General features: G+C 68.9%; 90 protein-coding genes, 2 rRNA genes and 1 pseudogene (2 of these 93 cut by a window edge). 31 read left to right on the top strand and 62 right to left on the bottom strand.

All coding sequences use genetic code 11. The features are described 5' to 3' along the window. Window positions 1-211, top strand: the 3' end of a protein-coding gene (locus tag NKJ47_RS03495; protein WP_254460152.1) for a ThuA domain-containing protein. The gene continues 509 nt to the left of window position 1, outside the view; only the last 211 of its 720 coding nucleotides appear in the window; the start codon falls outside the window, past its left edge; its stop codon occupies window positions 209-211. 130 nt (window positions 212-341) lie between these two features. Here the strand turns inward: NKJ47_RS03495 and NKJ47_RS03490 are convergent, their stop codons facing one another. Beyond that, window positions 342-1,238 carry a LysR family transcriptional regulator gene (locus NKJ47_RS03490; RefSeq protein ID WP_307548242.1) on the bottom strand — a complete coding sequence of 299 codons (897 nt, stop codon included), beginning with the start codon at window positions 1,236-1,238 and terminating at the stop codon, window positions 342-344. Between the two features lie 180 nt (window positions 1,239-1,418). On the opposite strand from NKJ47_RS03490, the gene NKJ47_RS03485 reads away from it, so the two are divergent. Next, complete coding sequence (locus NKJ47_RS03485) at window positions 1,419-2,123, top strand: SDR family NAD(P)-dependent oxidoreductase (protein ID WP_254460150.1); 705 nt, start codon at window positions 1,419-1,421, stop codon at window positions 2,121-2,123. A gap of 42 nt (window positions 2,124-2,165) precedes the next feature. Here the strand turns inward: NKJ47_RS03485 and NKJ47_RS03480 are convergent, their stop codons facing one another. From NKJ47_RS03480 to NKJ47_RS03455, 6 genes are all read right to left on the bottom strand, one after another. Continuing rightward, window positions 2,166-3,368, bottom strand: a complete 1,203-nt coding sequence (locus NKJ47_RS03480; RefSeq protein WP_254460149.1) for a sensor domain-containing phosphodiesterase — start codon at window positions 3,366-3,368, stop codon at window positions 2,166-2,168. 415 nt (window positions 3,369-3,783) lie between these two features. Then, on the bottom strand, window positions 3,784-4,446 hold the full coding sequence (locus tag NKJ47_RS03475; protein WP_254460148.1) for a CPBP family intramembrane glutamic endopeptidase: 663 nt from the start codon (window positions 4,444-4,446) through the stop codon (window positions 3,784-3,786). Between the two features lie 106 nt (window positions 4,447-4,552). Next, window positions 4,553-6,319 (bottom strand): ATP-dependent nuclease, encoded by a 1,767-nt coding sequence (locus NKJ47_RS03470; protein WP_254460147.1) that lies wholly within the window; start codon window positions 6,317-6,319, stop codon window positions 4,553-4,555. Between the two features lie 6 nt (window positions 6,320-6,325). Next, window positions 6,326-7,162: an NrdJb gene (locus NKJ47_RS03465; RefSeq protein ID WP_254460146.1), complete on the bottom strand. Its 837-nt coding sequence runs from the start codon at window positions 7,160-7,162 to the stop codon at window positions 6,326-6,328. A gap of 87 nt (window positions 7,163-7,249) precedes the next feature. Further along, window positions 7,250-7,939 carry a hypothetical protein gene (locus NKJ47_RS03460; protein WP_254460145.1) on the bottom strand — a complete coding sequence of 230 codons (690 nt, stop codon included), beginning with the start codon at window positions 7,937-7,939 and terminating at the stop codon, window positions 7,250-7,252. A 191-nt stretch (window positions 7,940-8,130) separates the two neighbouring features. Next, window positions 8,131-11,403 carry an LAGLIDADG family homing endonuclease gene (locus tag NKJ47_RS03455; RefSeq protein WP_254460144.1) on the bottom strand — a complete coding sequence of 1,091 codons (3,273 nt, stop codon included), beginning with the start codon at window positions 11,401-11,403 and terminating at the stop codon, window positions 8,131-8,133. Window positions 11,404-11,896: 493 nt separating this feature from the next. Between NKJ47_RS03455 and NKJ47_RS03450 the strand changes: the two genes are divergently transcribed. Next, the gene (locus NKJ47_RS03450; RefSeq protein ID WP_254460143.1) at window positions 11,897-13,330 is read left to right on the top strand and encodes a Do family serine endopeptidase; all 1,434 of its coding nucleotides are present in this window, start codon (window positions 11,897-11,899) and stop codon (window positions 13,328-13,330) included. Window positions 13,331-13,340: 10 nt separating this feature from the next. On the opposite strand, the gene NKJ47_RS03445 is transcribed toward NKJ47_RS03450, so the two are convergent. Next, entirely contained in the window at window positions 13,341-13,568 is a 228-nt protein-coding gene (locus NKJ47_RS03445) for a hypothetical protein (protein WP_254460142.1), read from the bottom strand. Window positions 13,569-13,742: 174 nt separating this feature from the next. On the opposite strand from NKJ47_RS03445, the gene NKJ47_RS03440 reads away from it, so the two are divergent. The 6 genes from NKJ47_RS03440 (at window position 13,743) to NKJ47_RS03415 (ending at window position 18,725) form a co-directional block, all read left to right on the top strand. After that, window positions 13,743-14,114, top strand: coding sequence for a hypothetical protein (locus tag NKJ47_RS03440; RefSeq protein ID WP_019801903.1), 372 nt, complete (start codon window positions 13,743-13,745; stop codon window positions 14,112-14,114). Between the two features lie 7 nt (window positions 14,115-14,121). Beyond that, window positions 14,122-14,598 carry a phage holin family protein gene (locus NKJ47_RS03435; protein ID WP_254460141.1) on the top strand — a complete coding sequence of 159 codons (477 nt, stop codon included), beginning with the start codon at window positions 14,122-14,124 and terminating at the stop codon, window positions 14,596-14,598. Then, complete coding sequence (locus NKJ47_RS03430) at window positions 14,595-15,068, top strand: hypothetical protein (protein WP_254460140.1); 474 nt, start codon at window positions 14,595-14,597, stop codon at window positions 15,066-15,068. Before NKJ47_RS03435 ends, NKJ47_RS03430 begins: the two co-directional genes overlap by 4 nt. Window positions 15,069-15,375: 307 nt before the next feature. Further along, on the top strand, window positions 15,376-16,488 hold the full coding sequence (locus tag NKJ47_RS03425; RefSeq protein WP_254460139.1) for an AI-2E family transporter: 1,113 nt from the start codon (window positions 15,376-15,378) through the stop codon (window positions 16,486-16,488). A gap of 100 nt (window positions 16,489-16,588) precedes the next feature. Continuing rightward, window positions 16,589-17,305, top strand: a complete 717-nt coding sequence (locus NKJ47_RS03420) for an HAD family hydrolase (protein ID WP_254460138.1) — start codon at window positions 16,589-16,591, stop codon at window positions 17,303-17,305. A gap of 49 nt (window positions 17,306-17,354) precedes the next feature. Continuing rightward, the gene (locus NKJ47_RS03415; protein ID WP_254460137.1) at window positions 17,355-18,725 is read left to right on the top strand and encodes a leucyl aminopeptidase family protein; all 1,371 of its coding nucleotides are present in this window, start codon (window positions 17,355-17,357) and stop codon (window positions 18,723-18,725) included. Window positions 18,726-18,789: 64 nt separating this feature from the next. Here the strand turns inward: NKJ47_RS03415 and NKJ47_RS03410 are convergent, their stop codons facing one another. From NKJ47_RS03410 to NKJ47_RS03340, 15 genes are all read right to left on the bottom strand, one after another. Continuing rightward, a complete protein-coding gene (locus NKJ47_RS03410) occupies window positions 18,790-19,455 on the bottom strand; it encodes an NYN domain-containing protein (RefSeq protein ID WP_254460136.1) in 666 nt (221 codons plus the stop codon). A gap of 347 nt (window positions 19,456-19,802) precedes the next feature. Further along, on the bottom strand, window positions 19,803-21,164 hold the full coding sequence (gene hglS / locus NKJ47_RS03405; protein WP_254460135.1) for a 2-oxoadipate dioxygenase/decarboxylase HglS: 1,362 nt from the start codon (window positions 21,162-21,164) through the stop codon (window positions 19,803-19,805). A gap of 248 nt (window positions 21,165-21,412) precedes the next feature. After that, entirely contained in the window at window positions 21,413-22,000 is a 588-nt protein-coding gene (locus NKJ47_RS03400) for a hypothetical protein (RefSeq protein WP_254460134.1), read from the bottom strand. Between the two features lie 92 nt (window positions 22,001-22,092). Beyond that, the gene (locus NKJ47_RS03395; protein ID WP_254460133.1) at window positions 22,093-22,851 is read right to left on the bottom strand and encodes an HAD family hydrolase; all 759 of its coding nucleotides are present in this window, start codon (window positions 22,849-22,851) and stop codon (window positions 22,093-22,095) included. Window positions 22,852-23,053: 202 nt separating this feature from the next. Next, a complete protein-coding gene (locus NKJ47_RS03390) occupies window positions 23,054-23,431 on the bottom strand; it encodes an EF-hand domain-containing protein (protein WP_254460132.1) in 378 nt (125 codons plus the stop codon). Between the two features lie 226 nt (window positions 23,432-23,657). Next, complete coding sequence (locus tag NKJ47_RS03385; RefSeq protein WP_254460131.1) at window positions 23,658-24,047, bottom strand: hypothetical protein; 390 nt, start codon at window positions 24,045-24,047, stop codon at window positions 23,658-23,660. A 104-nt stretch (window positions 24,048-24,151) separates the two neighbouring features. Beyond that, a complete protein-coding gene (locus tag NKJ47_RS03380) occupies window positions 24,152-24,349 on the bottom strand; it encodes a CPXCG motif-containing cysteine-rich protein (RefSeq protein ID WP_254460130.1) in 198 nt (65 codons plus the stop codon). A 29-nt stretch (window positions 24,350-24,378) separates the two neighbouring features. Continuing rightward, the gene (locus NKJ47_RS03375) at window positions 24,379-25,068 is read right to left on the bottom strand and encodes a M15 family metallopeptidase (RefSeq protein WP_254461328.1); all 690 of its coding nucleotides are present in this window, start codon (window positions 25,066-25,068) and stop codon (window positions 24,379-24,381) included. 199 nt (window positions 25,069-25,267) lie between these two features. Beyond that, window positions 25,268-26,632, bottom strand: a complete 1,365-nt coding sequence (locus tag NKJ47_RS03370; protein ID WP_254460129.1) for an XVIPCD domain-containing protein — start codon at window positions 26,630-26,632, stop codon at window positions 25,268-25,270. Window positions 26,633-26,700: 68 nt separating this feature from the next. Next, the gene (locus NKJ47_RS03365) at window positions 26,701-27,246 is read right to left on the bottom strand and encodes a lysozyme inhibitor LprI family protein (RefSeq protein ID WP_254460128.1); all 546 of its coding nucleotides are present in this window, start codon (window positions 27,244-27,246) and stop codon (window positions 26,701-26,703) included. 218 nt (window positions 27,247-27,464) lie between these two features. Beyond that, on the bottom strand, window positions 27,465-29,369 hold the full coding sequence (locus NKJ47_RS03360) for a peptidoglycan-binding protein (RefSeq protein ID WP_254460127.1): 1,905 nt from the start codon (window positions 29,367-29,369) through the stop codon (window positions 27,465-27,467). A gap of 156 nt (window positions 29,370-29,525) precedes the next feature. Next, window positions 29,526-30,311, bottom strand: coding sequence for a hypothetical protein (locus NKJ47_RS03355; protein WP_254460126.1), 786 nt, complete (start codon window positions 30,309-30,311; stop codon window positions 29,526-29,528). A gap of 385 nt (window positions 30,312-30,696) precedes the next feature. After that, on the bottom strand, window positions 30,697-31,620 hold the full coding sequence (locus NKJ47_RS03350; protein ID WP_254460125.1) for a hypothetical protein: 924 nt from the start codon (window positions 31,618-31,620) through the stop codon (window positions 30,697-30,699). Window positions 31,621-31,735: 115 nt separating this feature from the next. Continuing rightward, a complete protein-coding gene (locus NKJ47_RS03345; protein WP_254460124.1) occupies window positions 31,736-32,536 on the bottom strand; it encodes an N-acetylmuramoyl-L-alanine amidase in 801 nt (266 codons plus the stop codon). 85 nt (window positions 32,537-32,621) lie between these two features. After that, window positions 32,622-35,414, bottom strand: coding sequence for a TonB-dependent receptor plug domain-containing protein (locus tag NKJ47_RS03340; RefSeq protein ID WP_254460123.1), 2,793 nt, complete (start codon window positions 35,412-35,414; stop codon window positions 32,622-32,624). 337 nt (window positions 35,415-35,751) lie between these two features. On the opposite strand from NKJ47_RS03340, the gene NKJ47_RS03335 reads away from it, so the two are divergent. Both NKJ47_RS03335 and NKJ47_RS03330 read left to right on the top strand, forming a co-directional pair. Then, window positions 35,752-37,146, top strand: a complete 1,395-nt coding sequence (locus tag NKJ47_RS03335; protein WP_254460122.1) for an SH3 domain-containing protein — start codon at window positions 35,752-35,754, stop codon at window positions 37,144-37,146. Beyond that, the gene (locus NKJ47_RS03330) at window positions 37,143-38,246 is read left to right on the top strand and encodes a dipeptide epimerase (RefSeq protein WP_254460121.1); all 1,104 of its coding nucleotides are present in this window, start codon (window positions 37,143-37,145) and stop codon (window positions 38,244-38,246) included. The genes NKJ47_RS03335 and NKJ47_RS03330 overlap by 4 nt, the downstream gene beginning before the upstream one ends. Before the next feature lie 691 nt (window positions 38,247-38,937). On the opposite strand, the gene NKJ47_RS03325 is transcribed toward NKJ47_RS03330, so the two are convergent. The 6 genes and pseudogenes from NKJ47_RS03325 to NKJ47_RS03300 all read right to left on the bottom strand — a co-directional run bounded on the left by NKJ47_RS03325 (window position 38,938) and on the right by NKJ47_RS03300 (window position 49,942). Next, window positions 38,938-39,903, bottom strand: coding sequence for a glycoside hydrolase family 43 protein (locus NKJ47_RS03325; protein WP_343237533.1), 966 nt, complete (start codon window positions 39,901-39,903; stop codon window positions 38,938-38,940). Window positions 39,904-39,939: 36 nt separating this feature from the next. Then, window positions 39,940-41,418, bottom strand: a pseudogene (locus NKJ47_RS03320) (MFS transporter); the annotation flags it as partial. A gap of 10 nt (window positions 41,419-41,428) precedes the next feature. Then, window positions 41,429-44,128 (bottom strand): glycoside hydrolase family 3 protein, encoded by a 2,700-nt coding sequence (locus NKJ47_RS03315; protein ID WP_254460120.1) that lies wholly within the window; start codon window positions 44,126-44,128, stop codon window positions 41,429-41,431. Next, window positions 44,125-45,819, bottom strand: coding sequence for a glycoside hydrolase family 43 protein (locus NKJ47_RS03310; protein WP_254460119.1), 1,695 nt, complete (start codon window positions 45,817-45,819; stop codon window positions 44,125-44,127). The genes NKJ47_RS03315 and NKJ47_RS03310 overlap by 4 nt, the downstream gene beginning before the upstream one ends. Further along, complete coding sequence (locus NKJ47_RS03305) at window positions 45,819-47,801, bottom strand: sialate O-acetylesterase (RefSeq protein ID WP_429002515.1); 1,983 nt, start codon at window positions 47,799-47,801, stop codon at window positions 45,819-45,821. The genes NKJ47_RS03310 and NKJ47_RS03305 overlap by 1 nt, the downstream gene beginning before the upstream one ends. After that, window positions 47,798-49,942, bottom strand: a complete 2,145-nt coding sequence (locus tag NKJ47_RS03300) for an alpha-glucuronidase family glycosyl hydrolase (RefSeq protein ID WP_302329805.1) — start codon at window positions 49,940-49,942, stop codon at window positions 47,798-47,800. The genes NKJ47_RS03305 and NKJ47_RS03300 overlap by 4 nt, the downstream gene beginning before the upstream one ends. Before the next feature lie 111 nt (window positions 49,943-50,053). On the opposite strand from NKJ47_RS03300, the gene NKJ47_RS03295 reads away from it, so the two are divergent. After that, window positions 50,054-51,112 carry a LacI family DNA-binding transcriptional regulator gene (locus NKJ47_RS03295; protein ID WP_254460118.1) on the top strand — a complete coding sequence of 353 codons (1,059 nt, stop codon included), beginning with the start codon at window positions 50,054-50,056 and terminating at the stop codon, window positions 51,110-51,112. A 14-nt stretch (window positions 51,113-51,126) separates the two neighbouring features. Here NKJ47_RS03295 and NKJ47_RS03290 read toward each other — a convergent pair whose 3' ends face one another. From NKJ47_RS03290 to NKJ47_RS03260, 7 genes are all read right to left on the bottom strand, one after another. Next, window positions 51,127-53,679: a glycoside hydrolase family 3 protein gene (locus tag NKJ47_RS03290; protein WP_302329804.1), complete on the bottom strand. Its 2,553-nt coding sequence runs from the start codon at window positions 53,677-53,679 to the stop codon at window positions 51,127-51,129. Between the two features lie 23 nt (window positions 53,680-53,702). Then, complete coding sequence (xylA, locus tag NKJ47_RS03285; RefSeq protein ID WP_254460117.1) at window positions 53,703-55,037, bottom strand: xylose isomerase; 1,335 nt, start codon at window positions 55,035-55,037, stop codon at window positions 53,703-53,705. 43 nt (window positions 55,038-55,080) lie between these two features. Continuing rightward, window positions 55,081-56,583, bottom strand: a complete 1,503-nt coding sequence (gene xylB, locus NKJ47_RS03280) for a xylulokinase (protein ID WP_254460116.1) — start codon at window positions 56,581-56,583, stop codon at window positions 55,081-55,083. 53 nt (window positions 56,584-56,636) lie between these two features. Then, a complete protein-coding gene (locus NKJ47_RS03275; RefSeq protein WP_254460115.1) occupies window positions 56,637-58,166 on the bottom strand; it encodes a tryptophan halogenase family protein in 1,530 nt (509 codons plus the stop codon). 13 nt (window positions 58,167-58,179) lie between these two features. Then, the gene (locus tag NKJ47_RS03270; RefSeq protein WP_429002484.1) at window positions 58,180-59,181 is read right to left on the bottom strand and encodes a cupin-like domain-containing protein; all 1,002 of its coding nucleotides are present in this window, start codon (window positions 59,179-59,181) and stop codon (window positions 58,180-58,182) included. Between the two features lie 20 nt (window positions 59,182-59,201). Next, a complete protein-coding gene (locus tag NKJ47_RS03265; protein WP_254460113.1) occupies window positions 59,202-59,960 on the bottom strand; it encodes a SapC family protein in 759 nt (252 codons plus the stop codon). Between the two features lie 93 nt (window positions 59,961-60,053). Continuing rightward, complete coding sequence (locus NKJ47_RS03260; protein WP_254460112.1) at window positions 60,054-63,185, bottom strand: TonB-dependent receptor; 3,132 nt, start codon at window positions 63,183-63,185, stop codon at window positions 60,054-60,056. Window positions 63,186-63,498: 313 nt separating this feature from the next. On the opposite strand from NKJ47_RS03260, the gene NKJ47_RS03255 reads away from it, so the two are divergent. From NKJ47_RS03255 to NKJ47_RS03240, 4 genes are all read left to right on the top strand, one after another. Continuing rightward, window positions 63,499-64,578 carry a LacI family DNA-binding transcriptional regulator gene (locus NKJ47_RS03255; protein ID WP_429002483.1) on the top strand — a complete coding sequence of 360 codons (1,080 nt, stop codon included), beginning with the start codon at window positions 63,499-63,501 and terminating at the stop codon, window positions 64,576-64,578. A gap of 1,021 nt (window positions 64,579-65,599) precedes the next feature. Beyond that, the gene (locus NKJ47_RS03250) at window positions 65,600-66,418 is read left to right on the top strand and encodes a L,D-transpeptidase family protein (protein ID WP_254460111.1); all 819 of its coding nucleotides are present in this window, start codon (window positions 65,600-65,602) and stop codon (window positions 66,416-66,418) included. Then, window positions 66,415-67,710 carry an APC family permease gene (locus NKJ47_RS03245; protein WP_254460110.1) on the top strand — a complete coding sequence of 432 codons (1,296 nt, stop codon included), beginning with the start codon at window positions 66,415-66,417 and terminating at the stop codon, window positions 67,708-67,710. Before NKJ47_RS03250 ends, NKJ47_RS03245 begins: the two co-directional genes overlap by 4 nt. 87 nt (window positions 67,711-67,797) lie before the next feature. Further along, the gene (locus tag NKJ47_RS03240) at window positions 67,798-68,295 is read left to right on the top strand and encodes a hypothetical protein (RefSeq protein ID WP_254460109.1); all 498 of its coding nucleotides are present in this window, start codon (window positions 67,798-67,800) and stop codon (window positions 68,293-68,295) included. Window positions 68,296-68,430: 135 nt separating this feature from the next. On the opposite strand, the gene NKJ47_RS03235 is transcribed toward NKJ47_RS03240, so the two are convergent. Further along, window positions 68,431-68,934, bottom strand: a complete 504-nt coding sequence (locus NKJ47_RS03235; protein ID WP_254460108.1) for a hypothetical protein — start codon at window positions 68,932-68,934, stop codon at window positions 68,431-68,433. 169 nt (window positions 68,935-69,103) lie between these two features. Here NKJ47_RS03235 and NKJ47_RS03230 point away from each other — a divergent pair, with 169 nt between their 5' ends. Beyond that, window positions 69,104-69,412 carry a hypothetical protein gene (locus NKJ47_RS03230; RefSeq protein ID WP_254460107.1) on the top strand — a complete coding sequence of 103 codons (309 nt, stop codon included), beginning with the start codon at window positions 69,104-69,106 and terminating at the stop codon, window positions 69,410-69,412. A gap of 824 nt (window positions 69,413-70,236) precedes the next feature. Next, a complete protein-coding gene (locus NKJ47_RS03225) occupies window positions 70,237-71,160 on the top strand; it encodes an IS110 family transposase (protein ID WP_254460106.1) in 924 nt (307 codons plus the stop codon). Between the two features lie 246 nt (window positions 71,161-71,406). Here the strand turns inward: NKJ47_RS03225 and NKJ47_RS03220 are convergent, their stop codons facing one another. The 7 genes from NKJ47_RS03220 to tsaD form a co-directional block, all read right to left on the bottom strand. Next, window positions 71,407-72,552 carry a PQQ-dependent sugar dehydrogenase gene (locus NKJ47_RS03220; protein ID WP_254460105.1) on the bottom strand — a complete coding sequence of 382 codons (1,146 nt, stop codon included), beginning with the start codon at window positions 72,550-72,552 and terminating at the stop codon, window positions 71,407-71,409. A 189-nt stretch (window positions 72,553-72,741) separates the two neighbouring features. Beyond that, the gene (locus tag NKJ47_RS03215; protein WP_254460104.1) at window positions 72,742-74,919 is read right to left on the bottom strand and encodes a glycoside hydrolase family 3 N-terminal domain-containing protein; all 2,178 of its coding nucleotides are present in this window, start codon (window positions 74,917-74,919) and stop codon (window positions 72,742-72,744) included. Between the two features lie 243 nt (window positions 74,920-75,162). Continuing rightward, the gene (locus tag NKJ47_RS03210) at window positions 75,163-76,104 is read right to left on the bottom strand and encodes an alpha-E domain-containing protein (protein WP_209247453.1); all 942 of its coding nucleotides are present in this window, start codon (window positions 76,102-76,104) and stop codon (window positions 75,163-75,165) included. Then, entirely contained in the window at window positions 76,104-77,552 is a 1,449-nt protein-coding gene (locus tag NKJ47_RS03205) for a circularly permuted type 2 ATP-grasp protein (RefSeq protein ID WP_254460103.1), read from the bottom strand. Before NKJ47_RS03205 ends, NKJ47_RS03210 begins: the two co-directional genes overlap by 1 nt. 79 nt (window positions 77,553-77,631) lie before the next feature. After that, window positions 77,632-78,951: a mechanosensitive ion channel family protein gene (locus NKJ47_RS03200; RefSeq protein ID WP_429002482.1), complete on the bottom strand. Its 1,320-nt coding sequence runs from the start codon at window positions 78,949-78,951 to the stop codon at window positions 77,632-77,634. After that, window positions 78,948-79,301, bottom strand: a complete 354-nt coding sequence (folB, locus tag NKJ47_RS03195) for a dihydroneopterin aldolase (protein ID WP_254460102.1) — start codon at window positions 79,299-79,301, stop codon at window positions 78,948-78,950. The genes NKJ47_RS03200 and folB overlap by 4 nt, the downstream gene beginning before the upstream one ends. Before the next feature lie 72 nt (window positions 79,302-79,373). Further along, the gene (gene tsaD, locus NKJ47_RS03190; protein ID WP_254460101.1) at window positions 79,374-80,453 is read right to left on the bottom strand and encodes a tRNA (adenosine(37)-N6)-threonylcarbamoyltransferase complex transferase subunit TsaD; all 1,080 of its coding nucleotides are present in this window, start codon (window positions 80,451-80,453) and stop codon (window positions 79,374-79,376) included. Window positions 80,454-80,574: 121 nt separating this feature from the next. Here tsaD and rpsU point away from each other — a divergent pair, with 121 nt between their 5' ends. The 4 genes from rpsU to dnaG all read left to right on the top strand — a co-directional run bounded on the left by rpsU (window position 80,575) and on the right by dnaG (window position 84,351). Then, window positions 80,575-80,790, top strand: coding sequence for a 30S ribosomal protein S21 (gene rpsU, locus NKJ47_RS03185; RefSeq protein WP_003465342.1), 216 nt, complete (start codon window positions 80,575-80,577; stop codon window positions 80,788-80,790). A 247-nt stretch (window positions 80,791-81,037) separates the two neighbouring features. Next, complete coding sequence (locus NKJ47_RS03180) at window positions 81,038-81,484, top strand: GatB/YqeY domain-containing protein (protein ID WP_254460100.1); 447 nt, start codon at window positions 81,038-81,040, stop codon at window positions 81,482-81,484. Window positions 81,485-81,622: 138 nt separating this feature from the next. Continuing rightward, a complete protein-coding gene (locus NKJ47_RS03175) occupies window positions 81,623-82,537 on the top strand; it encodes a YihY/virulence factor BrkB family protein (RefSeq protein ID WP_254460099.1) in 915 nt (304 codons plus the stop codon). Window positions 82,538-82,608: 71 nt separating this feature from the next. Further along, window positions 82,609-84,351, top strand: a complete 1,743-nt coding sequence (gene dnaG / locus NKJ47_RS03170; protein WP_254460098.1) for a DNA primase — start codon at window positions 82,609-82,611, stop codon at window positions 84,349-84,351. Window positions 84,352-84,370: 19 nt separating this feature from the next. Here dnaG and NKJ47_RS03165 read toward each other — a convergent pair whose 3' ends face one another. Beyond that, the gene (locus NKJ47_RS03165; RefSeq protein ID WP_254460097.1) at window positions 84,371-85,345 is read right to left on the bottom strand and encodes a DUF6602 domain-containing protein; all 975 of its coding nucleotides are present in this window, start codon (window positions 85,343-85,345) and stop codon (window positions 84,371-84,373) included. An 80-nt stretch (window positions 85,346-85,425) separates the two neighbouring features. Between NKJ47_RS03165 and NKJ47_RS03160 the strand changes: the two genes are divergently transcribed. Together NKJ47_RS03160 and NKJ47_RS03155 are read left to right on the top strand one after the other, a co-directional pair. Beyond that, window positions 85,426-86,412, top strand: a complete 987-nt coding sequence (locus tag NKJ47_RS03160) for a bile acid:sodium symporter family protein (protein ID WP_254460096.1) — start codon at window positions 85,426-85,428, stop codon at window positions 86,410-86,412. A gap of 202 nt (window positions 86,413-86,614) precedes the next feature. Next, window positions 86,615-88,201, top strand: coding sequence for a thioredoxin family protein (locus NKJ47_RS03155; protein ID WP_254460095.1), 1,587 nt, complete (start codon window positions 86,615-86,617; stop codon window positions 88,199-88,201). A 196-nt stretch (window positions 88,202-88,397) separates the two neighbouring features. On the opposite strand, the gene NKJ47_RS03150 is transcribed toward NKJ47_RS03155, so the two are convergent. The 5 genes from NKJ47_RS03150 to NKJ47_RS03130 form a co-directional block, all read right to left on the bottom strand. Continuing rightward, on the bottom strand, window positions 88,398-90,134 hold the full coding sequence (locus NKJ47_RS03150) for a methyl-accepting chemotaxis protein (protein WP_254460094.1): 1,737 nt from the start codon (window positions 90,132-90,134) through the stop codon (window positions 88,398-88,400). Window positions 90,135-90,220: 86 nt separating this feature from the next. Further along, window positions 90,221-91,114 carry a heme o synthase gene (gene cyoE, locus NKJ47_RS03145; protein WP_242161167.1) on the bottom strand — a complete coding sequence of 298 codons (894 nt, stop codon included), beginning with the start codon at window positions 91,112-91,114 and terminating at the stop codon, window positions 90,221-90,223. Further along, a complete protein-coding gene (locus tag NKJ47_RS03140) occupies window positions 91,111-92,274 on the bottom strand; it encodes a COX15/CtaA family protein (RefSeq protein ID WP_254460093.1) in 1,164 nt (387 codons plus the stop codon). Before NKJ47_RS03140 ends, cyoE begins: the two co-directional genes overlap by 4 nt. Before the next feature lie 10 nt (window positions 92,275-92,284). After that, window positions 92,285-92,860, bottom strand: a complete 576-nt coding sequence (locus tag NKJ47_RS03135; RefSeq protein WP_254460092.1) for a hypothetical protein — start codon at window positions 92,858-92,860, stop codon at window positions 92,285-92,287. A 27-nt stretch (window positions 92,861-92,887) separates the two neighbouring features. After that, window positions 92,888-93,646, bottom strand: a complete 759-nt coding sequence (locus NKJ47_RS03130; protein ID WP_254460091.1) for an SURF1 family protein — start codon at window positions 93,644-93,646, stop codon at window positions 92,888-92,890. Window positions 93,647-93,676: 30 nt separating this feature from the next. Here NKJ47_RS03130 and NKJ47_RS03125 point away from each other — a divergent pair, with 30 nt between their 5' ends. Further along, complete coding sequence (locus NKJ47_RS03125) at window positions 93,677-93,895, top strand: twin transmembrane helix small protein (RefSeq protein WP_160968816.1); 219 nt, start codon at window positions 93,677-93,679, stop codon at window positions 93,893-93,895. A 102-nt stretch (window positions 93,896-93,997) separates the two neighbouring features. On the opposite strand, the gene NKJ47_RS03120 is transcribed toward NKJ47_RS03125, so the two are convergent. The 6 genes from NKJ47_RS03120 to NKJ47_RS03100 are packed head-to-tail and all read right to left on the bottom strand — an operon-like array spanning window position 93,998 to window position 98,748. Next, a complete protein-coding gene (locus NKJ47_RS03120; RefSeq protein WP_254460090.1) occupies window positions 93,998-94,879 on the bottom strand; it encodes a cytochrome c oxidase subunit 3 in 882 nt (293 codons plus the stop codon). 19 nt (window positions 94,880-94,898) lie between these two features. Next, on the bottom strand, window positions 94,899-95,489 hold the full coding sequence (locus NKJ47_RS03115) for a cytochrome c oxidase assembly protein (RefSeq protein WP_254460089.1): 591 nt from the start codon (window positions 95,487-95,489) through the stop codon (window positions 94,899-94,901). Then, a complete protein-coding gene (locus NKJ47_RS20695) occupies window positions 95,486-95,617 on the bottom strand; it encodes a hypothetical protein (protein WP_302329803.1) in 132 nt (43 codons plus the stop codon). Before NKJ47_RS20695 ends, NKJ47_RS03115 begins: the two co-directional genes overlap by 4 nt. Beyond that, window positions 95,617-97,227, bottom strand: coding sequence for a cytochrome c oxidase subunit I (gene ctaD / locus NKJ47_RS03110; RefSeq protein ID WP_254460088.1), 1,611 nt, complete (start codon window positions 97,225-97,227; stop codon window positions 95,617-95,619). Before ctaD ends, NKJ47_RS20695 begins: the two co-directional genes overlap by 1 nt. A gap of 31 nt (window positions 97,228-97,258) precedes the next feature. Next, window positions 97,259-98,248 carry a cytochrome c oxidase subunit II gene (gene coxB, locus NKJ47_RS03105; protein ID WP_254460087.1) on the bottom strand — a complete coding sequence of 330 codons (990 nt, stop codon included), beginning with the start codon at window positions 98,246-98,248 and terminating at the stop codon, window positions 97,259-97,261. Window positions 98,249-98,268: 20 nt separating this feature from the next. Beyond that, window positions 98,269-98,748, bottom strand: a complete 480-nt coding sequence (locus NKJ47_RS03100; protein ID WP_254460086.1) for a DUF2244 domain-containing protein — start codon at window positions 98,746-98,748, stop codon at window positions 98,269-98,271. A 262-nt stretch (window positions 98,749-99,010) separates the two neighbouring features. Between NKJ47_RS03100 and putA the strand changes: the two genes are divergently transcribed. Further along, on the top strand, window positions 99,011-102,205 hold the full coding sequence (gene putA, locus NKJ47_RS03095) for a bifunctional proline dehydrogenase/L-glutamate gamma-semialdehyde dehydrogenase PutA (protein WP_254461321.1): 3,195 nt from the start codon (window positions 99,011-99,013) through the stop codon (window positions 102,203-102,205). 139 nt (window positions 102,206-102,344) lie between these two features. On the opposite strand, the gene NKJ47_RS03090 is transcribed toward putA, so the two are convergent. Next, window positions 102,345-103,685, bottom strand: a complete 1,341-nt coding sequence (locus tag NKJ47_RS03090; RefSeq protein ID WP_254460085.1) for an outer membrane protein transport protein — start codon at window positions 103,683-103,685, stop codon at window positions 102,345-102,347. 244 nt (window positions 103,686-103,929) lie between these two features. Between NKJ47_RS03090 and NKJ47_RS03085 the strand changes: the two genes are divergently transcribed. Genes NKJ47_RS03085 through NKJ47_RS03075 form a run of 3 tightly spaced genes read left to right on the top strand, consistent with a single transcriptional unit; the run spans window position 103,930 to window position 105,971 of the window. Then, window positions 103,930-104,622 carry a rhomboid family intramembrane serine protease gene (locus NKJ47_RS03085; RefSeq protein WP_010340917.1) on the top strand — a complete coding sequence of 231 codons (693 nt, stop codon included), beginning with the start codon at window positions 103,930-103,932 and terminating at the stop codon, window positions 104,620-104,622. Window positions 104,623-104,659: 37 nt separating this feature from the next. Then, a complete protein-coding gene (locus tag NKJ47_RS03080; protein ID WP_209032314.1) occupies window positions 104,660-104,980 on the top strand; it encodes a DUF1820 family protein in 321 nt (106 codons plus the stop codon). Between the two features lie 4 nt (window positions 104,981-104,984). Further along, on the top strand, window positions 104,985-105,971 hold the full coding sequence (locus NKJ47_RS03075) for a D-2-hydroxyacid dehydrogenase family protein (RefSeq protein WP_254460084.1): 987 nt from the start codon (window positions 104,985-104,987) through the stop codon (window positions 105,969-105,971). Window positions 105,972-106,001: 30 nt separating this feature from the next. On the opposite strand, the gene NKJ47_RS03070 is transcribed toward NKJ47_RS03075, so the two are convergent. Together NKJ47_RS03070 and NKJ47_RS03065 are read right to left on the bottom strand one after the other, a co-directional pair. Further along, complete coding sequence (locus NKJ47_RS03070) at window positions 106,002-107,486, bottom strand: S41 family peptidase (protein WP_254460083.1); 1,485 nt, start codon at window positions 107,484-107,486, stop codon at window positions 106,002-106,004. A gap of 104 nt (window positions 107,487-107,590) precedes the next feature. Next, a complete protein-coding gene (locus NKJ47_RS03065; RefSeq protein ID WP_429002514.1) occupies window positions 107,591-108,901 on the bottom strand; it encodes a murein hydrolase activator EnvC family protein in 1,311 nt (436 codons plus the stop codon). A 103-nt stretch (window positions 108,902-109,004) separates the two neighbouring features. On the opposite strand from NKJ47_RS03065, the gene NKJ47_RS03060 reads away from it, so the two are divergent. Then, complete coding sequence (locus tag NKJ47_RS03060) at window positions 109,005-109,667, top strand: hypothetical protein (RefSeq protein ID WP_254460082.1); 663 nt, start codon at window positions 109,005-109,007, stop codon at window positions 109,665-109,667. Between the two features lie 81 nt (window positions 109,668-109,748). Continuing rightward, window positions 109,749-111,491, top strand: coding sequence for a M28 family metallopeptidase (locus NKJ47_RS03055; RefSeq protein WP_254460081.1), 1,743 nt, complete (start codon window positions 109,749-109,751; stop codon window positions 111,489-111,491). Window positions 111,492-112,090: 599 nt separating this feature from the next. Here NKJ47_RS03055 and NKJ47_RS03050 read toward each other — a convergent pair. From NKJ47_RS03050 to NKJ47_RS03040, 3 genes are all read right to left on the bottom strand, one after another. After that, window positions 112,091-113,158: an NAD(P)-dependent alcohol dehydrogenase gene (locus NKJ47_RS03050; RefSeq protein WP_254460080.1), complete on the bottom strand. Its 1,068-nt coding sequence runs from the start codon at window positions 113,156-113,158 to the stop codon at window positions 112,091-112,093. A gap of 874 nt (window positions 113,159-114,032) precedes the next feature. After that, window positions 114,033-114,147: ribosomal RNA gene (rrf, locus tag NKJ47_RS03045) — 5S ribosomal RNA — on the bottom strand. Window positions 114,148-114,302: 155 nt separating this feature from the next. Then, window positions 114,303-115,343 (bottom strand): 23S ribosomal RNA (locus NKJ47_RS03040) (it continues 1,839 nt past the right edge of the window).

Genomic DNA, 115,343 nt, shown 5'->3' with positions numbered 1-115,343 from the left:
GGTGCAGGTCGTCGCCACCGTGGACGAACGCCTGTACGCCGGCGGCAGCATGGGCGCCGACCATCCCATCGCCTGGCGCCATGCCTTCGACGGCGGCCGCGCCTGGTACACCGGCCTGGGCCACGACGCGGCGGTGTACGCCGATGCGAACTTCCTGGCGCAGCTGCGCCAGGGCGTGCGCTACGCCGCGGGACGCGACGACGCGGACTGAAGCGTCCCGGCGGGCTGCGCGACAGGCGCGGCCGGCCTGACTGGCGCGAGCGCCACGCACGCCGTCGCACGGACCGTGGCACGTCCCCGCATTCGCCCGGGTTGGCTACGCCCGCCACCGCCCCTACCGATCAGCGCAGCGGCATCCGGCTGCGGAACTCGGCCAGCACCAGGGCACGAAGCCAGCGGTGCGCCACGTCGTGCTCCAGCCGCGGATGCCACAACATCGACACGGTGATGGCCTCGGTGAGTACCGGCAGCGCGAACACGTGTGCGGGCTCGCGCAGCGTGTCGGGCTGCCCCGCCATGAACGAGGCCGGCACCAGTGCGATCAGGTCCGAGCCGCGCGCGACCGCCAACGCGGCGGAAAAGCTGGGCACCACGGTCGCGACATGGCGAACCAGGCCCATCTGCTGCAGCGCGTCGTCCACCGGTCCCTGCGCCCGCCCGCGCCGCGAGGCCACCACGTGGCCGAACGCCACGTAACGCTGCGCACTCACCTGCGCCTCGCGCGCCAGCGGATGGCCGCCGCGCACCGCGCCGACGAAGCGATCGCGGAACAGGCCCTGCACGCGCAGTTCCGGCCCCATTTCGCTCAGCACCCCGATCTCCAGATCGGCCAAGCCCTCGCGCAGCGGCCCGGCGGTCTTCTGCGCCTTGGCGACGAACCGCAGGCGCACCTGCGGCGCCGACGCGGCCACCGCGGCGACCAGCATCGCCGCGAACGCCTCCACGAAGGCATCGTTGGCGCGCACGGTGAAGGTGCGCTGCAACGTCCCCGGATCCAGCGCGGCCGGCGCCGGGCGCAGCACCGCGCGTGCGGCCTCCACCGCGTCGCGGGCGCGCTCGCGCAGTTGCAGCGCATGCGGTGTCGCCACCATCGCACCGCCGGCGCGGACCAGCAGCGCATCGCCGGTCGCCTCGCGCAGCCGGGTCAGCGTCCGGCTCATCGCCGACGCGCTCAGCCCGAGCCGCCGCGCGGCGCCGGCGACGCTGGCTTCCGCCAGCAGCGCGTCGAGGGCGATCAACAGATTCAGATCCGGTTCCGGCATACGCGCTTTCCCACGGTGGCGAATGGACACAGGCGTCCCACGCAAGGCGTCAATGCATCCGACGCGCGTTCCGCTGGGCGACCCGCGCGCCTAGAGTGCGCAGACCGCCAGCGGACCCCGCGTGCCGAGGCCGCGCCGGCCACGAGGAGACCCGCCATGATCCACGCCCCTGCACAAAATACCGTCCTGCTGATCGGCGCCTCGCGCGGCCTGGGCCTGGCGATGGCCGAAGGCTACCTGAGACGCGGCTGGCGCGTCATCGCCACCGAGCGCGCCGGCGCGCCCAGTGCACTGCACCGCCTTGCCGCGGCGCATCCGCAGGCGCTGCGCATCGAATGCGTCGACATCACCGTCCCGGCGCAGCTGGCCGCGCTGCGCGCGCGCCTGCAGGGCGAGGTCGTGGATCTTCTGTTCGTCAACGCCGGCGTCAAGAACGACGACCGCGAGACCGTCGCCGATGTCGCCACCGACGAATTCGTCCGGGTCATGGTCACCAACACGCTGAGCCCCATGCGCACCATCGAGACCTTGCGCGACCTGGTGCGCGACACCGGCAGCATCGGCGTGATGTCGTCCGGGCAAGGCAGCATCGCCAACAACACGAACGGCCAGCACGAGATCTACCGCAGCAGCAAGGCGGCGCTGAACATGCTGATGCGCAGCTTCGCCGCCCGCCAGCGCGACAGCGCGCGCACCCTGCTACTGATGGCGCCCGGCTGGGTGCGCACTGACCTGGGCGGACCGGACGCGCGCCTGTCCATCGACGACAGCATCCCGCGCCTGCTCGACACCATCGACGCCGCCCACGGCCGCGGCGGCCTGCACTACCTGGACTACCTGGGCCGCGTGGTGCCCTGGTAAACGCCGCCGCAAGCCAGTGACGCGCCGGCGCGCTACGCTCGCTTACGCCCCTTCGGCCTGCACCAAGGCCAGCGCGTCCTGCTCCGGCAGCGGCCGCGACAGGAAATAGCCCTGCACGAAATCGACGCCGAGCGCGCGCAGGGTGTCCAGTTCCTCGGCCGTCTCCACGCCCTCGGCCACGACATGCGAGCCGATCTCGTGCGCGAAGTTGGTCAGCCCCTTGGCCAGCGCGCGGCACGTGCGGTCGCTGTCGATGCAGTGGGTGATGCTCATGTCGAGCTTGATCACATCCGGCTGCAGCCGCAGGATGTGGCGCATGCTGGCGTAGCCGGCGCCGGCGTCGTCCACCGCCAGGCGCGCGCCGCGCGCGCGCAGCGGCGCCAGCGCATCGGCCAGTTCCTGGTAGTCGCGCACGATGGCGTGCTCGGTGATCTCCAGGGTCAGGCGCGCCACGTCGATGTCCTCCCCCAGCAGCACCGCCAGCGCCTCGGACGTCAGCAGCTCCGGCGACAGATTGAGATTGAGCCGGTAGGTCGGCGGAAACCGCCGCAGATAGGCCAGCGTCTTGGCCACCACGTGCAGCTCCAGGCGGATGCCGACGCCGGCCAGCTCGGCCTGCTGGAACCACTGGTCGGGGCCGCGCTGCGGGGCGATGTCGAAACGCGACAGGCACTCGAATCCGTGCAGGCGCATGCCGTCCAGCGCGAACAACGGCTGGAACACGATGCGCGGCGCGCCCGCGGCCATTGCGCCGTCGATCTCGTCGATCATCGCCTGCCGCTCCAGCTTGTGCGCCTCCACCTCTTGCAGGCGCAGCGCAAGAATCTCGGCGAATGCGCGCAGCATGCCGATGTCGCGCGGGCCCAGGTCGTGCCTGGGCAGGAAGCTGAAACAGCACAGCGTGCCGTACACCCGGCCACTGACCTGGATCGGCACGCTCATGTGCGCGCCGATCGGGATCGAGAAGGTCGCCGGGATGCATTGCGCGGCCGGCTCCAGCGAGGTATCCGGAATGAGCTGTGGCAGATCGCCTCGGACCACGCCCATGCAGTAGCCGTCGGCCAACGGCAGGATCTGGCCTTCGTGGATCGGGCAACCGGGCGGCGCGTCCACGTGGTCGAGCACGCGATCGGTCTCGCGGAAGCGCGACAGGAACGCCACGTCCATGCCCAGGTGCCGGCGCACCACGCGCAGGCAGCGGCGCAGTTCGCGATCGCTGATCTCGCCGGACAGCAGCTCGAACAACGGATGAGATCCCACTCCTTCCCCGGTCCACGGCATCCAGCGTCTCCCCCGAAAGCGTTGCGGCGACCGCAGCCTCCCCCTACCGCGGCGCGGGCCCGCGCACATGTCGCTGGATCCCAGGACATCTGTCCTGTTGCCCAGCGAGCGACACGTTCATGCCACCCGACTGTACGGCGTGTCACACAACAGCGAAAGCACCCGTCGTTCAGATAGCTGAGGTGTCTACGGCGGCTGCCCCGCGTCGGACATCGCCACCGCGCATTGACTGGCGCAGGGGCTGCCCCCCAACGGCGGGCAAGCCAGGCGCGGAACGCCGGCCGCCGCTCGCCAGCGGGGGCAGCCGCTCCGGTTGAGCGGCCTCGGAGGCGCGCCATCGAGGCAAGGCGTGCCGGCCGGCGCGGGTGCGGCGAGCACGTCAGACGTAGACCGCCAGCCCCAACAGATCCAGCGCGCCATGCGCCACGATCGCCGGCCACAGCCGCCTGGTCCTGGCTACCCACCAGCCCAGGATCAGCCCCACCAGCAGGATGCAGATGGCACCGGTGGCCCCCAGGTACAGGTGATACGCCCCGCGGATCGCCACGCTGACATTGACCGCGAACGCCTGGCTGTGCCGCCGCTCGAGCGCGCGGATGACGTAACCGCAGACGAACACTTCCTCGAAGACCGGATTGAGCAGCGAGACCGCCAGCACCGCCGCGATCGACAGCCGCCCGGCGACCATCCCGTCGATCGCAGGCGCGTCGGCCGCCGCCCCCGCACTCAGCAGACGCCACGTGTAGGTCGCCAGCATGCAGGCCGCCAGCAATCCCAGCCCCGCGCGGAGATCGCGCACCTGCCACTGCAGCCCCAGGGCCTGCGGCGTCCAGCCGCGGAACCACAGCACCGGCAGCAACACCGCCAGCAGCAGCAGTTCGTAGCACACCATCCACCACAGACTCGCGTCGGAAAACGACGGCTCGACCGACGGCGCCAACACTGCCATCGTGCCGGAGTAGATCGGCAACCCGAACGCCACCGCCACCACCAGCAACAGCTCGCCCCATCCGCATGATGGCTCCCCACGTCCCGCATTCACGCTCCCTGTCTCGCTCCATCCAATTAAGAATTGCTTCGTAGCAGGCTATATATGCACGCAATGGAACGCGCGAAAATATATCGAAATTAAAATTGAAAATCATCCCTCATCGACAGAAATCTTCCAGCGAAACCATCAGATCAAAAATATCCTCTGGCACCTCCCCTATTTGCATAGACGAAATTATTGCTTTTGGAGACAGGGCAACAGAATACTTTCTCTGAATTATTTCATTTAACTTGGCAAGAACCTTTTTCCCCGGAGCCATTGCCAATCTAGAGTCAAATTCTTTCCATCGCTCTTCAAACAAGGCATGCGCCTGAGCATGAAGAGTAGAAGAATCATAAGATTTATTACTTTCTCGAAGCTGATCAATAACTCTTGAACTAAACTGCCCAAATATTTCAGGCTTCATATTTTCAATTACAATATTTAAAATTCCTGCAACGTCCTCATCGAATTTTCTCGCTGTAGCTCCGCGCCGCTCTCTATCTTTTAGCTTGGCATGGATACAACGTGAAATCGCATCAGGCACAAGCAAATAATTTTCTATCTCTTTCCTTTTGTGGACGTAACAGAGAGAGCAGAACTTTAAAACCCCGTCTTTAATTTTTTCAACTTCCGAAAAAATTCTATAATCACGGTCAAATATCACCGCCTTCTTAACCTCAAAACCTAGAGACTGCTCCATCCCTTCTGAGAAATCCTTCACGCGCGCAGGATTGAACCCATATGCAGGAACAATAGCAAAACCAGACTGGTTAGCCAAAGAATTTTTCCCTAGCCTTCTTGCAAAAGCACCCAACAAGTCAAAATCACCCCCTTCCACAAATAGCACACGCCGAGTTTTAGAGAGCTGAGTGAGTATCGGATTCAAACCTGACCCAAGCGCTGTAAAAACCCCAGCAAGATCTAAAGGGCGAGATATCTTCCTTGATCGCTTCACCTTTCTATCTATTATTATAATTTCACCAGACTCAGCCTCACTAAGCATCTCAGTTGAGTGAGTGGCAATAAGCGAATCACCTTTCCTATCTCGCAACACCTGGATCAGCTGCCGCTGTATATCAGAATGAAGATATACATCTGGCTCATCAATCACAAGAAAAGAGCCGTCACCTGCCTTGGTGATGAAGGTAATCATCTGACACCAAGCCTGAAACCCAAAACCCGACCAGAAAATCTCCCTAGAAAATCTTTTCTCCTCATAAAACATGTGAAGCCGCGCACCACTTTCGCCATGCGTGAGCTCGGGTTTCCTTATAGTTGTATCGGGCCACGTTTGCTTAATAAGCTCAGAAAATTCAAAAAACTTTTCCGGGTAGTGAAACCAGATATTCCTAAAATTTCGCGACGCTCTGTGCGTTTGTAAAGCCCTACGAGCCGCTTCTTCCCGGAATAATTGCTCATCGTGCTCAACTGGACCAAGAACAGGAACAAAACTCAATGAGAAATCGAAGCATCTTTTGAATTCGCTAGGCGTTTGAGGTATTTTACCCCCATTGTCAACCACAAAAATACAAGTATCGGACTCCGGGAATATGAGTCTCATAGTCCCTCCCGGCGATATTACAAACTCAACTATTGCGGGCTCCGCATCATCGTAGTCTGTAAATATATTCTCGGTGGATATGGATAGACCCTCCAAATCAACACGATACCCATATCCTCTATATACTGGCGAATCAAGATACTCAGCTTTCCTAGAATGTGCACGGCGCAGCCCCTCTCCCAGTATACGCAACGCGCCTATCACTGTAGATTTCCCTGCGTTATTTGGCCCAACCAGGATGTTGAACCCGCCCAAGGAAATCGTGTAGTCACGAAAAGTTTTGTAGTTTGAAAATTTAATTGAAGTAAGATGTGAGGGCATAGATTTTCAACCGCACTTCGAATACCCACAATTCAAACAAGTAGCACACCCATCCATGATCACCAGCGCCTTGGTATTGCACTTGTGGCACATCGTGGCCGACGGCGGGAAGCTCGCGCCGTCGCCGGTGACGGCGATGTCCTCTTCGTGGTCGGCGGTGGAGTCCCCGGAGGCCGTACCCTCATCCGCCCTTCGGGCACCTTCTCCCGCAGGAGAAGGAACTGCCTTGCTTACTTCACTGTTTTTTTTTGAGCGCTCTTCGTACTGCTTGCGCTTCTCGGCGATCAGCGCGCGCTGGTGGTCGCTCATTTCCGGGTCGTGCAGCAGGCCGATCGACTTCATGTGCTCTTCGACGATGCTGCCCAGTTCGGCCACCAGCGACGGCATGTACACGCCGCCGGCCTTGAAGTAGCCGCCCTTGGGATCGAACACGGCCTTCATCTCGTCGACCAGGAAGGTGACGTCGCCGCCCTTGCGGAACACCGCGGACATGATGCGGGTCAGCGCCACGATCCACTGGAAGTGCTCCATGGACTTGGAGTTGACGAAGATTTCGAACGGGCGGCGCAGTTCGTGCTCGGTGCCGGCGTTGAGCACGATGTCGTTGAGGGTCACGTACATGGCGTGTTCCACCAACGGCGACTTGATCTTGTAGGTGCTGCCGATCAGCACGTCCGGGCGCTCGATGCGCTCGTGCATGTGGATGATGTTGTCCGCCGGCGCTTCGGCCTCGGCGGTGGCACGGTCGATCGACGAGGCGGGCACCGCGGCGGCGTCGCGCGCCTTGTCCTCGGGGGTGACGACGGTGTAGCCCTTGATTTTCTGGTCGATCTTGATGGCCATGGGGCATGCGTTCCTGGAAGGCGGAGCGGGACACGGGCACGGGCCCGGCCTCTCTCCCGCGCGGGAGAGAGGGTGCGACGGGACGGCTTACTTCTTGGCGCGGGTAGCCGCGGCCTTCTTGCCGGCGGCCTTGCGCACGGCGGTCTTCTTCACCGCGGCGCTCTTCTTGGCGACCTTGGCGGTGCTCTTCTTGACCGCCTTGGCGGCCTTGCCCACGGCCTTCTTGGCCACGGCCTTGCGCGCGCCCACCACCTTCTTCACCGCGCTCTTCTTGGCGACCACCGACTTCTTGGTCACGGCTTTCTTGGCGGCGACCTTCTTGACCGCCTTCTTCGGCGCGGCCTTCTTGGCGGTCACTTTCTTTGCCGGCGCCTTCTTGGCCACCGCCTTCTTGGCGGCGGCCTTCTTCGCCGGCGCCTTCTTCTCCGCTGCCTTCTTGGCGGTCTTCTTGCCGCTCTTGGTCAGCGAGGCCGCTTCGGCCTGGGCGCTGGCCTTGGCTGCTTCCAGCTTCTTGCGCGCGCTGGCGACGGTCTTCTTGACCGCCCTGCCGGCCTTCTCGGCGCGCTTGGCGACGGCCTTCTCGGCCTGCTTCACCACCTTGCGGGTCTTGGCGACCTGGTCCTGCACGCGCTTCTGCACGTTCTCGGCGGTCTGCTTGACGCTGGCCACGGCCTCGCTGGCGGTGGCGGCGATGGTCTCGCCCACGTTGGTGGCGGTTTCTTTCACGTTCTCGGCGACCTGCGTCAGCGTCGCCGTGACGCCATTTCCATTGCTCATAAAACCCTCCTCAGGGTGTCAGTGTTTATGTAACGCAGGCGATGCTATACCGATTGCGGCGAAGCGGGGAGCCGGTAAAAGCGACAACCGGCGGACGGTGGGGAAGCGTTGGGGAAGGGCGGCGCGCCGCGCTCCGAGGCTCCCACCGCCGCCCTCCCCTCCGCCGGCGCGAAAGGGGAGACGGGACGGCGTCAGAACTTGCCGTAATACCCTTCTTTCAGCGCATCGAACAGGTTGGCGGCGGTGTGCATCTCGCCGTCGTATTCGATCTGTTCGTTGCCCTTGGCCTCGACCACGCTGCCGTCCTCCAGCTCGAAGCGGTAGGTGGTGTTCTCCAGGTCCGCTTCCTTGACCAGCACGCCCTGGAAGGCGGCCGGGTTGAAGCGGAACGTGGTGCAGCCCTTCAGCCCCTGCTGGTGGGCGTAGCGGTAGATGTCCTTGAACTGCGCGTAGGGATAGTCGGTGGGGACGTTGGCGGTCTTGGAGATGGAGCTGTCCACCCACTTCTGCGCGGCGGCCTGCACGTCCACGTGTTCCTTGGGGTGGATGTCGTCGGCGGCGATGAAGTAGTCCGGCAGGCGCGCGGCGGCGTCCTCGGCGAACGGCATCGCCTTGGGGTTGACCAGGTGGCGGTAGGCCAGCAGCTCGAAGGAGAACACGTCTACCTTCTCCTTGCTCTTCTTGCCCTCGCGGATCACGTTGCGGCTGTAGTGGTGGGCGAAGCTGGGCTCGATGCCGTTGGAGGCGTTGTTGGCCAGGCTCAGCGAGATGGTGCCGGTGGGGGCGATGGAGCTGTGGTGGGTGAAGCGCGCGCCCACTTCGGCCAGTTCCTCGACCAGCGCCGGCGCCACTTCGGCGATGCGCTGCATGTAGCGGCTGTACTTGGCGTGCAGCAGCCGGCCCTCGATGCGCTCACCGACGCGCCAGCCGTCGCGGGCCATTTCCGGGCGCTGCCGCAGCATCGCCGCGGTGACCTCGAAGGTCTCCTGCATGATCGGCGCCGGGCCCTTCTCCTTGGCCAGCGACAGCGCGGTCTCCCAGCCGGCCACGGCCATCTCGCGGGCGATGGCTTCGGTGAACTCGCAGGACGCGGCGCTGCCGTACTTCATCCGCAGCATGGTCATGGTCGAGCCCAGGCCGAGGAAGCCCATGCCGTGGCGGCGCTTGCGCAGGATCTCGTCGCGCTGCTGCTGCAGCGGCAGGCCGTTGACCTCGACCACGTTGTCGAGCATGCGGGTGAACACCCGCACCACTTCCTTGTATTCCTCCCAATCGAAGCGGGCGCGCTCGGTGAACGGGTCGCGCACGAAGGTGGTGAGGTTGATCGAGCCGAGCAGGCAGGCGCCGTACGGCGGCAGCGGTTGCTCGCCGCAATTGTGGGCGTGCAGACCGTTGCCGTCGAAGGTGTTGATGCCAGGGACCTGCACGTCGTAGACGTCTTCGATGCCATCGGCGGCCACCGACTGCACGGTCGCCACGAAACGCTCGCGGTTCAACTGGCGACGGTAGCCGGACAGCAGCGCCTTGAGGCGGTTGGCCTTGGCGGTGTCGGCAAAGCCCACCCGCTGGGCGAAGGCATCGAGGTTGTCGCCGCTGACCACCAGTTCGTGCTGCGCCTTGGTGGGGTAGGCACGCGTGCCGCCGTGCCCATCGGGGAGCAACGCCGTGCCGGCGGGACGCCGGTCGCGGTAGATCTGCGAGGCGATGCCCAGCCGCAACAGCATGCGCTGCGCTGCCTCCAGCCGCGCCAGGTCGGACTGTGCCAGGCGCACGCTGACGCCCTTCTCCTGGCTGCCCTGCACCGACCCATCGGTGTCGAACAGGCCACGCAGGAAGCCGCGATGAAAATCGCTGGAGGTCTTCTCGACGGCCGGCGTGATCGCCTTGTCGCCCGGACGCAGGCCCAGCTCCAGCGCCAGATCGCGCAATGCGGCCGACTTCAGGCGGTACTCGCCACGGTCGCGCACCTCGCTCCAGCCCGCGAAGTCGGCGCGGTGCGGCAGGCTGCGCGCGCAGCGCAGGGCTTCGTCCATCAGCGCCACCGGTGCCTGCGGCGCCGCATTGACCGCGGCGGCCTGCGACCAGACCGACAACACGGCGGCTTCCTGCTTGAGCGTGCCGTCGCCCACCAGCATGCCGAGGAGGACACCTTCCTCATAGCTGCGCGCGCCGCCCCACTCCGCACCGGCACGGTGGTTGTTGAGCAGCACCCGGTCGCCTGCGACCAGTTGGTCCGCCTGGCACCATTGGGTGTCCAGCGACCAACGGGTCTGGCGCACCACGCGCCGTACGCGGTGGTCCCCGGTCAGGCGCAGCGCGTAACCTTCCTCCGTCTGCAGTCGCACCACCTGCTTGTGCGCGGTCTTGAAGAAACCCTCCGCACCGGTGGCATGGTCGCCGCCATCGACCCGCGCCAGGAACTGCGTTCCCAGCAGATCGGCGACCTGACGCGGCCCCTCCGCGGTCTGCACCCAGGTATCGGCGGTCACGCAAGGATTGGTCGCGCGGATGGTCTCGCACCACCAGTTGTTGTTCATTTCGTTGACGCGGTCGATCAGGATGAAGCCCGGCTCGGCGTAGTCGTAGGTGGAGACCATGATCATGTCCCACAGGTGGCGGGCGCGGATGTGCCCGTACACCTTGCACGCGACCAGGCCATCGTCGCGCACGATGTAGTCGGTGTGCGTGGGCCAGTCGCGCCAGACCACGGCGCTGGCGTCGGCCAGGTCGATGTCGGCCTCTTCCTTGCGGTTCACCGGGAACACCAGCGGCCAGTCTGCGTCCTGCTCCACCGCCTGCATGAAGCCGTCGGTGATCAGCAGCGACAGGTTGAACTGGCGCAGGCGCCCGTCCTCGCGCTTGGCGCGGATGAAGTCCTTCACGTCCGGGTGGGACACGTCGAAGGTGCCCATCTGCGCGCCGCGGCGGCCGCCGGCCGAGGACACGGTGAAGCACATCTTGTCGAAGATATCCATGAACGACATCGGCCCGGAGGTGTAGGCGCCGGCGCCGGCCACGAACGCGCCGCGCGGGCGCAGCGTGCTGAACTCGTAGCCGATGCCGCAGCCGGCCTTGAGGGTCAGCCCGGCCTCGTGGACCTTCTCCAGGATGCCGTCCATCGAGTCGGTGATGGTGCCCGAGACGGTGCAGTTGATCGTGCTGGTGGCCGGCTTGTGTTCCTGCGCGCCGGCATTGGAAGTGATGCGCCCGGCCGGGATCGCGCCGCGGCGCAGCGCCCAGGCGAAACGCTCGAACCAGTAGGCGCGCTGCTCCTCGCCGGCCTCGGCGTCGGCCAGCGCGCGGGCCACGCGCAGGTAGGTGCCGTCGATGTCGGCATCCAGCGGTTCGCCCTGCTTGGTCTTGAGCCGATACTTCTTGTCCCAGATGTCCTGCGACGCCGGCTGCATCGGGATGGGGTCGTGCTTGGATCCGGTCTGGACGACTTCCAGGCGCACCGTGCTCATTCTGCTGTGTTCTCCTCGAACCTGTCCCGATGGGGCGGATGGGTGGTCATCCGCCGTGTGTCTTGTGTGTACCGCACTTGCGCTGCACGGCAGAGACGGCCGCGGCAGCGCGCGCGGCGCCTGCCCTCGACCGTTCGATATTCCCCGAATCCGCGACCTTCCCTGTCACCGTCCCGTCATGCACCGCCCAGCGCGCCAGTGGATGTGAAATCCTGGTGAAGAAAACCCCAGTTCTAGTGCCGCCCAGATGCGTTACCGCTACATGTAGTGGCTGCGGCACGCACGAACGCTAACCCCGGGCAGGCCGACTGTCAACGCCGCCGCGCGGCGCTCGGACGCGGTCGCCGCGCTGCGCACGCGGGGCGCCTGCGCGGCCTTGCGACGGTGGTGCCGGACCGCTTTCACTGGCGGTTAAACGGCGCGCGTTCATCTTGATTTACGCGCACGCGCGCCCACATGCCCCACGTCTCCCGCGTCCCCCGGAAAACCACCCATGCGACCGCTGCCCACGCTGCTGACCCTGACCGCCGCCGCTGCCTTCGGCGGTTTCGCCGCCACCGCGATCAATGCGCAACTGGACAACCGGGCCGAGGCCGCGCCGGCGGCGGCACCGCCCCTGTCCGGCGCCGCGCGCCTGCCGTCGTCGGTGGCCGGCGAGCCGCTGCCGTCGCTGGCGCCGATGCTGCAGAAGGTGATGCCGGCGGTGGTGAGCATCAACACCAAGCAGGTGGTGCGGGTGCGCAATCCGTTCTTCAACGACCCGATCCTGCGCCGGCTGTTCCCGGACATCCCGCAGGAACGGATCAACGAGTCGCTGGGCTCGGGCGTGATCATCGACGCCAAGAACGGCTACGTGCTGACCAACCACCACGTGGTGGAAAACGCCGACGACGTGCAGGTGACCCTGGCCGACGGGCGCAGCTTCAAGGCCGAGTTCATGGGCTCGGACGCGGACACCGACATCGCGCTGATCCGGATCAAGGCCGACAGCCTCACCGAGATCCGCCTGGGCGACAGCGACAAGCTGCGCGTGGGCGATTTCGTCGCCGCCATCGGCAACCCGTTCGGCTTCACCCAGACCGTCACCTCCGGCATCGTCTCGGCGATGGGCCGCAACGGCATCCGCGGCCTGGGCTACCAGAACTTCATCCAGACCGACGCCTCGATCAACCCGGGCAACTCCGGCGGCGCGCTGGTGGACCTGCGCGGCGAACTGGTCGGCATCAACACCGCCAGCTTCAACCCGCAGGGCAGCATGGCCGGCAACATCGGCCTGGGCCTGGCGATCCCGTCGAACCTGGCGCGCGCGGTGGTCGACCAGTTGATCAAGAACAACGGGGTGATGATCCGCGGCACCTTCGGCATCGAGACGCAGAACCTGACCACGCAGATGGCGCAGGGCCTGGGCCTGTCGGCGCCGCGCGGGGCGCTGGTGACGCGGGTGCTGGACGGGTCGGCGGCCGCGGCCGCCGGGCTGCAGCCGGGCGACGTGATCACCGGCGCCAACGGCGAGCGCCTGGACAGCGCCGAGGCGCTGCACAACTACGAGGGCCTGCAGCCGGTAGGCAGCACCGTGACCCTGGACGTGCGCCGCGACGGCAAGCCGCTGCAGCTCAAGACCACGCTCAAGGAACAGCCGCGCGCGATCAGCGGCGAGTCGCTGGACCCGCGGCTGAGCGGCGCCACCTTCACCGACCTGCCCGAATCGCTGCGCCAGTCCGGCATCTCCGGCGTGCTGATCAGCAACGTGGCGCGCGGCAGCCGCGCGGCCCGCAACGGCCTGGCCGGCGGCGACATCGTGGTGGCCGCCTCGGTCGGCGAGTTCGCCGACCTGGCCAGCTACCGCGCCAACTTCGCGCGCAAGCCGGCGCAGCTGGTGTTGCGCGTGGTGCGCGGCGGCGCGCAGGCCGACCTGGTCATGCAGTGAGCCCGGGCGCTCAGGCCAGGCGCGCGGCGTAGTCGTCGCGCACGTGCTGGTTGAGATAGGTGGTAAGGCCGCGCCCGGCCGCGGCCAGGCGCTGCATCTCCAGCACCTGCAGCAAGCCCGGATGGTGGCGGTCGTAGCGGTAGGTGGCGCCGTCGGCGAAGCGCAGCACGATCCAGTCCGGGCCGCTGTCGTAGGCCACCACTCCAGCATGGCCGCCGCGGTTGCCGTAGGCATGCATCGCGATTCCTCCGGGACTTGGCCGATCGCCGGCGAGCGCCGACACTATGGCGCATCGTCCGCGGCCACGAGCTAACACCCCGTACACCCCGCCGATGGTATTGGTGTCGCCCCGTTCTGCGCAGCGTCCGCCACGGCGGACGGCAGGCCCCCAAACCCCAAAGGAGACATGCCCATGAATGCCAGCCCGACCAATACCGAGAACCTCAAGGACAACCTCAGCGAAGCCGGCGCGCACCTGAAGTCCGCGGCCAGCTATGCCGGCGAGGCGATCAAGGGCGCTGCCGGCGCCGCCGGCGAGGAACTGAAGCTGGGCAAGGCCAACGTCAAGGCCGAGCTGTCCGACAGCGCCCTGTCCGGGCTGGCGGCGGCCGAGTTCGGCGGCGCCGCGGCCAAGGAGCAGGTGGACGTGCTGCTGGACAAGGGCCGCGACCTGATCGACAGCGCCGCCGAACTGATCCGCGAGCGTCCGCTGGCCTCGTTCGGCGTGGCCTTCGCCACCGGCTGGATCATCGCCAAGCTGGCGCGCAGCGGCGGCGACAAGTAAGCCGCGCGTGAGCGAGGAGCAGGCCCGCGCCGACGGCGCCGCGGCGGACGCCGCGGCCGCACCGTCGCTGGAGGAGTCCTTCCGCGCGCTCGGCACGGCCGGCCGCGAAGGACTCAACGCCACCCTGGACACCGGCCGCGCGCTGCGCAAGCTGGTGGCCGCGGACCTGGCGCTGGCCCGCGCCGCGCTGGCGCGGGCACTGGTGTGGCTGACCGTGTCGGTGGCGTTCGGCGCCTCGGCGTGGATGCTGCTGATGGGCGCGATGATCGCCCTGCTGCAGCGCATGGGCTGGTCGTGGCTGGCGTCGATCTCGGCGACCGCGGCGTTCAGCCTGGTGGTCACCGCACTCGGCGCCTGGCAGGCGCTGCGCTACTTCGACATGAGCAAGCTCGACGCCACCCGCCGCCAACTGGCCAAGCTGGGCATCGGCGGCGACGACGAGGACGGCGACGAGGCCGTCGCCAAGCGCGAGGGCACATCATGACCCTACGACAACTGCAGCACCGCATCGCCCGCGCCGAATCGCTGTTGGAAGGACGCCAGGAGCAGGCGCGCACGCATTGGGCGACCCTGCAGCAGGTCTGGCGCGAAGGCTGGACGCCGTGGCGGATCGTTGTGGTCGGCCTGGGCACCGGCTTCCTGGTCGGGCGCGCCGAGCCGGTGGCGGTGGTCGGCAAGCTCGGCGGCGCGCGCTGGTTGCAGATGCTCAGCGCGGTGTCCAGCCTGATCACCGCCACCACGGCCAAGAGCGCGTCCAACGACGCCGAGCGCGCCTCCGACAATGCCGAGCAGGCCGCGGACAGCGCACAGGACGCGGCCGTGGACGCCACGACTGCGCCCACGCCGCAGCCCACCGCGACGCCCACCGCCGGCCCCCAGCCCTGGCCGCCGATGGCCTCGCGCCCCGGGCACCCGGCCGCCGCGGAAGCGGCGACCGACCTGTCCGAGCGCTAGGGCGCCTCCAACCAGCACCCAAAGCACCCGGAGGAGCGGCTTCAGCCGCGACGGGCGTAGCCGGTAAAGCCCGTCGCGGCTGAAGCCGCTCCTACGATGGGCTCCGCGCACCCGGTTCCATTACGGCGCCGCCGGATTGCACGCAGTGCCATGCGACCGCCGGCGCCACGCCACGCGCACGCGGCGGCCACGCGGCCTTGATACCGCCCCGGCCACGATCGGCCTACACTTCGCTTCCTTTCCGACGCCGCTCGGCGCGTGCACTGCGGCGCGCGGCGCGCGGCGCGGCCACCGTATCGCAGGTTCGATGAGCACAGTTCCCGATCCCGCGGCCGTCGCCGACGACGCGCCGCATGGCCCCCTGCCGCCACCGCCGGCACCGCGCCCGCGCGGACCGGTCTCGCTGGTGGTGCTGGCGACGTTGGCGGTCTGCTACACGCTGTGGGCCGCGCAGGACGTGATCTTGCCGATCCTGCTCTCGGCCTTCTTCGCCCTGGTCGGCAACCCGATCCTGCGCATGCTGCAACGGCTGTACCTGCCGCGCTTCTTGGCCGCGCTGCTGGTGCTGCTGTCGGGCATGGCGGTGGCGACGACGCTGACCGTGCAACTGGCCGGACCCGCCGCCGAGTGGGCGCAGCAGGCGCCGGCGCAGCTGCGCCATCTCGCCACCCAGGTGCGCGACCTGACCAAGCCGATGCAGCAGGCCAACCAGGCCGCGGAGAACTTCGCCCGTGCCGCCGGCGGCGAGAGCGGGCGCCGCGTACAGGTGATCCGCACGCAGATGGACGACCCGTACAAGGCGCTGGTGCGGACCCCGCGGCTGGCCGCCTCGGCGCTGGCGGTGGTGCTGCTGACGTTCTTCTTCATGGTGTTCGGCGAGAACCTGCAGCGTCATGCGATCGCGTTGCTGCCCAGCCGCCAGCAACAGAAATTCACCACCGAGATCCTGCGCTCGATCGAACGCGAGGTCTCGCGCTACGTCCTGACCATCACCGTGATCAATACGCTGGTCGGCCTGGTCTTCGCCGGCATCCTGATCCTGCTGAAGATCGCGCCGCAGGAAGCGCTGCTGTGGGGCACGGTGGTGGCGCTGCTGAACTTCGCGCCGTACGTGGGGCCGTTGATCGGCGCGGTGCTGATGCTGCTGATGGGCTTCGTCGCCTTCCGCGACCCGCTGAGCGCGGCGCTGCCGGCGATCCTGTACCTGGGGCTGCACACCCTGGAAGGCCAGGTGGTGACGCCGATCGTGCTCGGCCGGCGCATGGCGATCTCGCCGCTGATGCTGATCCTGGCGCTGATGCTGTTCGGCTGGCTGTGGGGCATGATCGGCCTGCTGCTGGCGGTGCCGCTGCTGGTGTGCATCAAGATGGTGCTGGCGCGGGTGGAGGGCATGCAGCGCTGGGCGCGGTTGCTGGAGTGAGGCGGGGATTGGGGATTGGGGAGTCGGGATTGGAGGCGCGTCTACCGGGCCTGGCCCGCGGCGGCATCGGCGCTTGGCGTAAAATGCGCTGGTGACTTCCATGCCTTCCTTCCCCGTCCGCGCGATCACGCTGGATCTGGACGACACCTTGTGGCCGTTCGCGCCGATCGGCGCGCGCATCGAGCAGGTGCTGCACGACTGGCTGCTGCAACACAGCCCGGCCACCGCCGCGCGCTTCCCGGTCGCGGCGATGCGGCAGCTGCGCGAAGAAGTGTTCGCCGCGCATCCGCACCTGCATCACGACCTCAGCGAACTGCGCCGGCTGACCCTGCGCCGCGCGCTGCACGAGAGCGGCGCCGACCCGGCGTTGCTGGAGCCGGCGTATGCGGTATTCCATGCCGCGCGCAACCAGGTGCAGTGCTATCCGGACAGCATCGCCGCGCTGGAGCGCATCGCCGCGCGCGTGCCGGTGGTGGCGCTGAGCAACGGCAACGCCGACCTGGCCACGATCGGCCTGGACCGGCATTTCGTTTTCCAGCTCAGCGCCCGCGAACACGGCGCGGCCAAGCCGGACCCGGGCATCTTCCGTGCCGCCTGCGCGCGCCTGGGTCTGCCCTGCGCGCAGGTGCTGCACGTGGGCGACCACATCGAGATCGACGTGGTCGGCGCGATGCAGGCCGGCCTGCGCGGCTGCTGGATCAACCGCGACGCGCAGGCCTGGCATCCGCCGACCCCGCCCGACCTGCACTTCGACACCCTCACCGGCCTGGCCGACTGGCTGGACGCGACCCAGCCGGCCGCGGCGGCGCGCGCCTGATCCGCGCCCCCTCGCCCGCCGGCCTTCTCCCTCTTCCAAGGATCCGCTGATGTCCCTGCCGACCGGCTTCACCGACGCCTCCACCCACGCGTTGCCGCTGTACGTGCTCGACCGCGAGCACCTGGCCGACTGGCGCGCGGCGCACTCGCCGGCGTGGGCGGCGTGGATGGACGCCCAGCAGTTCGTGGCCGCACCGGGCAGCGTGCTGCTGCTGCCGGGCGCCGACGGCGTGGCCGCGGCGGTCCTGGGCGTCGGCGATCGCGGCGATGCGTATGCCTACGCGCATGCGCCGTTCGCGCTGCCGGCCGGCAGTACCTGGCGGCTGGAGACGGCGCTGGACGCCGACGCGCTGGCGGCGCTGCACCTGGGCTGGGGCCTGGGCAGCTACCGCTTCGCCCGCTACAAGCAACCGCCGCGGCTGCCGGCGCAGTTGCTGGCCACGCCGCAGGCCGAAGTGCGCGACCTGATCGCGGCCTGCGTGCGCGTGCGCGACTGGGTCAACACGCCGACCGAGCACATGGGGCCGGAGCAACTGGAAGAGGCCGCGCGGGCGATCGCGCAGGACCACGGCGCGCAGTTCGAGAGCATCGTCGGCGACGCGCTGCTGGCGCAGAACTTCCCGGCGATCCACGCGGTCGGCCGCGCCTCGCACCGTGCGCCGCGGCTGCTGGTGCTGCGCTGGGGCGAGGAGGCGCATCCGCATGTGGCCCTGGTCGGCAAGGGCGTGTGCTTCGACACCGGCGGCCTGGACCTGAAGCCGGCCGACGGCATGCGCCACATGAAGAAGGACATGGGCGGTGCCGCGCACGCGCTGGCGCTGGCCGGGCTGGTGATGGCGCAGCGCCTGCCGCTGCGGCTGACCGTGCTGCTGCCGGCGGTGGAGAATGCGGTCGGCCCGAACGCGTTCCGCCCCGGCGAGGTCATCGCCACCCGCCAGGGCACCAGCGTGGAGATCGACAACACCGACGCCGAAGGCCGCCTGGTGCTGTGCGATGCGCTGGCCTACGCCGGCGAGCAGCGCCCCGACGCGATCCTGGATTTCGCCACCCTGACCGGCGCCGCGCGCATCGCCCTGGGCCCGGACCTGCCGGCGTTGTTCAGCAACGACGACACCCTGGCGCAGGCCTGGATCGCCGCCGGCGAGCGCACCCGCGACCCGGTCTGGCGCATGCCGCTGTGGCGCCCTTACCTGCGCTACCTCACCAGTTCGGTCGCCGACCTGGCCAACGCCGGCTCGCGCATGGCTGGGGCGGTGACCGCGGCGCTGTACCTGGAGCGCTTCGTGCCGGCGCGGCAGGCGTGGGCGCACCTGGACGTGTACGCCTGGAACGACAGCGACCGTCCCGGCCGCCCGGCGGGTGGCGAAGCGCTGGCGCTGCGCTCGGCCTACGCCATGCTCAAGGCGCGCTACGCGGGGTAGCGGCAGCGCTGCATGCGCAGCCCGCCCTGCGCACGTCTAGCCACATCCGATGCCGATGCTCCAGTCACGTCGTCAGTGCATCCATCAAGGACTTCGCCGTCGACACGACCATGAGATCCGCGTTCTCGACCACATCTTCCTTCGTCCCATGGCCAAGGCTGAAAAGATAGAGCTGCGCGCCTTCTCGGCGAGCGAACTTCATTGCAGGAACGAAGTCGCTATCGGCTGTGACGAGTACGATGACTTCCACATGCTTTTTTAGCGTCAAAGCAGCGATATCCATGCCAATTCGCATATCCACGCCCTTCTGCTTGATGACGGGCTTCAGGTCCAAACTTTTAAGTTTCAGCGTGTCAGACGCGACGTCATAGTTGCCTGCGTTTTTCAGGGATTTGAACTTGGCCATCCACCCGTCATGGCTGCATTCGCCCTGACGCAAAGCAAAATGGGGAAGCTTCGCCACGTCCCTCACCAAGGCAACGTTGGCTTGGAAAACAGGCGTTTTGTCGTACTCAATGACTTCGCCGGTTACAGGTTGCTCTACGGCCCGACCAAGTGGCGCGGCATCGTAGTAGTAGACCCGATGCAGAAGGCAATCTTGAAGGCTTTCATGTTTGCGAATCGCCTCCACGAGTTGCTGGATGCGGTTGGCAGAAACGTCGCCACTCGATTTCAACTTCCTTTTAACGAATCCTGCATCCAGCAGGACGGCGAAGCGCCTCTGATGCATGCCCATCTCCTTGGCAAAAAGATGGCCGGATGCAGGTGGGGGGCAAGCCCCGCTTATATGTCACCTGCAAACGGCCGGTTTTCACCACAAATACTGATACCAATCGGCAATACCGTCAATAGCGGCCCCTGAACTGGGCGGGTGACCGTGCCAGTACAAACAGCGCTGATCGTGATGTCCACAAGCACGCTGGAACGTGAAAGGGATTCACGACATATGCACGGCCATAGGAAAAGTGGAGGCGCTTAGGGCCCGAGATGCGTGAATCGTGAGACGGCGGCGAACACGCACCACTGGAACATCTGCCTCGCACTTGTCGACCATAGGCGAACTCGCCCAACGTTACGTCACCCCGCCAGCGCCTGCAGCGAATCGCGTTCGATGCCGGCGTAGATGGCGAATTCGTCGTGCACCGTCGCGCCCAGCGCCTGCTCGAACGCGGCGCGGTTGGCATGGGCGGCGTAGGCGCGCTGTTCGCCGCCGCCGAGGTTGGACTGGAAGATGCCCGCGGCGCTGACCGGGAGGAAATCCTCGTAGACGATCGGGTCGGCACTGGCCAGGCCGTCGGCGATCAGCGCTTCGGCCGGCTTGCCGGCCAGGGCGGCGGCGCCGGCGGCGCGGCCGGCGTCGGTCAGCGCGTAGCGGAAATAGCCCAGGCCCTCGCGGCGCAGGGTGGCGTAGTCGTCGGGGAAATCGGCGAACACAGCTTGCAGGCGGGTGCCGTAGTCGGCGCCGGCGCTGCCCTCGGCGGCGCGCGCGCGCTCCAGCAGCGCGTCGTACAGCGCGCGGCCCTTCGGGGTCAGGGCCAGGCCGCGCTGTTCGATCTCGCCGAACCGCGCGGTGTGGGTGCCGGCCTCGGCGCCATCCGCGCCCGCCGGGAAGCGCACGGTTTCTTCCAGCGCCTTGAAGCTGGTCTGGCGCAACAGGATCGGGCAGGCGCGGCGCGGCGGGCCTTCGATCACCGCCTTGGCGTCGATCCCACGGCGCAGCATCTCCGCCTGCGCCGCGTCGATGTCCAGGGTGCGCGGAGTCAGGTGGTTGATGTGCGGGCCATGGAAGCTGACCACGTCGGCGATCAGCTTGTGCGCCGCGCTCAGCGCGCGGTAGGTCGGCAGGCTCACGGTGGCGTCGCTGTGCCAGCGGAAGGTCTCCAACGCCTCGGAGACGAAGCGCTGCGCATCGGCGTCGCCCAGACCGCCGTCGCGTTCGCATTGCGCGATCAGTGCGAGCGCGCCGTCGGTGAAGATGCGGCGCTTGGCGAGGATCTGCGCGGCCTGCTCGCGCAGCGCCGGGTCCTCGATCAGCTCCAGCCGCAGCAGCGAGGTGAACACGCGGAACGGATTGCGCGCCAGCGCCGCCGCATCCAGCGGGCGGAACGCGGTGGAGTGCACCGGCACGCCGGCCACCGACAGGTCGTAATAGCCCACCGGCGCCATGCCCATCACCGCGAACAGGCGGCGCAGGGTCGCCAGTTCCTCGGCGGTACCGACGCGGATCGCGCCATGCCGCTCCTGGTCCAGCCGCGCGCGTTCGTCGTTGCGCTGCAGTTGCGCGTCCAACGCCGGGTCCGCGGCCAGGGTCTGCGCGTTGACCTGCGCCACCAGTTCCATCAGCGTGCCGTACAGCGGCACCTCGGTGCGGTACATGTCGGACATGGCCTGCGCGAACAGGCTGCGGATAGCGTCGGGCGAAACGAAGGCGTTGGTCATCGGGCGGTCCGGAGCGGCGGTGGCGCCGGCGGCAGGACCGGCAGAACGCCTATTCTCGCGCCGCGGCGGCGGCGCGGCCAGTGCGTGGGAATGGCGGCAGCGCGTGCCGGTGCGGTGGGGAGTGCCAGGCCGCCGGTGTTTGTGTCGGCGCAGTTTGTCGAGCGGGCGAAAGGCAATTGGGAATGAGGATTGCGAGTGCGCTGCGCGCCCCGACCCTCACCCCAACCCCTCTCCCGGGGGGAGAGGGGCTAGGTGCCTACTGCGCCGTCCTGCGGTTGGGCCGCGGCCCGGTCGCGTGCGGCGCGGTCGCCCAGTTGCCGGCGCAGCAGGGCGTCCAGCACGATCGGCCGGTCCCAGTGGTCGTAGCTGGCGACGATGGAGTGGCGCAGCGCACGGTAGGCCAGCGAGCCGGGCGGCGCATCCAGTTCCTTCGCCACCGTCGCCCAGCCGGCCGACACGCCGGCGGCCGTGCGCGCACGCACCACGTCGCGGTAGGACCGCCCCGCCGCCTTGGCCAGGAATGCGGCGACATACACGTCGCGCGGCGGCCAGTGCCGCTCGCGCAACAGGACTTCGGCATAGCCGCGCGGCATCTGCGCGTAGCGCACGACCTCGTCGAGGAAGCTGTCGGGGTAGCGCGCGGCGTAGCGGTCGATGTCGAGCAACTGACGATCGATCCAGGCATCGTCGGTGCCAGGGTCCTCGACCGGTGCCGCGTCCACCGCCTCGGCGGCAGGTGCACGTGCGGGCGTCACGGCGCCCTGCGCGCCAGCCGGGCCGGCAGCGCACAGCGCGGCGGACAGAAACAGACCGGCAGAAAACGGATGCAGGCGCATGGGGCGATTCTGCCGGAGGCGACGGGCGCTGTCAGCGCGCGTGGGAGCAGACCTGCCGGTGGATGCGCACCGCTGCCGGGCGCGGCAGTCGCTCAGCCGTGCTGCAGGCGCGCCGCATGCCGGTTGAGATCCGCCACCGCCTGCGGCCAGTCCGCCGCCGCGGCCACTTCGCGCAGGCGCGGTTCGTCGGCCGACAGCCCATGCTCGGCCTCGTGCGCCCAGGTGGTGGTGTACGGGGTGTGGATGCCCCAGCCGCCGAGCGCGATCACCGGCTCCACGTCGGAGCGCAGCGAGTTGCCGATCATCACGAAGCGCTCGGCGCCGATGCCGAACTCGGACAGCACCCTGGCGTAGGTCTTCGGATCCTTTTCCGAGACCACCTCAATGCGCGGGAACAGATCGCCCAGGCCCGACAGTTCGATCTTGGCTTCCTGGTGGAACAGGTCGCCCTTGGTGATCAGCACGACCTCGAACTCGGCGGCGATCGCCGCCACCGCCTCGCGCACGCCGGCGATCACTTCCACCGGATGCTGCAGCGTGCTGCGCCCGATCTCGACGATGCGCCCGATGTCGCGCGCGGAAATGCGCGCCTCGGTCAGCTCGATCGCCGCCTCGATCATCGACAGGGTCATGCCCTTCACGCCGTAGCCGAACACCGCCAGGTTGCGGCGTTCGACCGCCAGCAGATGCTGCAGGGTGCGGGCGTCGTGCAGGTCCAGGTACTGGCCGAGGATGGCTTCGAACGCGGCCTCGGCATCGCGGTAGTAGTCCTCGCTCTTCCAGAGCGTGTCGTCGCCGTCGAAGCCGACCAGGGCGATGGGAGAGGGGCGCAGCGCAGTGGGTGTTGGCATCGGCCAAGCATAGCAGCGGGCCCCTGCGGGCTGACGACACGTGGCGTCGCCACCTCGGAACGCACGACGGCAGCCAAAGGCCGCCGTCGTGGTGAAGCGTCTGCCCGCACCCGCGCCGCGGCGGGTGCGCATGGGATTCGGTCCCGGCGAGGCGGCACGCGGCCTCGCCGCCGCGCGGCCGCCGATGCCGGAACCGCTCCCGTTACTGGTCGCCGTTGCTGTCGCTGCCGGTCGCCGCGCCGCCCTGCTGCTTGGCGACGTAGGCCTTGTACTCGTCCGGGGTCAGCTTGCCGTTATGGTCGGCATCGGCCTGGGCGAAGATCTGGCTGAGGCCGGCGTTGACCTGCGCCTCCTGCTTGCTGATGGCGCCGTCCTTGTCGGCGTCCACATCGGCCCAGGTCTGGCCGCCGCCCGAGGCCGCGCCAGCCTGTCCGCTCTGGCCGGTGGCGCTGGTGGACGACTGCGTCTGCGCCTGAGCGGCGGCGTCGGCCTGCGCGTCCTGGGCGAACGCCGGCAGGGCCAGCGCGGCGGCGAGCAGGGCGGCGGTACCGATCAGCGGGGTGCGGTTGCGAATGTTCATGGGTGGATTCTCCTTGGCTCTCTCGGTGTGGCATGTCCGGTCGATTCCGGAACACGGCGCTACCGTGCCGGTCTCAGACTGAATCCATTCCCTGTCGAAAAAAGCCGCAAAACGGATCGTTAACCACCGCGTCGGCGCAGCACGCTACCGCGCTGGTTAGGGATCGGTGAGGGCGCGGTAAGGCGTCCATTCGAGACGTTTGGATTGCAGAAAGAAAACGTCTGTTTCAGCGTGTTTCGTGACCGCCGTCGCCGGCGTTTCCGCTTGAACGCCCCCTGAATACGACCCAGGCCAGGGCCACGCCGCACAGCGCGCCGGCCACTTCCAGCACCACCCGGGAGCCCAGTTCGTCCGGATCGTGGATGCTGGCCAGCGCGATGCGTGCGTACAGCGGCGACTCCAGGCGCACGATGCTGGTGTAGAACAGGTTCCAGCAGTCGATGCCGGCCGACGCCGCCACCGCGATCAGGCACGCGCCGCCCAGTTGCTGGCCCTCCGTCCAGCCCAGCCGCCGGCCCAGCCACTGCCACAGCGCATACACCAGGAAACCGACCGCCAATGCGATCAGCCCGGCTTCCAGCGAGCCCAGCAGGCCGAAGTGCAGCGGCAGGTTCATCGGGTGTCCTCGGTCGGCAAGGCCGCAAGTCTAGAGGGTGTCGCGCATCGGCGTACGGCGCGGCGCGCGCAGCGGCATCCGACCGCGCCGCGCCGGCGCGCGGATCAACTGGCGTTTTCGGCGATCGCGCTCACCACCGGCGCGCCGTCCTCGTCCCAGCGCACCGTCATCAGCATCGGCTTGCAGCACACCTGGCAGTCCTCCACGTACTGCTGCACGTCCACCGACGGATCCAGCGCGACATCGATCCATTCGCCGCAGTAAGGACATGGCAGGTCGACGAATTGGTGGGTACCGGTCATGCGGGTTCCGTGGCGGTGATCGCAAACCGCTAGCGCACCGGCACGTCGAAGGCGACGTCGGGGCTGGGCTCGGGCTGGAAGGTGTAGTGCCACCACTCCATCGGGTAGTTGACGAAGCCGCGCGCGGCCATCGCCTTCAGCAGTTGCTGGCGGTGCGCGCGCTGGGTGGCGTCGATGACCGGGGTGTCGGTGTGCGCGCTGGGGTCGAAGAAGTCGAAGCCGGTGCCCATGTCCAGCGCACGGCAGGGGCCCTGGCGGCAGTCCAGCACGCCCAGGTCGACAGTGGCGCCGCGGCTGTGGCCGGAGCGTTCGGCGATGTAGTCGCCGAGCAGCACGCCTTTGTCCAGGTTCGGGTAATAGCGCGCCTTGGCCAGCTGATCCTGCGGATCGCGCGCCCAGGCGACGAAGGCGCGGACCGAACGCTGCGGACGGTAGCAGTCGAACACCTGCAGGCGGTAGCCCTTGGCCTGCAGGTCGCGCTGCACCTGCGCCAAGGCCTTAGCAGCCGGCGCCAGCAGATAGCACTTGGGCGCGTCGTAGCCCGGCACCGGACGTCCGGTGAAGTTGTCGTGGCCGGCGTAACGGATGTCCATCGCGATGTCCGGCGCCAGCGCATGCACGTCGACCAGTCCCGCCTGCGCCGGCGTGGTGGCCGGCGAGGTGGTCGGTTCCCCAGCGAACGTGGCGGGCGCGACGGCGAACACGAACGCCAGGCCCAGCGCCCGCAGCGTGCCGTGCCGGCGCCAGGGGCGCGACGGACAGCGGCAGCGGGAGCGGTGGGCATGCGGCATCTGCGCAGCATAGGCCATGGCCGCTGCCGCTGTCCTGCACCACCGCCCCGCCTGTGCTGCGCGATCTGCGGAGCGCGCCGCACGGTGGCCACCGGCGCGCGCCGATGGCCGCCCTGCGCGGCGCGCGTCAGCGCCCGGGCAGCTGCGCCTGGGTTTGAGTGCGCTGCGGGTCCTGCACCTGCCGTTCCTGGGCCTGACGCTGGGTCTCGGCCGCCAGTTGCTGCTGGCTCTGCTCCAGCGGCACGGTCGCCGCCTGCTGGCGATCGACATAGGCGCGATGCACGTCGTGCGCGTTCTCCGGATTGCGCTGCACCGCGATTATGCCGCGGCCATCGGTGCTGGCGACCAGGTCGTCGATGCGCGACATGCCGCTGACCTTGGCCTCGAACGCCAACTGCCCGGCCGCGCGCTGCATGGCCTCGCGGTCGCCGTAGCCACCGTGGCGCCCCTGCTTTTCCAGCTGCGCGACCGCCTGGTCGAACAGCGGGTTGTCGCGCCGCAGCTGCTCCACGCCCTGCTGCCGCTGCACGCTGCGCTCGATCGCGGCCAGCGTCTCCGGGCCGGCCTTGCCGTCCACGCCCTTCAGGTGCTGGTCGCGCTGGTACTTCTCCACCGCCGCTTCGGTCTTGGGGCCGTAGGTGCCGATCGCATCCTTGGCGTCCAGGTAGCCGAGCGTGGCCAGCTTCTCCTGCAGGCCCTGCACCGCCTCGCCCTGCGCATTGCGCGCCAGCACGCCGCCGTGCGCGGCCGGCGCGCGATGGCCGTCGTGCGGCTTCGGTGCCGTGTGCGCGTCGCGCGACTCGTCCGGCTTGGCGACGGTCTTGCCGAGGTCGGCCAGCTTGAGCAGGTCGGCCTTCTCGTTCTCGGCGCGGTGCTGCAGCGAATCCAGGGTCTTCTGCTGGTGCACGCGCGGGAACAGCTCCTTGACGTGCTCGGCCTTGTAGTCCTGCACCGCGCTGACGATCTCCTTGTCGGAAATCTTCGACAGGTCGGCCTGCTTGCCGAACTTCTCTTCCATCGCGCGCAGGAACACGCCGGAACCGCCCGGCTTCCTGTCGCTGCCGGGGCCGTACTGGACCGCGGTGCTCCACATCGCATCCTGCACCGCCGGGCCGCGGTCGGACAGGTCCAGGCCCTTGTCCTTGAGCCGGTCGACCAGTTTGTCGAAGTGGGTGCGCTTGATGTAGTCGTGCTGTTCCTGGCCGAAGCCGGGGTCGGTCCTGGCCAGCTCCTTCCACTTGGCGCTGAACGCGTCCGAGCCCGGCTTGAGGCCGGCGAAGTCGTCGCTGTACTTGCTGTCCCGGACGAACGCGGCGACGGTGCCGCCGTTGATGACCTTGCCCTCACGGGTGGTGGTCTGCGAGGTCATCTGGTACGAGCCGTAGGACACGCCGCCCGGGTCGTCGACGCCGGAGGACACGGTCGACGCGCCGCGGCCGCCGGTCTCGTAGTGTTTGGAGGTCTGGCCCAGTTCCCAATCCTTGTCGCTCATCGCAATCTCCTTGGCTGGACGCGCGGCGTGGAAGGCGCCGTGCGTCGGGGTTCACTGCACAGGTGCAATCAGTGCGCTTCGAGTTCGTCGGCGCGGCGTGCGGTCATTTCCAGCCGGCATTCGGCCGCATCCACACGCTCGGCCTGGCCGCCGTCCGGATCGGCGACGCACTTCTCGTCGCGCTCGGCGATCCACTGCCGCTGCCGCTCGCGCAGCGCGTGCTGCTCGCTCTCGCCGAGCTTGGCCATCGCCGCCTTGTAGGCGGTGTTGAGGCGCTGGTCCTGGTAGGCGTGTTCGTCGGAAATGCAGTCCAGCATCGCCGGGGTGGCGCCGCCGGCGGCGGTGATGCAGGTGTCGTAGGACGGTCGCAGCACGGGGGAATCTCCTGAAGCGGGGGAAGGGCTGGGCGTCGCTGGCGCGGCGGCCGGCGTGGCGGCCGGCGTGGCGGCGCCCGCATCGGCCTGGGTGCCGGCATCGTGCGAGGCGGCAGCGGCCGCAGCCGGAGTGGCCGGTGCCTGGGACTGGCTGGGCGTGGAAGACGGCGCGCTGCAGGCGGCAGTGGCCACGCACAACAGCAGCAGGGAAGAGCCTTGGAAAGCCTTGGCGATGGCCATGGTCGGGTTGCGTCCTTGTCGTTTGCGCGAGCGGAAAAGCGAGGTTCTAAGCGATCGTTGCGTTCGCTGTCCATCGCACGCCGCGATGGCGGGTGATCGTGTTTGGCCGGCGTTGGGCAATGTCGCGTCGGCGCATACGTGGCAATGGCCGCCGCCATCGCCACGCACGACCACCGCCGCGCGACATGCAAGACGGCGGCCGTTGCCGGAAACACCGATCAGCGCGGCGGCTGGGTCCTTTCGCGCAGCGGGTCCGGCTGCTGCGGTTGTTCCTGCGCCTGCCGCTGGGTTTCGGCGGCCAGTTGCTGCTGGCTGCGCTCCAGCGGCACCGACGCGGCCTGCTGCCGGTCCACGTAGGCACGATTGACGTCGTGCGGATTGTCGGGATTGCGCTGCACCGCGATCAGGCCGCGACGGTCGCCGCTGAGCACCAGATCGTCGATGCGCTGCATGCCGCTCACCTTGGCCTCGAACGCGATTTGGCCAGCAGCGCGCTGCATCTCCTCGGCGCTATTGAAGCCGCCATTGGGCCCCTGCTTCTGCAGGTGGTCCAGGGCCTGCTTGTACAGCGGGTTGTCGGCCGGCGCCGCCGCGTCGGCCTTGGCCGGCGCCGGCTGCCTGGCGATCGCCTCGAGCGTGGCCTTGTCGGCGATGCCGGTCGGCGCCAGGCCCTTCTCGCGCTGCAGGTTGGCGACCACCTGCTGGGTGCGCTCGCCGTAGTAGCCGGTGCCGCTGAGCAGCTTGCCCTGGTCGTCCTTGACGCCCAGTTCGATCAGCCGTTGCTGCATCGCCTTGACGTCGGCGCCCTGCTCGCCCGGCTTCAGCGCCGTGCGCGGCTCCTGCGTGCCCTGGCTCTGCGCCTGGGTCTGCTGGCGGTCCTGCAGCAGGTCGCGGGCCTTGGCCAGCGGATCGGAGGCGAACAGCTTGGCGTTCTGGTGCGTGGCCAGGTAGTCGTCCAGCGGCATGGTGTTGACGCCCTTGCTGCCGGTGGACTGGCTGACCAGCAGCTCGCCGCTCTTGGGATCGCGCACGACCATCATGATGTGGTCGATGCCCTTCCAGTGCTCGTGCGCGGTCTTGCCCGAATCCACGCCGATGACCATGCCTTCCTTCAGCGCGCCGGGCTTGAACACGTCCTTGCCCTGCAGCAGCACGCCCGAGCTGTCGAAGGCCTTCTTGACGATCTCGCCGGAGCCGACCATGCCCTGCGCCAACATGTCCTTCTGGGTGAACACGTCGCGACCGGCCTTGCCGTTGATCTCGTTCATCGTCGCGTTCTGCAGCTCGGTCACCCAGCCGGAGCAGTCGATGTAGCCCTGCGCCAGGTGCTTGCCGTCCACGCCAGGGTGGTAGTACTTGCTGCTCTTGACGTTGATCGCGTACTTCACGTCGTCGTGCTTGACGCCCAGCTCGTAGGCGGCGGTCAGCGCGATGCCGTCGTGGCCGCCCTGCCTGCCGCCTGCGTGCGTCGGCGCGCGCGCCGGCGCGGCCTGGCCCTCGGCGCGCGGCTTGATGCCCTTTTCCGGGATCGCGATGTGGTCGTACTTGGCGTCCCAGTACTTCACGAAGGCCTTGGCCATGTCGTGGTCGGACAGCGTCTTGAAGTCGGCCAGCAAGGTGCCGGTGTAGGCCTGGAACTGGCGCGCGCCCTGCGCGTCCTTTTCGCCGGGGACGTTGTTGAGAATGTTGGCGCGAGTGCCCTTCAGCGCGAAGTGGCCGGTGGCGATGGCGGCCTGGATGGAGCGGTAGCCGCCGGCGCCCTGCTGGTGCGCCATGTACATGTCCAGGCCGTCGGGCTGCGCCTTGCCGGACAGGTAGCCGCGGCCATCGCGCTCGTGCTGGCGGGTCAGGCTGTTGCGGTTGTCCTGGTACATGTGCGCGGCGGCATCGGTGTTGGCCACCGCGTCGAGTTCGCGGCCGCGGATGCCGTAGGCGCTGGCGGCGCCGGGGGTGAACTGGAACAGCCCCTTGGCGCTGTTGGGACCACGGCTGGCCTGCTCGTCGAAGCGGCCGCCGGTTTCGATGTAGGCGAAGCGCAGGAAATCGTCGACCGGAATCTGCCGCTGCCTGGCTTCCCGCTCGATGATGTCGAGATTCTCTGCCTTGGTGGTATCACGTGCCATCTCGTGTAACTCCTTGAGGTTGAGGTACGGCCATCGCGGCCGCCTGGGTCAACCGAGCTCGTCCATGAGCTTGTTAGTGCGCGGTCAACAGAACGATTGCGTACTGCGGAACATCCGGTGCTGCGTCCAGCGGCGCGCCGCCGCGCGCCACGGGGGTCATGCGTTGGGGACCGGCTGGTACTGCGCGCTGTCCGGGTCGTAGGCGTACTGCAGCACGTCGCCGGCATCGAGCAGGCGCGCGCGGCCGGGACCGGCGATCGCGGTGCCGTGCAGCGCCACCCGCAGCGCCGGCATGCGCTGGCCGGGCACCGCCTGGAATTCCAGCGTGCCGCTGCTGGACACATGCGGCACCACCCCGTCCGGGTCGCTGGCCGCCTCGTTGTCCTCGCCGGCCGCCACCGTGCCGCAATACACCCAGCTGCGGTAATCGCCGAGGTCGTGCCGGTTCGGGTCGAACACGAACAGCGCGAAGCCGGCTTCGGTGATGCCGTTGCCGAAGCGGGCGGTGGGCACGGCCAGCAGCAACCGGCCGTCGCCGAGCGCATGCTGCTGCGGCGCGCGGGTGGGATCGACGGCATCGGCCCGCGCGTAGGCGCCGAAGCTGCCGACGTAGCGCTGCGCGTGCAGCACCATCCATGGCCGCTCGCCGCCCGGCATGGTCAGCAGGAAGGTGGCGGCGCCGAGCGAGACGCCTTCGCCCGGGTGCGGGAAGGTTTCCGCATCGTCGATGCCGTACCGGCCCGGCGTGGCGTAGCTGAAACCGGTGTAGTAGTGCTTGCCGTCCAGTTCGAAATGCTGGCCGCCCCAGAAATTCACCACCGCGCCGTTGTCGATCTCGTAGGACACGGCGCCATCGCCGTCCCGGCCGTAGATCAGGTACAGCACGCTGCCGGCATCGGGTGGCGCTTCGGGAGCGGCGGCGCGCTTGTTGTCGTTGGACATGTCCAGAACATCCTGTAGTCGGAGAAGAAGCCGGAAGAACCCACCTGCGCGTTCCGATGCGCCCGACCGCCGCCCGCGCGACGCGCGCGGCGCACGTCGCGGACGCGGCACCCGGCACGGAGCGGACGCTCCCCGCAGGCGCGGTTTCGGACGGAACAAGGTGACGTGCACGCCGGCCCCGAGCAGGGGCGGTGATGGCGGTCGCGCATGGCGAACCGCACGCCGGCAATCCACGCCGGCATTTCGGGCGAGTGCAGCATCCCATGCCGCTCGCGAATGACTCGCCTGATCATCAGGCCCCGTGGGGCGCATCTTAAACCAGGTTCAACGCCCGACACCACCGCGGCCGTGCGCGCCGCCGCGCCGTGCCCCCCGCGCGGTCCGCTCAGCGGTCCAGCGGCGGGGTGTACTGCTGCTTGGCGGGGTCGTAGGTGTAGGTGACGGCGTCGGCCGGGCCCAGCGTGCGCACCTTGCCCGGCCCCTCCACCACCGTGCCCTGCAGGGCGATCCGCAGCGACGGCACGTTGCCGCTGGCGGGCGGCACGAAGCTCAGCGTGCCGGTGCTGGTGGCGCACTTCATCGTGCCCTGGTCGTCGCAGGCGGCGCTGTTGTCCTCGCCGGCGGCGACCGTGCCCAGGTAGACCCAGCCCTTGTAGTCGCCCAGGTCGTTCTTGTTCGGGTCGAAGGTGAACACCGCGAAGCCGGTACTGGTGATGCCGTCGGCGAAGCGGGTGGTCGGCAGCGCCAGCAGCAGGTGGCCGTCCTTGGTGGTGGTGCTCTGCGGCTTGCGCTGTTCGTCCAGCGTGTCGGCCTTGCCGTCGGCACCGAAGTCGCCGGCCCAGCGCTGCGCGTGGAACAGGGTCCAGCTGGGCTTGCCGCCGGCGCTTTCGAGCACGTAGGTGGCCTGGCTGATGCTGACGCCGGCCGCCGGGTCGGGCAGGTCCTGGTCGCCGGCCGTGTCCCTGGGCTTGTCGTACTTGCCGCCGGTGGCGTTGGCGAACCCGGTGTAGTACTGCTTGCCGCCGAGGTCGAAGCGGTCGCCGTACCAGAAGCTGGCCACCGCGCCGTTGTCGATGGCGTAGGACGCCGAGCCGTCGCCCTTGGCGCCGTAGATGTCGGCCAGCACCTGGCCCGGTGCCGGCACTTCGGCGGCGGCGGGCTGTGCCGCCGTGCTCGCGTCGGCGGGGGCTGCGGGCGCGGTCGCCATAGCCGGAGTTTGCGCCGCGGCCGGCGCATCGGCGGCCTTGTCCTTGCATCCGCCCAACAGCAGGAAGGTTGCCGCCCAGAGGGCCGTGGTTCCTCGCCTCATCGCACTGCGTCCTTTGGAGTCCATTGGCGCGCGATGCTACCAAGAACCGCGGTGGCGCCAGGTGACAGGCGTGCACGCCGCCGGCACGGCAGTGCCGACGCCGCACTGCACCGGCTCAGGGCGCGTCCGGCTCCATTGCCGGCGCCGGCTGCGGGCGCGCCAGCAGCGGCTGGGTCAGCGCGTACAGGATGCGCAGGTCTTCGGCATCGAAGGCGGTGGCCTCGTTGCCGCGGTAGTGGTGGTGGAAGGCGCGCAGGGTCGCGGCGCGGTCGTCGACCGGGTAGCCGATCAGCGCCAGCGCCTGCCACGGATCGAAGCCGGGCGGGGCCGGCGGCGTGTCGGCGACCGGCCAGCGGCCGAAGCCGGCCTCGGCCAGTTGCTTCCACGGGAACAGCGGGCCCGGGTCGACCTTGCGCGAGGGCGCGAAGTCCTCGTGCCCGACCACCTGGGTGCGCGGGATGCGCAGCCGCGTGCACAGGTCCTCGAGCAGCACCAGCAGGCTGGCGATCTGTTCCTGCGCGAACGGGGTCTTGCCGTCGTTGTCCAGCTCGATGCCGATCGAGGCGGAGTTGATGTCGGTGATGGTGCCCCAGCGCCCGGCGCCGCCATGCCAGGCGCGGTCCTGGTCGGCGACCAGCTGGTAGCGCGTGCCGTCGCGGCCGATCAGGTAGTGCGCGCTGACCTTGCCCTTGCTGTTGTGCGAGCGCAGCGTGTCCAGGCTCTGCTGCACCGAGTGCTGGTCGGTGTAGTGGATGACGATCAGGATCGGCCGGCGTGCGTCGTAGTTCGGCGACGGCACCCAGGTGGCCAGCGGATTGCGCGGCGGTGCGTGCGCGCAGGCCCCGAGCAACGCCAGCGTGCCCAGCAGCAGCAGGCGGCGCGCGGCGGACAGGGACGGCACGGGGACGCGGGTCATGGACACTTCCTGATCGGGGTCGCGCAAGCGTACGCAATCGGCGCGGCGGCGGCGTGCAAGCGCGCGTCGATGCTTACCGGCGCGCTCAGAAGCGGTAGTTGAAGTTGACGTACCACTGCCGGCCGATCGCGCTGTACACCCGCGGGAAGTACGGCCAGGCGGTGTAGGTGTCGTCGCGCGGGTGCAGCGCATCGAACACGTTGAGCACGCTCAGGCCGACGCTGGCCTTGTCGGTGATCTGCTTGGCGATGTCGGCGTTCCACACCAGGTAGGGCGCGACCCGGCCGCGTTCGGCGTAGTCGGGCCGCGAACCATAGCGATAGCCGTACACGCTGGCCGACCAGTCGCCGCGGCTCCAGTTCGCGCGCCAGTTGCTGCGCGTGCGGAACGCCAGGTAGTCGACGTCGTTCATCACGTCCACCGGCCGCGCGCCGGCGAACTGCGCCACCTCCATCCGCAGCACCCGGGTCAGGCCACCCTGCAGGCCGAGCGTGCCCCAGGCGCCGAGGTCGAGGTCGTAGCGCAGGCTGGCGTCGACGCCGTCGGTGCGCATCAGCGACTGGTTGATCGGGAAGGTCCTGAACGCGGTGATCTGGCCTTCGCTGGTCAGGTCGGTGCCGGGACTGCGCGTGACCGCGTCCTGGTAGAAGCGGCAGGCCGCCGAGGCGGTGTCCACCGCGGCGCCGGCGCGGTCGCGGCCGAGCAGGCAGTTGGCGTTGTTCTCCAGCAGGGTTTCGCTGGAAATGGCTTCGACCCGGCCCTTGAGTTCGATGCGGTAGTAATCCAGGCTCAGCGACAGCGCCGGCAGCACGTCCCACACCGCGCCGAGCGTGGTCGACTTGCCGGTCTCCTCGCGCAGCAGCGGATTGGAGGCCTGGGTGGAGAAGGTCTGGTACTCGTGCGCGCTCGCGCAGGCCGCCGACAGCGGATCCAGGCCGTCGCGGCGGCACAGGTATTCGTCGACCACGGTGGGGTTGTTGGCGCTGGTGCCGGCGTAGATCCACAGCAGGTCCGGCGCGCGGAAGCTGGTGGCATGGCTGCCGCGCAGCAGCAGGCTGTCGAACGGACGCCATTCCAGCCCGGCCTGCCACGTCGCCGCGCCATCGACCGCGGTGATGTCGTCGTAGGCGTCGTAGCGCGCGGCCAGGGTCGCGCTGAGCCGGCTGGCGATCGGCACGCGCAGTTCCAGGCCGGCGGCGTAGCGCTTGCGCGGTCCGCCGCCGGGGGTCTGGGTGAGGTTGTAGATGCGCTCGCTGCCGGTGTAGTCGACGGTGGTGCGCGGATCGGGCTGCAGGTCGTAGGTCTGCCGCGCCGCTTCCAGCACGGTGGCGATCTGCACCATGCCCGCCGGGACCGCGAACAGGTCGCCGCTGACCACGAACTGGGCCTGGTCGGTAGCCGATTCGCCGCGGCTGACCACCTCGGTGGTGAGCTGCTGGTACAGCGCCGGGCTGCCGGGCGCGAACAGGCGGTCCGGGCGCACGCGGCGGATCTCGGTGCCGTCCGGCCGATAGCCCAGCACAGGCCCGAAGTAGTAATCGCGCACCGCGTTGGTGAGGAAGCGCGGGCGCCGCGTGGTGATGTCGTAGCGCGACAGCGACACGCTGGCATCCCAGTCGAAGCGTCCACCCAGCGCCTTGCCGCGCACGCCGGTGTTAAGGTTCCAGCTGCGCTCGTCGTAGTCGATGGTCTTGATGCCGCCGACCTCGTCCGGAAGGAAGATGCGCTGCGCGGTGACCAGCCCCAGGTCCGGATCGTAGGTGGTGAACGCGCCTTCGCCGATGTAGTAGTGGGTCTGGCTGGAACTCTTGTCCTGCGCGCGATTGGCCAGCAGTTGCGCGTAGGCGACCACGTCGTGGCCGAGCTCGGCATCGCCGGCCAGATAGGCCGAGGTCTTGCCGTAGCCGTTCTGCACCGAGCGCCCGGCGTAGTAGTCGAACGCGCCGCAGCGGTTGGGCGCGGGCAGGCTGTCGCTGGTGCGGTACGGACGGAACGCGGGATTGGTCGCGACGCAGGCCGCCGCCAGCGCCTGCGGCGAGGTCGACAACGTGCCCGCCTGCGGCCACAGATAGGTGCTGCCGCGGCGCAGGTACACGCCGGAAATGGACACGTTGGGCGAGCTGGGGTCGGCCTTGTTGGCCGGATGGTCGTCGTAGGAATCCATGAAATCGCGCTGGCGGGCGACGATGGGTTCGCGGTCCAGCCGCTCGAACGCGTAGGTGAAACTCCAGCCATCGCCGCGGCGCCCGCCGGTCCACTGCAGTTGGCCGGTGTCGCCGCCGCCGCGGGTGGTGGTGCCGGCGCGCACGCGCAGGCTGTCGCCCTGGAAATCGCGCTTGGTGATGATGTTGACCACGCCGGCGACCGCGTCGGAGCCGTAGATGGCCGAGGCGCCGCCGCTCATCACCTCGATGCGCTCCACCGCCGCGGCCGGAATGCTGCCCAGGCTGACCGCGGTGCCGTTGGCGCCGTAGGACTGCGGGTAGTCGGCCATGCGCTTGCCGTTGAGCAGGATCAGTTGGTAGCCCGGCCCCAGCCCGCGCAGATTGAGGTACTGGCCGTTGGGCGAACTGCCGGTCTGGTCGCTCTCGTTGAAGGTGCTGCCGCTGAACTGGGTCAGCGTGCCCAGCGATTCCCACACCGTGCCGAAGCCCTGCTTGCGGATGTCCTCGGCGGTGATGACGGTGACCGGCGCCGGGCCTTCCACCTGCGCGCGGGCGATGCGCGAGCCAGTGACCAGCACGGCGTCGAGATCGCGCGGCGTCGCCGCCTGTTCCTGCGCCAACGCCGGCAAGGCCACAGCCAGCGCCGTCAACGACGCCAGCGCCACGCGCACGGGCCGCAAGGAAACGGGACGACGAACGATTCGAATGGGCACGCGGCTCTCCTGCTTGGCGCGGGTGGATGGCGCGAACGCCGCGGGCGCGGCCATGGCCGCGCGCCTGTCCCTGGCGTCCACGCACACGGCGATGCCGCGTGTGCGGCACGCGGCCATCGTGTTGCGGGATCCTGCATCTTGCCGAGCGGACGCGGCGCTGCCGTGCGGTACGCGCACGTCCCCCAGCGCCATCGCCACGCGCGCCCTGCGCGTTCGGATGTAACACGCGCTCGGAAAACCTGTCAACGCAGCGCCTTGACAGAGAAAAACCGGGACTCGAAGATCCTGGCGTCGGCGCGCAGCACGCGCCGGCCTTCTTTCCAGACAGCGGGATTCCATGATCACGATGCGCGGCCTGTGCCTGTTGCTCGCCGCGGCGGCGAGCGGGGCCATCGCGACGGCACGTGCCGCCGATGCGCTGCCGCTGCAGGCACAGCCGGCGCAGTTGCAGGCCGCGCACTGGATCGCACGGCTACCGGCCACGTCGCCACCGCTGCTGCAGGCGGCGCAGCGCGACGCGTTCAACGCCCGGCTGTTGCGCGAGGATCCGTCGATGCACGACCTCGCCGCACTGCCGGCGCAGCTGCCCGGCGCGCAGGTCCGCACGCATATCCTGGCGCTGTCGGCGCCGCCGACGCGCACGCTCTACGATGCGCAGGGCACCGTTCTCGACCCCGCGCGATTGCAGGCGCTGCAACGCGCGCTGGCGCTGGACGCGCTGCCGGCGCAGGTGCAGCCGCGCTATGCGCTGGTGGTGCAACGCGCCGACCTGCGGCGCTTCCCGACCGCCGAGCGCGTGTTCAGCGACCGCGACGATCGCGACATCGACCGCTTCCAGGAATCGGCGCTGTATCCAGGCAGCGCGGTGGCGATCCTGCACGCCAGCGCCGATGGGCAGTGGCTGTTCGTGCTGGCGAACAACTACGCCGCCTGGATCGCCCGCGACCGCATCGCCGAGGCCGACCGCGCCAGCGTGCTGGCGTACGCGCAGCGCACGCCGCGGCTGCTGGTCACCGGCGCGCGCGCATCCACCGTGTTCACCCCGGAGCTGCCGGCGGCCTCGCAGGTGGCGCTGGACATGGGCAGCGCCCTGCCGCTGCTGCGCGACTGGCCGCCGCTGCGGGCGGTCAACGGCCAGTCGCCGCTGGCCGCCTACGTGGTGCAGTTGCCGCTGCGCGACCGCGACGGGCGGCTGCAGTTGGTGCCCGCGCTGGTGCCACGCAGCGCCGACGTCGCTGAGGCGCCGCTGCCGGCCACGCCGCAGTCCCTGCTGCGGCAGGCGTTCAAGTTCCTCGGCGAGCGCTACGGCTGGGGCAACAGTTACGACGCACGCGACTGCAGCGGCTTCGTGCTCGACCTCCATCGCAGCCTCGGCATCGACCTGCCGCGCAACACCGGCGACCAGGCGCGCAGTCCGGCGCTGGCCTCGGTGCCCTACACCGCCACCGACCCGCTGCCGCAGCGCCGGCAGGCGCTGGCGCGGCTGCGCGTCGGCGACCTGGTCTACATCCCCGGCCACGTGATGCTGGTGATCGGCCACGAAGACGGCCAGACCTGGGTGATCCACGACGTGGCCGGCGCCAGTTACCGCGACGCCAGCGGCCAGCTGCAGCGCGTGCGCCTCAACGGCGTCTCGGTGACCCCGCTGGAACCGCTGCTGCTCGGCGACGGCACGCCGTTCATCGACCGCATCACCCGCATCCAGCGCCTGCGCGCACCGACCACCGAATGAAGATCACCGAGATCCGCCTGGGCATGCTGCGCGTGCCGCTGAAGACCCCGTTCAAGACCGCACTGCGCACCGTGCAGGCGATCGAGGACGTGGTGGTCCTGGTCCACACCGACGATGGCCGGATCGGCCATGGCAGCGCCCCGGCCACCCCGCCGATCACCGGCGACACCCACGGGTCGATCATCGCGGCGATCGAACGCTGCCTGGCGCCACGCCTGATCGGCGAGGACATCGCCGACCTGCAGCGCCTGCGCGGTCTGATCCAGGGCGCGCTGGAGCACAACAGCAGCGCCAAGGCGGCGATGGAGATCGCCGTGCACGACCTGTGGGCGCAGCAGCATGGCGCACCGCTGTACCGCCTGCTCGGCGGCGGCACGCCGCACCTGAGCACCGACCTCACCATCAGCGTGAATGCCGTGGACACGATGGTGGCCGACGCGCTGTCGGCGCTGGCGCGCGGCTTCGTGGCACTGAAGATCAAGATCGGCACCGATCTGGCCGAGGACATCGCACGGGTCAAAGCGATCCACGCCGCGGTCGACGGCCGCGCGCAGCTGCGCCTGGACGCCAACCAGGGCTGGACGCCGAAGCAGGCGGTGCAGGCGATGCATGCGCTGGAGCGCGCCGGGGTGACGCTGGAACTGCTGGAGCAGCCGGTCAAGGCCGGCGACGTGGACGGCCTGCAGTACGTGACCGAGCGCGTGCAGACCCCGGTGATGGCCGACGAGAGCGTGTTCTCGCCGGCGCAGGCGATCGCGCTGCTGCAGCGGCGCGCGGCGGACATCGTCAACATCAAGCTGATCAAGGCCGGCGGCCTGTCCAACGCGCTGCGCATCGCCGACATCGCCGCGGTGTACGGGGTGCCGTGCATGATCGGCTGCATGCTCGAATCGAGCATCGGCGTGGCGGCGGCGGCGCACCTGGCGGTGGCCCGCGCGGACGTCATCACCAAGGTGGACCTGGACGGGCCGTCGCTGGGGGCGTTCGATCCGGTGGTCGGCGGGGTGCAGTTCGACGAGGCGCAGATCCGGATTGGCGAAGCGCCTGGGTTGGGGATTCGCGAGATCCAGGGCTTGGAGCTGTTGCCGCGGTCGGATTAAAGGCACCGCGCCTGGCTGGCTGGCGCAATTGTGGGAGGGACTCAGTCCCGACCGCTGCAGCAATCGGTCATTGGATGGCTTCACTCGTCGCGACTGAAGTCGCTCCCACAGGGGTTTACGGCGAGACCGCCAGGTGCACTGTGGGAGGGACTTCAGTCCCGACCGCTGCAGCAATCGGTCGTTGGATGGTTTCACTCGTCGCGACTGAAGTCGCTCCCACAGGGGCTTACGGCGCGCCCGCCAGGTGCACTGTGCGAGGGACTTCAGTGCCGACTGCTGTCGCAATCGGTCGTTAGATGGTTTCACTCGTCGCGACTGAAGTCGCTCCCACAGGGGCTTACGGCGCGCCCAACGGGGCACTGTGGGAAAGACTTCGGTCCCGACCGCTGTTGCCATCGGTCATTGGATGGTTTCACTCGTCGCCACTGAAGTCACTCCCACAGGGGCTTGCGGCGAGACCGCCAGGTGCACTGTGGGAGGGACTTCGGTCCCGACTGCTGTCGCCATCGGTCGTTGGATGGTTTCACTCGTCGCGACTGAAGTCGCTCCCACAGGGGCTTACGACGCGCCCGCCGGGGGTACTGTGGGAGGGACTTCAGTCCCGACGCACTGCGCCATCGGAAAGCGCATCGCTTCGCGCTTCCCGGCTGCATGACGGCTGACTCCAACAGGCGGTCACTGCGACGACCTCTCAGCCGCCATAGGGATCGACAGTACCAATGCTCCCATCCGGCTGGACGTGCAGCGGCGTGCACTTGACCGAGCGCAGGTGGGTGACGCCGCCGGACAGCAGGGCGTCGTGGTAGAACAGGTACCAGCGCCCCTGGAACGCGCAGATGGAGTGGTGCGTGGTCCAGCCCACTACCGGCTTCAGCAGCACGCCGCGATAGGTGAACGGGCCATATGGGCTGTCGCCCGTGGCGTAACACAGCAGGTGCGTATCGCCGGTGGAGTACGACAGGTAGTAGCGGCCCTGGTCCTTGTGCAGCCACGGTCCCTCGAAGAAGCGACGCGCATGGTCGTCGGCGCGCAACGGTTGCCCGTGCTCGTCGAGGATCACGATTTCCCGCGTGCGCTCCGCCAGCCGGGTCATGCCCGGGTCCAGCCGGGCGATCCGCGGCCCCAGCGCCGGCGCATCGCCCTCGGGCTCGACGTGCGCCGCATCAAAGCGGTCGTCGCGGTACTTCTGCAACTGGCCGCCCCAGATGCCGCCGAAGCAGAGGTAGTGCGCGCCGTCGTCGTCCTCGAAGACGGCCGGGTCGATCGAGTAGGTGCCGGCGATCGGCTCTGGCTCGGCGGCGAACGGGCCTTCCGGGCGATCGGCCACCGCCACGCCGATGCGGAACAGGCCCTGCGCGTCCTTGGCCGGGAAATACAGGTAATAGCGGCCGCCGCGGGTGGCCGCGTCCGGCGCCCACATCTGCCGGCTGGCCCACGGCACGTCGCGCACATGCAGGGCGACGCCGCAATCGGTGGCCGCGCCGTCGGGCGTGTCCATGCGCAGCACGTGGTAGTCCTCCATGCCGAAGTGGCCGCCGTCGTCGTCGAACGGTGCGCCGCTGTCGATGTCGTGCGAGGGATAGATGTACAGGCGTCCCTCGAACACGTGCGCCGACGGATCGGCCGTGTAGATGTGCGTGACCAGCGGTTGCGCGATGGCGTGCGCCGCGAGGTGGCCGAGGTCGCTGAACTCGCTCGGGTCGCTTCCCTGGCGACGCGCCTGCAGGTCGTGTTCGATGCGCAGCTCCATGCGCTTGTCGATCCGGTAGAAGAACAGCAACGCCACCGCGAGCAGGAACGGGATGGCGCTGTAGACGCTGACGGTCAGGCGGATGCCGTCCACCACGGCCTGCGGCTGCTGGTCCGCGCCCGCCTGGTAGCCGTGGTGCGCGAGGATGCCGGCGACCAGCGCGCCGCCGATGCTGAGCCCGATCTTCAGCCCGCACAACATCGCCGAGAAGATGATCGCGGTGGCGCGGCGATGGTTCGTCCACTCGGAATAGTCGGCGACGTCGGCGATCATCGCCCACAGCAGCGGGATGGTGATGCCATAGCAGAACCCGTGCAGCATGAAGGCACCGAAGGCCACGCCGATCGCGGTGGGCGGCAGGACGTAGAACACCAGCAGGAACACGGTGGACAGCAGCAGCGCGCCGCCGAAGGCATCGCGCTTGCCGAAGCGGTCGGCCAGGCGCCGGGAGCCCCCGATGCCCAGGATCATGCACAGGATGCCGCAGGCGTTGAACAGGCTGAATGCCGAGGTCGCCGGGTCCTGCGGCCAGGTGAAGCCGGACAGGCCCCATCCGCTGAGCAGCGCGTTCACTCCGCCGATGAACCCGTTGAAGCCGGAGGCATCGAGAAAGCCGGCCAGCGCGGCCTCGCTCAGGTAATACTGGAAATAGTAGATGTAGGTGCCCCCCTTCAGCGCCAGGTTGACGAAGACCAGCACCGTCAACGCCAGCATCACCTTCCACGGCCGGTTGTGCAGCAAGTCGGACAGGTCCTGCAGCACGCCGGCAGACTGTTCCTTGGCCGGGACGATGCGCTCGCGGGTGGTGGCGAAGGTGATCAGGAAGAACAGCGTGCCTACCACAGCGAACACCGTCATCAAGCGCTCGAAGCCGCGCACGTTGTCGCCGTCGCCCAGGATCAGCACCAGCGGCAACAGCAGCACCTGGATGATGAACTGCGCGATCATCACCGCCACGAAGCGGTAGGCCGACAGGCTGTTGCGCTGATCCATGTTGCCGGTGAGCACGCCGCTGAGCGCGGAGTACGGCAGGTTGTTGGCCGCGTACACCAGCATCAGCAGGCCATAGGTGGTCACGGCATAGACGACCTTGCCGCGCGCGCCCAGGTCCGGGGTGCTGAAGGCCAGCAGCGACAGCACGCCGAACGGGATCGCCGTCCACAGGATCCAGGGCCGGAACTTGCCCCAGCGGGTCGCCGTGCGGTCGGCGGCAATGCCGATCAGCGGGGTGAACACGAACGCGCCCAGCAGGCCGATCGCGAAGATGATCGTCGCCGCCGTGGCCGGCGGCAATCGGTACACATCGGTGTAGAAGAAGGCCAGGTAGGTGATCAGCGTCTGGAAGATCAGGTTCGCCGCCAGGTCGCCCAGGCTGTAGCCCAGCTTCTCCCGCACCGACAACGTGTGCGCGGCGACCTCCATGCGCGGGGAATCACTCACGGGCCGCCTCCACGGTGAAGCGGGCGCGCACGCGGGCATCGGCGCTGGAGCCGCCGATGCGCACTTCGTAGTCCCCCGCCGGCACGACATAGGTGTCGCGCGCGTCGTCGTACTGACGCAGCGCCTGTTGCGCATCCAGCTCGAAGCTCAGGGTCCGCCGCTCGCCAGGGGCCAGGCGAACGCGCTGGAACCCACGCAGCGCCTGCTGCGCATCGCCGGGCGCGGCCGCCAGCCGCCGCACGTACAGCTGCGCGACTTCGTCGCCGGCGCGCTTGCCGGTGTTGGCCACCTCCACCTGCAGCTTGAGGCGTCCGTCGTCGGCGATGCGCGGCGCATCCAGGCGCAGCTTGCCGTAGTCGAAGCGGGTATACGACAGCCCGTGGCCGAACGGGTACAGCGGCGTGCCGCGGAAGTAGCGGTAGGTGCGGCCTTCCATCGCGTAGTCGTCGAACGCGGGCAGCGCCTGGTCCGCCCGGTAGAACGTCACCGGCAGGCGGCCGGCGGGGTTGACCTCGCCGAACAGCGCCTGGCCCACCGCGGTGCCGCCGCGCTGCCCCGGATACCAGCTCATCAGGATCGCCGACAGATGCGCCTGGGCCCAGTCCACCGCCAGCGCCGAGCCGCCGGTCAGCACCATCACCACCGGCTTGCCGGTGGCGTGCAGCGCTTCCAGCAAGGCACGCTGCGGCGCGGGCAGGCGCAGGTCGGTGCGGTCGCCGCCGGCGAAGCCCGGGTAGTCGACCTTCATCTCTTCGCCCTCGACATCGCCGGTCAGTCCGCCGACGAACACCACCACCTCCGCGTTGCGCGCGGCATCCAGCGCCTCCTCAAACGGCGGCTTCGCGCCGGGCATGCGCCAGCCCAGGCGCACGCCGGCGTCGCGCTCGGCGTCGTAGTACTCCAGCGTCACCGCATAGGCGCGGCCGGCCTGCAGGTCCAGGTCCACGCCGTCGGCGCGCATGCGGTCGCTGTCGGTCCAGTGATCCAGCACCAGCTTGCCGTCGACATAGAGGCGGAAGCCATCATCGGCGGCCGCCTCGATCCGGTAGCGACCCGAGACCGGCGGCAGCAGCTGGCCGCTCCAGCGGATGCTGAAGTGATCGTTGGGAATGCCCTGCCCCGGCCCCGCTTCGCCACGGGCCAGCAGGTTGTCGGTCGGCGAGCCGCGGTCCCAGCGGAAGCCGACCTGCGCGTCGGTGCGCACCAGCGCCGGCGTCCCCGACAGATCCGGCGTGCGGAAGTACTCGCCGCGCAGGCCGCGTTCCGGGGAGTCGGCCGAAGGCCGCAGATACGCCGCCTCGATCAGCGGCGTGGCGCCGGGATCCTCGCGCCCTTCGACCAGATCCACGCCGCGCGCATAGCGCACCTCGATGCCCTTGGCCGCGTCGCGGATGCCCTGCAGGATGGTCACCGGCGCCGCCGGGGTGCCGAAGTAGTTGCCGAGCAGGGCCATGGTGTCGCCGGCGGTCGGGCCGACCACGGCGATGCGCTTGAGGTCGCGCGACAGCGGCAGCACGCCATCGTTCTTCAGCAGCACCAGCGATTCCTGCGCCGCCTGCAGGGCCAGCGCATCGTGCGCGGGCGCCTGGTTCACCGAGGCGGGGATCCGCGCCCAGCGTACGCGTTCCGGCGGATCGAACATGCCCAGCCGCATCCGCGCGGCGAACAGGCGCGTCACCGCGTCGTCGATCTCCGCTTCGCCGATCAGGCCCTGGCGCACTGCCGCCGGCAGCGTGGCGTACTCCTGGCCGCACTCCAGTTCGGTGCCGTTCCTGACCGCCAGCGCGGCGGCGGCCTCGCGGCTGGGCACCAGGTGGTGGTGCTTCCAGATGTCGACGATGGCCCAGCAGTCCGACACCACATACCCCTTGAAGCCCCAGTCGCGGCGCAGCACATCGCGCAACAGGAACCGGCTGGCGCTGGCGGACTCGCCGTACACCCGGTTGTAGGCGCCCATCACCGCATCCACCTTGCCCTCCTTCACCAGCGCCTCGAACGCCGGCAGGTAGGTGTCGTAGAGGTCGCGCTTGCTCGGGCGCGCATCGAAGTGGTGGCGGTCGGCTTCCGGGCCGCTGTGCACGGCGAAGTGTTTGGCGGTAGCGTCGAGCTTGCGGTACACCGGATCGTCGCCCTGCAATCCCTGCACGAAGGCCACGCCCATGCGCGCGGTGAGGTAGGGATCCTCGCCGTAGGTTTCCTGGCCGCGCCCCCAGCGCGGGTCGCGGAAGATGTTGATGTTCGGCGACCAGAAGGTCAGCCCCTGGTAGCGGCCATGCGCGCCCTCGCGGAGGAACTGGTGGTGCTTGGCGCGCGCCTCGTCGCTGATGGTGGTGGCCACCTGCCCCATCAACGGCACGTCGAAGGTGGCGGCCAACCCGATGGCCTGCGGAAACACCGTGGCCTGCCCGGCCCGCGCCACGCCGTGCAGCGCCTCGTTCCACCAGTCGTAGGCCGGCACGCCCAGGCGTTCGATCGCCGGCGCGGCGTTCTGCATCTGCGCCGCTTTTTCCTCCAGCGTCATCTGCGCGACCAGCGCCGCCGCCCGGTCCTCGAAGCTGGCCGAGGTGTCTTGCCACGGCTTGGTATCCGCGGCATGGCCGACGCCGGCCAGCGTGGTGGCGACGCACAGCGCCAGCGTGCGGAACAGGCGGCCGCGAACGCCGCTGCGAAAGGAAGATCTGCGCGTCATCATTGTTTGCTCCTCGAGGCACGCTCGTCGCGCGCGAAAGGACCCAGCAGGGCGCCCACGAAGCCGCCTGCCCGATCCGTACTCAACACGGTCCCGTCGACGTCGTCGGCGAGGGTCTGCCAGCCCTGCCCCGCGCCGGTGTCGAACGCGAAGGCATACGTCCCTTCGTCACCCGATATCTTCAGGCGCAGCGCGCTGGACACGTCCAGTTCGCGGCTGGCCAGCGTCTTGGTCGCGCCCTTGCCCTCCCTCGCTTCGAGGAAGACCACCACGCGATCGCGGCCCACACGGCGCACGCCAAGGAAGTACCACCAGGTCTCGTTCTGGAACGCCGCAAGCCCTGCCGCCACGCCCGCCGCCGGGCGCGTCAGTGCGGTGCTGGCCTCGAACCGCAGGTGCTGCTGGCGGCGCCCCAGGAACGCGGGGTTGCGCAGGGTGTCCAGGTTCTCCGGCAGCGGATGCACGGCCAAGTACCCCGGCCGCGCGCGCAGGTCCGCCCAGTCCTGCTTGGGCACGCGCACGCGCAACCAGCCGCGGCCGAGCGTCGACGCGTCGAACTCGTCGCGCTCGACGAAGTTGCCGGTGGACGGGGCCTGCGACGCCTCGCCCCGCATCCACGACGGCGCCTTGACCGCATACGGGATGGCCTGCCCGGCCGGCAGGATCACCGGCCAGCCGTCGCGCCACTGCACCGGCAGCAGGTAGGTCTCGCGCCCGGTGTTGTAGTGGCGCACGTCGTAGGTGCGGCTGGCCAGGAATACCGCCCACCAGGAACCGTCCGGCCCTTCGACCATGTCTGCGTGACCGGCATTGGCGATCGGCAGCGGCCGGTCGTCGGGCAGGTCGCGCTGGGTGAGGATCGGATTGCCCGCGTACGGCAGGTAAGGCCCCCACACGTCGCGGCTGCGCAGCACCACCTGCGAATGCTGCGGCCCGGTCCCGCCTTCGGCATCGGAGAGGTAGTACCAGCCATCGCGGCGATACAGATGCGGCCCCTCGATCCAGATCGGATTCTTCGCCGGCTCCACACCGCCGTCGATCAGCACCTTGCGCGGTCCCACCGGGGTGAAGGTCGCCGGGTCGAGCTGCTGCATCCAGATCGCGCGGTGGCCTGGGTAGCGCGCCGGGCCGGACGGCTCATCGTTGTTGAGCAGGTAGACGCGGCCGTCTTCATCGAAGAACAGCGACGGATCGATGCCACCGATGCCTGGCAGCCAGTGCGGGTCCGACCAGGGGCCGGCGGGATCGCGCGCGGTGGCGATGAAGTTGCCGCCGCTGTCCACGGCGGTGGTGACCACGTAGAACATCCCGTCGTGGTAGGCGATGGCCGGCGCGAAGATGCCGCGCGACACGCTCAGGCCATCGAAGTCCAGTTGCGTCGGGCGGTCGATCACGTTGCCGATCTGCGTCCAGTGCACCAGATCGACGCTCTCGAACACCGGGATGCCCGGGAAATAGGTGAAGCTGGAATTGACCAGATAGAACCGCCCGTTCGCGCCGACGATGCTCGGGTCCGCGTGGAAGCCGGCCAGGATCGGGTTGCGGTAGTGCCCGGCCGGCAACGGCGCCTCGAAGGCCGCATCGCGCCCGGCGTATTCGAACCAGTCGAAGTAGACCGGCGGTGCCGGCGCGGCCCGCAGCGGCTGCAGCGCGGCGGACAGCAACAGGAGGGCAGTGGCGAGCAGCGAACGCATCAGGGCACCTCTGCAGCGGGGAGGGAGAGTTCGAACGGCCCCGCCGGCGCGCCGGAACCGTCGCGCAACGTGCAGACCGGGCCGTCGGCCCAGCAGTAGCGGACGCGGGCGGCGGTTGCGGCCTGCGGGCTGTGCAGGAGCACGTCGCGCCCGTCCAGCGCGGCATCGGCATAACGACACTGCTGCGCCTGCGCGTCGCAGAGTTCGAAGCCGATGGGGCCGTTCGCACCGGTCGTGGCCAGCGTCCCGACGACGTCGTCGAACGCGATCCGCACCGCATGCTGCGCGCGCGATGCCGTGCGTGGGGTCGGGCCGGACGGGGCCAGTGCGCGTTCGCCGTAGACCACATGGCGCGCCGCCTGGGCCAGGCGCCGCCCCAGTTCCTGCTTGTTCGGCGGATGGATGTCGTAGGCGTCGCCGATGTCGATGGCCACCGCGAGGCCGCTATGCGGGTCTTCTGCGGCCACGCGGCGCTGCGCCTCGCGTACCTGCGCCCAGCCGCTCTCCGTCGGCGCCTGCGGCGGGCGACCGTAGCCGGCCAACTGCACCACCAGCAGCGGCGTCGCCGCGCCGAAGCGGCGGCGCCAGTCGTCGCGCAAGCCACGCAGCCGCGTCGCGTAGGCGGCGCCGTCGCCGGTGTTGGATTCGCCCTGGTACCACAGCATTCCCCGCAGCCCGTACGCCCCGAGCGGCGCGATCATGCCGTTGTACAGCGTCGCCATGCCCGAGGCGGCGTGCCACGGCGCCAGCGGCGGTGACTGTGGATCGGGCGCGACCCGGTACTGCCAAGGCGAATCCAGGGCGATCCGCGTGCCATCGTCCAACTGCACGGCCTGGGCGCTCGCGGGGCCTGCCAGTCCACCCTCGCCGTAGGTATCCAGCACGTTGACCACCACCGTGTTGAGCCCCGCCTTCAACAGGCCGGGTGGAAGCGCATACCGGCGCGGATCGCTCGGCGCGTTCTGGCTGCCCACGGCCACGCCGTTCACCCAGGTCATGTCCGTCTCGTCGACCGGCCCCAGCACCAGCCGTGCGCCCTGCACCGCCTGTGCGGCGGTCAGGCGGACCTGCGTGCGGTACCAGACCATGCCGTTGTAGTCGGCGAGCGCGGGCACGCCCCAGTGCTCCCATGCGCCGAGCGCGGCCGGTGCGTCCTGCCACCCCTTGCCGTCGGCGCCGGGCTGCCACGGCGTATCGCCCGGCTCGGCACCGGCGCGCGTGCTCCACCACTGCTGCCAGTGCCGGCCCCAGCGCGCGCTCGCCGCGACGGGATCGGTGGCAGACTGCGCCAGCACGTCGAGCGCGGCGTCCATGCCGCCCTGCGCGCGCAGGGCCTCGGCGCTGGTCCAGGCCTCGATCCGCGATCCGCCCCAGGCCGCCTGGATCAGCCCCATCGGCACCTTGACCGTCTTCTGCAGTTCGCGGGCGAAGTAGAAGCAGGCGGCGGAAAACTCCCGTACCGTCTCGGGCGATGCAGGTCGCCACGCGACGGCAGCCGGAAACGCGTCCTGCGGCGTGACCGCCGCGGCCTTGGGGACGGTGAACAGGCGGATGCTCGGCTGGGTGGCCGCGGCCAGTTCGCGGCCCGCATCCAGCGCGCGCCACACCGGCAGTTCCATGTTCGATTGCCCGGAACACAGCCAGACATCGCCCATCAGCACATCGCGCACGACCTGGCGATCCTGTCCCGCGCGCACTGTCATGTCGTAAGGCCCACCGGCGGCGACCGGCTTGAGCGTCGCACGCCAGCGGCCGCCGGCATCGGCGCGTACGCTGACCGACTGCCGGGCGAAGGTCACCGACACCGTGGTACCCGGCGCGGCGTTCCCCCAGACCGGCATCGGCCGGTCGCGCTGCAGCACGGCGTGGTCCTGAAACAGCGGATGCAACAGCGGCGGCGCCGCTTGCTGCGCCATGCAGGGCGCGGCGCAGCAGCCCAGGGCCGCTGCCAGCAGCCGGCCTCTCCACGTTGTCGGCTTCATCGTCCATCTCCGGGTGCGGAAGGAAACTGCAGCGCCTGATACCAGGCCAGCGGATGCGGCGGCGGCGCTTCGCCTGTAGGCAACGGCCGCCCGCTCACCGACTGGAAGTACGCCACGCTGGCATCGCGCCACCACTGCGCTTCGCGCAACTGGATGCGCAGGAAGGCCGCCACCTGCGCATGCCGCTCGGCATCCACCTTGCCGCGCAGGCCGTCCCAGGTCGCCTGCATGGCCCGCACCTGGCGCACGCCCAGCGCATAGCGCCCGACCAGTTCGTCCCACAGCGGCCGCCCGGAGGCCATGCGGTGCTCCCACGGCACGTGGTGGAACCACAACAGCAACGGCTCGGGCACCCGCGCCAGGTCGCCGTACACGGCCGCCACCGCGGGCGCGTACTGGCCCACCGCATTGCTGCCGCGGGCGGTGCGGTCGAAGCCGATGCCATCGCGATCGGCACGGTGGTAGTACACCGAGGTCCAGTCCGCACGCGGGCCGCCGTCCACCCAGGGGCCGGGGCCGTAGTGGTGGCCGCGCGCCATCAGGTGGTGCAGGCCCAGCGGGGTCATGTAGTTCACCGCGGCCTCGCGCGAGCCCATCATCATCGCGACGATGGGCTGCACCACCTCCGGCGCCGGCGAGAACGTCATCGCCGCCCATTCCGCCGCGATGCCACGGGCGGATTGATGCGGATTCCAGGCCAGACGGCCGAAGGCGTACCAGTTGGCCTGGTCGAAGTGCGAACCGCTCCAGGTGCGGTCGTTGCCGATATTGGCGACGCCGGCGATGCCGGTCAGGGCATGGCCCTCCAATGAACCCTCCACCACGTCCGCCACCGTGGAGCCCGCGCCGCGGGCGTGGGTGTCGGACTGCAGGACTTCCTCGTACAGCGGCCCCAGGTACACCAGGTGCGTGGCGAAGCCGAGATATTCCTTGGTGATCTGGAATTCCAGCATCAGCGGCGTGCGCGGCAGCGCGCCGAACAGCGGATGGAAGGGCTCGCGCGGCTGGAAGTCGATGGGGCCGTTCTTGACCTGCACGATCACGTTCGGGCGGAACGCGCCGTCGAGGCCGACGAACTCGGTGTACGCCTGCGTGGCGCGGTCCGCCGGCACCTCGTGGGCATAGACGAACGCCCGCCACATCACCACGCCGCCGTGCGGGGCCAGCGCATCGGCCAGCAGGTTGGCGCCGTCGGCATGCGAGCGGCCATAGTCTTGCGGGCCGGGCTGGCCTTCCGAATTGGCCTTGACCAGGAAGCCGCCGAAATCCGGAATGCGCGCATAGATCTCGTCGGCCTTGTCGCGCCACCAGCGCTGCACGGCCGGATCGCGCGGATCGGCGGTCTTCAACCCACCCAGTTCGATGGGCGCGCTGAAGCGTGCGCTCAGGTACACGCGGATGCCGTAGGGCCGGAACACGTCGGCCAGCGCCGCCGCCTTTTCCAGATAATCCGGCGCCAGGCTCAGCGCGTTGGCATTGACGTTGTTCAGCACGGTACCGTTGATGCCCAGCGAGGCATTGGCGCGCGCGTAGTCGGTGTAGCGCGGGTCGCGCCACTCCGGCAGGCTCTGCCAGTCCCACAGCGAGCGGCCCGCATAGCCGCGCTCGACATGGCCGTCCAGGTCGTCCCAATGGTCGAGCACGCGCAGCCGGATCCGCGGCGACTCCTGCACCTCGAGCGTGTCCAGCGACGCGCCGGTCTGCAGCAGTCGCAGCAGATGGAACACGCCGTACAGCACGCCGATGTCCCGGCGTGCGGCCACCAGCAACACCGCGCGCCCATCGAGGCGGACGCGCTTGAGCAGGTAACCCTCCTCGCCCAGCGCCGCGATCTGCGCGCGGAACGGCGCAAGCGAAGGCGACGACTGCGGCGTGCCCAGCACCACCGCGTGGTCGCCGCTCGCCACCGCCGGCGTCGCCGGCGCGCGGCCCAGCAGGCCGCTCAGGCCACGCACCAGTTCGTCGCGCGCGACACGCTGCGTCGGCGTCCGCGCCGGCGCCACCACCTCGTCCAGGCGCATGCGGCCGTCCATCGCGCGTACGGCGCCTTGGGAGGGGACGTAGCGCATCCACAGCGCGGCGCCATCCTCGGCGCACGTGCTGCCCGCGCAGGCCATCAAGGCCATCGCAGCGCCCAGCATCCAGTGACACCGAATGACATCCGAACGATGCAAAAGCACCGCCAGCAAACCTTGTAAGCTGACGGCGTGCCCGCGGCGCGGCAGCGTCAAGCAGAACAAAGGGAACGCGTTTTGGAGAAGCCGAAGAAAGCGGTGCGCCGCAAGACCAGCGGGGTGACGATCGACGAGGTGGCGGCCCTGGCCGGGGTCTCGCCGATGACCGTCTCGCGCGCGATCAACCACGGCAAGGTGCGCGATGCCACCCGCGAGCGCGTGATGCGCGCGGTGCGCGAGCTGGGCTACACGCCCAACCTGGCCGCCAGTTCGCTGGCCGCCGCGCAGCACACGCGCATCGCCCTGATCTACACCAATCCCAGCGGTGCCTACCTGCGCGAGCTGCTGGTCGGCCTGCTGCGCGTCGCCTCCAACGCCGCCATCCAGTTGGTCATCCACTATTGGGAGGACCTGGACGCCGACGCCGAGCGCAAGGCCGCGCGCGCCCTGGGCGGACGCGTGGATGGCGTCATCCTGCCGCCGCCGTTGTGCGAATCGCAGGCGGCGGTGACCGAGCTGGTCAAGGCCGGCATCCCGGTGGTCGCGATCGCCTCCGGCCGCCTCAGCGACGCGATCTCCTGCGTGCGCATCGACGACTTCCACGCCGGCAAGGAGATGGCCGACCACCTGATCCGGCACGGCCACCGGCGCATCGGCTTCATCCGCGGCCGCCAGGACCTCAGCGCCAGCGCGCGGCGCTACGAAGGCTTCGCCACCGCCCTGCAGGAGGCCGGGCTGAAGGTCGAACCCGGCCTGGTCCAGCAAGGGGACTACACCTACCGCTCGGGCCTGGCCGCCGCCGAGAAGCTGCTGTCGCAGCGGCGGCCGCCGACCGCGATCTTCGCCAGCAACGACGACATGGGCGCGGCGGCGATCTCGGTCGCGCACCGGCGCGGCCTGGAGGTGCCCCGCGACCTGTCGGTGGTGGGCTTCGACGACACCTCGGCCGCCACGACCGTCTGGCCGGAGCTCACCACCATCCATCAACCGATCGCCTCGATGGCCGATGCCGCCATCGACATCCTGCTGCGCAGCATCCGCCACAGGCGCGACGACGCGCGCGTGTCCAGCGACCACGTGGTCCCGCACCGGCTGGTGACGCGCGGTTCGGTCGCCAGCCCGCCCAAGGGGCGCTAGCGCAGGACGCCGGCTCACGCGCTCGGGCATGCGACGGTGGTCTGTGCTTCGTTCAGCGCGCCGAGCGCGACCCGCGACACCGAGAGCGTCATCGTGCCCGCGGTCGCCAGCGCCCAGGGGCGATCCAGCTTGCTCAGGTCCGCGCCGGCCGCCGCCAGGCACTTGAGCGGCACGCCGACGCGCTTCCACTGGCCCACCGGCAGTGCCGCCAGCGTCGGCCCGATCGCCACCCGCGCCGCGCAGCCGCTGCCGCAGCCGACCGCCAGCCACGCCTCGCCCTGCGCGGCGGCGTCGACCCGCAGCGTGGTCACCAGCATCAGGTCGCCGTTGCTCTCGCGCTGCAGGTCCAGCGGCGTATGCGACTGCAGCGCGACCACCGCCTCGCGCCCGCCCGACCAGGCGAGACGGCGGCCATCCTCCTGCGCCAGGTGGTCCACGCCGGTGACCTTCAGCAGTGCGCCATCGAGCGATTCCGGCACCCGGGTGACGGTCACGCCCTGCCCATTGGCCCCTTCCAGGCGCAGCGCCAGGCCCGGGCCGGCCGCACCGCGGACGAAGAACACCCCGGCCGCGCCTTCGTTGCCGGTGAGGCCGGAGACTTCGGGCAACTTGGGCAGATCGCCGTTGTCGGCATAGCGCAAGCCGTAGCCGAAGGCGAACAGCGGGTCGTAGTGCGTCTGCCCCACGTTGTTGGCGTATTGCGTGGCCGTGCGCGGCCAACTGAAGCTCAGCGTGCCCTTGAAGTCGTGCTGCACGCCGCCCTGCGGGTTGCGCAGCAGCACATCGGCCACGCCGGCGCCTTCCGAGCCCGGCAGCCACGCCGCCACGAAGGCATCGGCGGCATTGAGTTCCCGGTTGACCCACAGCGGGCGTCCGCTGAGGAACACCGCGACCACGGGGATGCCGTCGGCCTTGAGCCGCTTGATCAACGCCAGGTCGGTGTCGTCGCCCGGCTTGTAGGCCAGGGTCGGCCGATCGCCCTGGAACTCCGCGTAGGGGGTCTCGCCGAACACCACCACGGCCACATCCGGCTTGGTCGTGTACTTGCCGTCGACCGCGAGGATGGCCTCACCGCCTGCCGCCTTGGCCTGCTGCGCGAAGCCGTCGTAGATGGAGTCCGCGTTCGGGAAGTCCTTGCGCGTGGTGCCGGTACCCTGCCAGTTCAGCGTCCAGCCGCCGGCTTGCTTGCCGACGTCGTTGGCGCCGTCGCCGGCCACCAGGATGCGCTGCTTCGGCGACAGCGGCAGCACGCCGCCCTGGTTCTTCAGCAGCACCAGCGACTCGCGCACCGCCTGCCGCGCCACTGCGCGATGCGCCGGCGCACCGATCAGCGCGAACTGCCCGCCGACCGCGCGCGCCGATGGCTTGCCCGCTTCGAACAGGCCCAGCCGCATCTTGACCCGCAGGATGCGGCGCACCGCATCGTCCAGGCGCTGTTGCGAAATGGTGCCGTTCTTCACCGCCGCCAGCGTGGTGGTGTAGAAGCCTTTCCAGCTGTCCGAGGCCATGGCCATGTCCAGGCCGGCGTTGATGGTGGCGGGGCAGTCGGTGGGCGTGCAGCCCTTGACCTGTCCGTGGCCGTTCCAGTCGCCCACCACGAAGCCGCCGAAGTGCATGCGCCCTTTCAGCGCATCGGTCAGGTAGCCCTTGTGGCCATGCATCTTTTCGCCGTTGACGCTGTTGAACGAGGCCATCGCGGTCTGCGCGCCCGCGGCGATGGCCGGGGGATAGCCGGCGGCATGGATGCGCACCAGTTCGGCTTCGCCGATCCTGGTATCGCCCTGGTCCCTGCCGTCGGTGGTGCCGCCATCGCCCAGGAAGTGCTTGACCGAGGCGATCACATGGCGGCCATCGAGGAACGCCGGCGTGCCCACCTTGCCCTGCAGTCCCTCGACCATCGCGCCGGCATAGCTGGCCACCACCTCGGGCGACTCCGAGTAGCCCTCGTAGGTACGCCCCCAGCGATCGTCCTGCGGCACCGCCACGGTCGGCGCGAAGGTCCACTCCATGCCGGTCGCGCGGGTCTCCAGCGCGGTGATTTCGCCGATACGGCGCAGCAGCGCCGGGTTGCGGGTCGCGCCCAGGCCGATGTTGTGCGGGAACAGGGTCGCGCCGACGATGTTGCTCTGCCCGTGCACGGCGTCGATGCCGAACAGCACCGGAATCGCCTTGCCGCCGTGCGCGGTGTCCATCGACGCCGCATAGAACGCATCGGCCAGCGCCAGCCATTCGGCGGGCGTGGCATCGTAGCGGCCGCCGGGATCGGAGTTGCCGCCGGCCAGGATCGACCCCAGCCGATACGTGCGCAGATCCTCCGGAGTGAGGCTGCCGATATCGCCCTGCACCAGCTGGCCGACTTTTTCTTCCACCGTCATGGTGGCGATCAGGTTGCTGAGGCGCTGTTCCAGCGCGGGATCCTCGGGCAGCGGCCAGGTCACGTTGGGCCAGGGGCTGGCCTCCGCCGGGGCAGGCGTCGCGGCCTGCACATCGCCCTTGCAGGCGATGAGCGCGAGCAGCAGCGCGGCCAGCACAGCGCCGCTGTTGCGGGTGGAAGGGTGGTCGGTCACGGCGCTCCTCCTTGCCGCCGCGCTCAGCGCAGCAGGTACTGGTTGATCAGGTTCTCGTAGCGCTCCTGCCGGCCGCTGATCTGCCGCGGCTCGCCCCCCTTCGCCCCAAGCGCCGCCAGCTCGGCGAGACCGAGCGCGCCGCGCGCGAATTCCTTGCCGGCGCCGCTGTCGAAGCTGGCATAGCGCTCCTGGCGCCATTGTTCCCAAGGCGAGTCGTTGAGCAGCGCATGGGCCACTTCCAGCCCGCGGGCGAAGGCATCCATGCCGCCGATGTGGGCAACGAACAGATCCTCGAGCTCGGTCGATTCGCGGCGCACCTTGGCGTCGAAATTCAGGCCGCCCTCCAGCCCGCCCTGGCGCAGCACCACCAGCATGGCGCCCACGGTGTCGTACAGGTCGGTGGGGAACTGGTCGGTATCCCAGCCGTTCTGCGCATTGCCGCGGTTGGCGTCGATGCTGCCGAGCAGGCCGTGATCGGAGGCGACCTGCAGATCGTGCTCGAAGGTGTGGCCGGAGAGCGTGGCGTGGTTGGCTTCGATGTTGAGCTTGAAGTCCTTGTCCAGGCCGTGCTCTTTGAGGAAACCCACCACCGTCGCGCTGTCGAAGTCGTACTGGTGCTTCATCGGCTCCATCGGCTTGGGCTCGATCAGGAAGTTCCCTTTCAGGCCGATGCTGCGGCCGTAGTCGCGCGCCATCGTGAGGAAGCGCGCGAAGTGCTCGAGTTCGCGCTTCATCTGTGTGTTCACCAGCGAGGCGTAGCCTTCGCGGCCGCCCCAGAACACGTAGTGTTCGCCGCCCAGTTCCACCGTCGCCTCCAGCGCCGCCTTCACCTGTACCGCAGCGCGCGCCACCACCGCGAAATCGGGATTGGTCGCGGCACCGTTCATGTAGCGCGGATGCGAGAACAGATTGGCCGTGCCCCACAGCAGCTTGATCCCGGTCGCGTGCTGGCGCGCCTTGGCCAGGCCGACCATGTGCTTGAGGTTCTTCTCGTACTGCCCGGCATCGTCGGCGTCCGGCGCCAGGTCGATGTCGTGGAAGCACCAGTAGGGCACGCCGAGCTTGGTGAAGAACTCGAACGCCGCATCCACTTTCGCCTCGGCGCTGGCCATCGGCGCGCCGACCTCCCAGGGGAAGTGGCGCGTGCCCGGGCCGAACGGATCCTGCCCGGCGTTGCAGAAGGTGTGCCAGTAGCAGACTGCAAAGCGCAGATGTTCCTGCAGGGTCTTGCCGCCGACGACCTTGTCGGCGTCGTAGACCTTGAAGGCGAGCGGATTGTCCGAGCCGCGGCCTTCGAAGGGGATGCGGCCGATGCCGGGGAAGTATTCCTTGGCGCCGATGAAGGGTTGGGTGTGCATGGTGCGTGGTCCTGTCGTGGTGGGAGGGGTTCGAAACGGAGGATCAGCCGCACAACAGCGGCGTCATGGCGTCGAGATGACGCAGGAAACGCGCATAGGCCGCGGCGTAGGCCTGGGTGCGCGCCGGATCCGGGCGCGCGGAAAGTCGCGGATCCAGCGCCACGTGCCGCTGCGCGATGTCGGCGATCGAGGCGGCATCGCCGCGTGCCCGGCCCAGCGCCCACAGCGCCTGCAGGGCCGCACCGAACGCCGCGCCCTCCGCCTGTTTCGGCACGTCCACCGGCAGGCCGAACACATCGGCCACCAGTTGCCGCCACGCGCCGCTGTTGCTGCCGCCGCCGGTCAGCACGATGCGCTCGAAGCGCATGCCGGCGCGCACGAACGCGTCGAAGCCGTACTTCAGGCTGTAGGTCGCCCCTTCCATCGCCGCGCGATAGAGGTGGGCCGGGGTCATGTTGCTCGTGTCCAGGCCCGCCAGCATGCCCTTGCCCAGCGGCAGGTCGGGCGTGCGCTCGCCGTTGAGGAACGGCAGCATCACCAGTCCGTCGGCACCGGGCGCGGTGGCGTGCAGATGCGTATCGCCGTCGCGGGTGCTGAAGCCGAAGGCGGCGGCGACCTGCTCGGTCGCCACGGTGCAATTCATCGTGCAGATCAGCGGCAACCAGCCGCCGGTGGACGAGCAGAACGCGGCCCACGCGCCGTCCGGGTCGACCACCGGCGTGTCGGAGTAGGCGAACAGAGTGCCCGAGGTGCCCAGGCTCATCGCCAGGCGACCGGGAACGACGCAGCCGGTGCCGATCGCCGCCATCATGTTGTCGCCGCCGCCGACGGCGACCTTCAGCGTCGCCGGCACGCCGAGCAGGCTGGCGGCGGCCGGGGCGATGTCGAACGCGGCATCGGGCGCGGCGAAGCGCGGCAGGCACTCCGCCAGGTCGCGCTGCGGATCGGTGGCGCGCAGCAGCTCGGTCGACCAGGTGCGGGTGCGCACGTCCAGCCAACCCGTGCCCGACGCATCGCCGTATTCGCAGAAGCGCTGGCCGGTCAGCACGAAGTTGAGGTAGTCGTGCGGCAGCAGGATCGTGGCGAGCCGCGCATAGGCGTCGGGCCGGTGCGTCTTGGTCCACGGCAGCTTGGACGCGGTGTAGCCGGCCAGGATCGGATTGCCCGCCAACGCGATGGTGCGTGCCGCGCCACCGACCGCGTCCATGATCTGCGTGCACTCGGCCGAGGTGCTGGTGTCGCACCACAGCTTGGCCGGTGCCAGCACCTGCCCTGCCGCATCGACCGGGACGAAGCCGTGCTGCTGGCCCGAGACCGCCAGCGCGCCGAGGCGCGATCGCAGCGAAGGATCGATCGCCTGGAAGCAGGCCTGCATGGCCGCGACCCAGTCGGCTGGCCGCTGTTCGCGGCTGCCGTCGGTAGCGGCATCCAGATCCAGCGGCGCAGTACTGCTGGCCACGACGCTGCGCCCGACCGGATCGTAGACCACGACCTTCAGGCTCTGCGTCCCCGCATCGATTCCGGCCACCAGTCCCCTATCTTCCACGTCGTCTCTACCTTCTAGTTAGCGCTATCATTCTTAAGCGACAGCATGGGCTGCTACGCCACAGCAGCGCTCCGTTGCCAGACCTCGGGCGACGCCTTGCAATAGCGTTCGATGAACTCGGCCTGCGATGGCATCGCCGAGCTGGCCTGTTGCAGCGGCTGCCGGATCCGCGTCAACAGCGTGCGCAAGTCGGCGTCGTCGATGGCTGCTGCCAGCGGATGCGGCGGTCCCGGCTGGACGCCCTGCCCCACGAACACGCAGGTCCAGGAGTCCACGCGGAACAACTCGCCGGGGTCCTGCCAGGCATGCGCCCGCTCGCGCCAGGCGCGTAGCCGCAGCGCCAGCGACTCGGGCAGCGCCATCGCGCGACATGCCTTCCACATCGGCTCGTCGCGCTGGGTGGCGTGGTAGTGCAGGATGATGAAGTCGCGCACGTGCTCCATCTCCTGGCGGCTGACCGTGTTGTACAGCTCCACCAGCGCCGGGCTGATGGCGTCGGATGGGAACAGCTGGATCAGGCGCACCACGGCGCTGATGGTCAGGTGGATGCTGGTCGATTCCAGCGGCTCGATGAAGCCGCTGGCCAGGCCCAGGGCCACCACGTTCTTGTTCCACGCCTGCAACCTGCGCCCGCTGCGGAACGGCACCAGCCACGGATCCCGCAACGGTGGGCCGTCGACATCGCGCAGCAGCTTGGCGTGCGCCTCGTCGTCGGACATGTGGCGGCTGGAGAACACCAGCCCGCAGCCGACCCGGTGCTGCAGCGGGATATGCCAGCGCCACCCGGCCGCGTGCGCGATGGCACGGGTATACGGCACCGGCGGCGCGACCGCCTCGGTCTGCACCGCGACGGCGCGGTCGCCGGGCAACCATTCGTGCCAGTCCTCGTAGCCGGTATGCAGCGTCTGCTCGGTCAGCAGGCCGCGGAAGCCGGTGCAGTCGATGAACAGGTCGCCCTCGATGACCTGCCCGTCGTGCAGCAGCAGCGACGCGACGGACCCGTCGTGCGCATGCTGCCGCACCTCGCGGATCTGTCCTTCGACCCGGCGCAGGCCGTACCTTTCGGCCTTCTTGCGCAGGAACTTCGCATAGAGCGCTGCATCGAAGTGGTAGGCGTAATTGACCTGCGGCTGGGTCTCCAGCGAGAACCTGTCCCCGCGCGAGGCGACGCTTTCCAGGCAGAAATCGCCCAGGTCCGACGGCATGCCGCGGCGCAGGCTGTCCAGCCAGAAATGATGGAACGGCGTGGCCCAGGTGCCCTGCCCGATCGTGCCGAACGGATGGATGAAACGATCGCCGGGGCGACGCCAGTTTTCGAAGGAAATGGAGAGCTTGAACGTGCCGGCCACGGCGCGCAGGAACTCCTGCTCGTCGATCTGCAGAAAGCGGTGGAAGGTGCGGATCGGCGGCACGGTCGATTCGCCGACGCCCACGGTGCCGATCTGCTCGGACTCCACCAGGGTGATGTCCAGGCGATCGCGGAACTGGTGTGCCAGCGCGCAGCCGGCCAGCCAGCCCGCGGTGCCGCCGCCGGCGATGACGACCTTGCGGATGCGTCCGTCTGGTGTGGTGGCGAGGGTCAAGGCGATGCTCCCATCAGCGGTTGAGCCGCGCCAGCAATTGCGCGCGCGTGCGGCGCGCCCGTGCCTCGTCGAACGGCGCCAATTCGCCCCGGGCCGCCTCGGGCAGGTGTTGGCCCGCGCGTTCGCCTGGACCGAACACGTAGTAGTCGAAGAGCGTCGCCCAGGCCTGCTTCTCGCGCGCCGGCAGATCGCGCAACGCCCACATCGCGTGCTGCAGTGCCGGCAGCGGCGACGGCAGGAACGCCGGCGCACTGCGCCACCAGTAGTTCACCAGCACGTTGAACGGCGCCAGGCTGCGCACGTGGTGCCACCACATGCTGGGGATGAAGAGAGCATCGCCGGGCTCCAGCTCGGCATGCCGTGCGCTGGCAAGGGCATCGCGGAAACGCGGATGACGCGCGAAGTCGGGGCGGTCGATGTCCACCACGCTGACCACCTGCCCACCCGGCGTGGGTTCCAGCGGCCCCGGATACAGGTTGTCGATCTGCTCCGGCGGAAACAGGGTGACGCGGCGCCGGCCCACCGCACAGCAGGCGAGGTTGTCCGGGGTATCGAAATGGCAGGACGCCGTCACCCGGTTGCCGATCCAGATGCTCGGCGGCGCGTCGATCCCCAACGCCGCCAGGCCGGCGTCGTTGGCCTGCGCGAAGCCGGGCAGCGCCCGCTCGGTCCGCAGCGACGCGACATAGTAGGTGGGCGGCCGCGGATCCTCGAAGGTGTCGGCGAGCGCGTCCAGCACCTGGCTCAGCGTTGCGCGCCGGACCTCGAAGTTCAACTCGGTGAAATCGGCGTTGTAGAACGGACGCCCTTCGATCTCGGGCCCGCCGAAGGAATACGGCACCGGCGTGCCGGCATCGAAGCCGCGCAGGTAGGCCAACGCCTCCTGGGTGGAGCGCACCCCGGCCTGGACCAGTCCCCAGTCGCGCGCGATGCCACGCAGCACCACCGGCTCCCCGGCCGCCACCAGCGTCTGCAGCGGCAGCGCCGTGGGCTGCACGCCCTCGAGGATCCGCATGGCCCCGCCGTCCGGCATGGTCAGTTCCTGCCCGCCGCGACCGCGGCATCCTGCAGGCGCAGGCGGCGCTGCTTCTCGGCGATCAGGCGCCGCATGTTGTGCAGCGAGGCCAGCATCAGGTACGCCCCTTCCAGATACCCGGCGCGGTTGAGCTCGGCCAGCGCGGCGCCGTCCAGCTGCGCCAGGCGTTCGCGGTCGATCGCGTGCAGGCCCTCGACGCCGACCCGGTGCTGCGCATCGAGTTGCACGTCCAGCGCCACCGGCTGGATCAGCCCGCGCGCATCGAGCGCGGCGAACATATCCGCGCCGAAGGCATGGCCCTCATGAAGGCCGCGCAGCACACCGGCGATGTGGTCGAGATAGGCCGTATTGCCCCCTTGCGGCAGGAACACCGGCTCGCCTTGCATCGCGGTCACCCGCGGATGCTCCATGTCCACGTGCAGGACCGCCTCCCGGGTCGGCACGCCGTCGACCCACTGCTCCTGGAATCCGATCAGGAACGGCCCCTTGGCCGCCGCCCCCGGCAGATACGAGGCCGTCCAGCGCCGCTCCTGCAGGAACAGGTTCTCGTGCTGCTCGAAGCCCAGCAGCGCCACCGACTGCCACGCCCCCGTCGCCGGGTCCTTGCGCAGGAAGATCGGATACTCCCGCTGCAGCTCGGCGAACTCGCTCGGATAGGCCGGCACCATGCCCACCGCGTCGCCGTACTCGGGCCCGAAGTCGGTGGCCACGCGCAGGTCGCGGTGCGCGATGTTGTTGAGCAGTTCGTAACGCGGCATCGTGTTGCGCACTCCCGGTGGGCGCCTTGCGCGGGCACCGCCGCGACAACGGCGGCACCCGTGGCGACATGCGAAGAAGAACTCCCCGCTCCCTCAGAACCTGTAACGCACACCCAGCATGTAACGCGGACTCTGGTCGGCCAGCTTCACGATCATCTGCGAGGTGCGCGAGCGCCAGCGCACATCCTCGCCGGTCAGGTTGATCGCCTCCAGCCCGAACGACCAGTTGTCGTTCAACGTGTAGTTCACGCTGAGATCCCACTGTTCGTACGGTTCCACATAGTACGGATTGCGGCTGGTGCCCTGGTTGGCCAGGATCAGGTACTGGTCGCGCCAGTTCCAGGCCAGGCGTACCGACCAACCGTACTTCTCGTACATCAGCACCGCGTTGGCGGTATCGCTCAGGCCGGTCAGCGCGAACTGGTCCACGCCCGGATCGCCGCCGTTGTCGTAGCCCACGTCGCCCTTGACGATGGTGTAGTTGGCGAGGACGCCGAACCCGGTATCGCCGAAGAAGTACTGCCCGCCGAGTTCCCAGCCGTGCAGTTTGGCCTGGTTCTGGTTGATCGGACGGTTGACGTTGAACTCGTACAGCGGGTCGTCGGCCTCGCCGTACAGATCGTAGGCCGCTTCGGTCGCCAGCACCTGCGCGCCGCTGCCGTTGTAGGCGGCCAGGCCGGCCGGGTTGTTGCGCAGCAGGGCCAGCGCGGTGAACAGCGAGGTATCGTTGGCCGAGCAGGCCGCCGCATTGGCCGGGCCGACCTGGGCCAGGCAGGCGCCGCTGGTGAGGAACGCCAGCGCCGTCCTCGCGTCCGGACCGGAGGTCGGATCGCGCAGGCCGTACAGATTCTCCTGCACCACGGTGTTGCCGATGAAGTTGTTGACCGACTTGTTCCAGTACGTCACCGACAGGTAGCTCGCGTCGGCGAAGTACCACTCCAGCGCCAGGTCGAGGTTGTCGGACTCCAGCGGCTTCAGCGCGGGATTCTGCGCGGTACCGCTGGCCCGCGAGGACGGATCGATCAGCACCGATCCGAACGGCTGCTGTGCGCCGGGACCGGCATAAAGGTTGCCGATCGGCGCGCGCGCGATGCTCTTGCCGAACGAGACGCGGCCCTTCAGCGTGTCGGTGAGATCGATGCTGAAATCGAGGTTGGGCAGGATGTAGCTGTAGGTGGTCTTTTCGCTGAAGGGCTGCTGCTCGTTGGACAGCACCACGCGGAAGTCGTTGTTGGACTGCCATTCGATCGCTTCGGGCTTGGCGATGACCGAGGTCGACACCACGTCGGTGGTTTCGTAGCGCACGCCCAGGCGGGTATTGGTGCGCCTACCGGCCAACTCGCCATCCAGCTCGACCTGGAAATAGGCCGAGCGGGTTTTCTCTTCCACGAAGTTGTCGGCGGCACGCTGCGGACTCACGCCCAGGCCGACGCCGTACTGGCCAGCCGCCCATTCCGCGAGCCGGCCCGCATCGCCGCGCCATGCCGGCCAACTCGTGCCGCTGTAGTCGTCGAACAGGCCGATGATGTTGACCGGCTGCATCAGGTTCATCAGGCCGCCGGCGGTGTCCCGGTCGACATTGGCCACGCCCCAGTCGCCCAGGGTGGAATACGCCTCGGCGGCCTGGATGCGATGGGTGGTCGACTTGCTGCTGTCCACGCCGAACTGGAAGCGGCCCTGGTCGAAGCTCCACTCGCCATCGACGCGGGCCTGCTTGATCTGGCTGATCTGGCTCTGCGAGTTCACGCGCAGCACCTGCGTGCCGATCTCGCCGGGCACGAAGCCCGGGTTGACCACGCCGTTGGTGTTGGCCGCGGCATCTGCGTCGCTCGGATACCAGACCTGGGTGCCGATCGGCAGGCCGTTGTTGAAGTTCAGCTCCTGCACCCAGGACCCGCCGCAGTGCGGACCGGTGGTGCAGTTGTTGGTGCCGGCGATGCTCATGAAGAGGGAGCCGCCGCCGGTCAGCGGATCGTTCGGCCGGCTCTCGTTTTTCGAGTCGTGCGCGTCGAAGCTGAGCTTGAGCCGGTCGGTCACGTTCCAGACCGCATTCAGGCCGAGCGAGCCCAGCTTGTACTTCTGCATGCTGCGCTGCTGCTCGAGGCCGAAATCCTTGGTGCCGGCGATCTCGCGGATGTACAGCGGCGTGGCTACCGCGCCGCTGGTATCGAAAGTCACGTCGGTGTAGTTGCTGTTCTGCAACCACATGCCCTGCTCGCCACGATTCTCGGTGATCTCGTTGGTCGAATAGGTGTAGTCCAGGGTCAGGGTCAGGCTGTCGGTGGGCGCGAACTGCAGCACCGCCTGGCCGTTGATGCGCTCGCGTTCGAACTCGGAGAACGCATAGCGCAGGTCGTTCGGGCGTGCGTACAGCGCGCCGATCTGCGGCGCATTGACCACGGTCGGGTTGCCGGGCATCGCGCCGGTCCACGGCTGCACGTTCCAGTAATTCTCGGTGGCCTGCACCGAACCGCCCTTGCGCTTCTGGTAGCTCGCGCTCACGCCGACGCCGAAGGTCTTGTCCGGGTTGCTGTAGCTGAAGATGCCGGACAGCTCCGGCGTCAACGCGTTGTCGAACGGCTGGCTGCGATCGGAGACGGCTTTGGCGCCGGCACTGGCGACGATGCCCTGATGGTCGAACGGGCGCGAGGTCAGGATGTTGATGGTGGCGCCGATGCCGCCACTGGGCACGTTGGCCTGGCTGGTCTTGTAGACCTCGATGCCGTTGATCGCTTCGGCGGCAAGCTGGGCGAAGTTGAAGGCGCGGGTGCCGCCGTCGACACCGCCGATGGCGACCTGCCCGGCCGCGCCGAACGCATCGGCGCCGGGCATCTGCCGCCCGTTGAGCGTGACCATGTTGAACTGCGGGCCGAAGCCGCGCGCGGTGACCTGCGCGCCTTCGCCGTCGCGCCGCTCGATGGAGATGCCGGTGATGCGTTGCAGGGATTCGGCCAGGTTGGTGTCGGGGAACTTGCCGATGTCCTCGGCACTGATGGCATCCACCACGCCGGCGGAATCGCGCTTGATGTCCATCGCCTGGCTGAGGCTGTTGCGCAGGCCGGTGACCTGCACGGTGTCCAGCTGCGTCGGGCTGCTCTCGGCCTGCTGCGGGGCGGGCGGCGCCGGCGTCGGCGCGTCCTGGGCGAATGCGGGATTGATGACCAGGACGCCGCCGACGAACGTGAACATGGCCCTGGACGTGAACTTCGCCAGCGTGCGGCTCATGAACGAGCCCCCAGGTCTGGCCTACGACGATACATAGAAGCGTTCATGACTCTCCCCTCTGACATGCGATCGATGGATGTACCGCCCCTCCCCCAAGAGGCACGCACGGGCCAAGCCCGTCTTCCACGCCGAACATCGCAGAGCGCGCTGCGCTCGCTGCGACTCAAACTCCGTTTCAGGATTGCCAGACGACGCGGGTAAAGGCCCCTAGGCCTGACTGCCGCTGATTGATAGCGCTACCATCACGTCGAGGCGCAGACTACGCACCCGAGCTGGCGCTTGTCATCATGCGGCGCAACAAGGACTCCGTTTTTTGAAGAGCACCACCAAAACGACGCGTCGAAAAGGCAGCGCCATCACCATCGAAGCCGTCGCGGCGCACGCAGGCGTCTCGCCCATGACCGTCTCGCGCGTCATCCATGGCCACGCCGGCGTGCGCAAGCACACGCGCGAGCAGGTAATGCGCAGCGTGCACGCGTTGGACTACCGGCCCAACCCGGCCGCAAGCGCGCTCGCCGCGGCGCAGCACACCTGCATCGCGTTGATCTACACCAATCCCAGCTCCAGCTATCTGCGCGAACTGTTGGTGGGCGCACTGCGCGGCTCCACCCGCGTGGCGGCGCAGTTGGTGATCGCCACCTGGGATGGACTGGGTCCTCGCGCGCGTCGCGAGGCCGCGCGAGCACTCTGCGCCAGCGTGGCGGGGGTGATTCTCCCTGCACCGCTGTGCGACTCGAAGGCCATCGTTGCCGCGTTCGTGGAGGCCGGAATTCCCGTCGTCTCCATCGCGTCCAGCCGGTTCAGCGACAGGATCTCCTGCGTGCGCATCGACGACCGCCGCGCCAGCCATGACGTGGTCTCGCACCTGATCGCGCACGGGCATACCCGCATCGGCTACATCACCGGCGACCGGAACCAGAGCGCCAGTGCGCACCGCTGGCAGGGCTACCGTGATGCCCTGGCCGATGCGGGCATCGACTATGACGACGCACTCGTGCAGCCCGGCGACTTCACTTATCGCGCCGGACTCGAGGCCGCCGAACGGCTGTTGGCGCTGCAGCCACGCCCCAGCGCGATTTTTGCGAGCAACGACGACATGGCCTCGGCGGTGGTGTCGGTGGCGCATCGTCGCCGCCTGAAGGTGCCGGAGGATCTGTCGGTGGTGGGGTTCGACGACACGTCGGCGTCGACGATGGTGTGGCCGGAGCTGACCACGATCCATCAGCCGGTGGCGGACATGACCGACACGGCCATCGATCTGCTGCTGCGCGAGATCCGGCAGGCTGCTGGCGTGGAGCGCGTCCGCGTCAATCACGTGGTGCCGCACCGCCTGATCACGCGCGATTCCGTCTCGGCGCCGCGGGTGGTTCGCGTGCCATCGGGCGAACCGTGAGGCCGGCGCACTGGCGGTGCTGTCGCAGATGTCGCTTTGGCTTTGGCTTTGGCTTTGGCTGTTGCTGTTGCTGTTGCCGTTGCCGTTGCCGTTGCTCCTGATGTTGCTGTTGCCCTTGCTTCTGCTGTTGCCGTTGTTCTGGCTTTTGACTTACCGGGTTCCCTTCCGAAGCGGCGGCCAGCCCGGGGAAAAACCCCGAAGGGGCGGCGCACAGGGATGTGCGCCGTCCGCGGCAGGGGCAGGATGCCCCTTCCGCGGATCCCCGGGCTGGACGCGGACCCGGAGCGCGTTAGCGCGGAGGGCGCGAGGCAGGGTGTGCTTTCTTTTGGTTACTTTTCTTTGCACAAGCAAAGAAAAGTAACTCGCCGCAAGGCGAAAGCTTTGCTCTTGCTCTTGCTCTTGCTGCTGCCGCTGCTAGATGTAGGAGCGACTTGAGCGGCGACAGGCACTACCGATTACGTCGGTCGCGGGTGAAGCCGCTCCTACAGAACTTCTCGTCTGACACGCAAAATTCAAACAACAGCAAAGGCTTTCGCCCTAACGGGCGAGTTATTTTTCTTTGCTCGCGCAAAGAAAAGGTAACCAAAAGAAAGCGCGCCCTGCCTACGCGCCCTCCGCGCTGCGCGCTCCGGGTCCGCGAACCAGACGGGATCCGCGGAAGGGGCATCCTGCCCCTGCCGCGGACGGCGCACATCCCTGTGCGCCGCCCTTCGGGTTTTTCCCGCCTGGTTCGCCGCTTCGGAAGGGAACCCGGTAAGTCAAAAGCCAAAACGACAGCAACGGCAACGGCAACGGCAACGGCAACGGCATGGATCAGCTTGCCCTGATGCAGCACGGGCACTCACAACACAACACCGATACCACCGCCCACACGTCGCCAGCACAGACACCACCCGCCATCCACGGCATCGGCCGAGTTGCCAGCAAGCTAGTGGCACCAGCGCACGCCATCCGCCTCGCAACTGCGCTACCGTTCACCCATTGCGCGCCCCACGCGCCCATGCCGCCACCGGAGATGCCCATGCCCCTGCTCCATCGGTCCCCTGCCACGCCACTGCATGCCGGCCACCATCGCGCCTGGCGCATCGGCCTGGCCCTGCTGTGCGCCCTGATCGCCGCGCCCGGCATGGCCGCCGACACCGGTGCCGTGCCCGCCTTGCAGCGCGCGCAGCAGCTGATCCTGGTGCTGGCGCCGGACTGGGACAGCCCGCAGGGGCAATTGCAGGCGTTCGAGCGCGACGCGCAGGGATGGCGCACGCATGGGCAGGCCTTCGACGTGAGCCTCGGCCGCCACGGCAGCGCCTGGGGCCTGGGCCTGCATCCGGCGCAACACGACGGGCCGCAGAAACGCGAAGGCGATGGCCGCAGCCCGGCCGGGGTGTTCACCATCGGCGAGGCCTTCGGCTACGCGTCGCGCATCGACAGCGCCATGCCCTACCAGGCGATGCAGGAGAGCAACTACTGCATCGACGTGCCCACCTCGCCGCTGTACAACCGCATCGTCGATGCCAAGGACGTCGGCAGCGCCACGGTGGCCGGGTCCACCGAGCCGATGCGCCTGGACCTGCGCCACGACGGCGACATGCGCTACCGCGAGGGCTTCGTCATCCAGCACAACGCGCAGGCCACGCCGGGCGCCGGCAGCTGCATCTTCGCCCACCTGTGGCGCGCACCCGGCGCGCCCACCGCCGGCTGCACCGCGATGCAACCGGCCGACATGCAGGGCCTGCTGGCGTGGCTGCGGCCGTCGGCCGCGCCGCTGTTCGTGCTGCTGCCGCGCGACGCCTACCGTCGCCTGCAGGCCGACTGGTCGCTGCCCGCCGTGGAGCCGGCACCATGAGCCAGGTGCCCGCGCCCGGGCTGGTCCGTGCGGTCAGCCGCTGGCAGATCGTCGGGCTGTCGATCAACGACGTGATCGGCAGCGGCATCTACCTGCTGCCGGCGGCCACCGCCGCCCTGCTCGGCCCGCTGAGCCTGTGGGCAGTGCTGCTGGCCGGCGTGGCGGTGGCCCTGCTGGTGCTGTGCTACGCGCAGGCGGCCAGCTACTTCGACGAGCCCGGCGGCAGCTACCTGTACGCACGCGAGGCGTTCGGCCGCTTCGCCGGCTTCGAGATCGGCTGGATGATCTGGCTGACCCGGATCAGTTCGGCGGCGGCGCTGAGCAACGGCCTGGCCGATGCGGTGGTGCGCTTCTGGCCGGCCGCGGCCGGCGGCGGCGTGCGCCTGGGCATCGTGGTCGGCTCGCTCGGCCTGCTCACCGCGATCAACGTGATCGGGGTGAAGTCGGCCGCGCGCACCGGCGTGGCGCTGGTGATCGGCAAGCTGGTGCCGCTGCTGCTGTTCGTGGCGATCGGCATGTTCTACGTGGACTGGTCATGGGCGTTCTCGGGCAAGACCCCGGACCCGCGCGATGTCGGCAACCTCGGCGAGGCGGCGTTGCTGCTGCTGTTCGCCTACGCCGGGTTCGAGAACATCCCCGCCGCCGCCGGCGAGTACCGCAACCCGCGCCGCGACGTGCCGTTCGCGCTGATCACCATGATCGTCACCGTCACCCTGATCTATGCCGCGGTGCAGGTGGTGGCGCAGGGCACCTTGCCCAACGTGGCGCAGTCGGCGACGCCGCTGGCCGATGCCGCCAGCGGTTTCGGCGGCGAAGCCCTGGCACTGATCCTCACCGTCGGCGCCACCATCTCCATCCTCGGCACCACCAGCAACACGGTGATGCTGGGGCCGCGCTTCCTGTTCGCGCTGGCCAAGGACGGCTATGGCCCGGCGTTCCTGGCGCGGGTGCACCCGCGCTTCCGCACGCCGGCCGCGGCGATCCTGCTGCAGGGCGTGCTGTCGCTGGCATTGGCCGTGTCCGGCTCGTTCGTGCAGTTGGCGCTGCTGTCGATGGTCACCCGCCTGTTCGCCTACATCGGCACCGCCGCGGCGGTGCTGGTGCTGGCCCGGCGCTATCGCGACCGGCCGGGCGCGCTGCGCCTGCCGGGCGGGCCGCTGATCCCGCTGGCGGCGCTGCTGCTGGCGCTGGCCTTGCTGCTCAGCGCCAGTTGGCAGAACCTGGCCGCGGCGGCAGTGGCGCTGCTGATCGGCGCGCTGTTCTATCGGTTCCCGCGCAAGGACGCGGCGTGAACGCCTTCACGCCGCCTTGCGCACAGGTCACGCGCGGATAACCGCGGCGCCCCGACGCTGGACGCCCGCCAGCACGAGCCGCCCGCCATGAAACGACGCCGCGTCTACAGCGCTCCGGATCTGCCCACCGCCACCCGTGCGCTGCAGGCCGCGCGCGGCGCCGGCCTCGACAACGACGACCTGTCGCTGGTCGCACGCGGCGACATCGAACTGGAGGCCATCCCCGACGACCGCAAGGAAGGCAAGACCGACACTGTGCCGGCCGCCGCACGCGGCGCGCTGGGCGGCGGCGCCGCCGGGCTGCTGGCCGGACTGGCGGCGATCGCGGTGCCGCCGCTGGGCATCACCCTGGCCGGCGCCGGGGTGATGGCCATCGCCGGTGCGCTGGTCGGCAGTTGGTCCTCGGCGCTGGTTGGGTCCACCGTGCCGGACCCGGTGCGGCGCAACTTCGAAGAGGAAATCGAGGCCGGCCGCATCCTGGTGGTGGTCGAAGGCGAACCGGACCAGTTGGACGCGGCCGATGCGCCGCTGCGCGCGGCCGGCACCACGGTCTTACCCTACGAAGCGGCGGCTGCCGCGCACTGAGGCCACAGCACGGGGCGAACCGCGCCATGCGCGAGTGCTCCGCGGCGCGCGGCGTCGTGCTCGACGGTCCGCGCGGCCCGAGGTTCCACCGAGACGATCGCCCTGGCGTCGTCATCGGCGCGGGTATGCCGGCGATCAGGCCGGGGGCAACGCGCGCATGCGCACGAACAGGCCGGCGGCGTACACCAGCCCGTAGGCGATCAGCGCCGCGGCGATGCTCATGGTCAGCGGACTGGCGTTCTGCAGGGTCTGCGCGCTGCCACCGGCAAAGGCGCCGCTGGCCCAGCGCCAGGCCAGGCGCCCGAGCAACAGCACGCTCAGCGCGGCGCCGATCCACGGATTGGGCGTGTACCAGCGCGCGCCGTCCTGCAGTTCGACGCGGGTGTGGTGCAGGGCGAAGGCGCCCAGCGCGGCACCGGCTACGGCGCCCAGCGCCATGCCCACGCGCACACCAGGCAGATGCGCGGCCAACCAGGTCAGCAGAACCGCGACCACCACCAGGAACCCCAGCCGCACGCCGGTGCGCCGCGGCTGCCATGGCTGGCGGCCGAAGTAGCGGCGGATGCGCCGGTAGTACAGCCAGCCGACGCCGGCGGTGGCCAGGTACGGGGTCAACGAGGCGATGCCGGTGGCGGCCATGGGGTCTGCCGGGAAGAGGAAGGAAGTAGCGCGGATCGTAAGCCAGCGCGCGCACGGGCGCAGCCTGCCGGAAGGCATGAATGTTTCATACCGCGATCACGCTACGCAGGGACCGCATTAACGCCCGTTTGGCTAGCGTGACCCACCGTCACACCAACGGAGACCTACGATGAGCGTTCCGTATCAGATTCCCGGCCGCGCGCCCAACGACGAGGATCGCAACAGCGTCTCGCAGTACTGGCGCGATCGTTTCGCCGACGAGCCCTACTACAGCGAAGGCGAGCGGTTCGAGGACTACGAGCCCGCCTATCACGCCGGCCACGAGGCGCGCATCCGCGACTTCAACCGCGCCTACGAGCAGGTGGAAGCGGAACTGCACCGCGACTGGGACCAGAACAAGGGGTCGCAGACGCTGAGCTGGAGCAAGGCCCGCCACGCGGTGCGCCGCGCCTGGGAGCGCGCTGGCAACGGGCAGTAAGGCGAGCGCGCCACGTTGCCCGATGGCAGCGTGACGCCACCGTAGGAGCGGCTTTAGCCGCGACCGGCAGGTGTAATCCACCAGCACGCCGTCGCGGCTAAAGCCGCTCCTACGAGCGCTGCGGGCAACGCGGCAGCAGCGTTGCGGCCTCGGCTCAAGTAGCAGCGCATGTCGTAAGCGCGTCGACCGCGCGAACGACGCGGCCCTGAAACGACGGGTTCACCGCCATCCGACACGCACTCGCGGCTATCTCGAAATGGCGTATCGAAATGGCGTAGGAGCGACTTCAGGGCACCTCGAAAAACGCCAGGACGCGTCCCATAGGAGCGGCCTCAGCCGCGACCGGGCGTTCTCGGTAAGCCCGTGGCGGTAACAGGGCAAACTGCATGCAGTTTGATTATCGCGGAAGCAGGTTATTCGAGGTGCTCTTCAGTTGCGACGAACGAAGAGAAAAGGATTGCCATGTCACATGGCGTCGGGACTGAAGTCCCTCCCACAACGCGCCTGCGTGCATCTTCGTCCGCTTGGGTGCGGCCACGGCGCCGGATGGACTCGGACCATCGGCGATGAGGGGCATTCCCGGGAACACCTGTCGCGGCTGAAGCCGCTTGTGTCAAATGAGGGTCTATCGTTGTAGGTGAGAGCGGAGTGCGGCAGGCCGTTTAGCCGCAGTGCCAGCAAGCACGAGTAGGAGTCAGCGCCGCCGCACCCCGTATCTCCTGCCTCATCAGCCCGAACAGTTGCCCGAGTCGCGAGCTCGAACTCCACAAGCATGGGCATCGGCAGGAGTGCTCTCGTTCCTGAGTCTACTGCGGAGAACGTCTATGCGGCGCTATGTCGGGATCGATGTATCCAAGGCCGAACTGGTCATTCATGTCCTGCCGGACGAGCAGGCCTGGACCCAACCCAATACGCCACAGGGGCAGCGTGTGCTGGCCCAACGCCTGGTGGAGCTGGGCTGCGAGCGGATCTTGCTGGAAGCCAGTGGCGGCTACGAACATGCCGTGCTGCGGGTGCTCCGAGAGGCGGCCCTGCCGGCAGTACGGATGGCCGCCGATCGTCCGCGCAAGCTAGCCCAAGCCTTGGGCCTGCAGGCCAAGACCGACGCCCTGGACGCGCGCCTGCTGGCCATCGCCGCCCAGCACATCCCGACCACGCCCACGACCGTGGTGCCCGAGCACCAGCAGTCTCTTCGCGAACTGTTGGACCTGCGTGCCACCCTGGTGGGCCAGCGCGATGCCCATCGGCGGCGCCTGGAACACATCACCAGCGCCAAGGTGCAACACCGCTGCCGAGAGGTGATCGCCCTGCTGAACCAGCAGATCCAGACATTGACGCAGGAGATCGAGCAGCAGGGCAAGACCTGCTTGAGCTTGCCCAAGGTACCTGGGCTCGGCACGATCCTGCGCGCAGTGCTGGCCGCGCGGTTGCCAGAGCTGGGCACGCTGCCGCCACGCAAGCTCGCCGCCCTGGTCGGGCTGGCCCCGTTCAATCACGACAGCGGCTGCTGGAAAGGCCAACGTCGCATCAAAGGCGGCCGTGCCGACGTGCGAGGCGTGCTGTACATGGCCACCTGGGCCAGCATCCGCGCCAAATCCCCCTTGGCCAACACCTACGCGCGCTTGCGCGCGGCCGGCAAGCCGGCCAAGGTCGCCATCGTCGCCTGCATGCACAAGTTCCTGCGCTGGCTCAATGCCATCGCGCGCGATCAGGCCCCGTACGCTCCTCCGGTTATCGCTGGGGCATGACAGTTGACTCCTACGAGAAAAGCATGCGGTCTTGCGGCCGGGAAGTCCGTCTTGCTTTCAGCACGACCGCCAATCGTGGATGGCCGTCGCCGCGTCATCGACGACGCGAGGTGGATCACTCGCGGTGCATCGCGGTGGGATCACCCACGTCCAGCCGCGCGGAATAAAGCCACGGCACCGACGACCGCGTACACCAGCATGCCGCTCGCCCGGCAGCGGCGGAACGGCCACTGCCGGGCGCTTCCCTCAGCTTTCCAGCGGCTGCAACTTCAGCAAGCGCCCACCGGCGCCGTCTTCCAGCAGCCACAGCGCGCCGTCTGGTCCCTGCTCCACTTCGCGGATGCGCTTGCCCATGTCGTAACGCGCCGCCTCGCGTGCGGTCTCGCCGTTGAACTCGATCCGCACCAGCGACTGCGAAGACAGCCCGCCGATAAAACCGTTGCCGCGCCATTGCGGGAAGCGGCTGCCGTTGTAGATGACGAAGCCGGCCGGCGAGATCACCGGCGTCCAGCTCACCTTCGGCGCGGCGAATTCCGGGCGCGTGCTGTGGTCGGGGATCGGGCGGCCGTCGTAATGGTCGCCGTTGGACACGATCGGATAACCGTAGTTGGCGCCGCGCTGGATCAGGTTGAGTTCGTCGCCGCCGGCCGGGCCCATCTCGTGCTCCCACAGCCGACCGTTGGCGTCGAAGGCCAGGCCGAGCACGTTACGGTGGCCGAGCGACCAGACCTGCGCCGCGACGCCGCCGCGGTTGGCGAACGGGTTGTCGGCCGGCACGCTGCCGTCGTCGTTGAGGCGCACGATCTTGCCCAGGTTGCCGCTCATGTCCTGCGCCGGATCGAACTTCTGCCGCTCGCTGGAGCTGATCCACAGCTTGCCGTCCGGGCCGAACGCCAGCCGGTGGCCGAAGTGGCCGTTGCCGGACACCTTGGGCTGCTGCCGCCAGATCACCTGCTGCTGCGACAGGCTGCCGCCGCCGTTGCTGTCCAGGGTCAGCTTGGCGCGCATCACCGCCGCGCCGCGGGTGTCGCCGCTGCCGGGTTCGGCATAGCTCAAATAGACCCAGCCGTTCTTGGCGAAGCCCGGATGCGGCAGCACGTCGCCCAGGCCGCCCTGGCCGCCGTAGGCCACCGTCGGTACGCCGCTGACCGTGCCGGCGTGACCGCTGACCGGGTCGATGCGCTTGAGCGTGCCGCCCTTCTCGCTGATCAGGGCGCTGCCGTCGGGCAGGAAACTCATCGCCCACGGTTCGTCGAAGGTGGCGACCGGCGTCGCCGAAAACGGCCAGTCGCTGCGCCGTTCGGCCATCTTCTCGGCGGGCGCGGCATGGGCTGCCGAGATCGCCAGGCTCATGGCCAGCGCGCAAGCCAAACCCAGGGGAGTCCGTTGCATGACGTGCACCTATCGGTTGGGGTCGAAGCCCGAACCTAGCAGACCCCACGTGCACGACAAGCATGCCGCGGCCAGGGCGTGGCCGCGGTCACGTCACCGCGACGGCTCCGGTAGACACGTCGCGTCTTCAAGAAGCTCGCCGCGGCGGCGGCAGGCGCTGCCACCGCGCACGGCGCCGCACCGCCGCGATCAGCCCTGCGGCAGCAGCTCGAAGGCGACCGGCTCGCCGCTGGCCGCCGACGCGCACACCCACAGGTCGAACATGCCCGGCTCGGCCGCACACTGCCCGTCGCGGCCGGTGAAGGCCAGCGCGTGGCGGTCGAGGGTGAAGCTGACCTCCATGCCCTCGCCCGCCGCCAGCCGCACCTTGCGGAACGCCTTCAGCTCGCGCACCGGGCGCACCCGGCTGGCGACGCGGTCGTGGATGTACAGCTGCACCACTTCCTCGCCCTCGCGCGCGCCGACGTTGTCGATGCGCGTGGTCACGGTCAGGGTGTCGTCCCAGCCGACCCGGGTGCGGTCCAGCTGCGGTGCGCCGTAGGCGAACTGCGTGTAGCTGAGGCCATGGCCGAACGGATACAGCGGCGCGTTCGGCACCTCGCGCCAGCGCGCCTTGAACTCGCTCATCGTCGGCAGTTCCGGGCGGCCGGTGCGCGGATGGTTGTAGAAGTACGGCTGCTGCCCGGCGTCGAGCGGGAAGCTCACCGGCAGGCGCGCGGACGGATTGTAGTCGCCGAACAGCACGTCGGCCACCGCCGGGCCGGTCTGCGTGCCCAGGTACCAGGTCACCGCGATCGCCGCGGCGTCGCGCACCGCGCCCTGCAGCGCCAGCGCGCGGCCGTTGCGCAGCAGCACCACCAGCGGCGTGCCGGTGGCGGCGACCGCCTCGGCCAGCGCCTGCTGCGCCGGCGGCAACACGATCTGCGTGCGCGACTGCGCCTCGCCGCTGTAGCGCTGCGGCTCGCCCAGCGCCAGCACCACCACGTCGGCGGCGCGCGCGGCGGCCACCGCCGCGGCGATGCCGCCGTCCAGCGGCGCTTCCAGCGCACAGCCGGGCACCACGGTCAGCGCCTGCGCGTCGTCCAGCGCGGCGCGCACGCCGGCCTCCAGGGTCACGTAGCGGCTCTTGTCGCCGAACAGGGTCCAGCACCCCTCGATGTTGTCGCGGTCCTGCACGAACGGGCCGATCAGCGCGATCTTCTGCCCCTGCTTGCGCAGCGGCAGCACCGGGCCGTCGTTCTTCAGCAGCACGATCGAACGCCGCGCCGCATCGCGCGCCAGCGCATCGTGCGCGGCGATGTGCGACGGGTCGGCCTCGCGCGCCGGGTCCAGCGAGCGGTACGGATCGTCGAGCAGGCCGATCGCCTCCTTCAGTTCCAGCACGCGGCGCACCGACGCATCCAGCAGCGCCATCGGCACCTCGCCGTCCTCCACCAGCGACGGCAGGTGCGCGGCGTAGAAGCCGCTCTGCATGCTCATGTCCATGCCGGCCAGGAACGCCTTCTTGGTCGCGTCGCGCTCGTCGGCGGCATAGCCGTGCGCGATCAGCTCCATGTCGGCGGTGTAGTCGGAGATCACCACGCCGGGAAACTTCCACTCGCCGCGCAGGATCTCGGTCAGCAGCTCGTGGTTGGCGCTGGCCGGCACACCGTTGATGTCGTTGAAGGAGGTCATCACGCTCAGCGCGCCAGCGCCGAAGGCGGCCTGGAACGGCGGCAGGTGCACGTCGCGCAGGGTCTGCGGGGCGATGTCGACGCTGGCGTACTCCATGCCCGCGGTGACCGCGCCGTAGGCGGCGAAGTGCTTGGGCGTGGCCAGCAGCGCATCGGCGGCGCGCAGGTCCGGCCCGTGGAAGCCGCGCACCCGCGCGGCGGCGAACGCGCAGCCCAGCACCACGTCCTCGCCGGCGCCCTCGGCGCCGCGGCCCCAGCGCTGGTCGCGGGCGATGTCCACCGCCGGCGCGTAGGTCCAGTGGATGCCGGCGGCGGTGGCCTCGATCGCGGTGGCGCGCGCAGTGCGCTCGGCCAGTTCCGGCTCGAAGCTGGCGGCCTCGCCCAGCGGGATCGGGAACACCGTGCGCATGCCGTGGATCACGTCCGCGGCCAGGATCACCGGGATGCCCAGCCGGCTTTCCTCCAGCGCCACCTGCTGGATGCGCCGCCCCAGCTCGGCGCCCACGCCGTTGAACAGCGAGCCGACCCGGCCGGCGCGCACCTGCTGCAGCACCTCGTCGGCATTGCGGACGTTGGCTTCCGGATTCACGTCGGGGGCGAACGGGCGCACCATGTCGGCGAAAACGCCGAGCTGGCCGACCTTCTCCTCGACGGTCATGCGGGCGATGAGCGATTCGATACGATCCGAAGCCATGGGGTCCTTTGAGAAAACGTTTACATAGCCGTCAATTCTAGCTCTGCGGCCAGACGATGGGGCAAGTTCCGGCGTCGGAATCGCCTATTCAGAAAACTGTCTACCGCCCGGATCCGGCGCGGTCGCCGCGCGACCATACGCCGACGCACGTGCGCCGCCTAGAGGGGCGCGTTGATGGGCCCGGCGCGGCGTGCCGCAGGCAGCGGCAGGAGGCCGGGCCCCGGCCTGGCCCCGGCCTTCGGCTCAGGAGCTGAAGTAGGCCTCGGCGATGGCGTTGTGCAGGTGGCCGAGGTGGGTCTGGATCTCGTCCATGAACCCGGCCGGATTGTGCGCGGCCAGGTAGGCCGGGTCGGCGTTGCGCACCAGCCCGCTGATGCGCATCAGCGCGCGCTCCACCGGCGGCCGCGGCGGCATGGTCGGCAGGATGTGCTGGGCGCGGACCAGGCAGAACTGCACGCTGCGCGGAAAATCGTTGTTCTGCAGCAGGAAGCGCAGCGCCTGCTCGCCGGTGACGCGTTGCCGCACATGCCGCCGGTACATCTGGTAGGCGGCCTGCGCGCGCAGCACGCTCATCCACTGCATGGCCTGGTAGGCCTCGCGGTCGTCGGCCTGGCGCGGGGTGATCAGGCCCGAGGCGCCGGCGTCGATGATGCGCGTGGTCATGTCGGCCTGCTCGATCGCCGTGCCCAGGCGCAGGAACTGGAAGCCGATGTCGCGGCTGACGTTGGCGGTCAGCAGCCCGGACACCTTCAGGCAGGCGTCGGTGACGTGGGCCAGGAATTCCATGCGGTAACGGCGGCCGACGCTGCGCTCGCCGTTGGCGTCGATGTGCAGGTGCAGGTCGTTGACCGCTTCCCAGATCTCCTGCGGCAGGGTGTCGCGGATGCTGCGCAGCAGTTCGCGGGCGTAGCGCACCGAGCTGCGCAGCGAGGACGGGTTGCGCTCGTCCAGCAGCAGGAAGCGCACCACGTCGGCGTCGCCGACGTCGTCGCCGGCGTTGGGGAACCACAGCGCGAAGATCTCGCCGGCGCCGACCGTGTCGATCATCGGCCGCCAAGCGAAGCGCACCGAGCGCGGCAGGTCCAGCTGCAGCAGGCTGCCCACCCCGACCAGCCGCGCGGTGGTCTCGGCGCGGCGCACGTAGCGGCTGAACCAGTAGAGGTTGTCGGCGACACGCGAGAGCATCAGTCCGGCTCCTCGTCCAGGTCCACCACCCAGGTGTCCTTGGCGCCGCCGCCCTGCGAGGAATTGACCACCAGCGAGCCCTCCTCCATCGCCACCCGGGTCAGTCCGCCGGTGGTCACGTAGACGTCCTCGCGGGAGAGGATGAACGGGCGCAGGTCCAGGTGCCGCGCTGCCGGCCCGGCCTCGGTGACGATCGGCGCGGTGGACAGGCCCAGGGTCGGCTGCGCCATGTAGTTGCGCGGGTCGGCCAGGATCAGCTTGCGGAACTGCTCGCGCTGGCGCGTGGTCGAGCGCGGGCCGATCAGCATGCCGTAGCCGCCGGACTCGTTGGCCGGCTTCACCACCAGCTCATCCAGGTGCTCGAGCACGTACTGGCGGTCCTTGTCGTCGTGGCACAGGTAGCTGGGCACGTTGGGCAGGATCGGCTCCTCGTCCAGGTAGTAGCGGATCATCTTCGGCACGTAGGCGAACACCACCTTGTCGTCGGCCACGCCGGCGCCCGGCGCATTGGCCAGGGCCACCTTGCCGGCGCGCCAGCTGCGGATCAGCCCGGCCACGCCCAGCACCGAATCGGCGCGGAACGCTTCCGGATCCAGGAACAGGTCGTCGACCCGGCGGTAGATCACGTCGACCCGGCGCGGCCCATACACGGTGCGCATGTAGGTGCAGTCGTCGTCGGCCACGAACAGGTCGTCGCCCTCGACCAGCTCGATGCCCATCGCCTGCGCCAGGTAGGCGTGTTCGAAGTAGGCGCTGTTGAAGATGCCCGGGGTCAACAACGCGATCACCGGCTGGTCGCCCGGGCGCGGCGACAGCGCCGCCAGGGTGTCGTAGAGCTGCGCGGGGTAGTCGTCCACCGGCAGGATCGCGCTGGTCTCGAACAGCTCCGGGAACACCCGCTTGGCGACCATGCGGTTCTCGAGCATGTACGACACGCCGCTGGGGATGCGCAGGTTGTCCTCCAGCGCGTACAGGGTGCCGTCGGCGTCGCGCACCAGGTCCGAGCCGCACACGTGCGCCCACACCCCCAGCGCCGGCGTGATGCCCACACACTGCGGGCGGAAGTTGACCGAATGCTCCAGCAGCATCGCCGGGAACACCTTGTCCTTGACGATGCGCTGGGCGCCGTAGATGTCGCCGATGAACAGGTTGAGCGCGCGCATGCGCTGCTTCAGCCCGGCCTCGGTGCGCTGCCATTCGTGCAGCGGGATCACCCGCGGGATCAGGTCGAAGGGCAGCGTGCGGTCGACGTTGCGGCCGTCGGAGTAGACGGTGAAGGTGATGCCCATGACCCGCGCGGCGACGTCGGCGGCGAGCTGGCGTTCGGACAATTCGCGTCCGCTGAGGCTGGACAGGTACTCGATGACCCGGCGTGCGGCCGGACGTGGCTGACCGTCGGACTGGATCAGCTCGTCGAAGGTGGCCGTGCGGTACTTGCTCCAGTCCATCGCGCCCCTGGTTCCGGTGGGCCGGCAGCGAGAGGCGCCGGCATGTTGTTCCGCAACATGCCCGCAGTCGTGACAGCCGTCAAGCCACCCGCGGCGGCGGCGCATCCGGGGCGCGGCGGATCCGGGCGCTGTCCATGAACATCGCGTCGCTGGATGCCTGGAACACGCGCAGGTCGAAATTGGGCAGGATCGCCAGCAGGTGATCGAACAGGTCCGACTGGATCTGCTCGTACACCGCCCAGCGGGTGTCGTTGGCGAAGCAGTAGACCTCCAGCGGCAGGCCGTTGGCGCCGGGCTCCAGTTGCCGCACCAGCAGGGTCATGTCCTGGCGCACGTGCGGGCTGGCGCGCAGGTAGTGTTCGACGTAGGCGCGGAAGGTGCCGAGGTTGGTGATGCGGCGGCCGTTGATCGGCGCCACCCCGCGCTCGGCCAGCGCCCCGTTCCAGGCGCCGATCTCGGCGCGCTTGCGGTCGATGTACTCGCGCAGCACGGTCAGGTGCCGCATCTGCTCGATCTCGGCGTCGTCGAGGAAGCGCACGCTGTGCTGGTCCAGGTACAGCGCGCGCTTGATGCGGCGGCCGCCGGCCTCGCTCATCCCGCGCCAGTTCTTGAACGAGTCGCTGATCAGCTTCTTGGTCGGGATGGTGGTGATGGTCTTGTCCCAGTTCTGCACCTTGACCGTGTGCAGGGCGATGTCGATCACGTCACCGTCGGCGTTCTGCTGCGGCATCTCGATCCAGTCGCCGACGCGGACCATGTCGTTGGAACTGATGGTGACGCTGGCCACCAGCGACAGCAGGGTGTCCTGGAACACCAGGATCAGCACCGCCATCATCGCGCCCACGCCCGAGAGCAGGATCACCGGCGACTTGTCGACCAGCACCGACACCATCAGCACCGCCGCGACAACGCCGAGCACGATCTTGAGTAGCTGCATGTAGCCCTTGATCGGCTTGTTGTGCGCGTCCGGGCGCCGCTCGTAGACGTGGTTGAGCAAGTCCAGCACGCGCGACAGGGCCAATGCCACGGTCAGCACGATGAAGGCGGCGCAGACGTTGCGCACCACGCTGACCATCACCGCCGGCAGGTGCGGCACCGCGCCGATGCCCAGCGACAGCACCAGCGCCGGGATCACGTTGGCCAGGCGCGGGATCACGCTCAGCTTCACTTCGTGGTCGCTGAGCACGGTGGCGCGCAGCGCCCGTCGCAGCCCGCGCAGCAGGATGCGCTTGGTCACCCAGTTGGCCAGCCATGCCGCCAGCAGCAACGCCACGATCACCATCGCGTCGTAGGCCCAGGGATACGGCGCCAGGTCCCGCTGCAGCTCCGCGAAGAAACGCGCGCCGGGCACCGCCGCCGACGCGGCGCTGGCGCACGGCGGCCACGCCCACGCGCTCATGCGCGGCTGCGCTCGATGATGACCCCCACCGCCTGCGCCCCGCGCACCGCGCCCGGCTTGCTCAGCTTCAGCCGCAGCCAGCGCACGTCGAACTCGTCCAGCACCGCCGCCGCGCAGCGCTCGGCCAGCGTTTCCACCAACCCGTAGCCGGACTGCTCGACCAACTCCACCAGGCGCTTGCTGACCGCCTTGTAGTTGAGCGTGTCGGCGATGTCGTCGCTGGCGGCGGGCTTGCGGTTGTCGAAGCCCATTTCCAGATCGAAGCGCAGCGTCTGCCGGATCCGCCGCTCCCAATCGTAGATGCCGATCAGCGCGTCGATTTCCAGACCTTCGATGAAGACTTTATCCATGGGCAGGGAATGGGGAATAGGGAGTGGGGAATGGTAAGAGCAAAGGCAAAAACCGCGCGTGAGCCGCTTTTACTATTCCCGATTCTCCATTCCCGATTCCCGAGTTGCCGCCAACGGCGGCAACGTCGCCATGTCCCAGCGCGGCGTCACCTGCACCGCAGACGCGGCGTCGTGCAGGCCGGCCTGCAGGCGCAGGGCGCCGGCGAAGGCGATCATCGCGCCGTTGTCGGTGCACAGCGCCGGGCGCGGGAAGCAGGCGCGGCCGCCGCGCGCCTGCGCCATCGCCTGCAGCTTGGCGCGCAAGCGCAGATTGGCGCCGACGCCGCCGGCGACCACGATGGTGTCGCTGCCGGCCGCCTCCAGCGCGCGTTCGCACTTGATCGCCAGCGTGTCCACCACCGCATCCTCGAAGCCGCGGGCGATGTCCGCGCGCACCGCCTCGGACTGGTCGCTGTCGCGCCAGGCCAGCAGCACCTGGGTCTTGAGCCCGGAGAAGCTGAAGTCCAGGCCGGGCCGGTCGGTCATCGGCCGGGCGAAGCGGAACCGCCCCGGGGTGCCCTGGGTGGCCAGCGCCGCCAGTTGCGGACCGCCCGGATACGGCAGCCCCATCAGCTTGGCGGTCTTGTCGAAGGCCTCGCCGGCGGCGTCGTCCAGGGTCTCGCCAAGCAGGCGGTAGCGGCCGATGGCCTCCACCGCGATCAGCTGGGTATGGCCGCCGGAGACCAGCAACGCCACGAACGGCGGCGCCGGCACCCCGTGCACCGGGTCCGGATCCTCCATCAGCGGCGCCAGCAGGTGGCCTTCCATGTGGTGCACGCCGATCGCCGGCACCTCCAGCGCCCAGGCCAGGGCGCGGGCCACGCCGGCGCCGACCAGCAGCGCGCCGACCAGACCCGGGCCGGCGGTGTAGGCCACCCCGTCCAGATCGCGCACCCGCAGGCCGGCCTCGGCCAGGGTCTGGCGGATCAGCGGCAGCAGCTTGCGCACGTGGTCGCGGCTGGCCAGCTCCGGCACCACCCCGCCGTACTCGGCGTGCAGGGCGATCTGGCTGTACAGCGCATGTGCGCGCAGCGCGGCCGCCCCGGAGCGCGTGGTGTCGTAGACGGCGACGCCGGTTTCGTCGCAACTGGATTCGATGCCGAGAACGTTCATGGGTGCATTGTGCGGCCGAATCGGCGGCAGGCCAAACGCGGCGCTTGCAGCCGCGAAATCTGTCGCTATAATGTGCGGCTCGCCGGGCCTGACCCGGTCACCATTGTGTCCCGGAGATTCCATGCCCAGCGTTAAAGTCCGCGAGAACGAGCCCTTCGAGTTTGCGCTCCGTCGCTTCAAGCGCACCTGCGAAAAGGCCGGCGTGCTGGCCGAAACCCGCAAGCGCGAGTTCTACGAAAAGCCGACCCAGGAACGCAAGCGCAAGGCCGCTGCCGCGGTGAAGCGCCAGCTGCGTCGCACCTCGCGCGACGTCACCAAGCGCCAGCGTCTGTACTGAGGATCGCGGCCTGCGGTAGCGGAGTGTGCCGGTTTCGGCATCCGCTACGGTAAGCCCAGGGAGCCGGCACGCGCAAGCGTCGCCGGCTTTTTGCGTGTCCGGCCGCTTGGGCCAGGCACGTCGTTCGCGCGACCTCGGTCCCGTCTCTTTCCCCTCGGCAGCCCCGTGCCGCCTCGGCCCCAGGCCCGCGCAGGCGCGGTTGCCTAGAATGCCGATCCCCTTCCTTATCTTCCCAGTGGAGCCCCTCATGACCCTCAAGCAGCAGCTCACCGACGACATGAAGGCCGCGATGAAGTCCGGCGACAAGCACAGCCTGGGCGTGATCCGGCTGATCAACGCCGCGATCAAGCAGAAGGAAGTGGACGAGCGCGTGGAGATGGACGACGCCGCGGTGATCGCGGTGATGGACAAGATGGTCAAGCAGCGCAAGGACTCGGTCAGCCAGTACGAGGCCGCCGGCCGCGACGATCTGGCCCAGGTGGAGCGCGAGGAGATCGTGGTGATCGAGCGCTACCTGCCGAGCAAGATGGGCGAGGCCGAGATCGTCGCCGCGATCCAGGCGGCGATCGCGCAGACCGGCGCCAGCGGCCCGGCCGACATGGGCAAGCTGATGGGCGTGCTCAAGCCGATGCTGGCCGGCAAGGCCGACATGGGCCAGGTCTCGGTGCTGGTCAAGCAGCAGCTGGCCGGCTGAGCGCAGCGGCGGAGCCGGCGGCGGGCTTCACCCGCCTTTCGGCGCCGGGCTGCTACAACCCCCGGCAAGCCCGCGCCCCCTTCAAGCGCGCAGTGCGGGACCGGCGTTGCGACGCCGCGCGCCGAAGGTCCCGCGCCCATGTCCCTGCCCCTGTCGTCCGACCGCCTGCACAAACATCTCGACCGCCTGCAGCAGAGCCTGCCGGCCGCACTGGTGCGGCGCTTCGTCGAGATCGACGTGATGACCCAGGCGGCCTCGCTGTCGTTCTACGCCCTGCTGTCGCTGGCGCCGCTGCTGGTGCTGCTGCTGTGGCTGACCGCCTCGCTGTACCCGCAGGCGCAGGAGACGCTGATCGCGCAGATCGGGCAACTGGCCGGGCACGGCGCCCGCGAGGTCGCGCAGACCGTGATCGACAACGCCAAGAACCAGCCCAACATCGGCTCGCTGGCCGGGCTGTGGAGCACCCTGTTGCTGTTCGTCGGCGCCACCGCGGTGTTCGCGCAGTTGCAGAACGCGCTGAACCTGATCTTCCGCACCGACAAGCAGCACCTCGACGGCATCCTGGCGTGGCTGAAGAAACGCGTGTTCTCCTTCGGCGTGGTGTTCGCGCTGGGCTTCCTGCTGCTGATCTCGATGATCCTGACCACGGTGCTGCAGGTGGTGTTCGCGCGGATGCCCTCGCTGCTGCCGGCGGTCGGCTACGTCTCGACCCTGGCGATCTACGTGCTGGCCTTCGCCGTGCTCTACCACTACCTGCCCGACCGCCGCGTGGAATGGCGGCAGGCGGTCATCGGCGGCGCCATCACCGCCTGCCTGTTCGTGGCCGGGCGCTACGCGATCGGCCTGTACATCGCCACCGCCGCCCCGGGCAGCGCCTACGGCTCGATGGGCGCGCTGGTGATCCTGCTGGTATGGATCTACTACGCCACCGTGGTGTTCTTCGTCGGCGCGCTGATCACCGCGGTGATCGACGAGCGCCTGCACGCGCGGCGCACCCTGGACGCTGCAGGCATCGACGCCCGCAGCGCCGCGCCCGCGCCGCCGGCGCCCTGATCGCACCGCGCTGAACCGCGGACGCGGCGCCCGGCCAGCGTGGCGGCGCACGCGCGTGGCATCCTATACGGATGGCCCGCATCCCCGACGCATTCATCGACGACCTGCTCGCCCGCACCGACATCGTCGAGGTGATCGGCACGCGCGTGCCGCTGAAGCGCCAGGGCAAGGAATACGCGGCGCGCTGCCCGTTCCACGACGAGCGCTCGGCCTCGTTCACGGTGTCCCCGACCAAGCAGTTCTACCACTGCTTCGGCTGCGGCGCGCACGGCACCGCGATCAGCTTCCTGATGAACTACGACCGCCTCGAGTTCCTCGACGCGGTCGACGAACTGGCCAAGCGCGCCGGCATGGAAGTGCCGCGCGACGCCCAGCAGCGCGGCGCCGCGCAGGCCGCCGGCGACGACCACCGCGACCTGTACTCGGCGCTGGACGCGGCCGCCAAGTTCTTCCAGCGCCAGCTCGACGGCAGCGACAAGGCCCGCGCCTACCTGGACGGGCGCGGCGTGGACGCGGAGAACCGCGCGCGTTTCCAGATCGGCTATGCGCCGGACGGCTACGGCGCGCTCAAGGATGCACTGGGCACCGACGAGCGCCGGCTCAAGCTGCTGGACCGCGCCGGGCTGTTCTCCAAGAACGACCGCGGCCACGTCTACGACAAGTTCCGCGACCGGGTGATGTTCCCGATCTTCGACCGCCGCGGCCGGGTCATCGCCTTCGGCGGCCGCGTGCTCGACAAGGACGACGGCCCCAAATATCTGAACTCGCCGGAGACCGCGCTGTTCCACAAGGGCCGCGAACTGTACGGCCTGTGGCAGGTGCGCCAGGCCAACCAGAAGATCGAGCGGCTGATCGTGGTCGAGGGCTACATGGACGTGGTCTCGCTGTTCCAGTTCGGCGTCACCCAGGCGGTGGCGACGCTGGGCACCGCGACCACGCCGGACCACGCCGAATTGCTGTTCCGCAATGCGCCGGACGTGTTCTTCTGCTTCGACGGCGACGCCGCCGGCCGTCGCGCCGGCTGGAAGGCGCTGGAATCGGTGCTGCCGCGGATGAAGGACGGGCGCCAGGCGTTCTTCCTGTTCCTGCCCGACGGCGAGGACCCGGACACCATCGTGCGCAAGGAAGGCGCCGCGGCCTTCGACGCGCGGCTGGTCCAGGCCACGCCGCTGTCGCAGTTCTTCTTCGACGAACTCTCGCGCGAGATCAACCTGGGCACGCTCGACGGCAAGGCGCGCCTGGCCGAGCGCGCGCGGCCGATGCTGGCGCAGATTCCCGACGGCGCCTTCGGCGACCTGATGCGCCAGCGCCTGGCCGAACTCACCGGCATCGGCGCCGCCGCACCAGCCGCGTCCGCGGCGGCGGCGAATCGGCCACCGCCGCGGATGCCGCGCCCGGCGCACAAGCGCAGCCTGGTGCGCGAGGCGATCGTGCGCCTGCTGCAGGCACCGTCGCTGGCGCTGGACCTGCCGCCGCCCTACCCGTTCGCCGGCCTGCGCCTGCCCGGCATCGAGTTGATGATCGAGCTGCTGCAGATCGTGCATGCGCGCCCGGAAATCACCACCGGCGCGCTGCTCGAACACTTCCACGAACGCGAGGAACTGGCCGCCCTGCAGAAGCTGGCGGTGCAGGAGATCGCCGGCGAAACCGCCAGCTGGCGCCAGGAGCTGCACGACGTGGTCGTGCAGTTGGAAAGGCAGACGCTGCAGCAGCGCCTCGAAGAACTGACCGCCAAGCAGCGCGCGCATGGGTTGGACGAGACCGACAAGTACGAGCAGCGCGAACTGCTCAAGGTGCTGGCGTCGTTGCGCTGAGTCCGGCCCCGCGTGACCGCTAGCTCAATGGCATGTACCGAAACCTGGGAAACAGGTGGTCCTGCAAGTGCGCAGGAGAAAAGAATTCGTAGATCCATGTCCGCGATGCCGCCAGCGCACATTCGGTGGCGAACATAAGGATGTGCAGCGCGTCGTCGCTGGCCGGAAGCCAGCGCCATCCGCAGTCCACGCCCTCCCGGCACGGGAACGGATAGGGCAGCTTGCGCGGCTCACCATCGTCGCCGGGACCGGAGGTGTAGTACGAAAGCAGGCCGTCCTGCAGGCTCAGCAACAGATTGTGGCGCAGGTAGGAATCGGGCGAGCAGGGATAGAGCTTGGCAAGCGCCTTGTGAAAGCCGGGACTGTTCGGATCTTCGCCGCTGGGCCACTCGATCTTCTCGCAGACCAGAAACGTCATCAGATTCTGTTGCTCGATCCGCTGCGGTTGGAACAGACATAGCCGATGCATATCCAACTGGTCCCGCGTCGCGCTCTCCTGCCCGATCTGGCCCCACAAGCTGAACACCGCATCGGTCGGCGCCACCGGCAGGCTGGGCGGGCAATGCGCCGCCCGCAAGCGTTTGGTCTCGGCGAGTTTATGCAAGGCTTCGCAAAGCGCGGAGAAGGTCAATGTCGACTTCACTTCGCCGACTGCCGCGCAGGTTTCCGTCGGGAAGAACACCCGTCCGCCCGCCACATCGAGGCTGGGCGTGGCATCGCGATCGTAGAGGACGACATCGCACTGCGTACTGCTGGGTTGCTGCGCCGTACTCAGGAAGCCGCTGCCGATGGCCAGGCGCGCCGGCAGATGCGATACCAGCAGCGTGCGCAGCAGTTGTTCGCGGTAGACGCCAAACTCCCCGGAATGGAGAAGACCATTGCGCTTCTCCTGGTCGCGAAAAATATGCCGACTCATCGCCAGATAGTCGTCGCGAAACTTCCTTGCGGTGTTCAAGGCCAGCGCCTGCATGGCGAGAGAAGCATTCGTCTCCATCGAACAACCTGCCGGCGCCAGTGTGTATGTGTGTGAGAATATCTGCTTGACTTACAGCCTTTTCCCCCCGTCATCACATCATGAAACATCTTCTCGCGCGCCTGCGCATCGAACCGTTCACCCTGGCGCTGCTGTGCACGGTGCTGCTGGCCTCGCTGCTGCCGGTGCAGGGGCGCGCGGCATCGGTGATGGACGTGGTCACCGATCTGGCGATCGCCGCGCTGTTCTTCCTGCACGGCGCGCGGCTGTCGCGCGAGGCCATCGTCGCCGGTGCACTGCACTGGCGCCTGCACCTGACCATCCTCGCCTCCACCTTCATCCTGTTCCCGCTGCTGGGCCTGCTGTTCAAGCCGCTGTCGCACTGGCTGCTGACCCCGGACCTGTACATCGGCGTGCTGTTCCTGTGCACGCTGCCATCCACCGTGCAGTCGTCGATCGCCTTCACCTCGATGGCCGGCGGCAACGTGCCGGCGGCGGTGTGCAGCGCCTCGCTGTCGAGCCTGCTCGGCGTGTTTCTGACCCCACTGCTGATGGGCCTGCTGGCCGGCGCGCAGAGCGCCATGGCCAATCCGCTGGAGGCGATGGGCAAGATCATGCTGCAACTGCTGGTGCCGTTCGTCGCCGGCCACCTGCTGCAGCGCTGGATCGGCGGTTGGGTCGAGCGTCGCCGTGCGGTGCTGCGCTACACCGACCAGAGCACCATCCTGCTGGTGGTGTACACCGCATTCAGTGCGGCGGTGGTCGAAGGGCTGTGGCGCAAGACGCCGCTGCCGGCGCTGCTCGGCGTCGCCGTGGTCGGCGCGGTGCTGCTGGCGCTGGCGATGACGCTGATCACCTTCGGCGCGCGGCGCCTGGGCTTTTCCCGCGAGGACGAGATCCCGATCGTGTTCTGCGGCTCCAAGAAGAGCCTTGCCACCGGCGTGCCGATGGCCAAGGTGCTGTTCGCCAGCGGCAGCCTCGGCGCCATCGTGTTGCCGGTGATGATCTACCACCAGATCCAGCTGATCGTCTGCGCCGTGATCGCCCAACGCTACGCGCGCGCTGCGAAGGCGGAAGCGAAGCGCTAGCGGCCGAACGGCAGGGGGCGGTGGAACCGGCCCGCAGGCATCCCGCGCCGGCATGGCCCCGAACGCGCCGGTCTGCGCCGCGTGGCGCAGGTCGGGGCGGCATATGCAGATGCGCAACCGGCATGTACGGCCACGACGACGGCTGGGTACAGTAGGCGGCCGGCACGGCCGGCGCCACGCCTCCTCCCCATCCGGTGCCCCCATGAGCCGCATGTCCCGCCGTTCCGCGACGATCTCCGCCAGCCTGGCCACCCTGCTGGCGCTGAGCGCCTGCCAGAAACCGCCCGCGCCCGCCGCGCCCAAGCCCGCCGCGGCGGCACCTGCCGCCGACAGCGCCGGCATCGCCTGGCGCGAGGGCGACGTCGACGACGCCTTCGCCGAAGCGCGCGAACACAACAAGCCGGTGCTGCTGTACTGGGGCGCGGCCTGGTGCCCGCCGTGCAACCGGCTCAAGGCCACCCTGTTCAAGGACCCGGCCTTCATCGCCCGCACCCGCGCCTTCGTCGCGGTGCACCTGGATGGCGATTCGGAAGGCGCGCAGGCCTGGGGCGAACGCTTCGGCATCAAGGGCTACCCGACCATCATCGTGCTGCGCCCGGACCGCAGCGAGATCACCCGCCTGGCCGGCGACAGCGATACCGCGCGCCTGGCCGAGGCGCTGCGCGTGGCCGCGACCCGCACCACCACCTCGGCGCAGTTGCTGCAGCAGGCGCTCAAGGCGCCGGCCACGCTCGGCGCCGACGACTGGACCCTGCTCGGCGAGTACGGCTGGGACGTGGATGCGGCCCAGTTGATCAAGCCGGGGCAGGCGGCCGACGTGCTCGCGCGGCTGGCCGCGGCCGCGCCACAGCCGGCATTGCAGCGCCGTTTCGCGCTGCTGGCGCTGGCCGAGCAGGATCCAGCCCAGGCCACCGCCACGGACGCCAAGCACCGCGCCGGCGAGCGCGACCTGCTGCAGGCAGTGCTCGCCGATCCGGCCGAGGTGCGCGCCAACCGCAGCACGCTGACCTATACGGCGCGCGAACTGGTGCGGGCCGCGGCCGCCGACGCCGCCGAGCGCACCACGCTGTCGAACGCGCTGACCCATGCACTGGATCAGGTCTATGCCGACAGCAGCCTGCCGATCAGCGATCGCCTCGAGACCGTTGAGGCGGACATCGCACTGGCGCGGTTGGCCCAAGGCCAGCCGGCCAAGGCCGGCGACGGACCGCAGCCACCGCTGCCGCCGGCGGTGGTCGCCAAGGTGCGGCAGCGCGTGCAGTGGGCCGAGCAGGCCGCCAAGACCGACTACGAGCGCCAGTCCACGATCAGCTCCGCCGCCAGCCTGCTCGACGAAGCCGGCGACAGTGCCGGCGCCGAACAATTGCTGCTGGCCGAACTGCAGCGCAGCAAGACGCCGTACTACTACATGCCGGAACTGGCCGGCCTGGCGCAGGCGCGCGGCGACAAGCAGACCGCGCTGTACTGGCTGAAGAAGGCCTACGAGAGCGCCGAAGGCCCCGCCACCCGGGTGCAGTGGGGCGTGATCTACGTCAATGGCCTGGTCCAGCTGCAGCCGGACAATGCCGCCGCGATCGAGGCCGCCGCCAGCCAGGTCATCGGCGAACTGGCCGGGCAGCCCGACGGCTACCACCAGCGCACCCGGCAACGCTTCGACACCCTGGCCAAGACCCTGCAGGACTGGAGCAAGGCCCATGACGGCAGCGCGGTGCTCGCGCGGCTGCAGCAAAAGATGCAGCAAAGCTGCGGCAGCCAGGCGCGCGACAGCTGCCAGCACTGGCTGGGCTGAGGCCGCCAGGGAGGCGCGACCGCGACGACAGCGCCAGGCATCATCGGCATTCGCCGACCGCAGCACCAAGGCGCCGCCAGCCACGACGCCAGCCGCGACGCCGGCATCGGCTCGCCGAGGTCGCCGCGGCGCGGTTGTCCCGCGCCGTCTTACGCCACCGGCGCGCAAGACGCGCCGGTGCCTCGAGCGCTCCCGATCAGGCCGCCACGCGGACCGGCGCCGCCGGCTGGCCGGCGCCCTGGCTGCCGGGGCGGCGGCCGCTGCCGGTATGCGCGTTCAGGCCCTGCGCCTGTCCTTCCAGCGCGCGCGCGGCCTCGGCCATTTTTTCGACCAGCGCCGCGTTCTGCTGCGTGGCCGTGTCCATCTGCACCACGATCTGATTGACCTGGCCGATGCCGGCGCTCTGCTCGCGGCTGGCGCCGGCGATGTCGGTCATGATCCGCTGCACTTCGCGCACCGAGCCGAGCAGTTCTTCCATGGTGGCGCCGGCGCGCGCGACCAGCGCCGAGCCGCGATCGACCTGCTCGCTGGACCCGGCGATCAGGCCGCGCACTTCCTTGGCCGCGTCGGCGCAGCGCTGGGCCAGGCTGCGCACTTCGGTGGCGACCACGGCGAAGCCGCGGCCCTGCTCGCCGGCACGCGCGGCTTCCACCGCCGCGTTGAGGGCCAGGATGTTGGTCTGGAAGGCGATGCCGTCGATGACGCTGATGATGTCGGCGATCTTGCGCGACGCGCTCTCGATGCCGGCCATGGTCTGGACCACGTCGCGCACCACCTCGCCGCCGCGCTGGGCGACGTCGCTGGCGCCGTCCACCAGCCGGTTGGCGTGGCCGACGTGCTCGACGTTGCGCTGCACGGTGCCGGTGATCTCCTCCATCGAGCTGGCCGCCTCTTCCAGGGCCGCCGCCTGCTGCTCGGTGCGCCGGGCCAGGTCGCTGTTGTCGTCGACCATTTCCGCCGCCGCGGTCTGCAGGGTGTGCGCGGCTTCGCCGAGCTGGCGCGCGGCGTGGATGTCCAGCAAGGCGCCGACCGCGCGCAGCGGGGTGCCATCGGCGGCGCGCTTGGTCAGGCCGCGTGCGCGGAACCAGCGGTACTCGCCATTCTTCAGCCGCAAGCGGTACTCGACGTCGAAGCCGGTGCGGCCGGTGCGGTCGTTGAGGTGCGCGGCGAACGCGTTGAGCGCGACCTGCGCGTCCTCCGGATGCAGGCGCGAGGACCAGCTGTCGAGCACGTTGGGGAACTCGGCCTCCGAGGCGAACCCCAGCAGCGAGCGGAACTGCGGCGACCACCAGAACTCGTTGGACGGATTGATCGGATCGCCGGCGATCACGCTCATGTCCCACAGGCCGTCGTTTAGCATGTCCGCGCCCAGTTCGAAGCGGGTCAGGACCACGTCCAGGAACGCCTCGCGCTCGCGCCGCTCGGTGATATCGGTGAGCGCGCCGGCCACGCGCAGCGGCGTGCCCTGGGGATCGCGCTGGGTGGTGCCGAGCGCGCGGAACCAGCGGTACTGGCCGTTCTTCAGCTGCAGCCGATACTCCACGTCGTACGGGGTCTGGCCGCTGCGGTCGGCCAGGTGCGCGGCGAACGCGTCCAGCGTGGCCTGCTTGTCCTCCGGGTGCAGCCGCGAGGCCCAGCTATCGAGCACGTTGGGGAAGTCCAGCTCGGAGGAGAAGCCCAGCATCGCGCGGAACTGCGAGGACCACCAGAATTCGTTGGACGGATTGATCGGATCGCCGGCGATCACGCTCATCTCCCACAGGCCGTCGGTGGTCGCGGAGGTGACCAAGTCGAAACGGCCGCGCAGATAGTCCAGATCGGCGCGGGCGCTGTCGGCCTGTGCACGGGCGCGGTCACGTTCGGCCTCGGCCTCGCGCAGGCGCTCCAGGGTTGCCTGCAGCTTCATCGCGTCTTGCTTGCTCTTGCCCCACATACCTGCCTCCCGCGGCTTTGCCGATTTTGGTCGTTCGCTCGATAGCGACCGCGACTGGCAACACTTGGGCGGGGAACCTGAACGACTCAGGCGATCCAGTGGTCGACCAGCAGGAAGGCGAACAGCGCCATCAGGTACACGATGGAATAGCCGAACATGCGCATCGAGAACATCTCGTCCGGCGGGTCGAGCATGCGCCAGGCGTACCAGAGGAACACCGCGTCCAGCACCAGGGTGCCGCCGAGGTAGAACACTCCGCTCATGCCCACCGCCACCGGCAGCAGCGTCACCACCACCAGCAGCACCGTGTACACCAGGATCTGCCGGCGGGTGTGCGCCACGCCGTGGGTGACCGGCAGCATCGGGATCGAGGCCTTGGCGTAGTCGGCGCGGCGGAAGATCGCCAGCGCCCAGAAGTGCGGCGGCGTCCACACGAAGATGATCAGCACCAGCAACGAGGCGTAGGCCCAGTCCCACTGGCCCTGCATGCCGGTGATCGCGGCCCAGCCCAGCAGCGGCGGCGCCGCCCCGGCCAGGCCGCCGATGACGATGTTCTGCGGCGTGGTGCGCTTGAGGAACACCGTATAGATCACCGCATAGCCGATCAGCGAGGCGAAGGTCAGCACCGCGGTGATCCAGTTGACCCACACCACCAGCACGGTCATCGACAGCGCGGTCAGCAAGGCCGCGAACAGCAGCACCTGCCACGGCAGCACCTTGCCCACCACCAGCGGGCGCCAGGAGGTGCGCGCCATCTGCGCGTCGATGCGCGCGTCCAGCAGTTGGTTGATCGCCGCCGCCGCCGAGGCCGCCAGCCAGATGCCGAAGAAGCCGAGCAGACCGGTGCGCACCTGCGCCCAGGTCGGCAACCCCGGGATCGCCAGGCACATCCCGACCAGGGCGGTGAACACGATCAGCGCCACCACCTTGGGCTTGGTCAGGTCCCAGTAGTCGCGCCAATGGACGCCGCGCGCGCTCATTGCGGCGCCCGCAAGCGCGCCAGCAGCGACACCAGCACGAACAGCAGCGCCACCGCGCCGGCGTTGTGCAGCACCGCCACCGGCAAGGGCAGCGCCAGCTTGACGTTGAGGATGCCCAGGCACACCTGCGCGACCAGCAGCAGCGCCAGCGCGGCCGCCCAGCCGCGCATGCCCGGCGTGCGGCTCAGGCGCCAGCTCAGCCACAACAGGTAGGCCGCCACCACCAGCGCCATCATCCGGTGCGCCATCTGGATGGCGATGCGCGCCGCGCCGTCGAGCACGCCGCCTTCGTAGTCCACGCCGATGCCGCGCCACAGGGTGAAGCCCTCGCGGAAATCGTGCGGCGGCCACCACTGGCTGACGCAGCGCGGGAAGTTGTCGGCCGACCAGCTGCCGCCGCCGCAGGCCAGCGCCGCGTAGTTGGCGCTGACCCAGCCGCCCAGCGCGATCTGCAGCACCAGCACCGCCACGCCCAGGCGCAGCAGCCACTTCAGGCGCGGCGCATCGGCCAGGGTGATCGGCAGGTGGGTGGCGCGCCAGGCCATCCACACCAGCAGCGAGAACATCAGCAGGCCGCCCAGCAGGTGCCCCATCACCACGATCGGCTTGAGCAGCAGGGTCACCGTCCACATGCCCAGCAAGGCCTGGAAGATCACCACCGACAGGGTCAGCACCGCCGCCCGGGCCAGGTCGTCGTTGGACCAGCGCAGCGCCGCCAGCAGCAGGATCGCCTCGCCGCCGACCGCCACCAGCATCGCCAGCCCCGGCCAGCCGGACATGTACAGCGGGATCGACAGCGCCACCAGCACCGCCGCCGTCACGATCTGGGCGATGCCGAGCCGGCGCCGGCGCGCCGCCAGCAGCGACAGCACCAGCACCTCCACGCCCAGCGCGCCGGCCAGGAAGCGGTGGATCTGCTCGCGCCAGGCCTTGTGCGTCTCCAGCGGCCGGATCTTGCTGGCGGCATGGGTGTCGGCTTCGGCGCTGGTCTGCGGCCAGGTGATGCGCCCGTAGCAGGTCGGCCAGTCCGGGCAGCTCATGCCCGCATCGGACAGGCGCACGAACGAACCGAACATGATGGTGCTGGCGGTGAACAGCGCCGCCAGCCAGGCCATGCGGTGGAAATGCCGGAACAGCGCCGGGCGCGCGAACAAGGTCATAGGGAGCGGCTCACAGGAGTTTCAGCAGTTTCGCCAGGTCCGCGCGCAGCCCGGCCGGGTCGAACCCGGGGGCATAGCGCAGCACCACGAAACCGTTTGGATCAATGACATAGACCGGCACCCCGGCCGCATCGCGCACCCGCGGCAGCGCCGCCAGCAGCGCCGGGTCCGGGCGCAGCGCCCGCACCTGCGGCAGCGCCTGCGCCGCGGCCGGCGGCGTGCCGATCCACAGGATCTGCACGTGGTCGGCATCGTGGCCGAACAGTTGCCAGACCTTGTCCAGATCGCGCGCCAGCGCATCGCAGGCGCTGCCGCACTCGGCCGGCGGCGCCAGCGCGATGCGCCACAGCCGCCGCTGCGGTTCCCAGGCGTAGCCGCGGCCATCGGCCAGCCGCGGCTGCAGCGCGCGCAGGTCGGCCGGCGGCTGCAGCAGTTCGCCGTGGTTGCGGCTGGCGGCCGGCTGCCAGCCGGAGAAACGCAAGGCGCCGGCGACCAGCATCGAGCCGAAGAACAGCACGAACAACGCGATCAGCGGCCAACGGCCGCGTGCGGCCGCCGGGCGCGGGGCCGGGATGGGAGCATTCATGCCGGGGATTTTCTCATGCGCGCGCGCTCAGCGCCCGCCCCGTCCCCTGCGCGCGCGCCAACTGAGCAGCCCCGCGGTGACCAGCACCGCCAGCGCCAAGCCGAACCATTGCACCGCGTAACCCAAGTGGCGCTCGGGCGGCAGCGTGTTCGGCAGCAGATCCAGGTCGCGCGGATAGCCCAACGGCAGGGCCGGATCCAGGCGCAGCACCTGCGACAAAATGTCGCGGCGGCCCAGCGCCTCGCCGATCGCCGCCGGCTCGATGCGCATCGCCAGCCAGCGCTGCGGCGACGGCGCCGCGACCAGGGCCGGCCCCAGCACCAGGCCGTGCGACGGTGCCGGCGCAAGCAGGCCGACCAGCTTATAGCGGCCCTGCAGCGCGGTCGGCGCCGGCAGCGCGCGGTCGGCCGGCAGCGGCAGCCAGCCCAGTTCCACCAGCAACGGCGCCGCGGCGCCGTCAGGCAGGAACGGCTGGTACACCTTCACCCCGCTGCGGCCCTGCCGCAGCTGGTTGTCGAGCAGGATCTGCCCGGGCAGGAAGCGGCCGGCGCCATGCACCCAGCGCAGTTGCCCCGGCGGCGCCGCGCGCAGCGCATCGGCCAGCGCCTGCGGGCGATCGCGCACATGCGCCGCCTGCGCCAGCAGCGCCTGCTTCTCGTGCATGCGCTGCAACTGCCAGCGGCCCAGCGCGCAGAAGCCCAGCGCCACTGCCAACGCCACGCTCCACCCCAGCCACAACGGCATGCGCCGGCGCACGCCCACGCGCGGGGCAGCGGCGAGGGTCATAATGCGGACACACCATGTGCCGAGACGCCCATGAACGACTCGCTGAAGACCTTGCTGATCGTCGCGTTCCTGCTGCTCATCCTGTGGAACCTGGGCGCCGGCCTGTACTACCTGTTGGTGGACCGCGGCCAGAGCAAGCGCACGGTGAACGCATTGACCTGGCGCATCGGCCTGTCGGTGTGCCTGATCCTGTTGGTCATCCTGGGCATCTATACCGGCACGATCAAGCCACACGGGCTCGGGCGCTGAGAAGCCGGGAATGGGGAATCGGGAAAAGAGAATCGGCAAATCAGAAGCGCAAGCGAAAGCCGCTCTTGCGATTCCCCATTCCCGATTCCCTATTCCCCGCCCTCAAAGCACATAGACGAACAGGAACAACGCCAGCCACACCACGTCGACGAAGTGCCAGTACCACGCCGCCGCTTCGAAGGCGAAGTGGTTGTCGCGGCTGAAGTGCCCGCGGGTGATCCGCAGCAGCATCACCAGCAGCATGATCGTGCCCAGCAGCACGTGCGCACCGTGGAAGCCGGTGAGCATGAAGAAGGTGGAGCCGTAGATGCCCGACCCCAGGGTCAGGTTGAGCTCCTTGTAGGCATGCGTGTACTCCTCGGCCTGGAAGTACAGGAAGGTGCAGCCGAGCACCACGGTTAGCGCCTGGAACACCATCAGCCGGGTGCGATGGCCGGCCTTGAGCGCGTGGTGGGCGATGGTCAGGGTCACGCCGGAACTGAGCAGGATCAGCGTGTTGATCAACGGCAGGCCCCACGCCGGGATGGTCTGGAACTGGCCGCCGATGCCGCCCGGGCCGTTGGTCGGCCAGGCCGCCGAGTAGCCGTCCCACAGCAGCGCATTGGTCATCACCCCGTCGCCCTCGCCGCCCAGCCACGGCAGGATGAAGCTGCGGGTGTAGAACAGCGCGCCGAAGAAGGCGCCGAAGAACATCACCTCGGAGAAGATAAACCACACCATGCCCATGCGGAACGACACGTCGACCTGGCGGTTGTAGTGCCCGGCGATCGATTCGCGGATCACATCGCCGAACCACATGAACAGCGTCGCCACCAGCATCGCGATGCCGGTGAAGAAGGTCCACTTGCCCCAGGACGCGTCGTTGAGCCAACTGGCCACGCCGATCATGGTCACGAACATCGCGATCGAGCCGATGAACGGCCAGCGGCTCTGGCTGGGCACGTAATAGGCGTTGGCGGTGGCGTCGGTGCTGGGCTGGGCCATGGCAGGCATTCCGGTCGGGTCAGGGAGCCGAGCGCGCGGAACCGGCCAGTTTCGGCGATCCCAGTTCCGCGCTCAGCGCATCGTTCTTGTAGAAGGTGTAGGACAGGGTGATGGTGCTGATGTCGCTGGGCAGATTGCGGTCGACGATGAAGCGCACCGGCATGTCGCGTTTCTCGCCGGCCTGCAGGGTCTGCGCGGTGAAGCAGAAACACTCGGTCTTGGTGAAGTAGCCGGAGGCGCGCGCCGGCGCCACCGACGGCACCGCGCTGCCGACGATGGCATGCGCGCCGTCGTTGTGCGCGTAGTACAGCGCCTCGTTGAGCTCGCCCGGCACCACCTGCATGGTCAGTTGCTCCGGATGGAACGACCACGGCAGCTTGGAGTTCACCCCGCCATCGAACTGCACCGTGACCGTGCGCTTGCCGGCCAGCGACTTGCCGGCCTGCGGGCCTTCGCCCGGGCCGCGCTCCAGGCGCACGCCGAACACCTTCTCGCAGGCGATGCGGTACAGCGGCACCAGCGAGAAGGTCAGCAGGAACACCGCCAGCGCCACGCCGACCAGCTTGAACAGCCCGGCGCTGCTGTGCACCTGCGGCGCCGGCGCGTTCATAGGCCCAGCACCCCCGACAGGATGAAGCCGACGTAGATCGCCAGCGCCACCGCGCCGACCACCAGCGCGGTGCGCGCCGCACGCTTGCGGCGCAGGACCAGGTCGTCGAGCGGCGGTTGCGCGGTCATCAGTGGCTGATGTCGTCGTGGGCCAGGTCGCCGGGCTTGATCACCGGCGGCAGGGTGAACGTGTGCGCCGGCGCCGGCGACGGCACCGTCCACTCCAGGCCGCGCGCGCCTTCCCACGCGCGCGCCTTGGCGCGCGCGCCGTTGCGCAGCGACGCCAGCAGGATGCCGGCCATCAGGAACGGGGTGACGAACATGCCGAACGCGCCGATCGAGCTGACCAGGTTCCAGTCGGCGAACACCACGTTGTAGTCGGGGATGCGCCGCGGCATGCCGGCCAGGCCGAGGAAGTGCTGCGGGAAGAACAGCAGGTTGACGAACAGCATCGTCCACCAGAAATGGAACTTGGCCCAGCGCTCGCTGTACATGCGCCCGGTCCACTTCGGCCACCAGTAGTACACCGCCGCGATCAGCGCGAACACCGCACCGGTGACCAGCACGTAGTGGAAGTGCGCGACCACGAAGTAGGTGTCGTGGTACTGGAAGTCGGCCGGCACGATCGCCAGCATCAGGCCCGAGAAGCCGCCGATGGTGAACAGGATGACGAAGGCGATGGCCCACAGCATCGGCGCCTCGAAGGTCATCGAGCCCTGCCACATGGTGCTGACCCAGTTGAACACCTTCACCCCGGTGGGGATGGAGATCAGCATCGTGGCGAACATGAAGTAGATCTCGCCGCCCAACGGCATGCCCACGGTGAACATGTGGTGGGCCCAGACGATGAAGCTCAGGAACGCGATCGCCGCGATCGCGTAGACCATCGCCTGGTAGCCGAACAGCGGCTTGCGGCTGAAGGTCGGGATGATTTCGCTGATCACGCCGAACGCCGGCAGGATCATGATGTAGACCTCGGGATGCCCGAAGAACCAGAAGATGTGCTGGTACATCACCGGGTCGCCGCCGCCGGCGGCGTTGAAGAACGAGGTGCCGAAGAACTTGTCGGTGAGCAGCATGGTCACCGCGCCGGCCAGCACCGGCATCACCGCGATCAGCAGGAACGCGGTGATCAGCCAGGCCCAGCAGAAGATCGGCATCTTCAGCAGGTCGATGCCCGGCGCGCGCATGTTGAGCACGGTGGCGATGATGTTGATCGCGCCCATGATCGAGCTGATGCCGGCGACGTGGATGGCGAACACCGAGAAGGCGACGTTGTAGCCGCCCTGCAGCATCAGCGGCGGATACATGGTCCAGCCGCCGGCCGGCGCGCCGCCCGGGAGAAAGAAGGTCAGCAGCAACAGGCTGAACGCCACCGGCAGCAGCCAGAACGACCAGTTGTTCATGCGCGGCAGCGCCATGTCCGGCGCGCCGATCTGCAGCGGGATCATCCAGTTGGCCAGGCCGACGAAGGCCGGCATCACCCCGCCGAAGATCATCACCAGCGCGTGCACGGTGGTCATCTGATTGAACTGCTCGGGCTTGATGTATTGCAGGCCCGGTTGCGCAAGTTCGAGGCGGATCATCACGCTCATCGCGGCACCGACGATGAACATGATGAAGCTGAAGAGCAGGTACAGCGTGCCGATGTCCTTGTGGTTGGTGGAGAACAACCAGCGCTCGACGAAGCTCTGCTGATGCCCGTGCTCGTCGTGGTGATCGACTGCCGAATGGGCCATGGCGGCTACCTCAGGAAAGGAGTGAGGGAGATCAGGCGGCTTGCACGGTCAGGTGCGAGTCGGGACGAGGACGCGACAGCCGCGCCTGCGGCGGCGCCGCCGGCGCCTGAGCGTCCGCGGGCGCCGCAGCGGGGTCGGACGTGGCCGGTGCGGCGGCCGGGGCCGCCGGCGTGGCCGGCGCGGGCGCGGCGGCGGGTGCCGGCTTGCGCGATGCCAGCCACTTCTGGAAGTCCTGCTTGCTCACCGCCTCGACCACGATCGGCATGAAGCCGTGGTCCTTGCCGCACAGCTCGGCGCACTGGCCGCGGTATACCCCGGGGGTGTCGATGCTGGTCCAGGCCTCGTTGATGATTCCGGGGATGGCGTCCTGCTTCCACCCCAGCGCCGGCACCCACCAGGCGTGGATGACGTCGTCGGCGGTGATGACGAAGCGCACCTTGGTGTTCACCGGCAGCACCAGCCGGTTGTCCACGTCCAGCAGGTAGTGCGGATCCTGCTCGATCGTGGGCACGGCGCCGCTCTGCCGCAGGCGGTCGGAACTGCGCGCCAGGCGGCTGGTGAACGCCACGTTCTCGCCCAGGTATTCGTAGCGCCACATCCACTGGTAGCCGGTGACCTTCACCGTCATCTCGGCATCGCGGGTGTCGTACATCGCGATCAGCTTGGCCGTGGCCGGCCAGGCCATCACGATCAGGATCAGCACCGGGATCACCGTCCACACGATCTCGGCCTTGGTGTTGTGGGTGAACTGCGCCGGCACCGCGCCCTTGGACTTGCGGAACTTGAAGATCGCATAGGCCATCGCGCCGAACACCAGCACGCCGATGACTACGCAGACCCACAGCGCGACCATGTGCGCGTCGTAGGCGTTGCGCGCGCTCTGGGTGACGCCCCGTCCCATGTTGAGCTGCCACGGCTTGGGATCGGCCGACTGCGCCCATGCCAGCGGTGCGGCCATCGCCGCCGCCAACGCCATCCCGCCCCTGACCGCCTGTTGCACCCACCCGCCGCGTTGCTTCATTGCCTAGACCCCTTGGAGCGTCATCGGTTGCGACCGGTCGCGGCCGCCAGCAAGCCTTCCAGGGTCTGCGCCAGTTGCCGGCGTTCGTCGGGGCCGAGGAACTCGCCAACCCGGACCTGCTTGCCGCTGGATGCCAGCACCACCCTGTCGTCGCCTTCGATCCGCAACCGCACCCAGTGCGGATGGGCGCGGAACGCCGGCGTTCCTGCATTCGGATGGGTCACTTCCACGCACGCCGGACCCACCCGGATCTCCTCTTCGCGCTCGCCGCCGCGCCACGACCAATGCAGCGCGAGCGCCACCACCATGCTGTGCAACAGCGCGAACGCAGGCGCGAACACATTGCCGGCGAGCCAGCCCAGCCCGGCCACGGCCCACATCGCCCCGGCCAGTGCGACGAACAACAGAACGAATTGCCGGGCATTCAACGCCCGCGGCGGCCGCAGCAGCAGCAGCTGCGTACCCGACCCCTCCGGAGAAAACGGAAACATTTCGATCATGTCGAACCGCGCTTCCGAACCGCTCGCGCCCGAGCCGCGAGCACGCCTGGATGGTAGCCCCGGGCCTGCGCGGCGGCAAGCGCGCGTTCACCACAAAAAATGCTGCAGCGCAACTAGATTCGTGTTCAGCCTGGGCACGCGCAGCATCGCCGCGGCGATGCCGGCAGCGCCCTGCGCGTGCAGGCGCTGACATAAAATAGCGGGCTCTGTCCCTGGCCTTTCCTGCATGAACGCTCTGCCTGGCGCCGGCTCTGTTCCGGCGATGCCGTCCGCGTCTCCTTCGCCGTTGCTGTCCCCCGAACTCCCGCCCGCGCCGCAGGCCCTGCGCGCGGCGATCACCGCCGCCTGGCTCAAGGACGAAGCCGAACACGTGCGCGAACTGCTCGAGCAGGCGCGCCTGCCCGCGGCCGACCAGGCCAAGGTGCAGGCGCTGGCCGCCGACCTGGTCACCCGGGTACGCGCTCGCGCCCAGGACCAGGGTGCGATCGAGGCCTTCATGCGCCAGTACGATCTCGGCAGCGAGGAAGGCGTACTGCTGATGTGCGTGGCCGAAGCGCTGCTGCGCATCCCCGACCAGGACACTGCCGACAAGCTGATCCGCGACAAGCTCGGCGATGCGGACTGGAAGAAGCACATGGGCGAGAGCGACTCGCTGCTGGTCAACGCCTCGACCTGGGGCCTGATGCTCACCGGCAAGCTGGTGCAGATCAACGACCTCACCCGCGCCGACGTGGCCGGCGCGTTCAAGCGCCTGATCGGCCGCGTCGGCGAGCCGGTGATCCGCCTGGCGGTGCGCCAGGCGATGAAGATCATGGGCCACCAGTTCGTGATGGGCCGGACCATCGGCGAAGCGCTGACCCGCTCGAAGAAGGGCGACAACGCCCACTACCGCTATTCGTTCGACATGCTCGGCGAAGGCGCGCTGACGATGCAGGACGCGCAGCGCTATCTCGATGCCTACCGCCAGGCGATCCACGCCATCGGCAAGCACTTCGCCGCGCAGCGCCCGCAGGGCGGCGGCAAGGACGCGGTGTTCGCCGCGCCCAGCATCTCGATCAAGCTCTCGGCGCTGTACCCGCGCTACGAGCACGCCAAGCGCGCGCGGGTGATGGCCGAGCTGGTGCCGGGCGTGCTGGAGTTGGCGCAACTGGCCAAGTCCTACGGCATCGGCTACACGGTCGATGCCGAGGAAGCCGACCGCCTGGAACTGTCGCTGGACATCATCGAGGCCACCTTCTCCGATCCCTCGCTGGACGGCTGGGAAGGCTACGGCCTGGCGGTGCAGGCGTACCAGAAGCGCACCCCGTACACCATCGACTTCCTCGCCGACCTGGCGCGCCGCGTCGGCCGCCGCATCCCGGTGCGCCTGGTCAAGGGCGCCTACTGGGACGCGGAGATCAAGCGCGCGCAGGTCGAAGGCCATCCGGGCTATCCGGTGTTCACCCGCAAGCAGAACACCGACGTGTCCTACCTGGCCTGCGCCAAGCGCCTGTTCGCGCACAGCGACGCGCTGTATCCGATGTTCGCCACCCACAACGCGCAGACCATCGCCGCGGTGCGCGCCATCGCCGGCGGCCGCGACTACGAGCACCAGAAGCTGCACGGCATGGGCGACGACCTCTACGCCGAGGTGATCCCCGCCGACCGCCTCGGCGTGCCCTGCCGCGTGTACGCGCCGGTGGGCTCGCATGAGGACCTGCTGCCGTACCTGGTGCGGCGCCTGCTGGAGAACGGCGCCAACTCCAGCTTCGTCAACCGCATCACCGACGAGAACGTGGCCATCGAAGACCTGATCCGCGATCCGGTCGAAGCGGTGTCCGCGTTCGCCTCCATCCCGCATCCGAAGATTCCGCTGCCGGTCGATCTGCTGCGCAGCCAGAACCACAACAGGAAGAACTCCATGGGCGCCAACCTCGCCAACGACAATGACCTGCGCGCGCTGGCCGACCAGCTCAACGCCGCGCTCAAGCCCTGGCAGGCCGCGCCGCTGGTGCCCGGCGCGGTGATCGCCGGCGACGCGCTGCCGGTCGCCAACCCGGCCGATCGCCGTCAGGTCGTCGGCCACTGGAAGCCGGCCGATGCCGCCACCGTGGAAAAGGCGCTGAGCAATGCCGCGGCCGCCTACCCGGCCTGGAACCGCACCCCGGCCGCCAGCCGCGCCACCATCCTCGAACACGCCGCCGACCTGCTGGAAGCGCGCATGCCCGAGTTCATGGCGCTGTGCGTCAAGGAAGCCGGCAAGACCCTGCCCGACGGCGTCGCCGAAGTGCGCGAAGCGGTGGATTTCCTGCGCTACTACGCCGGCCAGGCGCGCGCGCAGTTCGGTGCGCCCGAGCGCCTGCCCGGGCCGACCGGCGAATCCAACGAACTGCAGCTGCACGGCCGTGGCGTGTTCGTGTGCATCAGCCCGTGGAACTTCCCGCTGGCGATCTTCCTCGGCCAGGTCGCCGCGGCGCTGGCCGCCGGCAACAGCGTCATCGCCAAGCCGGCCGAGCAGACCAACCTGGTCGGCCATGCCGCGGTGAAGCTGCTGCACGAAGCCGGCGTGCCGGAGGCGGTAGTGCAGTTCCTGCCCGGCGACGGCGCCACCGTCGGCACCGCGCTGACCCGCGATCCGCGCGTGGCCGGCGTCGCCTTCACCGGCTCCACCGAGACCGCGCGCGCGATCAACCGCGCGCTGGCCGCGCGCGATGCCGCCATCGGCGTGCTGATCGCCGAGACCGGCGGCCAGAACGCCTTCATCGCCGACTCCTCGTCGCTGCCCGAAGCGGTGGTCAAGGACGCGATCTCCAGCGCCTTCATCTCCGCCGGCCAGCGCTGCTCGGCCGCGCGCGTGCTGTTCGTGCAGGACGACATCGCCGACAAGGTGATGACCATGCTGGCCGGCGCGATGGCCGAACTGAAGGTCGGCGACCCGGGCCTGCTGTCCACCGACGTCGGCCCGGTGATCGACGCCGATGCGCTGCAGATCCTCACCGATCACGCCGCGCGCATGGACCGCGAAGCGCGCGCCATCGCCGTCGCCGCCACCGACGCGGCCACCGCGCACGGCAGCTTCTTCGCCCCGCGCGCCTACGAGCTGCAGTCGCTGGCGCAGTTGCAGCGCGAGATCTTCGGCCCGGTGCTGCACGTGATCCGCTGGAAGGCCGACCAGCTCGATGCGGTGATCGACCAGATCAACGCCACCGGCTACGGCCTGACCCTGGGCGTGCATTCGCGCATCGACGAGACCATCGAGCGCATCGCCTCGCGGGTGGCGGTGGGCAACGTCTACGTCAACCGCAACCAGATCGGCGCGGTGGTCGGCGTGCAGCCGTTCGGCGGCCAGGGCCTGTCCGGCACCGGCCCCAAGGCCGGCGGCCCGCACTACCTGCTGCGCTTCGCCACCGAGAAGGTGGTGACGGTCAACACCACCGCCGCCGGCGGCAACGCCTCGCTGCTGACCCTGGGCGACTGAGCCGCCCCGCTCGACGCAGCGTTCCGCCCGGAACCTGCGCCGAGCGCGGCCTGCCGCAGCGCGCATCGCACGCCGCGGACGGGCACAAAAAAAGCCCCGCCGAAGCGGGGCTTTTTCGTGAGCTGCGAAGCGCCTGCGATCAGAACTTGTAGTTGACCGAGGCCGCCAGCACGTTGCCGCTCACGTCGTAGTCGCCGACCAGGCGGTTGCCGGTGGCGCTGGTGGTGGCGATGCTCGGATCGCTGGTGAACAGGTGGGTGTAGCCGAAGCTGTACTCGGCCTGCTCGGACGGCTTCCAGGTCAGACCCAGCGAGACCCACTTGCGGCTCGCGTCCGGCACGCGCACGTCGCGGTGCTGGTCGGTGGTCGGGGTCTGGTCGTAGGCCAGGCCGCCACGCAGGGTCAGCGTGTCGCTCATGCGGTAGTCGGCACCCAGCGACACGAAGGTGGTGTCGCGGTACGAGAAGTCCAGCACGCTGTCGGGCTGGTTGGAGGCGAAGTCGACGGTGACCTTGTCGAACTTGCTCCAGGCGGTGCGGGTGACGTCGGCCATCACCGTCCACTGCTCGTTGATGTCATGGGTGAAGCTGGCGGTGGCGCTGGCCGGCAGCTTGACCGTGGCGCGGCCCTTGGTGTCGACGAAGGTGCCCGGCGCGGCGACGGCCAGCACGGTGGCCGCACTGCCCGGCACGGTGAAGTCGGCGTCGCCGTCGGTGATCTTGTGCTCGACCTGCGAGCGGTAGCTGAAGCCGATGTGGGTGTGCTCGTCGACGCTGAACAGGCCGCCCAGGGTGAAGCCGACCGCGGTGTTGTCGCCCTTGATGCGCGAGAAACCGTCGGCGCTGCCCGGCGCGAAGCCCGGCACGCGGCGCGAGGCCAGGATGGTGCCGAAGTCGACGGCGTTGCTCAGGTCGATGTCCAGGCGCTCGGCGAACACCGACGCGCCGAACGACACGTACGGGTTGACGTCGTAGGAGAAGGCGAAGTTCAGGTCGATCGCCTGCAGCTCGGTCTTGACGCCGTTGTAGCGGCCGACCCAGTCGCGGTCGTATTCGGTCTTGAAGCCGAACGGCACGGTCAGCGAGGAGCCGAAGTGCATGTTGTTGTTCTCGCCGAACGGCAGGTGGAAGTACACCGCCGGGACCGGCGCGATCATGCCGGCGTCGCCGCCGCGGCCGCCGGAGATCGGCGCGCCGGTGGCGTAGGTGCCGCCGTCGCCCTGGTACTTGGCCGAGAACTGGATGGCGCTGACGTCGGCCTGGAACTGGCGGCCGTCGAGCTGGCGCATGCCGGCCGGGTTGGTGGCGATGATGGAGGCGTCGCCGGGGGCGCTGCCAGAGCCGGCAAAGGCGCGGCCCAGGCCCTTGGCGCTGTTCTCCTTGAGCTGGAACGCGGCGCCGTGCGCCTGGCCCATGGCCAGCGCGCCGACGATGCCGACGGCCAGAGCGGTGAAACGGACGAACTGGGTTGCGTTTTGCATGGCTAGTTTTTCTCCGGAAGACGAATTGTCTGTGTTCGCGCCTGCGCATTCCCGGGCCGAAAAGGTCCAGAAAGGCGCGCCGGAGTCCCCTCCCGACATACGACGCCGTATGCGAGTATACGCCTCCGCGTTAACTCAACAATAACGACATGATACGTTCAGGTTCGTGTGGAGTGGGCGTGTGTTCAGCCGGATGAAGCCGTTATCGTGGCGTCCCTAGCAGTTTCCGGTTCCCCTCCTTCGCATGTTCGTCTCCATCCCATCCCGCGAACGCACCACGCTGCGCTGGGCCACCCCGCTGCTGTTCGCGGCGATGTGGCTGGCCTTCCTGTGGTCGATCAGCCGCCCCGACGAGGCGCGCGCGACGCTGTGGCTGGACTGGGGTGCGCTCTCGGCCGGGGTCGGCAGCCCGCGCGACTGGCTGGCCACGGTGCAGGACGGCAGCGTGCTGCGCCTGTTCACCGCGCTGTTCCTGCACGCCGACTGGTCGCACCTGCTCGGCAACCTGGTGTTCCTGTTGATCTTCGGCCTGCCCGCCGAGCGCGTGCTGGGGCCGTGGCGGTTCCTGCTGCTGTTCCTGGGCGGCGGGGCGATCTCCAACCTGGCCGCGGTGTTCGCGATCGGCACCCCGGACCGGGTGATCATCGGCGCCAGCGGCGCGGTCTCGGCGCTGATCGGCACCTACCTGGCGCTGTTCCCGCGGGCCAAGCTCGGTGTGGTGCTGCCGCTGGGGCTGTTCCTGGAATTCGTGCGCGCTCCTGCCTCGCTGCTGATCGGCACCTGGGCGGCGCTGCAGGTGGTGTTCGCCTACATCGGCCCGGCGTTCGGCATGGTGGCGTGGTCGGCGCACCTGGCCGGGTTCGCCTTCGGCATGGTCTACGGCCTGTACGTGCGCGCGGCGATCGCACGGCGGCTGCGCAAGCGCAAGGGCTTCTGAGCCGCGTGCGGGGACAGGCGCGCCTTATACTGCGCGCATGTTCAAGCACCTGTACAAAGTGACCTTCCTCAACCACGGCAAGGTCTACGAGCTGTATTGCCAGCACGTCGGCAGCAGCCATCTGTGGGGCTTCACCGAGATCGGCACGCTGGTGTTCGACGTGCACGACGGACTGGTGATCGATCCCACCGAGGAACGCCTGCGCGAGGAGTTCGGCGCCACCAAGACCCTGCACCTGCCGATGCAGAGCATCGTGCGCATCGAAGAGGTGGAGAAGAAGGGGCCGTCGGCGATCCGCGACGCGGCCACCGGCGAAAAGGTGGTCACGCCGTTCCCGATGCCCGGCAAGCCACGCTGAGCCGATGCGCATCCTGGTCGCCGACGACTATCAGGATGCGGTGCGCCACCTGCCCTGCTTCGCGCGGCTGCAGGCGCACCACGTCGAGGTGCTGACCGCGCTGGCGCCCGACCGCGCGATCCTGATCCGCCACGCCGCCGAGGCCGAGGCGCTGGTGCTGATCCGCGAGCGCACCCGCATCGACGACGCCCTGCTGGCGCAACTGCCGAAGCTGCGCCTGATCAGCCAGACCGGGCGGATCGGCGAGCACATCGACCTGGCCGCCTGCACCGCCCGCGGCGTTGCCGTGGCCGAAGGCGTCGGCTCGCCGGTGGCGCCGGCGGAACTGACCTGGGCGCTGCTGATGGCGGCCAGCCGGCGCCTGCCGGCCTACCGCGATGCGCTGCTGGCCGGGCGCTGGCAGGCCACCGGCGATGCGCAGCTGGGCCGCAGCCTGGATGGCCTGACGCTAGGCATCTGGAGCTACGGCAAGATCGGCCGCCGCGTCGCCGCCTACGGCCGCGCCTTCGGCATGCAGGTGCAGGTGTGGGGCAGCGAAGACAGCTGCGCGCAGGCGCGGGCCGACGGCTTCGCGGTCGCCACCAGCCGCGCGGCGCTGTTCGCCGAGAGCGACGTCCTCAGCTTGCATCGCCGCCTGGTCGCGGCCACCCGCCACCAGATCGGATTGGACGATCTGCTGCGGATGAAACCGGACGCCTTGCTGGTCAATACCAGCCGCGCCGAACTGCTCGCCCCCGGCGCGCTGCTGGCGGCGCTGGAGGCCGGCCGCCCCGGGCAGGCGGCGCTGGACGTGTTCGAGCAGGAACCGCTGCTGGATCCGCAGCATCCGCTGCTGCGGCACCCGCGCGTGCTGGCGACGCCGCATCTGGGCTACGTCGAACAGGCCAGCTACGCGCTCTACCTCGGGACCGCCTTCGACAACGTGCTGGCCTTCGCCGCCGGCGCGCCGCAGCACCTGGCCAATCCCGAGGTGCTGACCGCGCGCGGCTGAGCGCGCGGGCGACTGCGCGCCGCGACCGGCTCAGGAACCGGAGGCAGGCGCCGGTTCGGCGGCGCTGGACGCCGGCTTGGCCGCTTCAGGCTTGGCCGGTTCCACCGCCGGCGGCTTCGCCGGCGCCGCCTTCGGCGCCACGCCCGCCGGCTTGTGCGCCGGCTTGGCCTTGCCCTTGCCGGCCGGTGCCGCTGCGGCCGCCCGTGCCACCGCGCCGGGCTGCTTCAGTTCGGCCAGCGCCTGCGCGATCGGGCCATCACCTGGCAGCACGTCGCCGGCGGTGTAGCCCTCGGCGCCCTCGTCGTCGCCATGCAGGTGGCCCGGCAGGGTCGCTTCGCTGTAGTCGGCGATCGCGGCCGGCTTGTCGGCATCGTCCGCGCTGGCCTCCGGGTGCAGCACCACGTCGGGCACGATGCCGCTGGCCTGGATCGACTTGCCGCTGGGGGTGTAGTAGCGCGCCGTGGTCAGCTTGACCGAGTCGCCGTTGTCCAGCGGCAGCACGGTCTGCACCGAACCCTTGCCGAAGGTGCGGCTGCCGACGATGCGCGCGCGCTTGTTGTCGCGCAGCGCGCCGGCCAGCACTTCCGAGGCGCTGGCCGAACCGGCATCCACCAGCACCACCATCGGCGCACCGTTGAGCAGGTCGCCGGGCGTGGCGTCGAACTTGGAATCGCTGACCGAGATGCGCCCGCGGGTGCTGACGATGGTGCCCTTGTCCAGCACATCGTCGGCCACCTGCACCGCCGCGGTCAGCAGGCCGCCCGGGTTGCTGCGCAGGTCCAGCACCAGCCCGCGCAGCTTGCCGCCGGCCTGCGCCTGCAACTGCTGCAGCTGCTTGTGGAAATCGGCGCCGGTATCGGCCTGGAAGGTGCTGATGCGGATGTAGCCGTAGCCCGGTTCGAGCATGCGGCTGCGCACGCTGGCCACGCGGATGGTCTGCCGGGTCAGGGTCACGTCGAACGGCTTGGCCACCTTGTCGCGGGCGATGGTCAGCACGACCTTGCTGCCCGACTCGCCGCGCAGCGGCTCCATCGCCTTGACCGCGCTGATCGGCTTGCCGTCGATGGCGATGATGATGTCGCCCGAGCGCAGGCCGGCGCGCGCGGCGGGCGTGTCGTCGATCGGCGACACCACCTTGAGCGTGTTGTCCGGTAGCTGCAGCAGCTCCACGCCGATGCCGTCGTAGGCGCCGCTGGTCTGCTCGTCGAAGGCCTCGGCGTCTTCCTTGCTGAAATAGGTGCTGTGCGGATCCAGGTCCAGCAGCAGGCCACGGATCGCGGACTGCATCAGCTTCTTGTCGTCGACCGGATCGACGTAGGCTTCCTTCACCGCGTTGTAGACCGCGACGTAGCGGCGGATCTCGTCCAGCGGCACCTTGGCACTGGCCGATTCGGTGCTATCCGGATCGTCGGCGCTGGCCGCCGGGGCCGTGGGCGTCTGCGTCTCGGCGCGTTGCGCCATCGACGGCAGCGGCGCCAGAGCGAGCAACAGGGCTGCGGACAGGACTACGCGCATGAAGCACTCCGATTGGGGAAGACCCGCACCGTGCACGGCGCGGTTGTCCGGATTATGCGCGAAGCCGAGCTAAATTCGCGTTGAACGCGCGTCGCCGGCGGCGCTCAGCGGCGCTGCAGCCACGACGACGGATCCACCGGTTGGCCATTGCGGCGCAGTTCGAAGTACAGCGCCGGGCGGCCCTGGCCGCCGGAGTTGCCGACCTTGGCCACCGCATCGCCACGCTTGACCTTGGCGCCGGCGTCGCGCAGCAAGGTGTCGTTGTGCGCGTACAGGCTCATGTAGCCGTTGCCGTGGTCCACGATCAGGATCATGCCGTAGCCGGTCATCCAGTCGGAGAACACCACGGTGCCATCGGCGACCGCGGTGACGGTGCTGCCGGCGGGCGCGGCAATCAGCACGCCGCTGCTGGTGCGCCCGTCGGGCAGCCGGCCGCCGTAGCGCGCGATCAGGTCGCCCGACAGCGGCCAGCCCAGGCCACCGACCTTCAACGGCGGCGCCGAGGCGACCACCTTGGGCGGCACCTTGCCACCGCCACGCCCGGCCTTCGCCGCGGCCTTGGCCTGCGCCGCCTGTTCGGCCGCTTCGCGCCTGGCCGCGGCACGACGCTCGGCCTCGGCACGCGCCGCGGCGGCACGCAGGTTGGCCAGCAGGGTTTCCAGCGCCTTGGCATCCTGGCCCAGCGCCTTCTCGCGTTCACTGCGGTCCTGGTAGCGCTGGTCCAGTTCCGAGACCACGCTGGCGCGCTGCTTGCGGTCGCGTTGCAGGGCCTGCGCCTGTTCCTGTTGGCGGCGCTGGGCCTCGCTCAGTTGCTGCTTCTGTTCGACGACCTCGCGCTGCACCTGTTCCAGCGCCTGCAGTTCGTGGGTCAGCGTGGCGATGCGCTGCGCGCGCTCGCGCTGCAGATAGCGGTGATAGGCCAGCAGGCGGTTGGCATCGGCCACGCGGTCCTGCGCCAGCAGCAGCTTCAGCGGCGCATTGCTGCCGATGGCGTAGGCCGCGCGCAGCAGCTGCGCCAGTTCGGCGCGCTGGCGCGCCAAGCCGCTGCGCAGGCCATCGCGCTTGCGTTCGAGCTCGGCCAGGGTCTGCTGGTGCCGCTGCAGCGCCTGTTGCGTCTGCGCCAGACTGCGGCCGGTGGCGGCGACCTTTTCGTCGGCCTCGCGCAACTGGCGCGCAGCGTCGCCGCGCTTGCCTTCCAGTTGCCGGCGCTCCTCGGCCACGCTCTTCAGCTCGCCGCGCACCTTCTCCAGGCGCTTTTCCGCCTCGCGCGGATTCTGCGCCACGGCCAACCCGGCAGTCAGCAGCCACGCCACCGCCAGCAGGCTGCACAACAGCCGGCGCCCATGCCCGGGCGCACGCCGCTCGACCGCGCGAGATGCGGTGGAACGCAACGGGACAGGAGCGGCTGCGGGCAAGGGAAGGTCCAGTGACTTCAGGCAGGTGTGGATTGTAGCGAAGCGTGTTGTGATCGCCCCACGATTGATTGCCGCCGCGGTGTCGGCGCCCGGGAGGTGAGGGATGAAACGCATGCATCTGGCGATTGTGCTGGCTCTGGCCCTGATGGCCGGCCCGGCATTCGCGGGCGAGGGCATCAGCAAGGTCAACGGCAGCATCACCGCCGACGCCGGCCAGCAGTACGGGGACCTGGAAACCGTCAACGGCAGCATCAAGGTCCAGTCCGGCGCCCAGGTGGGCAGCGTGGAAACGGTCAACGGCAGCGTCAAGGTCGCCGACGGCGCGCAGACCAAGGGGCTGTCCACGGTCAACGGCGGCATCACCATCGCCGAGCGCGCACAGGTGGCCGGTTCCATCGAAACCGTCAACGGCGGCATCTTCGTCGACCGCGGCAGCCGTGTCGGCGGCGGCATCGAGAGCGTCAACGGCAGCATCGGCCTGGTCGCCACGCAGCTGGACCATGGCATCGAGACGGTCAACGGCGACATCACCGTCGGCCACGATTCGCATGTGGGCGGCGGCATCTCGATCAACAAGCCCAGCTTCAGCATGTCGTTCAAGCCGGCGCGCAAGCCGCGGGTCATCGTCGGCCCGCGTGCGGTGATCGACGGTCCGCTGCGCTTCGAGCGCGAAGTCACCCTCTACGTGCACCGCAGCGCCAAGACCGGACCGATCACCGGCGCCACCGCGCTGCCCTTCGACGGCGACACCGCGCCGAACAACTGAGCCGTGCCGCGTCGCCGCGCCTGCCCGGGCGGGCGCGGCTTGCCTATAGAATCCAGGGGTCCCTCGCCACCAGGAGCCCTCATGTCCCGCAAGCTCGTGCTGTGCCTGGCCGCGGCGGCGGCGCTGACCGCGTGCAAACGCGAAGCGCCCGCCCCGGCCGCCGACGCCGCGCCACCGGCCGCGACGCCCGCGCCCGCTGCGCCGCCCACGCATGCGTTTTCGACCGGGATCGCGCCGGCAGACTTCGCCGAACTGGTCAAGACGCTGTCCTCCGACGCCTTCGAAGGCCGCGGTCCCGGCACGCCGGGCGAAGACAAGACGGTCGCCTACATCCGCGACCAGATGCAGCGCATCGGCCTGCAACCGGGCAACGGCGACAGCTGGTTCCAGGACGTGGCGATGACCGAGACCACCGCCGCCCCCGGCACCACGCTCACCATCGCGCACGACGGCACGGCGCGCCAGCTCGCCTTCGGTACCGACATGGTGGTGGGCACGCGCACCGGCCAGCCCGAGGTCAAGCTCGACGGCAGCGACATGGTCTTCGTCGGCTACGGCGTGGACGCGCCGGAGCAGAAGTGGAACGACTACGCCGGCCAGGACTGGAAGGGCAAGACCGTGGTGATGTTCGTCAACGACCCCGGCTTCCACACCGGCGACGGCAGCCTGTTCGAAGGCAAGCGCATGACCTACTACGGGCGCTGGACCTACAAGTTCGAGGAAGCCGCGCGCAAGGGCGCCGCCGCCGCGCTGATCGTGCACGACACGCCCGGCGCCAGCTACGGCTGGGACGTGGTCAAGAATTCCTGGTCCGGCGCGCAGTACGACCTGCCGGCGAAGAACGATCCGGAGCCGCGCATCCCAGTGCAGGGCTGGATCACCGCCGCGGCGGCCAAGCAGCTGTTCGCCGATGCCGGCCTGGATCTGGCGCAGGCGTACAAGGACGCCAGCAAGCGCGGCTTCAAGCCGGTCCCGCTGAAGGCCAAGCTCTCGGTGGACCTGAAGAGCACCATCGCCGAGAAGACCTCGCGCAACGTGGTCGGCGTGCTGCCCGGCAGCAGCCGCGCCGACGAAGCGGTGCTGTACATGGCGCACTGGGATCACCTGGGCAAGCACGACGGCGAACCCGGCGACAACATCTACAACGGCGCGGTCGACAACGCCACCGGCGTGGCCGGCATCCTGGAAATCGCCGATGCATTCGTGCACCAGCAGCCCAAGCCCGAGCGCTCGGTGGTATTCCTGGCGGTGACCCTGGAAGAGTCGGGGCTGCTCGGTTCCAAGTACTACGTGGCGCATCCGACCTTCCCGTTGAACAAGATCGCCGGCGTCATCAACCTGGATGCGATGCCGGTGGCCGGGCGCGCCAAGGACCTGGTGGTCAACGGGTTCGGTAGCTCCCAACTGGAAGACATGCTCAAGCCCATCGCCGCCGCGCAAGGCCGCGTGCTGCACGCCGAAGACGCGCCGCAGAGCGGGTTCTACTTCCGTTCCGATCACTTCAACTTCGCCAAGGCCGGCGTGCCCGCGCTGTACATCGACGGCGGCGAGGACCTGGTCGACGGCGGCATCGACGCCGGACGCCGTGCCGCGGCGGACTACGCCAAGCGCTACCACACGCCGGCAGACGAGTATGACCCGGCGACCTGGAAGCTCGATGGCGTGATGGACGACCTGCAGGCGGTCTACGGCCTCGGCAAGGAACTGGCGGCAGGCGACAGCTGGCCGAACTGGTACCCGGACAATCCGTTCAAGGCCGCACGCGACAAGATGATGGGCAAGCCCACCTCGCTGGCGCCGCCGGAGCCGGCCTCCGGCAAGTGAGCGCCTGACCACACGTTTCGGTTGCGCGACAACGGCGCTTCGGCGCCGTTGTTTTCTTCGCAGTTGGGCGTCCGGCACGCGGCGCGACAGCGCGATTCCGACATCGCTGTCGCACTCGGGGTGCGACCACTCGCCATGGCGGCCAGCATCGCAGCGTTGTGGGGGCGACATCGAGTGCACGTCCTTCGCCACGGTGGAGCCGGACGCAACTTGCCCACGTAGGAGCGGCTTCAGCCGGACCTCCGTTAACGGGAACGCCCGTCGCAGCTGAAGCCGCTCCTACATCCTAGTTGTACGGTGCCTTTGTATGGCGACTGGCTGCGCGCGCGTTCTCGTCCCACGCTCCCTGCGCAAGCCGCCGCACTCCCCGGAATCTTCCGCCTCGTCATCGTCCGGTATGAAGTAGGAGGCATCACCACGTTCTCCCGAGGTGCCGCGTCCTTCGGATATGGGCGATGGACGAACCTGCCTGGGGAAACACAACGAGCGGCAAAGCAAGCACGCATAAAAAAGCCCGGGCATGGTCGTGCCCGGGCGTCCCACCCTCGCATCCGTCTTGCCAACTCCGCGGCAGCCCATGGCGACCGCGGACAACCGGCTCAGGCGGCTTGCTTGACCTGCGCCAGGCTGGCCATGTCGATGACGAAGCGGTACTTCACGTCGCCCTTGAGCATGCGCTCGTAGGCCTCGTTGATCTGCGCGATCTCGATCGTCTCGATGTCGGACACGATGCCGTGCTTGGCGCAGAAGTCCAGCATCTCCTGGGTCTCGCGGATGCCGCCGATCAGCGAACCGGCCAACTGGCGCCGCTTTATGATCAGGTTGAACACCGTCGGCGACGGATGCGGCTCGGCCGGCGCGCCGACCAGGGTCATGGTGCCGTCGCGCTTGAGCAAGGCCAGGAACGCATCCAGATCGTGCGGTGCCGCCACGGTATTGAGGATGAAGTCGAAGCTATTGGTGTGCGCCGCCATTTCGTCGGCGTTCTTCGACACCACCACTTCGTTCGCACCCAGGCGCAGCGCATCCTCGCGCTTGCCAGCCGAGGTGGTGAACAGCACCACGTGCGCGCCCATGGCGTGAGCGATCTTCACGCCCATGTGCCCGAGGCCGCCCAGGCCGACGATGCCAACCTTCTTGCCCGGGCCGACCTTCCAGTGGTTGAGCGGCGAATAGGTGGTGATGCCGGCGCACAGCAGCGGCGCCACCGCGGCCAGTTGCGAAACATCGTGGCGGATATGCAGCGCGTACTTCTCGTCGACCACGATGTGATCGGAGTAGCCACCGTAGGTGTTCTCGCCACCGAACATCGGGCCGTTGTAGGTGCCGACGAAGCCGTTCTCGCAGTACTGCTCCTCGCCATCGGCGCAGGAGGCGCAATGCCGACAGCTATCGACCATGCAGCCGACGCCGGCCAGGTCGCCGACCTTGAAGGCGCCGACCTGGTCGCCCACCGCGGTGATGCGGCCGACGATTTCATGGCCCGGGACCGACGGGTACTGGGTGTTCTGCCACTCGTTGCGGGCGGTGTGCAGATCCGAGTGGCAGACGCCACAGTAGAGGATCTCGATGCTGATGTCGTGCGCGCCGAGCGCGCGGCGCTCGAAGGTGAAGGGGGTCAGCGGCTGATTGGACGCCTGGGCGGCATATCCATGGGCTTGGCTCATGACAGAGACCTCATCGTGGGTGGAGGAGCCGAAAGGCGATGCGCCAAGCAGGCAATAGATGCCCACGCGGTCGCCAGAATCGGGAAAAAGTCTAAGCGGCGCGACTTGAAAGGGACGCATCACAGGATGGAACAGTGCGATGCGCCCATCCAAAACTTGTTATGCGGACGGATAGTTGTGGACTGGCGCACGCGTATAGCTGAACGCAGACCCACCTCATCGATCACGTGGAGGACGGCGATGAGAGGCATCGCTGACGTGGGGCTGCGAATGAGCTGCAGCGATCAACGCGCAGCACGATGTGGACGACGCCGGAGCCTGGACAGCGAACGCGATGGCAATTGCATGTGCAGGCCCTCCGCACGTGCACGACTCCGACGGCACGCCATCCTTGCGCCTGACGATCAGCACATTGCCGGATTCGCTGCGCTAGCGCCGTCGTCCCCACGGGCATTGGAACGCCAGCATCCAGCGGCGGCTTCACGGAGGGACTGCAACGCGACTACAGCGGCACGCGCCATTGCGTATCTCCAATGCAGTGGTGTCGGGGCATCGCAGATCGGTCTGGGGCGCGATGCCTCGGTCCGTTTCCTGATCTGACCATGCAAGCACGCCGCGCGGCGGAGCGGCGCATGTCCTGTCCGCACCGCAATGACGCCTTCAGGCCACCTCGAGTCACCTGCTCCCCTTGGGCGGGGGTGCCCAGATGACCTGCAGGAGCGGCTTCAGCCGCGACGGGCTTTAGCGGTGAGGGCAGGCGCCACGGCCAATGGTCCCATTTCGGCATTGACGATGCGGCCACGCGCGGCAGTGCGCTTTTCCCAGGCGCAATAAAAAATCCCCGTCCTTGTGGGACGGGGATTTGGGGTAAAGCCCCTGGCGATGACCTACTCTCGCATGGCTTGAGCCACACTACCATCGGCGCAGCTGCGTTTCACTTCCGAGTTCGGGATGGGATCGGGTGGTTCCACAGCGCTAATTTCACCAGGGAGACGGTTGGAGTGTCGCCGCGTGCGGTACTCGGTCGATGGACCGAGGACGGCATGGGCGCCAGCCTCTCATAGGGTGTGATGTAGCGAGCGAGTGAGAGCGATCGACGTGTGTCGCGCTAAGGGATGCTTATGAGGAAGCATCTTGAGGTTATATGGTCAAGCCGCACGGATCATTAGTATCAGTTAGCTCAATGCATTGCTGCACTTACACACCTGACCTATCAACCACGTAGTCTACATGGTTCCTTAAGGGGACTTGTGTCCCGGGAGATCTCATCTTGAGGCGCGCTTCCCGCTTAGATGCTTTCAGCGGTTATCGCTTCCGAACATAGCTACCCGGCAATGCCACTGGCGTGACAACCGGAACACCAGAGGTTCGTCCACTCCGGTCCTCTCGTACTAGGAGCAGCCCCTCTCAAATCTCCAACGCCCATGGCAGATAGGGACCGAACTGTCTCACGACGTTCTGAACCCAGCTCGCGTACCACTTTAAATGGCGAACAGCCATACCCTTGGGACCGACTACAGCCCCAGGATGTGATGAGCCGACATCGAGGTGCCAAACACCGCCGTCGATATGAACTCTTGGGCGGTATCAGCCTGTTATCCCCGGAGTACCTTTTATCCGTTGAGCGATGGCCCTTCCATACAGAACCACCGGATCACTAAGACCTACTTTCGTACCTGCTTGATCCGTCGATCTTGCAGTCAAGCACGCTTATGCCTTTGCACACAGTGCGCGATGTCCGACCGCGCTGAGCGTACCTTCGTGCTCCTCCGTTACTCTTTAGGAGGAGACCGCCCCAGTCAAACTACCCACCATACACGGTCCCCGATCCGGATAACGGACCTAGGTTAGAACGTCAAGCACGACAGGGTGGTATTTCAAGGATGGCTCCACCACAGCTAGCGCCATGGTTTCATAGCCTCCCACCTATCCTACACAGACGAACTCAACGTTCAGTGTAAAGCTATAGTAAAGGTTCACGGGGTCTTTCCGTCTTGCCACGGGAACGCTGCATCTTCACAGCGATTTCAATTTCACTGAGTCTCGGGTGGAGACAGCGCCGCTGTCGTTACGCCATTCGTGCAGGTCGGAACTTACCCGACAAGGAATTTCGCTACCTTAGGACCGTTATAGTTACGGCCGCCGTTTACTGGGGCTTCGATCAAGAGCTTCGCCTTGCGGCTGA

It is taken from the genome of Xanthomonas sacchari, from assembly GCF_024266585.1.
In the GTDB taxonomy this organism is placed as follows: Bacteria; Pseudomonadota; Gammaproteobacteria; order Xanthomonadales; family Xanthomonadaceae; genus Xanthomonas_A; species Xanthomonas_A sacchari_C.
Note: the sequence above shows the minus strand (reverse complement) of the source record. Positions and strands in the feature narration are given on the sequence as shown.

Coding starts and splice junctions, on each gene's coding strand:
- NKJ47_RS03120 (WP_254460090.1), bottom strand. CDS start 94,879: ATGGCCCAGCCCAGCACCGACGCCACCGCCAACGCCTATTACGTGCCC.
- NKJ47_RS03365 (WP_254460128.1), bottom strand. CDS start 27,246: ATGGCCATCGCCAAGGCTTTCCAAGGCTCTTCCCTGCTGCTGTTGTGC.
- NKJ47_RS03165 (WP_254460097.1), bottom strand. CDS start 85,345: ATGGAGACGAATGCTTCTCTCGCCATGCAGGCGCTGGCCTTGAACACC.
- NKJ47_RS03335 (WP_254460122.1), top strand. CDS start 35,752: ATGATCACGATGCGCGGCCTGTGCCTGTTGCTCGCCGCGGCGGCGAGC.
- NKJ47_RS03315 (WP_254460120.1), bottom strand. CDS start 44,128: ATGATGACGCGCAGATCTTCCTTTCGCAGCGGCGTTCGCGGCCGCCTG.
- NKJ47_RS03425 (WP_254460139.1), top strand. CDS start 15,376: ATGAGCACAGTTCCCGATCCCGCGGCCGTCGCCGACGACGCGCCGCAT.
- NKJ47_RS03235 (WP_254460108.1), bottom strand. CDS start 68,934: ATGGCCGCCACCGGCATCGCCTCGTTGACCCCGTACCTGGCCACCGCC.
- NKJ47_RS03415 (WP_254460137.1), top strand. CDS start 17,355: ATGTCCCTGCCGACCGGCTTCACCGACGCCTCCACCCACGCGTTGCCG.
- NKJ47_RS03380 (WP_254460130.1), bottom strand. CDS start 24,349: ATGACCGGTACCCACCAATTCGTCGACCTGCCATGTCCTTACTGCGGC.
- NKJ47_RS03485 (WP_254460150.1), top strand. CDS start 1,419: ATGATCCACGCCCCTGCACAAAATACCGTCCTGCTGATCGGCGCCTCG.
- ctaD (WP_254460088.1), bottom strand. CDS start 97,227: ATGGCCCATTCGGCAGTCGATCACCACGACGAGCACGGGCATCAGCAG.
- tsaD (WP_254460101.1), bottom strand. CDS start 80,453: ATGAACGTTCTCGGCATCGAATCCAGTTGCGACGAAACCGGCGTCGCC.
- folB (WP_254460102.1), bottom strand. CDS start 79,301: ATGGATAAAGTCTTCATCGAAGGTCTGGAAATCGACGCGCTGATCGGC.
- NKJ47_RS20695 (WP_302329803.1), bottom strand. CDS start 95,617: ATGACCGCGCAACCGCCGCTCGACGACCTGGTCCTGCGCCGCAAGCGT.
- NKJ47_RS03400 (WP_254460134.1), bottom strand. CDS start 22,000: ATGCGCCTGCATCCGTTTTCTGCCGGTCTGTTTCTGTCCGCCGCGCTG.
- NKJ47_RS03100 (WP_254460086.1), bottom strand. CDS start 98,748: ATGATCGAAATGTTTCCGTTTTCTCCGGAGGGGTCGGGTACGCAGCTG.
- NKJ47_RS03310 (WP_254460119.1), bottom strand. CDS start 45,819: ATGCGTTCGCTGCTCGCCACTGCCCTCCTGTTGCTGTCCGCCGCGCTG.
- hglS (WP_254460135.1), bottom strand. CDS start 21,164: ATGACCAACGCCTTCGTTTCGCCCGACGCTATCCGCAGCCTGTTCGCG.
- NKJ47_RS03240 (WP_254460109.1), top strand. CDS start 67,798: ATGAAACGACGCCGCGTCTACAGCGCTCCGGATCTGCCCACCGCCACC.
- NKJ47_RS03355 (WP_254460126.1), bottom strand. CDS start 30,311: ATGTCCAACGACAACAAGCGCGCCGCCGCTCCCGAAGCGCCACCCGAT.
- NKJ47_RS03450 (WP_254460143.1), top strand. CDS start 11,897: ATGCGACCGCTGCCCACGCTGCTGACCCTGACCGCCGCCGCTGCCTTC.
- NKJ47_RS03445 (WP_254460142.1), bottom strand. CDS start 13,568: ATGCATGCCTACGGCAACCGCGGCGGCCATGCTGGAGTGGTGGCCTAC.
- NKJ47_RS03140 (WP_254460093.1), bottom strand. CDS start 92,274: ATGACCTTGTTCGCGCGCCCGGCGCTGTTCCGGCATTTCCACCGCATG.
- NKJ47_RS03200 (WP_429002482.1), bottom strand. CDS start 78,951: ATGAGCGCGTGGGCGTGGCCGCCGTGCGCCAGCGCCGCGTCGGCGGCG.
- NKJ47_RS03265 (WP_254460113.1), bottom strand. CDS start 59,960: ATGCCGCGTTACGAACTGCTCAACAACATCGCGCACCGCGACCTGCGC.
- NKJ47_RS03245 (WP_254460110.1), top strand. CDS start 66,415: ATGAGCCAGGTGCCCGCGCCCGGGCTGGTCCGTGCGGTCAGCCGCTGG.
- NKJ47_RS03260 (WP_254460112.1), bottom strand. CDS start 63,185: ATGAGCCGCACGCTGGCGAAGTTCACGTCCAGGGCCATGTTCACGTTC.
- NKJ47_RS03305 (WP_429002515.1), bottom strand. CDS start 47,801: ATGAAGCCGACAACGTGGAGAGGCCGGCTGCTGGCAGCGGCCCTGGGC.
- NKJ47_RS03060 (WP_254460082.1), top strand. CDS start 109,005: ATGAAACGCATGCATCTGGCGATTGTGCTGGCTCTGGCCCTGATGGCC.
- NKJ47_RS03135 (WP_254460092.1), bottom strand. CDS start 92,860: ATGAATGCTCCCATCCCGGCCCCGCGCCCGGCGGCCGCACGCGGCCGT.
- NKJ47_RS03115 (WP_254460089.1), bottom strand. CDS start 95,489: ATGAACGCGCCGGCGCCGCAGGTGCACAGCAGCGCCGGGCTGTTCAAG.
- coxB (WP_254460087.1), bottom strand. CDS start 98,248: ATGAAGCAACGCGGCGGGTGGGTGCAACAGGCGGTCAGGGGCGGGATG.
- NKJ47_RS03230 (WP_254460107.1), top strand. CDS start 69,104: ATGAGCGTTCCGTATCAGATTCCCGGCCGCGCGCCCAACGACGAGGAT.
- putA (WP_254461321.1), top strand. CDS start 99,011: ATGCCGTCCGCGTCTCCTTCGCCGTTGCTGTCCCCCGAACTCCCGCCC.
- NKJ47_RS03465 (WP_254460146.1), bottom strand. CDS start 7,162: ATGGCCATCAAGATCGACCAGAAAATCAAGGGCTACACCGTCGTCACC.
- NKJ47_RS03205 (WP_254460103.1), bottom strand. CDS start 77,552: ATGGACTGGAGCAAGTACCGCACGGCCACCTTCGACGAGCTGATCCAG.
- NKJ47_RS03390 (WP_254460132.1), bottom strand. CDS start 23,431: ATGAACATTCGCAACCGCACCCCGCTGATCGGTACCGCCGCCCTGCTC.
- NKJ47_RS03125 (WP_160968816.1), top strand. CDS start 93,677: ATGAACGACTCGCTGAAGACCTTGCTGATCGTCGCGTTCCTGCTGCTC.
- NKJ47_RS03360 (WP_254460127.1), bottom strand. CDS start 29,369: ATGGCACGTGATACCACCAAGGCAGAGAATCTCGACATCATCGAGCGG.
- NKJ47_RS03055 (WP_254460081.1), top strand. CDS start 109,749: ATGTCCCGCAAGCTCGTGCTGTGCCTGGCCGCGGCGGCGGCGCTGACC.
- NKJ47_RS03250 (WP_254460111.1), top strand. CDS start 65,600: ATGCCCCTGCTCCATCGGTCCCCTGCCACGCCACTGCATGCCGGCCAC.
- xylA (WP_254460117.1), bottom strand. CDS start 55,037: ATGCACACCCAACCCTTCATCGGCGCCAAGGAATACTTCCCCGGCATC.
- NKJ47_RS03350 (WP_254460125.1), bottom strand. CDS start 31,620: ATGAGGCGAGGAACCACGGCCCTCTGGGCGGCAACCTTCCTGCTGTTG.
- NKJ47_RS03160 (WP_254460096.1), top strand. CDS start 85,426: ATGAAACATCTTCTCGCGCGCCTGCGCATCGAACCGTTCACCCTGGCG.
- NKJ47_RS03175 (WP_254460099.1), top strand. CDS start 81,623: ATGTCCCTGCCCCTGTCGTCCGACCGCCTGCACAAACATCTCGACCGC.
- NKJ47_RS03050 (WP_254460080.1), bottom strand. CDS start 113,158: ATGAGCCAAGCCCATGGATATGCCGCCCAGGCGTCCAATCAGCCGCTG.
- cyoE (WP_242161167.1), bottom strand. CDS start 91,114: ATGAGCGCGCGCGGCGTCCATTGGCGCGACTACTGGGACCTGACCAAG.
- NKJ47_RS03440 (WP_019801903.1), top strand. CDS start 13,743: ATGAATGCCAGCCCGACCAATACCGAGAACCTCAAGGACAACCTCAGC.
- NKJ47_RS03150 (WP_254460094.1), bottom strand. CDS start 90,134: ATGTGGGGCAAGAGCAAGCAAGACGCGATGAAGCTGCAGGCAACCCTG.
- NKJ47_RS03385 (WP_254460131.1), bottom strand. CDS start 24,047: ATGAACCTGCCGCTGCACTTCGGCCTGCTGGGCTCGCTGGAAGCCGGG.
- NKJ47_RS03225 (WP_254460106.1), top strand. CDS start 70,237: ATGCGGCGCTATGTCGGGATCGATGTATCCAAGGCCGAACTGGTCATT.
- rpsU (WP_003465342.1), top strand. CDS start 80,575: ATGCCCAGCGTTAAAGTCCGCGAGAACGAGCCCTTCGAGTTTGCGCTC.
- NKJ47_RS03370 (WP_254460129.1), bottom strand. CDS start 26,632: ATGAGCGACAAGGATTGGGAACTGGGCCAGACCTCCAAACACTACGAG.
- NKJ47_RS03410 (WP_254460136.1), bottom strand. CDS start 19,455: ATGCATCAGAGGCGCTTCGCCGTCCTGCTGGATGCAGGATTCGTTAAA.
- NKJ47_RS03345 (WP_254460124.1), bottom strand. CDS start 32,536: ATGACCCGCGTCCCCGTGCCGTCCCTGTCCGCCGCGCGCCGCCTGCTG.
- NKJ47_RS03430 (WP_254460140.1), top strand. CDS start 14,595: ATGACCCTACGACAACTGCAGCACCGCATCGCCCGCGCCGAATCGCTG.
- NKJ47_RS03220 (WP_254460105.1), bottom strand. CDS start 72,552: ATGCAACGGACTCCCCTGGGTTTGGCTTGCGCGCTGGCCATGAGCCTG.
- NKJ47_RS03090 (WP_254460085.1), bottom strand. CDS start 103,685: ATGCAAAACGCAACCCAGTTCGTCCGTTTCACCGCTCTGGCCGTCGGC.
- NKJ47_RS03420 (WP_254460138.1), top strand. CDS start 16,589: ATGCCTTCCTTCCCCGTCCGCGCGATCACGCTGGATCTGGACGACACC.
- NKJ47_RS03270 (WP_429002484.1), bottom strand. CDS start 59,181: ATGCGGATCCTCGAGGGCGTGCAGCCCACGGCGCTGCCGCTGCAGACG.
- NKJ47_RS03330 (WP_254460121.1), top strand. CDS start 37,143: ATGAAGATCACCGAGATCCGCCTGGGCATGCTGCGCGTGCCGCTGAAG.
- NKJ47_RS03215 (WP_254460104.1), bottom strand. CDS start 74,919: ATGGCTTCGGATCGTATCGAATCGCTCATCGCCCGCATGACCGTCGAG.
- NKJ47_RS03455 (WP_254460144.1), bottom strand. CDS start 11,403: ATGAGCACGGTGCGCCTGGAAGTCGTCCAGACCGGATCCAAGCACGAC.
- NKJ47_RS03155 (WP_254460095.1), top strand. CDS start 86,615: ATGAGCCGCATGTCCCGCCGTTCCGCGACGATCTCCGCCAGCCTGGCC.
- NKJ47_RS03470 (WP_254460147.1), bottom strand. CDS start 6,319: ATGCCCTCACATCTTACTTCAATTAAATTTTCAAACTACAAAACTTTT.
- NKJ47_RS03395 (WP_254460133.1), bottom strand. CDS start 22,851: ATGCCAACACCCACTGCGCTGCGCCCCTCTCCCATCGCCCTGGTCGGC.
- dnaG (WP_254460098.1), top strand. CDS start 82,609: ATGGCCCGCATCCCCGACGCATTCATCGACGACCTGCTCGCCCGCACC.
- NKJ47_RS03070 (WP_254460083.1), bottom strand. CDS start 107,486: ATGCGCGTAGTCCTGTCCGCAGCCCTGTTGCTCGCTCTGGCGCCGCTG.
- NKJ47_RS03085 (WP_010340917.1), top strand. CDS start 103,930: ATGTTCGTCTCCATCCCATCCCGCGAACGCACCACGCTGCGCTGGGCC.
- NKJ47_RS03075 (WP_254460084.1), top strand. CDS start 104,985: ATGCGCATCCTGGTCGCCGACGACTATCAGGATGCGGTGCGCCACCTG.
- NKJ47_RS03180 (WP_254460100.1), top strand. CDS start 81,038: ATGACCCTCAAGCAGCAGCTCACCGACGACATGAAGGCCGCGATGAAG.
- NKJ47_RS03080 (WP_209032314.1), top strand. CDS start 104,660: ATGTTCAAGCACCTGTACAAAGTGACCTTCCTCAACCACGGCAAGGTC.
- NKJ47_RS03130 (WP_254460091.1), bottom strand. CDS start 93,646: ATGACCCTCGCCGCTGCCCCGCGCGTGGGCGTGCGCCGGCGCATGCCG.
- NKJ47_RS03300 (WP_302329805.1), bottom strand. CDS start 49,942: ATGCTGGGCGCTGCGATGGCCTTGATGGCCTGCGCGGGCAGCACGTGC.
- NKJ47_RS03460 (WP_254460145.1), bottom strand. CDS start 7,939: ATGAGCAATGGAAATGGCGTCACGGCGACGCTGACGCAGGTCGCCGAG.
- NKJ47_RS03210 (WP_209247453.1), bottom strand. CDS start 76,104: ATGCTCTCGCGTGTCGCCGACAACCTCTACTGGTTCAGCCGCTACGTG.